Raw genomic sequence first — 115,343 nt, forward strand, 5'->3', positions numbered from 1 at the left:
CGACGATCGCAAGTGAGGACACCACCATGACGAGCCTGCCCGTGCAGCACCTCGGGCGCCTGCTGGCGCTCGCGATGTTCCTTGCCGCCCTCCTTGCGGGCGGCCGCGACGCGAGGGCCGACATGGCGGCCGCGCAGGCCCTGTTCGACGCGGCCAAGCAGCTGATGGCCCAGGGCAAATACGCCGACGCGTGCCCCAAGCTCGAGGAGAGCCAGCGGCTCGATCCGGGGATCGGCACGCAGTTCAACCTCGCGGCCTGCTACGAGCAGCTCGGCCGGACGGCGAGCGCCTGGTCGATGTTCCTCGAGGTGGCCGGCGCGTCGAGGGCCGCCGGCCAGCCGGAGCGCGAGAAGGTCGCGCGGCAGCGCGCCGCCGCGCTCGAGCCGCGGCTCATCCGGCTGACGATCACGGCGCCGGCCGACTCCCCGGCCGACCTCCAGGTGAAGCGCGACGGCGCCCTCGTGGGGCGCGCGCAGTGGGGCACGCCGGTGCCCGTGGATCCCGGGAAACACACGGTCGAGGCCTCCGCCGCCGGCCGAGCGCCTTTCGCGAGATCCATGGAGCTCACCCGGGCGGGCGCCTCGGAGACGCTGGCCATCCCGCCGCTGCCCGCGGGCGCGCCGGCGCGCGACGCCGCGCTCCCGCCGAGCGGCCCCGCCGCGCCTGCGGGCGCCGCCGCGCCCCCTCCGGGCGGCCCCGGCGCGCCGCGAGCGAGCGGCGCCCCGTTCGCGCCGGTCGCCGCGGTTGCGCCGGGGCGCCCGGCCGCGCCGCTGACCAAGCGCCGCAGCAAGGGGATGATGGTCACGGGCATCGTCCTGACGAGCCTCGGCGCCGTCGCCGTCCTGGGCGGGGGCCTGGTGATCGCCTCCACCCCCTCGTGCTCCGGCGACGGCTGCGAGTACGACACCTCCAGCGACCCGTTCGCCGAGGACACGGTCTACGAGGAGGATGGCTCGGAAGGCGCCGGGGTCGGGCTCGTCGTCGGCGGGCTCGTCCTCGCCGGCGTCGGCATCCCGCTCGCCATCATCGGCGGCCGCAAGGTGCCGGTGCAGCCCGAGAAGCAGGCCGCCTCCACGCCGGCGCCGCCGCCCGAGCTCGTCATCGGCCCGCGCTACGCCGGGCTCCGCTGGTCCATGTGAGCGCCGGCGCGGCGCCGGCCCGGCGCGCGCGGCGGTGCGCCGGCGCGGCGCGCGGCGAGGGGGCCGTGAGCGCTCATTCCGGATCGATCCGGTACACGGTGCCGCCGAGATCGACGACGTAGACCTCGCCGGCGCCGTCCTGCCCGAAGCTGGCGATGCTGAAGCCGAACGATCCGAGGTCGTCCGTTCGGTCGACGGGCGCGGAGGCCACCCCGGCCTCATAGGTGAGCGTCCAGACCCTGCCGCTGCAGTAATCGCCGTAGAAGTAGCTCCCCCGGAGCCACGGGATCTCGCTGCCCCGGTAGACGTAACCGCCGGTGACCGAGCAATCCTCGATGACCCGCCCGGCGTGGCCGTACTCGACGGCAGGGAGCGTGATGGTCCCCTCGAGATCGCAGCTCTCCGCGGGGATGAAGCAGTGCGCGCCCTCCATCCGGCGCCAGCCGTAGTTCTTCCGTCCCTGCCCGGCCGGCTCGATGTTGATCTCTTCCCAGAGGCGCTGACCGACGTCCGCGATGTAGAGATCGCCCGTGCACGCGTCGAAGCTGAAGCGGTACGGGTTCCGCAAGCCATAGTCCCAGATCTCGGGGAGGACGCCTTCGCCCGTCATGTTCCCTTCCGGGATGCTGTACGGGTGTGTCGAGACGTCGAGGCGAAGGATCTTCCCGAGCAGCGTCGTGAGCGCCTGGCCATTGCCGATGTCCGCATGGTTGGGGCCGGCGTCGTTGTTGTCCCCGCCATCGCCGAGCCCGAGATAGAGGAAGCCGTCGATCGGGCTGAACTCGAGCGAACCGCCGTTGTGGTTTCGATGCAGATCCACGACCTCGAGGTGCGTGGCCACCGGGTCTGGACTGGCCACGTCCGGTCGCTCTCCCCGCGCGAACTCGACCACACGCGCGTTGCCGCCCGTCGCCTTGTCCGTGTAGTGGACGAAGAAGCGACCGGTGTCCTCGTAATCGGGGTGGAAGGCGAGCCCGAGGAGGCCGCGCTCGCCGTTGTCATTGAACAGGACGCGATCCCGGATATCGAGAAACACCTTGGGCTCCGCCGCTCCATCGTCGAGGACGAGGATCTGGCCAGGCTGCGTCAGGAGGAAGAGCCGCGTGGGGTCGCCCGGCGCGGATTTCACGAGGAGCGGGTGATCGAGGCCGGAGACGAGCGTGGTGAGCTTCAGCGCGCCCTCGTCCTCGCTCGGCGGCGCGCAGCTGAATCCCGCCGCGGGCTCACCACCGCCGCTCCCGCCAGCTCCGCCGCCGCCAGTGGCGCTGCCGCCCACCCCGCTGCCGCCAGCCCCGCTCGCGCCAGCCCCGCTGCCGCCGCCCCCACTCGCGCCTGCTCCGCCGGCTGCGGTCGACGAGACACCGCCGGTCGTGCCGGGCGGCAGCGGAGAGATCGACGCCTCGCGCGAGCAGGCGATGAACGCGAGCTCGGCCGCCAGAGAGAGCGCGATGATCGGAAGGGGCGACAGGGCTGAGCTCGACGGCCTCACGGCTTGACGATATCGTAGATCGAAGCCCAGGGCGGCGAAGATCCGGTGTTGGAGGCGCCCGCGCGCCCCGCCCGCCGCGCGCGCACGCCGGACGGCGCCGCTGCGGCCCTCCCTGACGCGCCTGCGCCGGCGTTCGGGGCGTGGCGAGATCGCGAAACGAGCCCCGCGATCCACGCATCGATATCGATGGAGCTGGCCCCATCGCCGCACTTCGAGCGAGGCCGAGCACACGAGAGCATGGCATCCGTTTTTCCGCGCTGGAGCAACACCGCTTTCCGACTCGCCATCGCCGCCGTCTTCCTCGGCGGCGCGGCGGCCGTGTCAGCGCCGATGATCTACGTGCGCTCGGACTGGAACACCGGACAGAACCTGCCCGTGCAGCAGCCGGTGCAGTTCGATCACAGGCACCACGTGCAGGACGACGCCATCGATTGCCGGTTCTGCCATCACACGGTCGAGCGGACGGCCACGGCGGGCATGCCATCGACCGTCCTCTGCATGGGCTGTCACAGCCAGGTCTGGAATCAGAGCCCCAAGCTCGAGCTCGTCCGGAACAGCTATTTCTCGGACACGCCGATCGTCTGGAACCGCGTCAACGACGTGCCCGACTTCGTCTATTTCAACCACGCGATCCACGTGAACAAGGGCGTCGGCTGCGTGACGTGCCACGGCCGCGTGGACCAGATGCCCGACGTCCGCCAGGCGACGCCGATGACGATGGGCTGGTGCCTCGACTGCCACAGGGCGCCGGAGCGTCACCTCCGCCCGCTCTCCGCGATCGTGGACATGGACTGGGACCCCGGCCCCGACGCGGAGCAAATCGGCCGGCAGATCGCGCAGGAGGTCGGGGCGCGGAGCCTCGTCCACTGCTCGACCTGCCACAGGTGAGCGCGCGCAGGCGCAGCGCGGGAGGCAAACGAGGGATCCACGCGAGACACAAAGGGAGCCTGCGAGAGCACGCGAGACAGAAGGCCAACAGGCGGCGAGCAGCGGAGCGCCGCCACGGCGGCGGCGCCGATCCACCGATGACCTGAAGAGGGACGATGGCTGATCAGAGACAGACCCCGTGGAGCGCCGCGCTCGACGGCAAGACCGGTAAAGCGTACTGGCGCAGCCTGGCGGAGCTCCTCGAGTCACCGGAGCTCCGCGAGGCCGCGGCGCGGGAGCTCCCGGGGGGCAGCGGCGAGCCCGTCGCGGTGAGCCGGCGGAGCTGGCTCAAGCTCCTCGGCGCGAGCATGGCGCTCGCCGGCGTGTCCGGGTGCAGATCGAGGGCAGCGGACAAGATCGTCCCTTACGTGACGACGCCGCCCGAGGTGACGCCGGGCGTCCTCCGGTATTACGCCACCAGCCTCGATCTCGACGGGTTCGCCACGGGCATCCTCGTCGAGAGCCACGAAGGGAGGCCGACGAAGATCGAGGGCAACCCGGAGCACCCGGCGAGCCTCGGCTCCACCGGCGCCTACGAGCAGGCGTCGGTGCTCGGCCTGTACGATCAGCACCGCGCGCGCGCGGCGCGGCGCGGCCACGACCCGGCGACGTGGCAGGCGTTCGTCCAGCAGTTCGGGGGCGCGCGGAGCGACGGCGGCGCCGGGCTCCGGTTCGTCCTTCGGCCCACCGGCTCTCCGCTCGTCCTCGACCTCATCGGCCGCGTCCAGGCGCGCTATCCGGCCGCCCGGTTCACGTTCCACGCGCCCGCGAGGTCGACGCACCCGGCGCGCGGGGCCGAGCTCGCCTTCGGCGCCCCGCTCCAGGCGCAGTACGACTTCCGGACGGCGGACGTCCTCCTCGCGCTCGACGCCGACTTCCTCGCGTCGATGCCTTTCCACGCGCGGTATGCGCGCCAGTTCTCCGAGCGAAGGCGCCTCGGCTCGCCGACGGGCACCATGAACCGTCTCTATGTGATCGAGCCCGGGCTGACGCCGACGGGGAGCATCGCCGATCACCGCCTGCGCAAGCGGCCGAGCGACGTGCCGGCGATCGCCGCGGCGATCGCGGCCGAGCTGCTCCTCACCGAGGGTGCGCGCCCGGGGTTCATCCCTCCCCAGGCGCTCGGCGCGCTCGAGCCGCTCCGGGCGCGGATCAGCGAGGCGGAGAGGCGCTTCGTCCGGGCGCTCGCGCGCGACCTCGCGCGCGGCGGCCTGGCGAGCGTCGTCGTCGCGGGGGAGCGGCAGCCTCCCGGGGTGCACGCGCTCGCGCACCTCATGAACGCGGCGCTCCGCAACGACCGCGCGGCGTGGACCACCGCGGGGACCTTGATCACGGCCGGCGCCGCCGAGCAGGACCTCACGGCGCTCGCCGAGGAGATCCGCCGCGGCGCCGTCGATACGCTCGTGCTCCTCGAGAACAACGTGGCGTACACGGCGCCCGCGGATCTCGAGCTCGCGGCGCTGCTCCGCTCCGTCCCGAGCCGCGTCTACCTCGGCCTCTACGAGGACGAGACCGCCGCCGGCTGCGACTGGTTCGTGCCCGCCGCGCACGATCTCGAGGCCTGGGGGGACGCGCGCGCGTACGACGGCACGACCTCGCTGGTCCAGCCGCTCATCGAGCCGCTCTTCCAGGGCAAGACCGCCTCCGAGGTGCTGGCGGTGTTCGCGGGCGAGCCGCCGAGGAGCGCGCGAGAGCTCCTGCGCGACGCCTGGGCCGCGCGCCGCGGCGGCGCCGATTTCGAAGCGTTCTGGGAGGACGCGCTCCGGCGCGGGCTCGTCGAGGGCACCGCGGCCCCGCGCGAGGACGCCTCGCTGCGGCTCGACGGCGTGATCGCGGCGCTCGCGCAGCTCGCGGCGGCGGCCCCGCCGCCGGCGGAGGCCATCGAGGTCGCCTTCTCGGTCGACGCGAGCGTCTATGACGGCCGGTTCGCCAACAACCCGTGGCTTCTCGAGCTGCCGGATCCCATCACCAAGCTCACCTGGGACAACGCCGCGCTGCTCAGCCCGGAGACGGCGAAGGCGCTCGGCGTCGAGAGCGAGGATGTCGTCGATCTCGAGCTCGGGGGGCGGAAGATATCGATACCGGTCCTCGTCGCCCCGGGGCACGCCGACAGGACGGTATCGCTCAAGCTCGGTTACGGGCGGAGCGGCTCCGAGTCGATCGCCGCCGGGGTGGGGTCCGACGCGTACCGGCTCCGCGCCGCGGCCACGCCGTTCTTCGCGGCGGGCGTCTCGGTGACGAAGCGGCCCGACCCGAAGCACAAGCTCGCCCTGACGCAGACGCACTTTCGCCTGGAGGGGCGCCCGATCGCGCTCTCGGTCCCCCTTACCGCCTACCGCGAGCACCCCGGCTTCACGGAAGCGCTGAAGGGGCCGCAGCCGTCCCTCATGCCCGCGGTGGCCCCTGGGCCGCTGAAGGAGCAATGGGCCATGACGATCGATCTCACGATCTGCACCGGCTGCAGCGCGTGCGTCGTCGCGTGCCAGGCCGAGAACAACGTCCCCGTGGTGGGCAAGGAGGAGGTCCTGAACAGCCGTGAGATGCACTGGCTCCGCATCGACTCGTACGTATCGAGCGACCCGCGCGACACGGCCGTCGTCCATCAGCCCATGATGTGCCAGCACTGCGAGAAGGCGCCGTGCGAGTACGTGTGCCCCGTGAACGCGACGACGCACAGCCCCGACGGGCTCAACGAGATGACCTACAACCGCTGCGTCGGGACGCGGTTCTGCTCGAACAACTGCCCGTACAAGGTCCGCCGCTTCAACTGGTTCGATTACGGCGAGCTCCGCGCCTTCAACACCGGGCTCGCGAGGCTCCAGCGCAACCCCGACGTGACCGTGCGGGAGCGGGGCGTCATGGAGAAGTGCACGTACTGCGTCCAGCGGATCCGCCGCGCGGAGATCGCCGCGCGGGTCGAAGACCGCCCGATCCGCCCGGGAGAGGTCGTCACCGCCTGCCAGCAGGCCTGTCCGACGCAGGCGATCCAGTTCGGCTCCCTCACACACGAAGAGACGGCGATGGTGGCGTGGCGGGGCGAGCCGCGGAGCTACGCGGTGCTCCACGACCAGGGCACCCGGCCGAGGACCATGTACCTCGCGCGCGTCAACAACAAGAACCCGGAGATCGAAGAGCCGTGACGGAGCCTCTCCTCCTCGGGCGACCCACCGACGAGGCGCTCTCCGAAGAGCTCCTGTCGGTCGTCTGGAAGCCGCGATCCAGGCTGTGGTTGGCGGCGTTCGCCATCACCGGCGCCGGCACGGCGGTGCTCGCGCTCGCCATCCTCTACACCGTCACCACCGGCATCGGGGTCTGGGGCAACAACATCCCGGTGGGCTGGGCCTTCGGGATCATCAACTTCGTGTTCTGGGTCGGCATCGGCCACGCGGGGACGTTCATCTCCGCGATCCTCCTCCTCCTGGAGCAGCGCTGGCGCACGAGCATCAACCGGTTCGCCGAGGCGATGACCCTCTTCGCCGTCATCCAGGCGGGCCTCTATCCGCTCCTGCACCTCGGCCGGCCGTGGTTCGCCTACTGGCTCGTCCCCTACCCCTCGACGCTGAAGGTCTGGCCCCAGTTCAAGAGCGCGCTGCCGTGGGACGCGGCGGCCATCTTCACGTACTTCACGGTCTCTCTCGTCTTCTGGTACATCGGGCTCCTCCCCGACTTCGCGTCGCTCCGCGACCGGGCCCCCGACCGCCGCCGCCGGATCGTCTACGGCGTCCTGTCGCTCGGCTGGCGCGGCTCTGCGGCCACCTACCGCCACTACCGGCTCCTCTACGGGCTGCTCGCCGGGCTCGCCACGCCGCTCGTGCTCTCGGTGCACTCGATCGTGAGCACCGATTTCGCGATGGCGCTCGTCCCGGGCTGGCACGCGACCATCTTCCCGCCGTTCTTCGTCGCCGGGGCCATCTTCTCCGGCTTCGCGATGGTGCTGACGCTGCTCATCCCGGCGCGCCGCATCTTCCACCTCGGGAACGTCGTCACCCAGCGGCACATCGACAACCTGAGCAAGCTGGCGCTCGTCACCGCCTGGATCGTCATCTACTCGTACATCATCGAGCTCTTCGCCGCCTGGTACAGCGCGTCGGAGGCCGAGATCTATCAGTTCTTCGTCGCGCGCCCCACGGGGCCGAACGCCGCGGTCTTCTGGGCGCAGATGATCTGCAACGTGCTCGTCCCCCAGCTGCTCTGGTTCCCGAAGGTCCGGAGGAACATGATCCTCCTCTGGATCATCTCGATCCTCGTGAACGTCGGGATGTGGTCCGAGCGGTTCGTGATCATCGTCCTGTCGCTGCAACGCGAGTTCCTCCCGTCGGCGTGGCACGCCTACCGCCCGACGTACGTCGATATCGCGATGTTCATCGGGACGATCAGCTTCTTCCTGCTGCTCGTCCTGATCTTCCTCCGCCTCTTCCCGTTCATCCCCGTGGCCGAGGTCAAGGAGCTGAACCACGAGCTCCGCCACAAGGAGGAGCACTGAAATGAGGAGAGGTCTGCTCGCCGAGTTCGAGACGCCCGAGGCGATGCTCCAGGCGATCGCGGAGCTCAGGAGCCGCGGATACAGGCGCCTCGACGCGTTCACGCCGTATCCGATCCACGGCCTCGAGCAGGCGCTCGGGCTCCGCCGCTCGCCGCTCACCTGGATCGTCCTGCCCTTCGCGCTCGCGGGCACCGCGGGAGGCTACCTCGTCCAGTGGTATTGCAACGCGTTCGACTACCCGCTCAACGTGGGTGGGCGGCCGGGGCACGCGGCCCCTGCGTTCATCCCGATCACCTTCGAGATGCTGGTGCTCTCGGCCGCCCTCTCGGGGTTCGTCATCCTGCTCGTCCTCTCGCGGCTGCCCGAGCTCTGGCACCCGGTGTTCGACGTGCCCGGGTTCGAGCGCGCCTCCATCGATCGGTTCTGGATCGGCATCGACGCCCGCGACCCGGCGCTCATCAGCCCCATCACCGAGCGCGATCTCACCGATCTCGGCGCCCTCACCGTGGCCTGGGCCGGGAAGGAGCGATCATGACGCGCGGACTGCCCCTCTCGCTCTCCTGTCTGGCCGCGGCGCTGTGCCTCTCCTGCACGCCGGTGACCTCGGCCGACGCCGAGCCCGGCGAGGCGGACCTGCTGGATCTCGAGCGCATGCTCCGCCAGCGGCGCTACACGGCCTACCAGGAGACAGAGCTCTTCGACGACGGCTCGGCCATGCGCCGCCCGCCCGAGGGCACCGTACCGACCGATCGCGTGCTCGGCGATCCCGGGCTCACCCGCGGGATCGCGGACGGAGCGTACGTGGCGCGCGTCCCGGTCACGGTGACGATCGAGCTGCTCCGGCGCGGAAAGGAGCGCTACGAGATCTTCTGCGCTGCCTGCCACGGGGTCGCCGGAGATGGCGAGTCGGAGGTCGCGCGCAACATGACGCTGCGGCGCCCGCCGTCGCTCGTCGACCCGCGCGTCCAGGCGTTCCCGCCCGGGCGCATCTACCAGGTCATCGTCGAGGGCTACGGGCTCATGCGCTCGTACGAGCCGCACGTCCCGCTCAGGGAGCGCTGGGCGATCGTGGCCTATGTGAAGGCACTCGGGAAGAGCCGCGGCACCGCGCTCGACGCGCTCCCCCCACCCCTCCGCGAGCGCGCCCGGAAGGAGCTCCCGTGAACCGGCGATTCCCTGTCTTCCGAGGCGGCCGCGCGATCGTGACGCGGTCCCTCGGCCTCGCGCTCCTCGGCGCCCTGCTCCTCGTCGTCGGGGCCTTCGTGGACCGGGAGCGGCTCTTCTACGCGTACCTCGCGGCGTACGCCTTCGCCGTGACCACGGCGGTCGGGGCGCTCCTCTTTCTCATGATCTGCCACGCCATGGCCGCGACATGGCCTGTGGCCGTCCGCCGCCTCGCGGAGGCGATCGTCGGGGCGCTGCCGCTCCTCTGCGCGCTGTTCGTCCCGCTCCTGTTCGGCCTCGGCGCGCTCTACGGGGAGTGGCTCCACCCCGAGTCGATCGGCGACGAGCACGTTCGATCCATCGTGCTCCACAAGACGCCTTACCTGAACCTCCCCTTCTTCCTCGTGAGGACGGGGATCTACTTCACGGTGTGGCTCGTCTTCGGCGCCCTGCTCCGGCGCGGCTCGATCCAGGGCGACGCGACCCCGGCGCTCGCGGACAGCCGGCGCCTCCGCGTGATCAGCGTCGCCGGCCTCCCGCTCGTCGGGCTCACGCTCTCGTTCGCGGCCTTCGACTGGCTCATGTCCCTCGCGCCGACGTGGGTGTCGACGATGTTCCCCGTCTATGTGTTCGCCGGCGGCTTCGTCGCCGCGATAGCGCTGCTCACGGTGCTGGCGTTCGCCGCCGAGCGCGCCGGGCTCCTGCCCGGGCTGAGCGCGTCGCACTACTACGCGCTCGGCCGGCTGCTCCTCGCGTTCACGATCTTCTGGGCCTACGCCGCGTTCTTCCAGTTCATGCTGATATGGATCGCGGACAAGCCCGAAGAGGCGGAGTTCTACGTGCTCCGCGCCCACGGCCCGTGGGCGATCGCGTCCCTCGTGCTCGTGCTCGCGCGGTTCGTGATCCCCTTCGCGATCCTGCTCAACTACGGGATCAAGCGGCGCCCAGCCTGGCTGTCGGCCGTCGCCGCCTGGATCTTCGTCGCGCATTACCTCGACATGCACTGGCTCGTCGCGCCCGAGGTCCCGGGCGCTCGCGCGCCGTTCCACTGGCTCGACGTGGCGGCGCTCCTCGCCGTGATCGGCCCGTGCGTCGCGTTCGCCGCGCTGCGGGTGCGCGGCAGGCCGCTCGTCCCCGTCAACGACCCGGCGCTGCCGGCCGCCCTCCGCTACGAGAGCATATGACGTCCCACTACCGCCGTCCCGACGTGCGCCAGGAAGAGGATGTCGTCCCCTGGAAGACGATCCTCGCCGTCGCGCTCGCCGTCGTCGTGATCTTCGTCGTCCTGGGCCTCTGGTCCTGGATGCTCCTGCACGGGCGCGAGGCGGAGCTCCGCCCCTCCGGAAGGAGCGCCGAGCGCTCCCAGGAGCTCTCCCTGCCGCGCGGCGAGGTGGCCGGGGTGGATCAGCGGATCTTCCGGCGCGAGGCCACGGGCGAGGAGGGCCTTGGCACGGCGCTGAACCACCGGAAGCGCGAGGAGCTCGGGCGCTTCGGCTGGGCAGACCGCGACCGCGGGCTCGTGCAGATCCCGATCGAGGACGCGATGAATCTCGTCGTGGAGGAGAGCCGCTGATGAGGATGCAACACCTGTCCACCACGGCGCTCCTCGCGCTCGTGTTCACGGGCGCGCCGCTCACGGCCGCCGCGGATCGGCCATTGCTCCCGCCCGCGGCGCGCGAGGCCGACATCGACGAGCGCCTCGGGAACGCCATCGACACGACGCTCCCCTTCACCGACATGGACGGGCGGCGCGCGCCGCTCGCCGAGCACTTCGACGGGCGCCGGCCGGTCGTCCTCGTCCTCGCCTATTACCGCTGCCCGACGCTCTGCGGCCTCGTGCTGCGCGGCCTGGTCACCGGCATGGCGAAGCTCGATTACCGGCTGGGAGAGCACTACCGCGCGCTCACGGTGAGCTTCGATCCGCGGGACACCCCGGCGTCCGCGGCGCGGAAGAGGACATCCGCGCTGTCGGCCCTGGGCATGGCCGGCGCGCCGACGCGGGAGACCTGGCCCTTCCTGACCGGCGCGCTGCCCGAGATCCGCGCGCTCGCGGGCGATCTCGGCTTCCGGTTCGGGTACGACCCGCAGACGGAGCAATACGCGCACCCCGCCGCCATCTTCGTCCTCACGCCGGACGGCCGCATCTCACGGGTCCTCTATGGCATCGAGTTCTCCTCCCTCGATCTCCGCCTCGCGCTCCTCGAGGCGAGCCGCGGGCAGATCGGCACCCCCCTCGAGCGCGTCCTCATGACGTGTTATCGCTACGACCCCGCGAGCCGCCGCTACGGCCCGTATGTGGCTGGCTTCGTGCGGCTCGGCGGGGCCGCCATCCTGGCGTGGGCCGCCGCGGTGATCGCCTTCTTCGGCTGGCAAGGGCGGCGGCGCAGGGGAGAGGGGCGCGCGCGATGAACGAGCTCCTGCGCCAGCTGCTCTTCCTGCCCGAGCAGCGCTCCTCGCTCGCCCGCGAGATCGACGGGCTGCACTACTTCGTCATCTCCGTGACGATGGGCGGCGCCGCCCTCATCACGCTCATCGGCGGGTATTTTTTGATCCGCTATCGCCGCCGGGTGGAGGACACGCCTCGGCCGCACCCCGGGGTCTTCGCGCGGCCCGCGCTCTTCCTGGAGACGGTGTCGCTCTTCGGCCTGGGCTTCGTGTTCCTCACGTTCTGGACCATCGGCACGCGCCAGTTCGTCGACCTGCGCACGCCGCCGGAGGACGCGCTCGACGTCTATGTCACGGCCAAGCAGTGGATGTGGAAGTTCGCCTATCCGGGGGGAGACAGCGAGATCTCGGTGCTCTATGTCCCCGCGCGGAGGCCGGTCCGGCTCATCATGACGTCGCGCGACGTCATCCACAGCTTCTACGTGCCCGCGTTCCGCATCAAGCAGGACGTCCTCCCGGGCCGGTACACAACGGCCTGGTTCGAGGCGACCGAGCCCGGCGCGTACCCCATCCTCTGCACGGAGTTCTGCGGCACGAGCCACTCGGAGATGCGCGGCCAGGTGATCGCGCTCGACCCGGCCGACTACGAGCGCTGGCTCGCGGGCGGGGCGGCGAGCGCCCCGGCGTTCGCGCAGGAGGCCGCCGCCGAGGCGGAGAACGAGCTCGCCGAGGCGGAGCCGACGATGCCGAGCCGCGGCGAGCACGCCGCCGCGACGCACGGCTGCCTCCGCTGCCACACCCTCGACGGAACACAGCACGTCGGCCCGACCTGGGCCGGGCTCTACCGCTCGGTCGTGCCGCTCGATGGCGGCGGCGAGCGCGTCGCCGACGAGGCCTACATCACGGAGTCCATCATGGATCCGCTCGCCGCGGTGCACCGCGGGTTCACGCCGGTCATGCCGTCTTTCCGGGGACAGATCACGCCGCCCGACGTCGCGGCGATCATCGAGCTCATGAAATCGATCCGCGACGTGCCGCGCGGCGCCGTCGTGCCGTGGGACGGCGGGGTCAGCGACACGGGCGCCGCGGCGCCGGAGGGGGTGACGCCATGACAGCCCACGAGATCGAGGGGACCGCGCCCATCCACGGCGCGCACGACGCCGACTATCTCCGCGCCCGCTCGGGGGTGCGCTCGTGGCTGCTCACGACCGATCACAAGCGCATCGGGATCATGTTCTACGCGCTGATCGTGCCGATGCTGATGCTCGGCGGCGCCTTCGCGCTGGTCCTCCGGACCGAGCTCCTGACCCCGGGGCCCACCGTGATCAGCGCGGCGACCTACAACCGCATGTTCACGCTCCACGGCGTCGTCATGGTGTGGCTCTTCATGATCCCGTCCATCCCGAACATCTTCGGGAACTTCGCCCTCCCGCTCATGATCGGCGCCAAGGATCTCGCCTTCCCGCGCCTCAACCTGGCGAGCCTCTACGTCTACGCGATCGGCGCCGTCATCACGCTGGGGGCGACGATCGCCGGGGGCGCCGACACGGGCTGGACGTTCTACCCGCCGTACAGCACGACCACGCCCGCGGGCGTCCTGCCGGTCGTGATCGGCATCTTCATCCTCGGCGCCTCGTCGATCATGACGGCGGTGAACTTCATCGCCACGACGCACACGATGCGCGCCCGCGGGATCGGCTGGGGACGCGTGCCGCTCTTCGTGTGGGCCATCTACAGCACGAGCATCATCATGCTGCTCGCGACGCCCGTCCTCGGCCTGACGATCCTGCTCGTCGGGATAGACCACATCTACCATTTCGGCATCTTCGACCCGACGCTGGGCGGAGACCCCGTGCTGTTCCAGCACCTGTTCTGGTTCTACTCGCACCCGGCGGTTTACATCATGGTGCTCCCGGCGCTCGGGGTCATCAGCGAGGTGGTCTGCACCTTCGCGCAGCGGCAGCCGGCGTCCTACTGGGCGATCGCCCTGTCGTCGCTCGGCATCGCGTTCATCGGGTTCACGGGGTGGGGGCACCACATGTTCGTGGCCGGGATGAGCGAGCTCGACGCCGGGATCTTCGGCGCGCTCTCGATGTTCGTCGCGATCTTCTCCGCCATCAAGGTGTTCACCTGGGTGGCGACGCTGCACAAGGGGGCCATCCAGTTCAACACCCCGATGCTCTATTTCCTCTGGTTCCTGTTCCTCTTCGTCTTCGGCGGCATGACGGGCGTCGCCGTGGCCACGCAGTCGCTCGACGTCCACTGGCACGACACGTACTTCGTCGTCGCCCACTTCCATTTCATCATGGTGGGCGGCACGCTCACCGCGTTCCTCGCGGCGGCGCACTACTGGTTCCCCAAGATGTTCGGCCGCACCTACTCCGAGTCGATGGGGCTGCTCACGTCGTTCGGGGTCTTCATGGGGTTCATCCTGACGTTCCTCCCCCAGTTCCTGGCGGGCAACGCCGGGATGCCGCGCCGCTATTACAGCTACCCGGAGCAGTACCAGTGGCTGAACGTGCTCTCGACCGGCGGGGCCTTCCTGCTCTCGGGCGCGCTCCTGCTCGCGCTGGTGAACCTCCTTGTCGCCCTGCGCTGGGGGCCGCGCGCCACCGCCAATCCATGGAGGTCCCGGAGCTACGAGTGGATGACGCCGCCCATCCCGCCGGAGCACAACTTCCCCGTGACGCCGGTCGTCGATCGCGGCCCGTACGATTACCACCTGACCGACGAGGAGGCCCATGCCCGAGTCTCACCCGCCCGCTGAGCCGCTCGCCCCGGCGCGGCTGGCCATGCAGTTCGAGGACCTCGAGAAGCAGACCCACGCCGCGCACTTCGGCATGTGGATCTTCCTCGCCAGCGAGGTCCTGCTCTTCGGCGGGCTCTTCGGCCTGTACGCCGCCTACCGCGCGGTCTTCGGCCCCGAGTTCACCGCCGGCGTGGCGCACAACAACGCCGTCATCGGGACGGCCAACACGGGGATCCTCCTGACGAGCAGCCTGCTCGTCGCGCTGAGCGTCTACGCCGTGCGCCTCGACCGGCCGGCGAGGGCCGGCCGCCTCCTGCTCGGCGCGATCGCGCTCGGCCTCGCCTTCCTCGTGCTGAAGGGCGTCGAGTACACGGCGCACTTCCACGAGGGGATCTTCCCCGGCGCCGGCTACCGCTTCGAGGAGCTGCCGTATGCCGGCGCGAAGATGTTCTTCACGCTCTATTACCTGACGACCGGGCTCCACGCGATCCACGTGACCGCGGGGCTCGTGGTCCTCGGCTGGCTCGCGTGGGGGTGCTTCCGGCGCCGGTACGGCGCGGGCAACGAGACGCACGTCGAGCTCGGCGGGCTCTACTGGCACCTCGTCGACGTGATCTGGATATTCCTCTGGCCGATGCTCTACCTGATGCACCGCTAACGGGACGTTGCGCCCATGACCGTCAAGCACCTCTCCTCGCGGACCTACGTGATCGTCTGGCTCCTCCTGATGGGGCTCACGCTGGCCTCGTACCTCCTCTCGCTGGCCCACCTCGGCCAGGCCGATGTCGTCGCGGCGCTGCTCATCGCCACGGTGAAGACGGTGCTCGTGCTGCTCTTCTTCATGCACCTCATCGAGCAGCGCTTCGCGAACGCGCTCCCGATGATCGTGGCGGCGCTCCTGCTCGGCCTCTTGCTCACGCTGATGCTCAGCGACGTGACGAGCCGCGAGACGATCACGCGCAGGCCGATCCCGCCATCGCCGCTGCCCAGGGCCACGGCCGCGCCCCGATGACGGCTGCATCCCGGTGATCCGTCCATCGCGCGAGCGCGCCCGCCGGCGCGGGCCGTAACGGGCCGCCGTCGCGCGGCGACGGGGTCTCGTCGACGTCGCGCGTCGCGATGACCGCGCGGCGTCGTCGCGCGTCGCGATGGACGCGCGGCCCCGCTCGGCGCGCGACGCGGGAGCTGCGCTGTGGTCGGAGGGCGCGACGCCGATCTCACCGCATCCGCCGCCGCTCACGTGGGCTATCCGCCGCCCCGGTTCGGGCCTACAAACACGTGCTCTCGATGCCGCGCGACGGCCCTGCGGAAGGGTGTCTGCGCCTCCGGCATTGAACGTTCGTAGGAGCGACCATGAACAGGTGGATTGGGCAGGCCGCCGTCCTGTGCGGCCTCGCCGCGGCCGCGTGCACTCCCGGCCCGGCGGACGCGCCATGGCTCGCGGAGGGAGACGGCTCTCTGGCGCTGGACTGGGCGGCGGCCTCTCCGACGGCGCTCCGCGGCGCCCCCGGGAACGTCGACCCGAGCGCGCCGTGCTCCGCGCGGGTCCTCTTCACGGAGGCCTTCGCGGACAAGGCGACCCGGTGGAGCCTCGCGGCGGGGTGGGAGATCGGGCCTGCGAGGGCGTCGAGCGACCAGCGCGCGGGGTTCCCCGATCCGGCGAGCGATCACACCGGGGCCGGCGACGACGGCGTGGCGGGCGTGGTCCTCGGCGGCAGCCCGAGCGTCACCGCGCCGCACCCGCAGCGCTACCTGACCAGCCCCGCCGTCGACGCGCTCGTGAGCGGGCGAGTCACGCTGTCGTTCTGGCGATGGCTGAACACGACCTACCGCAACAAGGCCCGCGTCGAGGTCTTCGACGGATCGCGCTGGCGGATCGTCTACGAATCTCCGCACGACGATGTCACCGAGTCCGGATGGAAGCGCGTCACCTACGATCTGACGCCCTACAAGAGCTCGAGCCTGCGCGTGCGGTTCGGCTACAGCGCCGTCATCGCCTTCGGCGGCGCGCCCATGTCGGGCTGGAACATCGACGACGTGCAGATCAGCGCCTGCCGCTGAATCGGCTCATGGCCCGAGCGGGAGAGCGCTCGCCGGCCCCCACGAACGCTGTGGAGAGGCACATCCAGGGCGTCATTTTCCTCTGCTGCTGACAGACGTCGCTCCCGGGTCCGCCACGGATCGCCTTGGCACCTCGCTTGCTCGACCCAGCCTTGGAGCGCGCGAGGACGTGACCTTGCGCCAACCTGTGCCAAAGAAAGGACCCGTCGAACCATGCTCATGCAGAAGAAGCGAAAGGTGCTGAAGGCGCCGTTCATCGTGACCGTCGCCGCGGCGGCCTCGCTCGCGGGCGCGGTGGCCCTGCCGGGGTGCGATCCCACGGTGACGAGCGGCGGCTGCCCCGAGTCGGCGCCGGAGGTCGGATCGAGCTGCGAGGAGGACGGCCTTTCGTGCAACTATGGTAAGGAGTCGTGCGGCCTCCCGATCGACAGCACGTGTATGCGCGGGGAGTGGTATGAGGAACCCACGGTGGCCTGCAACCCGCCGGAGCCACCGGAGTGCCCCGCGGAGGTGCCGGAGGCCGGCAGCGCCTGCGAGCAGCCCGGGAAGACCTGCAACTATGACACCACCGGTTGCCCCTCGGTGGTGACGTGCGGTGACGACGCCACGTGGTCCGAACCGATCTCGCCGGCCTGCAACCCGCCGCCGCCGGAGTGCCCCGTGGAGGTGCCGAAGGCCGGCGGCGCCTGCGCGGAGCCGGGGACGACCTGCCACTATGACGCCACCGGTTGCCCCTCGGTGGTGACGTGCGGTGACGACGCCACGTGGTCCGAACCGATCTCGCCGGCCTGCAACCCGCCGCCGCCGGTGTGTCCCGAGGTGATGCCGACCGACGGGGATCCCTGCGTGGCAGCGAGCGGGCCCTGCCCCTACGAGATGATGACCGGCTGCGGCCCGATGCCGACCGAGGCCGTGTGCGTTCAGCAAAAGGACACCTGGAGCTGGCAGGTAGCCGAGATCTTCTGCAACCCGCCGCCCCCCGACCTCTGTCTCACGGCCGCCACCGAGGACGCGTGCGCCAACCTCGGGCCGACGTGTCGCTGGCTCACGCCAGGCTGCGGCGACGCCTCGAATACCCCCGTGCTGGCCGAGGCGGGCTGCTTCCCGAGCCAGGGTTGCGAGGTCGACGAGGCGTGTCCGAGCGGGACGCGCTGCCAGGAGCTCGTCATCAACCCCTGTTACAAGGAGGCCTGTGACGCCTGCGGCTCGACCGTGAAGGTGTGCGCGCCGCCTGGCGCGCGCCCGAGCGCGTCGCCGTGAGCTCCTCGGGGGGGCGGTGAGCGCCCGCCTCCCGTCTTGCCGCCCTCAACCCCCCCGCCTAGCGTGATCCCATGACGGACGCCCCCGACGCAGACCAGGACAGCGCCGCTGACGCGGAGGCGCCGCGCGGGCAGCGCGCCCCCCTCCCTCCGGCGAGCGACGCGGTGCGGGCCGAGTGGGGGCGGCGCGTCGAGGCCGAGTACCGCTCGGCGGCGATCACGCAGCACCTCACGCTCTGGCTGATCCAGATGGGCGCGTCGCCGGATCTCATCGACGACGGCCTCCGCATCGTCAAGGACGAGCTCGCGCACGCTCGCCTCAGCCATCGCGTCCACGCCCGCGCGGGCGGCGGCGCCTTGCCGGCGCTCCGCCGCGAGACGCTCGGGCTCAGGAGCAGCGGAGACGAGCCGCTCGAGATGGCCGTCGCCCGGGCGGGCGTCGAGGTGTTCTGCCTGGGGGAGACGGTCGCGGTCCCGCTCTTCAAGGTGCTCCGCGAGGGGTGCACCGTGCCGGTCGCGCGCCGGGCGCTCGACCGCATCCTGCGCGACGAGGTGCGGCACCGCGACTTCGGCTGGACGCTGCTCCGTTACCTGCTCGAGCAGCCGTGCGCGCCGGCCGTGCGGCAGCTGGTCGAGCGCGAGCTCCACGGCATGTTCACGCGGCTGCGCAGGAGCTACATGCCCCCTGGCGGCGCGAGGCGCGCGGCGATCTCCGACGACGACCGCGCCTGGGGCCTGATGCCGCCCGCGCGGTACGGCGAGATCCTGGAGCGCGCCGTGGAGCGGGACTACGCTCCTCGCTTCGGCGAGCACGGCCTCGATGCGGCCGCCGCGTGGCGCGCGGCGACCGCGCCGGACAGGTCCGCCGCGCCCCCCTGAGCCGGGCGCCTCCCATCCATCCGCCGCGCGGCGCCGCAAGACGGCCGCGCCCCCTGAGCCGGACCCCGCCAGCCCTCGCGCACAGCGCCGCCAGCCTGGAGCCTGCGCGGACGCGCCGTCACGCCATCACCCGGATCACCCGCCGTTCCGGCAGGCTCGCTCGCCTCTGCGCCCATTCGCCGCGCGCCGCCGACTCGAGGATGCGGCGCAGGAGCAGCGCTGGCGCGTCTGCCTCGACGTGGTGCTCGCGGAGGGGCCCCTGTTCCGCGCAGGTGTGCTCCGCGCTCTCCAGGAGGAGCCGGTCTTGCCGGAGGATCGCCGGCTCTTCCTGGCGAAAGCGCACGCGCGCCCCGAAGGGCAGCGCCCTCGCGCTCATCCACTCCAGGCGGCACCGATCGGGCGCGGTCGGGACGAAGTGCAGGACGATCCGGCGCGAGGGCCCTCCCAGCGAGCGCACCTCGACGCGGTCGGGGAGCTTGAACGAGAGCAGCGTCTGCAGCGACCGCTGCCCGGGCGCGCCGCCGTCCTCGCGGACCGGCCCGCGCAGCGTCATCCCATCGAGCGTCGGCCGCAGCTCGAGGAGCTCCTCGCGCAGGCCGCGGAAGAGCGCCGTGTAGAACTGCCAGTGGGTCCACGGGTGCGCAAACGCTGGATGACACCAGTCGAGGTTGTTCTCCAGGCCTTTGATGGACGAGCACCCGAGCTCCACCGAGCCCTGATCCCAGCGGTGCGCCGCAAAGCCGTCGATGCTCGGCGCGGGCGGCGGCGCTCCGCCGTGGCCCTCGCCGAGCCAGACCCACACATACCCGTCCTGCTCCGCGCACGGGAACGCGGGGACACCGCACCTCTCGGGGATGCGCCTGTCCCCCGCGAGCGACGGGATGTGCACGCACTCGCCGCCGCCGCCGTACCTCCAGCCGTGGTATCCGCACGAAAGCTCTCCCCGGGCCACGCGCCCGAGAGACAGCTTGACGCCGCGGTGGCAGCACCGATCCGCGAGCGCGCGGGGAAGGCGGCCGTCTCCGCGAAATACAACGATGTCCCGGTCGAGGACCCGGACCGCGCGGGGGGCATCCCCGAGCTGCGAGGACGCACAGGCAACATACCAGTACTCCCTGAGGAACATGACCTCACCTCCAGCAAACATTCATGAATGTATGTAAATCGACACAAAAAACGCCCTCAGCGCCGGAGCCCGCGCAGGAACGTCGCGACCATGCGGCGCACGACGGCCCTGGACTCCAGCGCCGTCGGGTCCATGGTATGTTAGCAAGCCCGATCGTCACCTGGTCGGCGCCGGGCGCGCGGGGTGGGGTCGCCGTCGGGACGGGCAGGGCGATCTGACGGAGAGGACGCGAGACCAGGTCGTGAAGACGCCGGGCTCGGGCTCAGGTCGTGAAGACGCCGGGCTCGGGCTCAGGTCGTGAAGACGCCGAACTCGGGGCTGTAGATGACCACGCCTCGGGCGCGCTCCAGCGCCCCCTGCGCGAGCTCGATCGCCATGAACGCCTCGTCCGCCGCGTACTCGTTGCCTAGGCCGTACAGGCTGGCCTTCTTGAACCCGAACCGAGCGTAGTACTCAGGCGATCCGAGGACGACGGCGAACGCGAAGCCGGCGTCCCTGCACGCCGCGATCCCCCGTCGCGCCAGCGCAGAGCCGATGCCGCGGCCCGCAAGCCCAGGCGAGACCGCGAGCGGCGCGAGGCCGAGGCCCTTGCCGGGGACGCCGTCGCCGGCGATCGTCACGGGGCTGAACAGGACATGTCCGACGATGCCCGTGTCCGTCTCCGCGACCAGCGAGACGGCCGCGCGCCCCGCGTCCCGCAGCCCGTCCACGAGATCCGCCTCGAGCGCCGAGGGAAACGCCGCGAGGTGGACGGCGCGGATCTCCGCTTCATCCCCCGCGCGCTCCGGCCTGACGTCCATCATCGACGCACCCCGCCGGGCCGGCGCCCCTCCGCCGATCGGCCTGCGCAAGGGGCAGCGTCCGGCGCGATCCCCCGCCCGCGAGCCGCGTCAAGCGCCAAGGAGGGCGCGGTTATGACAGACCATGTCCCACCGGGTCGACGCCTCGATAACGACCCTTCCTCTCCAGTTCTCCACAGGCGTTCTCCACAGGACATCCCCTGAACAACAGCTGGATTCTGTCGATTACCTTCGCCGCGCGCGCCTCTTCTCGTCATGGCCATTCGCACAGCCTAGCGGAAGGCCGCGCCGCAGGGTGAACCCGCGCCGAAGACAGACGTAAATACACGTAATCACAAATATTTTTACGATCGCAGGCACGGCCGTCCGCCCCTGACGGGTTGGGACAATGTCCGTCCGATCGATCCCTTTCCCGACGGGTCGAAGATGACTATCCATGGTAGACATCAAGAACGCGGCGCGACGGCGTGTCTCTCGCACGAGCGTGTCAATGGCGCGCCGGAATGCTTCGTTTTGGAGGAGACTTCATGGAAAAGATCTCGCTCACGTACTTTGTCGACTTCGTTCTCAAGGCCGGGACGCCCAAGCTGACGGGCGTCAGGGAGTTCAAGGAGCGGAAGGACGAGCTCCACACGGACTTTTACAGGCAGGTGCGAGAGGCGATCGTCGACATGCACAGGAGCGGAAAGCCCACCAGCGTGCTCGACGGCTTCCTCGCCGCGCAGCACGACGAGCGGCGCCGCCGCATCTACCCGTCGGTGGTGAACGGATATCGCAAGTTCCTCGCCTCGACGAGGATGACATGGTTCGAGCCGCCGACGTCGACGTACCGCCTCGGCGATCTCGAGATCAACGTCAACCCGGAGCTCGGGCTCGTCATCGATGGGACGCCGCATGTCATCAAGATGTATTTCCGCGGGGAGCCCCTGTCATCCAAGCGCGTCTCGGTCGTGCTGAACCTGCTCATGAACGGGCTCGCGGAGAGCACGCCGGGCGGCGCCTTCGCGGTGCTCGACGTGCGGAACGCCAAGATTCACACCTTCAAGGTGCCGAACCCGCGGCTCAGCCTGCTTCTCCGCGGCGAGGCGGCCTCCTTCGCCACCATCTATACCGGGCTGTGATCGAGGCGCCGCGGGGCGAGGCGGCGCCGCGCAGACATCACACCACGTCGTCTCCCCGCGTCCACCGAGCCCGAGACGCCCACCGCGCTACCGGCGTTGCCACGCCGCGCGCCCTCCGCCGCTCATCCGGCCGGGGGCACGCGGCGCGCGCGCCGCGCCCGGAGCAGGACGCGCACCGGGCGGACGCGGGAGCCGAAAGGTCGATGTCACGACGACGACGCCGTGACGCCATGACGCGATGACGCGATGACGCGACGTCGCGACGTCGCGACGACGTGATGACGCGACGCCGCAATGAATGGCGCACACGCAATCGAGCTGTAGGAGATCGACGCCACTGGCCTCATCGCAGAACGTACGCGGAACGTACGCGGAACGTACGCGGAACGTACAAGCAGAGTAAAAATGACCGATTCAGAGAAAGAGAACTACGATCGCTCGGGCAGTTTCGTTTATCCTCGGGCTGCCATGGACCGCCGCGCGCAGATCACCGCAACCCCGCTTCATGTGCCCAGCATTCTTGTGGTCCTTGATCCCGCGTGGCCGGCGCTCTTCAGCCTGTGCCTCGCGGTGGCGCCGGGCTGCGGGGTGCTCCTGCACCGCTGCGACGCGGCCACCGCCGCGACGATCGCCGCCGAGCGGCGGCCGCTCGCGATCCTCCTGTCCAACAGCGTCTACGCGAGGGATCCCGCCGATTTCGAGGCGCTCGCCCGGGACGTCCACTCGACGCTGCTGCGGCTCGATGAGGAGGTCAGCGAGCGAGAGCTCGAGGCGATGCTGAACGGCGCGCTGCGCGAGACGCGCGAGATGAACTCGCAGCGCGACGCGGGTCGGCGCGACGAGGGAGGCGGGCGCTACACGATGATCGGGGCGCAGCGCAGCGAGATTTTCGGCCACAAGGCGGCCTCGGGCGCGGACTCCCGCGCACCGCAGCGGGCGGGCGCGAGCGCGGATTCTCGCCTCGCGGCGCAGGTCCGCGAGAGGTCGACGAGCCAGAGCACACTGCCGCCGCCATCGGCGCGCTCTGCCGCCCCGCCGTCGGCCCGGGCGCCCCTCGCGAGCCACGCGCTCACGCCGGTGCCCCCGTCGAGCGCGCCGCCTTCGTTCCGCTCCCCACCGTCGGTGCCCTCCGCGCCGCCGCTGGCGCGCACGCAGCCGAGCGCGTACGCGCCGGGTGGGTCACCATCGGCACCGCCGCCCTCCGCCCGCTCGCTCTCGGGCCCCGCATATGCGTATGCGGAGGCCGCCGGGAGCGGCCGCCTGTCGAGCCTGCCTCCGTCGTCGCGTCCCGAGCCCCTGTCGAGTCCGCCTCCGTCGATGCGCTCACAGCTCCTGTCGGGTCCACCTCCGTCGACGCGCGCGCAGCCGAGCGTGCCGCCGGTCCCCTCGTCGCGCCCTCTGCCAGGGGGCCCTGCGGCGCGTCGACCCACGCCGATGCCGTCGAGCGCGCAAGCGGGGCCGCCCTCCTCCAGGCGCAGCCTGCCGAGCCCGCCGTCCTTGCGCACGATGGCGAGCTCGCCCCCCTCGGTGCGCTCCGTCCCGCCCGGCGCGCTCTCGAGCGCCGAGCCCCCGCCGTCGATCAAGACGATGGGGCCCCTGTCGGCGCGGATGGCCCCGGCGTCCTCGGTGCGCCCCGAGCTGTCGCCGCGCTCCGGCGTGCGAGAGCGGGGCAGCGAGGAGCTAGATGCCGTGTTCGAGGATCAGAAGCTGCCGCTCGACGCGCTCGCGCGGGGCAACCGCGGCACCACGACCACGCGCTGAAGCGCGGGCCAGAGCGGTTTCGCCCACCTCACCATCCAGAGCAGAGCGGCAGCAGAGCGGCGGTCACCCGCACAGGAGACGGGCCCAGATCGGCGTTTTCGGCGCGCAAGCGCACTCCTGTGCGCCGAGCACCGAAAACGTCGAGATGGGCCCGTATCCGAAGCGGGCGACCGTCGCTCTAGCGGGGGCGCGTGAGCCACGATGCGGTGGAGCCCGCGGCGCGCCCGAGCAGATCGCCCGCGATGTCGACCAGCGCGGGCGGGGCGGGCGCGCCGAGATCGCGGCCGAGATCGACGAGGATGCGGTCGACGCACTCCATCGCGCTCGAGGCGGCGAGATCCATCCCCGCGCCGCGCCCGCCGGCCGCGCGCCCTGCGAGGTACAGCCCCCTCACGGGCGTGTACACCGCCGGCCGCGCGCGGCCGACCTGGCCAGGCGTCTGCGCCGTCCCCGACGCGAGCTCGCCGCCCGGAGCGCACGCCTCTCCGCCTCCGTCCGGGGATGATCCGTCGACGAAGATCGCCTGGGAGAGCACGCCGGGCACCGCCGCCGACAGCGCCCGCAAGAGCTCGTCGACCGTCGCGCCGGGTCCGCCGCGCGAGGCGCCGCCGCTCCCACCTGGTACGGCGCACGCGCAGAGGAGCTCATGTCCAGGCGGCGCGAGCGACGGGTCGAAGCGCGTCGGCGCGAGGCAATAGAACGGAAACGCCGGCGCGCCGGCGCCGCCGGCGAGACCGGCGAGCGCGCCCGCCGAGACGAGCCGCCTGCGCAGCCCGATCTTGACCTCGACCAGCCTCGGTCGAGGCGCGATCGCACGGACGCGCGCCACGTAGGCGTCGGGGAAGTGCGGCTCGCCAACGAGGCCCGACACCGTGCGCAGGAGCCCGGCCGCGCTCACCACGATGCGCGCGGGGAGCGCCGTTCCGTCCTCGAGCTCGACGCCCTGCACGCGACGATCGTGCACCAGCACGCGGCGTACGGTCGCGCCCGTCCACACGGCAGCGCCGAGCTCCCGGGCCAGGCGGCAGAAGACCTCGGGGATCCGCGACGCGCCTCCCTCGGGATAACGCTGCCGGCCGGCGCGGGCGAGCCGGCGCAAGGAGAACAGCGCCTCGCCCGCAGACGCCTCGGCTCCTGGCAGCAGCAGCGGCAGGCCAAGCAGACCGCCGAGCCGAGCGGCGGCCGCGGCGCGTGGGATGAAGCGGGCCACGTACGCCTCGGCCGTCACGTCGTCACACGCGGCCAGATCGACGTCGCGCATCGCCGCCGCGTGCGCGAAGAGACGCGCGGCGCCCGCGGCCTCCAGCGGCGTGAGGTCGAGGCCGCGCGCGAGATCCAGGGCGGTCCCGGCGAGCCGGAGGAGATCTGCCCGCAGGACGACGCGGCGAGCGCGCGCGGTCCCGGCGCGGGCGCCCGTGAAGCAGAGCGCCGCCGGCTCGTCGCTCTGCTGGAAGGTGATCGCGTCGCCCTGGCCCACGCGGCGGAGCACCTCGCCGACCGGGCCTTGCTCGCCACAGCCGAGCATGTGCGTGGCTGTGTCGACACGGAAGCCGTCCCTCTCGTAAGCGGCAGAGGAGCCGCCCAGACGGCGCTCCTTCTCGACGAGCAGGGTCGGGATGCCGGCGTGTGCAAGGAGGAGCGCCGCGGCAGCGCCGCCGACCCCGGAGCCGATCACCACCGCGCGCAAGGGAACCTCGTCCATGACGTCACGAGAACATATCGCGGAGAGCCCGCGCGGCGCGCGCCGCGTCGCCGGCAATCACGCGAAAACCGCGCTGGAATCACGCCAGCAGACGCCAGCAGACGCCAGCAGACGCCAGCAGACGCCAGCAGACGCTGGCAGATGCGAGACCACGCGAGACCACGCGAGGGGAGGCCGCGGGATGCGAGGAGGCGCGTGTGCCACGCGGGAGAACGCGGGGCCGCGCGAGGAGACACCGGGCTACGCGGAATCACACAGGGCAAGGCAGCGCAGCACACCACGACTCGACAAAGCGCCGAGGCGCGCGCCGAGCGTTGACCCTCGAGAGCGGCCCCCCGTAGAGTGTAGCCTTGCAGCCGACGTGCCCGCTATGAAGACCTGCCCGCAGTGCCATCAGCGTTACCCGGCCGACAGCGCCTTCTGCTTCATCGACGGCTCGTCGCTCGTCTCCGAGAAGGATCCCCGCATCGGGACGTCGATCGCGGGTCGGTACGTCATCGAGCAGGGCCTCGGGATCGGCGGGATGGCCACGGTCTACAGGGCATACAACAAGCTGATCGGCACCCCCTGCGCCATCAAGATCCTGAACCGCGAGTTCGCGCAGGACACGACGACGCGGGAGCGCTTCCGGCGCGAGGCACGGCACGCGCAGCGGCTCGCGCACCCCAACATCATCGAGATCTTCGATCAGGGCGACACCGACGACGGGCTGCCCTTCCTGGTGATGGAGCTGCTCCAGGGGACGAGCCTCGCCGACGTCGTGGAGCGCAGCCGGGTGCCGCTCGCGCGGGCCCTTCCCATCTGGGTGCAGATGGCGCGCGCCCTCGGCCGAGCGCACGACTTCGACGTCGTGCACCGCGATCTCAAGCCGGAGAACGTGTTCCTGATGAAGGGCGACTGGGTGAAGCTCCTCGACTTCGGCATCGCCCGCTGCGCGCAGGACGCGCGCCTCACGAACCTCGGCGAGATCTTCGGCACACCGCAGTACATGGCCCCAGAGCGCAGCACGACGATCGACGCTGGCCCCCCGGCGGACCTCTATTCGCTCGGGGTCATCATGTTCGAGATGATCACGCAGCGACTGCCGTTCGACGCCCCGGATCCGGCGAGCTGGATCCTGAAGCACATGAACGAGCAGCCGCCGCACCTCAAGGAGCTGGCCCCGGAGATGCCGGACGCACTCGACCGCCTCGTCGGCGCCCTGCTGGCGAAGGAGCCCTCCGAGCGCCCCGTCGACGCGTACCGCGTGCTCGCGGAGCTCGAGGAGATCGCGGCCGCGAGCCGGATCGCGCTCCCCCCGCCGCCGGAGGCGATGCCGCGCGACTCGGCGGTGCGCTCGAGGGGCGCCGGGCGCGATCCCTGGGTCAGCCGGCTCGAGCTGTTCGAGCGGATGACGGCCCGCGCGTTCGGCGCGTCGGCGCCGGTGGACATCCAGCGGCAGCTCGAGGCGCTGCGCGGCGTCGTGCGGGAGCACGCCGACCTCCGCTCGAGGGCCCTCGACGAGCAACGGCGCCTCGAGGGCGTCGCCGAGGAGTGGCGCGACGGCCGGATGCAGATCGGGCGGGCGATGGACGCGCTCACGGTCGACGCCTCGCTCACGCGCGAGGAGGCCCGGTCGTTCCGCGCCAGGGTGGCGCCGCTCAGCGCGGCGACGCAGGCGTTCGTCCCCGAGGTGCTGATCGCGCACAAGGAGGCCGTGCGCTGGGAGGGCCGGTGCGGGTTCGCCGAGCCCTACCTCGAGCTCGCCGCCAGCTACCGCAAGCTGGCCGAGCTCGTCGAGGGCTGGTATGCGTCGCGCAAGGCGGACTACGAGGCGGAGAGCGAGGCGATCGCCCGCGAGCACGAGGTGGCCGAGGTGGACGCGCAGATCAAGAAGCTGCGCGAGCGCCTCGAAGAGCTCGACCGGCAGCTCGAGGCGCGGCGCCGGGAGTCCCAGGAGCGCATCGCCGAGATCGGGCGGAGGGTCGATCAGCTCGACGCCGAGCTGCTCCACCTGGCCAGCCGCTTCTGCGCGCCGCTCCGATCGAAGCCGGAGCTCGGCACGCTCTTCGTGGAGCTCGAGCGGCTCGCCGGCTGACCGCTCCGCTCCGGCGCGCCTCGGGCGCACATCGTGGCGGCGTGTCGCAGGTCGTGGAGCTCCGGCGAGGACTTCCCTGCGGCGCGCGTGGATCCGGCGCGGGCGCGCCCCCGAGGAGCTCGACCCGGCGGCGCGGCGTTCCTCCGCCGCCTGCCGTCGCGCCGCGCGCCAGCACGGTCGCCGCGCCCCGTGCGTACTAAGCTACCCGCCGTGACGCCCGACCCCGCACCCGAGGCGCGGCGCTCCTCGGCACCGCGCGCGCCGGGACGCGCGCGCCGCGCTGCGTCCGCCGTCGCGGCGGCGCTCGGGCTCACGCTGACGTTCGCGGGCGCCGCGGCCGTCGGCGTCGCGCTCCACCTCGACACGCCCGCCGCGCGCCGCGTGGCCCGCGACGCCACGAACCGGCTCCTCGGCTCGCTGTTCCAGGGGCGGATCGTCGCTGACGAGATCGACGCGCTCGGCCTGGGCGGCGTGCGGATCCGATCCGCGGTCGCGCTCGATCCACGCGGGAACAAGGTGATCCGCGCGAGCGGCCTCGAGGCGCGCGCCGACGTGCTCGCGATGCTCCGCGGCGCGCTCTTCGGCGCGGGCGCGCTCCGCATCGAGGTCCCGTACATCCGGGTCGAGCAGGCCGACGTGCTGGTCCAGGACAACGGCGCGGGGGGCGTCACCCTCGGCGACACGTTCACGCCGCTGCCGCCGCGAAGCCCGCCCTCGTCCAAGCCCGAGGGGCCTCCGAGCGACGTCGTCGTCGCCCTCTCGCACGTCGAGATCGGGCGCGGGTGGGTCCACGGGCAGGTCGCTCCGCCGCGCGCGCTGGACGCCGATGTCAGCCGGCTCTTCGGGTCGGTGCACGTCGGCCCGGAGGGCGTCGCGGTCGACGTCGATCAGACGGGCCTCGTGGATCGCGCGTTCCTGCCGGCCAGGACGGCGGGCACGGCGAACTACCACCTCCGCGCCGGGAACGAGATCCGGATGTGGAGCAGCTTCGCCGGTCGGCTCGCCGACGTCGAGGTCACCGCGCGGGCCGTGCTCGACGAGGAGCACCTAGAGGCGCAGGTGAGCGTCCCGCGCGCCACGCCGGAGCAGCTGCGGAGCCTCCTCCCGGATCACCCCCTCACCGAGCCCATCTCCGCGCGCGTGGCCGTGAACGGCCACCTCCCTCAGCTCGACGTGGTGGCCTCGGCCTCGGCGGATCCAGCCGGCCCCGCGGGCGGCGGCCTCGCCCTCAGCGGGCGGCTCGACGTGGCGGGGCCCGTGCGGCTCGACGCGGAGGTCCAGGCGCGCGACGTCGATCTGCGGCTCTTCGGCGTGCGCCTCTCGCCCGATACGGCGAGCGGCGCGGCGCCAGCCCCGGCCGGCGCGGCGCCCGTACCGGCCGCGCCCGCCCGGCCCCGCGCCGTACCCACCCTGACCCACGCCGCGCCCGCCCTGCCCCGCGTTGCGCCCGCCCGGCTCCGCGCCGAAGCGACGAAGCCCGCGCTGGAGCGCGGCTCCGAGCCGGCGCCCTTGATCACCGCGGACGGCCGGGTGCGCGTCGAGCTCGGCGACCTGCTCCGGCTCTCCGTCGAGGCGCGGACCGAGCCCACCGCGCTGCTCGGGCAGCGCGTGCCGGCGGCGGACGTCCACCTCGTGCTCGACCGCGGCGAGCTCCACGCGCGCGCGCACCTCCACGAGCCGGGCGCGCCGATCGACGCCGCCGTCTCCTTCCTGCCGGGCGGGCAGGGCCTCCGCTTCGCGGCGACGGCCGACATCCCGGCGATCGCCGCGGCGCCGCGCCTCGCCGGGCCCGTCGACGGCGCCGGCCGCGTGCGCGTCGAGGGGAGCCTGCGCGAGGGAGCGCTCGACGCGCGCGTCGAAGGCGCGTTCGCCGGGCTCCGGGTCGGCCAGGACGTCGCGCTCGCCAGCGCGCGCGTCGCGGGGCGGGTCTCCGGGCCGATCGACGCGCTCTCGATCGACGCCTCGCTCTCCGGGAAGGAGGCGCTCGCCGGCGGCCACGCGCTCGACGAGGTCACCGCGCAGATCTCCGGCCCGCTCGCCTCGCCGAAGCTCCGCGCGACGCTCACCGACGGCGACGACTCCCTGAGCGCCTCCGCGCGGCTGAGCGCCACTCCCCTCGCCCTCCGCGACGTCGAGCTCCAGCTGAAGCGCGACGGCGCCGCGGTCGCGGGGAAGATCACGGCGATCACCTCCTCGGCCGGCGGGCTCGCCGTCGAGGGGCTCGATCTCTCCTCGGCCGAGCTCGGCTCGCTGAAGGGCCGGCTCGCGGTGCGGGGCGATGACGTGACCGGACGCCTCCGGGGCGACGGCATCGACGTCGGCCGCGTCGCCCGGATCCTCGGGATCCCGATCCGCGTGCGCGGGCGCGCGGAGGTCGACGTCGCGCTCGATCGGGACCGCGAGACCGGGCGCTCGGGCCACGTGCGGCTCGGCCTTACGGGGGGCGAGGTCGCGTTCCTGTCCGGCATCTCGGCGCAGCTCACGGCGACCTTCGAGCGCGACCAGGTCAAGGCCGACGGGTCCGTGCGCATCGACGCGAAATCGCCGCACCCGAACGGGACCGGCGGGCAGCGGCCGAACGGCGCGTGGAACGACGCCCTCCCGCGGTGCGCCGGCACCCTCGCGAGCGTGCGTGTGTCCGGCGCCGAGGGCACGCTGGAAGGGCCCCTCCTGCGCGCGAAGACCTGGACCACCCTGGTCGGGAAGGCCGAGGTCGCCGCGAACGACTGGGACCTCGGCTGCCTCGCGCAGCTCATGCCGATCGGGCACATCGTGAGCGAGGTGCGCGGCAAGCTCACGACGAGCTTCGGGGTGTCGCGCGCGGCCGGCGATCCGTTGCCTTCGCTGCACGACGTGCTCGTGCGGACGCACGGCCTCGCGCTCGCCGGTCCTCATCGGCTGGGCGCCGAGCACCCGGCCTGGGAGTCGCGCTTCGTCGACGCGCAGCTCAAGGGCTCGTTCAGCGGCGCGACCGGCAAGGCGGACGCCGCGCTGACCCTGTACGACGGCGGGCTGCTCGCCGACGTCTCCGGCGCGATCGAGCTCGATCTCGAGGCGCTCACGGGGCCGCCCGCGGACCGGTGGTCGTCGCTCCTGCGCTCGCCCATCGCCGCGCACGCCTCCATCCCTCGGCGTGGGATGGACCAGCTCGCCACGCTGCCCTCGTTCGTGCGCGAGGCGCTCCCGCCGCTCGCCGGCGAGGTGCGGATCGACGCGTACGCAAGCGGCACGATCGAGCGTCCGTTCCTGACGGCGCGCACCCTCTGGTGGGGCTTGACCTATGCGCCGCCGGGCGCCTCGAGCGCGACGGATCTCCTTTTCCCCACCGATCTCGACGCTTGGCTCACGTACGACAGCGAGAAGGCCACGCTGGACGCGCACGTCACGCGCGGCGCGGCCGAGATCGCGACCGTGAGCGCCGAGGTGCTCGCCCCGCTCGAGCGCCTGCTCGCGGACGTCCCGGCGCGCGCGCTCAAAGGCGCGCCTCCGCCCCCGGCGTGGACCGGCTCCTTCCGCGCGACGCTGCGCGAGGTCCCGCTCGGCGAGATCCCCCTGCTCGCCGACAGCGGCATCGCCGGGCGCGTGAGCGGCGAGATCGAGATGCGCGGCCTCAACATCGCGCCGTCGCTCAAGGCGCGCCTCACGGTGCCGGGCGTCACGCTCGGGAGCGACCTCGCCTTCGAGCGCGGCGCGCTCGCGCTGCGGATCGACCCGATGCGCGAGGCCGGGCGCGGGCACCTCCGCGTCACCGAGCTCGCCCTCGAGGGCCGGCGCGGCGGTAAGATCCGCGCGAACGCCTTCGCCAGCGTGCGCTTCCGCGGCGGGTTCATCCCGGTCCTCGACGGCGAGCGCACGGACCTCGCCATCTCCGCGGAGCGCTTCCGGCTCGCGGCGCTCCAGCCGCTGGTCGGCGGCCTGCTGAGCAAGGTCGATGGGACGCTGGACGGCAACCTCCGCATCGAGCTCGGTGGCCCGTCCGACGCGGACGGCAACCTCCGCGCCCAGCTGGAGGTCACGGACGGCGTCGTGCACATCCCGGAGCTCGGGCAGGAGCTGCGCGACGTGGCCGCCCGCATCACGGCCGAGGGCGGCGTCCTCCGGATCGAGGGCTTCCGCGCGGCGGGCACGACCGGGATGGCGCAGGGCTGGGCCCTGTTCCGGCTCGCCGGGCTGGCGCTGCGCGACGGCGCCGGGGCGCTGACGATCGCCGAGGACCAGGCCCTCCCGCTCACGCTCGAGGGGGTGCCGCTCGGGACCGCCTCCGGGGCGCTGTCGTTCATCGCGGAGAAGAAGCCGGGCGAGCTCGCCCTGTACGCGACGGTCCCCACGCTCCGCGTCTCGCTGCCGGCGACGAGCAGCCGCGACGTCCAGCCGCTCGGCGACAACCCCGACATCTCCGTCTCGCAGCCGCTCGGGCCGGAGAAGCAGCGGCGCGCGGCGGACGCGCTCCGCTACTCCGTGGCGTTCGACGTGCGCGACGCGTTCGTCAGCGGCGCGGGGCTAAGGCTGCGCCTGCAGAGCGCCGAGGACGCGCCGCCGCGCGTCGTGATCGGAGAGGATACGCGGGTGTCGGGCGGCATCGTGGTCACGCGGGGCGAGCTCGAGATCTACGGCAAGGCGTTCGAGATCGAGGGCGGGCGCGTGCGCCTGCGCGAGGAAGAGGCGTCGAACCCGCACCTGAACGTCACGGCGCACTGGGACGCCCCCGACGGCACGCGCATCCACGTCGCCTTCAACGGCAACCTCCGGCCCATCACCGACAGGTCGCTGCGCTTCACCTCGAGCCCGCCGAGCTCGCAGCAGGACATCCTCGCGCGGCTCCTGTTCGGCGCCGATTTCTCGGAGGGCGCGCAGGCCGCGGGCTCCCAGACGCCCGCGGGCCTGGCGGCCGGCGGCGTCGCGGCGTCGCTCGGCAGCGAGATCGCGTCGGCGCAGTTCAACGCGCTGCTGAGCGGCATCGCGCCGCTGCGCGGGCTGACGACGCGGTTCGGGACGACGTCCGAGGGCGCGCTGCGGACGAGCGTGGTCTACCGGCTGAGCGACAACCTGACGGCGCTGGCCACCTTCCAGGAAGGCGCGCAGCAGAGCGCCGCGACGGGATCGAGCGGGCCGACCCCTGGCGGGACGGCGAGCGAGCGCGGCACGCGGACCGAGGTCACCATCGACTGGCGCTTCAGCGAGCACTGGACGCTCCGCGGCACGGTGGGCGTCGACGCGCGCCAGGCGACCTCGGGCATGCTCGACCTGCTCTGGCAGTACCGGTACTGAGCCGAGCGCGGCCGCATCGGCCCCGCGCGACGGCGATCCTCCTCTGGATCTCCGGCGCGCGGGCTAGCGCGCGGCCCGCGGGGGCAGCGTGACCTCGCGCCCGCCCACGCAGAGCGTGGGCGGCTCGGCCTCGACGAGCAGCGGGGCGAGCTGCGTCTGCGCGTGGCGCGAGAAGCGCGCCTCGAGCGCGCCGCTCCGGGCGCGCGCGTAGACGACGCCGTCCTCGCCGAGGGAGAGCGTCTCCGGATCGAGCGGCTCCTCCGTGCCGTCGAACAGGAGCAGCGAGACCGCGCCGCCCTCGCCGATCCGGAGCGCGTCGACGAAGAGCGGCGCGTCATCGGCCTGGAAGTAACACCAGTCGTAGCCATTCGTGAGGATCGGCCGGCCGTCGTCCGGGTGCCGCGCGATCCAGGACCGGAGCCCGCGCTCGATCGCCGGATGGTCGACCCGGGCGTCGTCGTGCCAGAAACGGCCCTCGCGATCGAGCCGGATCGAGCTCTCGCGGGAGGTCCCTGGGGGCGGCGCGAAGCGGAAGAAATCGGGATGGTCGCCGGGTTTCATGGGTCACCTCGCAGGAGAGATGCGGCCCGGCGCGGTGAATCGCAAGGAGCGCAAGGAGCGCGGGCAGCGCGCGGCGCGGAGTACTATAGCGGGCCCATGGGAGCCCAGACGGTAGAGGTCGGCACGGACGAGCACCTGCGCGCGACGCGGGCGTACTACGACGAGTTCTCGGCGCGCTACGAGGCCCGGCGCGGAGGGCGCGATCCCGGGGGCTACCACGACCTCGTCGACGCGCTCGAGGTCGACTTCGTGCGCCGCTTCGGCGAGGGCCGCGACGTGCTCGAGGTGGGGTGTGGGACCGGGCTCCTGCTCGCGCGGATCGGCGCGTTCGCGCGCGCCGCGCGCGGGGTCGATCTCTCGCCCGGCATGCTCGAGCGCGCCCGGGAGCGCGGGCTCGACGTCGTGGAGGGGAGCGCGACCGACCTGCCGTTCGCCGACGAGAGCTTCGACGTCGCGTGCTCGTTCAAGGTGCTCGCCCACGTGGAGGACGTCCGTCGCGCGCTGTCGGAGATGGCGCGCGTGGTGCGGCCCGGCGGGCACGTGATCGCCGAGTTCTACAACCCCTACAGCCTGCGCGGGCTCGTGAAGCGGCTCGGCCCGGCGGGCGCCATCAGCGACAGGACCCGGGAGAGCGCCGTCTTCACGCGCTTCGACGCGCCGAGCGCCGCCGCCGCCCTGATGCCGGACGGCGTGCGCGTCGTCGCCTCGCGCGGGGTGCGCATCGTGACGCCGTTCGCGGCCGCGATGCGCGTGCCGGGCCTCGGGCGCCTCCTTCACCGGGCGGAGTGGGCGCTGTGCGACACGCCGCTCGCGCAGCTCGGCGGGTTCTGGATCGCCGCCGCGCGGAAGGCGTGAGCCGGGCGGCGCCCCCGGTCAGAACCGTCCGGTGAGCCCCGCGACCATGCCGCCGGGGACCACGGAGATCGTCGGCGCGGCGGTGAAGCTCGGCGGCGGCGGCGGCACGGGGCGCGTCCGGAAGGAGACCCGCTCGGGGACGAACGTGATCTGCGCGTGGGCGATCCCGGCCGCGACGAGCGTCGCGAACGCCCCGAAGGCCACGCGGTTGACGGCCGCGGCGGTCCCGATACGGCTGTTCAGCGCGTCGATGTCGACGCTCTGCATCGGGCCGCCGCCCTGCCCCGAGGACCTCGGCGAGATGTCGACGTTCTCGTAGCTGGCCAGCGCGATCGCCGAGACGATCGAGGTCCCGCCGGCGACGGCCTGGCTCACCAGGAAGAACCACCCGAGCCCATCGTCGCCGTTCTGGAACTGCCCCACCCCGAAGGGCAGCATCGCGGTCCAGCGGGAGTTCTGCGCCACGACCCGCTCGCGCCCGGCGAGGCGATGGATCTCGGCGACCCAGCGGCGCTCGTCCGCGCGGCTCCGCTCGACCCGCAGCCGCGCCGCGTGCTGCGCCTCGGCCTTCTGCCGCGTCACCTCCTCGATGCGCGCCCGGATGCGCGCCCGGACCGCGGTGAACCGATCGAGGACCTCGGGCTGGAACACCGCCGGGTTCGGCGAGTACACCGGGTTGTCGAGGAGGATCTTCTCGATGTACGCGTCGGCCTCGCTCGTGCGCCGCAGCGCCACGAGCGCCGCGGCGGCGAGGCCGCGCGCCCGCTCGACCAGGCCGGGCTCGGAGATCCTGCACGGCTTGCCCTCCGCCTCGATCGGGCCGCGCTCGCAGGGCGCGTTCGCGGGATCGAGCATCGCCGCGAAGCGGCTCACGGCCTCCTCGTAATGCCCGGCGTCGAAGCGCGTCTTGGCGAGCTCGAACTGCTGCACGTCGTCGGCGCGCGCCGGCGCCGCGAAGCAGAGCGCGAGGGCGGCGGCGGCCGCCGCCGCGAGGCGCCGCGGCGCGCGCAGGGCGCGGCAGCCCCCGACCGATGGGAAGCGAGCGCCGGGAGATCTCCTGCCTGGAGTTCGCGCAGCCATGCGGAAGGGGTGCGCCGTGATGTAGCGGAGTTTGGACGAAGATGCTGAGAATTCCGGAGCGGACGCCACAATGACGGCAATGCCGTCAGCCGGACGGCCAGGAAACCGTGTTCGGCTCGCCGGCCACCAGCGTCACGTTGCCGACGCGCGGCGCGGCCTCCGGCGACGCGGGCGTGAAGAGGCAGCTCCCGCTCCAGGACACGTCGTTCAAGGTCACGGCCTGCGGGGTGCCCGCGTAGCCGATCAGGCCGATCTGCGGGCACGCGACCTGCGCGCTCGGCGGCGCGCCGCTCAGGACGATCGTGCTGGGCAGGATCTCCAGCTTGTGGATGATCCGCTGCGGCGCGGAGACGCCGGGCTTCGGCGCCACGACCGAGATGACGCCCGCGTACGGCTTGCAGCACCGCGAGCTGGGCACGCTGATGTGAACGGTGTGTGTGCCGATCTTGAGGGGCGTGACCTTGTTCGCGCCGAACCAGCTGATCTCGACGCCATCGAGCACCAGCCTGGCGCCGCTCGGGACGATCTGGAAGACGACGTCGCGCACCGCCGGAACGTCCTCCGTCGGCGCGGCCGAGGGCGGGATGTGCGGCAACGGTGGCCGCGCGCGGGGCCGCAGCGCGCTCGCGACCTCCCTGGCGCTCGGCGCGACCGCGCGCACGTTCGGCGACGGGATGAAAGCGTCGATGGGCGTCGGCGGCGTCGGCGGCGGCTCGGCCGCCGCGAGCGCGTCCCCGTCCACCGGCGGCGGGTCGCGGAGCGCGCGGGCGATCGTGAACGCGGCGAGGCCGAGCGCCACAGACCCGAGCGCGACGAGCAGCGCGCGCAGCGCGAGCTTCTGCCGGTTGCGGCTCGCGTTCAGCTTCGCGAGCCGCTTGAGGATGGTGAGGTCGTTCGGCGCGAGGGCCAGCGCCCGGTTGTAGTCGGCGGCCGCGCCGGGCACGTCGCCGCGCTTGCGGCCGGCCTCCGCGCGCGCCACGAGGCACGGGACGAGCCGCGCGACGTGCCGCTCGGCGTAGCCTGCCGGGTCGGCGAAGTAGGCGGCGAGCTCGGCGCGCGGCTCCGCGATCCCGAGCGCCGTGAGCTCGGCCCTGATCTGATCCGCGAGCGCGCGAGGGTTCGCCGGGCGGGCGGCGATGTCGTGCGCGAGGGCGCCCGCGATGATCCGGCTCCAGCGCGCGCCCACGGTGGCTCGCTCACGCTCGGCCTCCGGGTAGATCCCCTCGAGCACCTTGCGGAGCACCTGCGCCGGGTTCTTGCCCTCGAACGGCAGGTGCCCGACGAGACACTCGTAGAAGAGCACCCCGAGCGCGAACACGTCGGTGCGCGCGTCGACCTCGCCGCCCTCGATCTGCTCCGGCGCCATGTGCGCCGGAGAGCCGAGCACCTGCCCCGTCGAGGTGACGCCCTGAGCGTCGAGGATCTTGGCGATACCGAAATCGGTGAGCTTGATCACCACGCTCGCGCCGTCCCGGCGGCTTTCACCGTCGCGGTCGGAGGGCAGCTCGACGAGCACGTTCTCCGGCTTCACGTCGCGGTGGATGATCCCCGACGCGTGCGCGTGCTCCAGCGCGTCGCAGAGCTCGAGCACCACCGCGGCGCCGATCTCGGCCGGCATCTCGCGGTGGGCGCCCAGGATCTTGCGCAGCGTGGCGCCGCGGAGCAGCTCGACGACGAGGTAGCGCTCGCGGTCCTGCTCGCTGGAGACGTCGTACACCTCGACGATGCCGGGGTGGCGCAGCTTCGCCGCCGCGCGCGCCTCGGCGACGAAGCGGGTGCCGACCTCCGCGTTCTCCCGGAGGTGCTTGTGGATGATCTTGACGGCGACCTCGCGGCGGAGCCGCGGGTCGCGGGCGCGGTAGACCGTGGCCATTCCGCCGTGGCCTAGCTCCTCGATCAGCTCGTATTTCTCGAGCTTCGGGAGGACGTCTGCGCCCGCGTTTCTGGAGAGGGAATCCTGCTCGCCCGACGAGCCCCTATCGCGGGCGGGCAGGCTCATTCAACGACCTTCACCCGAATCGTGTTGGTCGACCCCGAGACGCCGACAGGAGCGCCGAAGATGGTGACGAGCTTGTCGCCCGGCGAGACGAGGCCGTTCGCAAGCAGGTACCCGGTGGCGCGCTCGATCATCTCGTCCGAGTTCCGGAGCGCGTCGATCGGGAACGGCACGACGCCCCAGAGCAGCGCGAGGCGCCGGCGCGTCGTCTCGTTCGGCGAGAAGGCGACGATCGGCACGACGGGGCGCGCCTTCGACGCGTACCGCGCGGTGAGGCCGCTCTCGGTGAACGCGACGATCAGCTTCGCGCCGATGTCCCGCGCGATGTCGCACGCGTTGCGCGCGGTCGCCTCGGGGACGTTGGCGCGCTGGCCAGGCTGCTCGCTCGAGAGATAACGGTAGAACGAGCTCTGCTCGGCCTCCGTCACGATGCGGGCCATCATCCGCACGACGAGCGGGGGGTGCGCCCCGGTCGCGGTCTCCTGCGAGAGCATGACCGCGTCGGTGCCGTCGAAGACGGCCGTCGCCACGTCGCTCGCCTCGGCGCGCGTCGGGCGCGTCGCGGTCACCATCGACTGGAGCATCTCGGTCGCGACGATGACCGGCTTCTGGTGCACGCGGGCGAGGCCGAGGATCTCGCGCTGGATGATCGGCACCCGCTCCGGGTTGAACTCCACGCCGAGATCGCCGCGCGCGACCATCACCCCGTCCGAGGCGAGGATGATCGCCTCGAGGTTGTCGATGGCGCCTGGCGTCTCGATCTTGGAGACGATCGGCGTCGGGCGACCCCAGGCCTCGCAGATGTCGCGGACGTGCCGGACCTCGTCCGCGTTGCGGACGAACGAGAGGGCGACGTAGTCGACCCCCTGCGCAAGGCCAAAGCTGAGGTCGGCCTTGTCCTTCTCGGTGAGCGCGGAGATGCGCACACGCCTGGCGGGCAGGTGGACGCCGACGCGATCGCGCAGGCGTCCGCCCTGCGTCACGCCGGCCTGGACGCGGTCCCCTTCGACCTTGGTCACGGTGACGACGACGCGGCCGTCGTCGAGCAGGATGACGTCGCCGGCCTGCAGATCGGACGCGAGCCCCTCGTAGAGGATCGGGATCTCGCCGGGCGTCGCGACAGGGCTGTCCCTGTTCGCCTCGGTCAGCCAAACGGTAGCCCCGTCAGCCACCTCGAAGGTGTTGCCGGGGAAGCGACCGGCTCGGATCTTCGGGCCGCAGAGGTCCTGCAGGATCGCCACAGGCTTCCCGCATGCCTCCGCAGCCGCACGGACCGTGGCGATTGCTTTGCCATGATCCTCATGCGAGCCGTGAGAGAAGTTGAGTCGAGCGACATCCATACCGGCGCGGATAAGCTGCTCCAGCGTCGTTTGAGAGTCACACGAAGGGCCAATGGTACAGACGATTTTCGCTCTGCGTACGAGCACGGGCGGAGCATGCCACGAGCAGGGGTCGCGACACTACCCTGATTGTGAACGGGCCATGCGGACTTCACCGGATTCCAACAAAGCAGCTGGGGATGAGCCGCTGCGCGGCGCGGCGCGGCGCACGTGCGCGTCAACGCCGCAGCGGAGCGCGGCGTCCGGCCGTGCGCAGCAGCGATCCGCGCGCACGGCCGCGGATCGCTGCGAATCGGAGATCTCTCTGAAGGGGAGTGAGCGGCGGGACGGCTCGAGCGCGCGCCGCAGCGCGGCATGAGGTCCCGCCTTGAGGTCTTGTGACTAGGAGCGGCGCTCTCGGCGCTCGCGCGGCGGCCCGCCACGATCGCGCTCCATGCCGGGCCGCGATCCGCGATCGCCGCCGCGATCGCCGCCTCGCCCGCCCGGCCCATCGCGCCGCGGCGGCGGGCCGGCGTCGCGCGCCTGCGCCATGCGCTCGCGCGCCCGATCGCCCTCCTCGCCTTCCGGGAGCGGGAGCAGCTCGCGCCGGCTCAGCCGGATCTTCCCCTCGCGATCGACGCTCAGCACCTTCACGTCGAGCGAATCTCCCTCCTTGACGACGTCCTCGACGCGCTCGACGCGCGTGTGGGCCATCTCCGAGATGTGCAGCAGGCCGTCGGTGTTCGGGAGGATCTCGACGAAGGCGCCGAAGTCGGTGATGCGCTTGACCGTCCCCTTGTAGGTCGCGCCGACCTCGGGCTCGGCCGTCAGGCCCTTGATGATGTCAAGCGCCCTCTTCACGGCGTCGGAGTCGGCCGACGCGACGTTCACCGTGCCGTCGTCCTCGACGTCGATCGCGACCCCGGTCTGGTCGACGATGCCCTTGATGGTCTTGCCGCCGGGGCCGATGATCAGCCGGATCTGGTCGGGCTTCACGCGCACCGTGGTGATCCGCGGCGCGTACTGGCTGAGCTCGGGCCGCGTGGTCGGCAGCGTCTCGAGCATCTTGCCCAGGATGTGGAGCCGCCCCTCGCGCGCCTGATCCAGCGCCTGCGCCAGGATCTGCCGGCTCAGGCCCGCGATCTTGATGTCCATCTGGATCGCGGTCACGCCGCGCGCCGTGCCGCAGACCTTGAAGTCCATGTCGCCGAGGTGATCCTCGTCGCCGAGGATGTCCGAGAGCACCGCGTAGCGCTGGCCCTCCATGATGAGCCCCATCGCGATGCCCGCGACGGGCGACTTGATCGGCACGCCCGCGTCCATGAGCGAGAGGCACCCGCCGCAGACGGCCGCCATCGACGACGAGCCGTTCGACTCGAGCGTCTCCGACACGATGCGGATCGTGTACGGGAACTGATCCGGCGCCGGGATCATCCGGGAGAGCGCGCGCTCGGCGAGCGCGCCGTGGCCGATCTCGCGCCTGCCGGGGCCGCGGAGCGGCTTCGTCTCGCCGGTCGAGAAGGGGGGAAAGTTGTAGTGGAGGTAGAAGCGCTTCCACGTCTCCCCCATGAGCCCGTCGATCTTCTGCTCATCGGTCGAGGTGCCGAGCGTCGTCGTGACGATCGCCTGCGTCTCACCGCGCTGGAACAGGGCGCTGCCGTGCACGCGCGGCAGAAGGCCGACCTCGCACATGATCGGCCGGATGCTCTTGCCGTCGCGGCCGTCGATGCGCTTGCCCTCCTCGATCACATAGGTGCGGACGACGTGCGCCTTGCGCTCCTCGAACTCCGCCTTCACGAGCCCCTGGACGGGCAGGAGCTTCTCGGCGCCGAGCTCGGCGCTGAGCGTCTCGGTCAGCTTCTTCTTGAGCGAGCTGTAGCCGTCGTAGCGCGCCTTCTTGTCGGTCACCTTCGTCGCGGCCTTCAGGTCCTCGTCGACGATCTGCGCGACGCGCCGCTTGATCTCGTCCGGCAGCGCCGGCGCGACGAACTCGCGCTTCGGCTTGCCCACCGCGGCGCGCATCTTCTCGATCAGATCGATCACCGGCTGCGCGGTCTCGTGCGCGAACATCAGCGCGTCGATGATCTCCGCCTCGGTCGCCTCCGCGGCGCCGCCCTCGACCATCACGATCGCGTCGCGCGAGCAGGCGACGACGAGGTCGATGTCGCAGCGCTCGATGTCGGCGACGGTGGGGTACGCCACGAACTCGCCGTCGAGCCGGCCCACGCGCACGCCCACGACCGGCCCGTGCCAGGGGATGTCCGAGATGTGCAGCGCGGCGCTCGCCCCCGTCAGCGCGAGGACGTCCGCCTTGTTCTGCTTGTCGCTGGAGAGGACGGTCGCGATGATCTGCGTGTCCCGCTTGAAGCCCTCCGGGAAGAGGGGGCGGAGCGGGCGATCCATGAGGCGGCTCGAGAGGATCTCCTCCTCGCGCTGGCGCGCCTCGCGTTTGAAGAAGCCGCCGGGGATCTTGCCGGCGGCGTACGTCTTCTCGACGAACTCGCAGGTGAGGGGGAAGAAGTCGAGGCCCGGCCGCTCGTCCTGCGAGACGGCGGTCACGAGCACCATCGTATCGCCGTAGGTGACGAGCACGGCCCCGTGGGCCTGCTTGGCCAGGCGGCCGGTCTCGAGGGTGAGGGCACGGCCACCCACCATGACGGATTCACGAACGAACATTGGGATTTCAGCTCTCTCTCGCACGATCGCGAGGGCCGCTGCGTGCGGCGCTACGCCGAGCGCGAGGGGCTGCTCTTCTTCCTCGGTTCCTGCGCAGGAGCCGACCTGCTGCGCACGAAGCGAAGACGAAGACGCGCGGAGCCCGCGCTCGGGAACGGCGAGGCCCGATCGCCCCGCCGGTCCGTGGTCAATGAGTGACCTCCTTAGAGCGTCCGCTCCGCTCTCGCCAGCGCAAAACGCAGGCGTTCAGGGGTGCGTCCCGCAAAACCTCCCGAACGGAAGGGACCGGAACGACCGCGCGCGCAGGGGTGCTTGTGCAGAAAGGCGGGCGCGGAGCCGCGGATGAGGCGGACCGCACGCGTGCGGGCCGCGAGCAGGAGCGATCACACGTGGACGGGCCGCTGGGGCAAACCGCCGGCGGTGGGGGTGAAGCAGCAGGTGGGACAGACAGGCCCGGCAGGCCGACGGCAGGCGAGGTCGCCTGCTCTCGCGCAGCGCGGGCGTGCGGCGCACGCCTCGCGCCGGGACCTCAGGCCTGATCGGCCCGAGGATCGCGCTACTTGCGGAGGTTGAGGCGGCTGATGAGGCCGCGGTAGCGCTCGATGTCGACGCGCTTCAGGTAGTCGAGCTGCCGACGGCGCTGGCTCACCAGCTTCAGCAGGCCGCGGCGGGAGTGGTGGTCCTTCTGGTGCGTGCGGAAGTGCTCCTGCAGCTGGTTGATCCGCTCGCTGAGGAGGGCGATCTGGACCTCCGGCGACCCGGTGTCGCCGTCGTGGATCGCGTACTTCTGGATGATGTCCGTCTTCTGAACCGAGTGCAGCATGGCTGGCTCTCCATGGCCCTGCCGGTGCGCTACCGAGCGTCCGGGCCGGCTCGTCCTCTCCGAAAACCGAAGAACGGGACCGGCGGCTGGCCAAGTGACGCCTGAATGTGAGCCCCACGCCCGTAGTGGCGGGAGCCCGCGAAGTTCAGGCCAGTGAGCTGAGGAGCGCGCGAGTATACGCAGGTGCCTCGGTCCGTCAACGCGGTCGACACGGCCGCGCGATTTGTCACCCCCAGAACGGCCGATTGGTTACCCTCGGTCGGCGATGCCCGGCACCATCCGGCCCCCCGACGAAGCCTCCCGACCGCAGTCGGACGCGCGCGGCTCGCAGTCGGACCTTCATATCGCGAACGCGATGACGAGCCTCTCCTCCTCCGCCACGGCGCTCCCGACCTCCGGGAGCGACAACTCGACCCCCAAGGTCTGCCCCACCTGCGGGGTCCGGTACCCGGCCGAGTTCAGGGTTTGCCCGCGCGACGCCGCGACGCTCGATGAGTCGGAGGACGACGCGCTCCGCGACGATCTCGTCGGCAAGACGCTCAACGAGACGTACACGGTCGTGCGCGTCGTCGGCGAGGGCGGCATGGGGCGCGTCTACGAGGCGCGCCACACGCGGATCTCCAGCAAGCGGTTCGCCATCAAGATGCTGCACCCGGAGTTCGCGCGGCAGCCGCAGGTGATCTCGCGCTTCCAGCGCGAGGCCGAGGCCGCGGCCGCGGTGCAGAGCCCGTACGTCGTCACCGTCTTCGACGTCCACCGCACCGCGGAGGGCCGTCCGTTCCTCGTGAACGAGTTCCTCGAAGGCAAGGAGCTCGCCGACTACCTCAACGAGGCCGGCAAGATGAAGACCGGCCCCGCCGTGCGCATCGTCCGGCAGATCTGCAAGGCGCTCGCCGCGGCCCACGCGAAGGGCGTGGTGCACCGCGACATGAAGCCGGAGAACGTGTTCCTCACCGGCGACCTCGCGATGCCGACGGCCAAGGTGATCGACTTCGGCATCTCCAAGGTCGACGACGCGCCCGGCGCCGCGCTCACGCAGACCGGCATGATCATGGGCACGCCCTCGTACATGGCGCCGGAGCAGGCCCGCGGCGAGCGCGTCGATCACCGGGCGGACATCTACGCCGTCGGCGCGATCCTCTACTGCGCCCTCACCGGCAGCCGCCCGTTCGACCGCAACGATCCGACCGCGACGCTCACCGCGGTCCTCACCGAGGACCCGCCCCGCCCGCGCTCGCTCGAGCCGAGCATCCCCGAGCCGCTCGAGATGATCATCCAGCGGGCCATGGCGAAGGAGCCCGGCCATCGGTACCAGACGATGGAGGAGCTCGACGCGGAGCTCGCGCTCTACGACACCAGCGAGTCCGAGCCGAAGGAGCTCGACGCCCCCGGGTTGCCCGGGCCGCGCGTGTCGATGCCGTCGGCGCCGCGCGTGGCGCCGACGATGCAGCTCCGCCAGGCGCAGCAGGTGAGCATGGCGAGGCCGCTCATCCTGCTGCTCTTCGCGCTCGGCCTCTTCTGGGTCGCCGGCAGCCTGATCACGCTCGTCACCGCGATCATCCGCCTGTCGCGCGGCGGCCAGGTGACCGACAACCTGACGGGCCTCGAGGCCGTCCTGCTCGCGTCCGGGATCGGCTTCGCGCTGATCACCCCCGCGCTGATCAGCGCGAGCCACGTGCGCAAGACCGTCTGGAACAACAGCATGAAGGCGGTCGATCTGGCCGACAACCTGCGCCGGCCGATCGTGGTCGGCCTGTGCGCGTACGGCTTCGCGTCGCTGCTCGTGCGGGTGGTGGAGGCCGTCGTCCTCCGGCGCGCGGCCGGCGTCGCGTGGCCCATGTGGGACGTCGTGCTGTTCGCGGTCGGCGCGGTCGGCGCCGCCGGCGCGTACCTCTTGCTCCGCAGCGAGAACCGGTAGCCCCGCCCCTAGCGCCGGTCCAGCCACGCCTGGAGCAGCAGCGCCGCCGCCGCCCCGTCGACGCGCTCCTTGCTCTTCCGCCCCGAGACGCCCCCGTCGCGCAGCCGCCGTGCCGCCTCGACCGTCGTCAGCCGCTCGTCGATGAGCTCCACCTCGACGCCGGCCGCGTCCGCCAGCGCCTGCGCGAAGGCCGCCGCCCGCCGCGCGGCGGGCCCCTCGTCCCCGTTCATCTCGAGCGGCAGCCCCACCAGGAACCGGGTGATGCCTTCGTCCCGAACGAGCGCTGCAAGGGCTTCCAGGAGCGCCTTCCGGTTTCGCCCGTCGAGCAGCGGCCGCGGGTGCGCGTAGAGCCCGAGCTCGTCGGTCACGGCCACGCCCACGCGGGCCTTCCCAAGATCGATCGCCGCAGCGCGTGCCTTCGCCTTCGCCATGCCTCTGGAAAGACCCCATAGCCCTCGGGCGACGCGCCGGCGAGACCCGAGCGTAACCCGGAAGCATCCGACCGGCTTGACCCGCTCGCCAGCACCGACCATAAGCGCCGCGCGATGGAACTGCGCGCGGTACGGGGGATGAACGACATCCTCCCCGAAGAGGTGGAGCGCTGGCACAAGCTCGAGGGGGCCTTCCGCCTCCACGCGGAGCTCCACGGCTATGCCGAGGTGCGCACGCCGCTGCTCGAGCCAACGGAGCTCTTCCGGCACCAGATGGGGGAGACGACGGACGTGGTCGAGAAGGAGATGTATTCCTTCGAACGCCACGGCGATCAGCTCACCGTCCGCCCCGAGGGCACCGCGGGCGCCGCGCGCGCCTACGTCGAGCACGCGGTCCACGCGAAGGAGCCGGTCACCCGCTGGTACTACCTCGGCCCGATGTTCCGCGGCGAGCGGCCGGCGAAGGGGCGCTACCGCCAGTTCTACCAGGCCGGCTGCGAGCTCTTCGGCGATCCCGGGCCGCTCTGCGACGCCGAGACGATCGACCTCGTCGCCGGCTTCCTGCAGCGCATCGGGGTCGGCGAGTTCGTGGTTCACGTGAACTCGCTCGGCAGCGCGGGCACGCGCGAGCGCTACCGCGAGGCGCTGCGCGCCCACTACACGCCGCGCAAGGCCGAGCTCAGCGAGGACTCGCAGCGCCGCCTCGAGAAGAACCCCCTGCGCATCCTCGACTCGAAGGACCAGCGCGATCACGAGGTGTCGCGCGACGCGCCGTCGATCCTCGATCTGCTCGACGACGCGGACCGGGCGCACTGGGAGGGCGTGCGCCGCTGCCTCGACGTGCTCGGCGTGAACTACGTCGTCGATCGGTCGCTCGTGCGGGGGCTCGACTACTACACGCGCACGCTCTTCGAGGTGAAGGCGACCGCGGGCGATCTCGGCGCCCAGAGCACGCTCGCGGGCGGCGGCCGCTACGACGCCATGGTCGCGGGGCTCGGCGGGCCGAGCGTGCCCGCGATCGGCTTCGCGATGGGGATGGAGCGGCTGCTCACGATGATGCCCGGCGCCTCGCCCCGCCGGAGGCCTGGCTGCTTCCTCGCCCCGCTCGGCCAGAGCGGCGCGGACCAGGCGCTCGTGCTGGCGAAGCAGCTGCGCGCGCTCGGCGTCCCGGTCGAGCTCGACGGGCGCGGCGGGCGGCTCAAGGCGATGCTCCGGCGCGCGGACTCCCTCGGCGCGCGGCTCTGCGTGATCCTGGGCGACGCGGAGATCGAGCGCGGCGTGCTCCAGATCAAGGATCTCGTGGCGCACGTGCAGGAGGAGATCCCGCTGGAGGGTGCGGCGCGCGTGCTCGCGGATCGGGCCCTCGAGGCGTCGCCCGGCGGCCAGCGGGGAGCGCGTTGACCTCCGAGGCGATGGGAGCGCAGGGCTGCTCGCGAGGGGCGCTCGGCGCGCCGGCGGGCGAGGTGCGGGGCCGCGCTCGGCGCGCGGGATCGGCGCTGTCGGTCGCCGCGGCGCTGGTCGCGCTCGCCGCGCCGTCCGTCGCGGCGGCGCAGCTCGGCTTCGGCCAGCCCGGCATGACGCAGCCGCCGCCGGCGAGCGCGCCGCCGAAGCCGCCGCCCGGCACGCCGGAGACGCACGCGGCGCCGACGTCCGAGGAGAGCCCGATCCAGACCCAGGAGCCGACCCTGCCGGAGGACCCGCTGGCGGTGCCGCCCGCGGTCAAGAAGCAGATCGGCACGAACGACGTGGGCGAGTGGGAGGTCGGGCGCGCCGCGGAGATCCAGCGCGACTGGTACGGCCCCTATTACAGCGAGCGGAGCGGAAGCTACCAGTTCAGGACGGTCTTCCCCCTGTGGGCGGAGCGCCGGATGCCCGGCGACCGCGCCACGATGGTGACGCCGCTCTACTACAACCGCCGGAGCAAGGACGTCGACGCCGACGTGCTCTTCCCCTTCTTCTGGAAGCTCCGCGACGAGAACACGTACACGACGATCGTCGGCCCGTTCATGCACCGCGAGTCCGAGGGTCGCCCCGCGAGCCCCGGGCGGGCGGCAGAGCCGGGCCGGCACGACAACTGGCTCGCGCCGCTCTTCTTCGAGGGCAAGCGCGACGACGGGAGCGGCTACTTCCACATCCCTCCCCTGCTGACCTTCACGCATCACACGGCGCGGAGCGGCTTCAACCTGATCGGCCCCCTCTACTGCAGCTGGAAGGGCGGCCCCGCGTGCGACACCCGCTCCGCCGACAAGATCGATCTCGGCCTGGCCCCCCTCTACTTCTACGGCCACGACGAGAGCAGCGAGTACGAGGTCATCCCGCCGCTCCTGCACTACTACCACTACAGCGACGTCGGAGACCGCTCCACGAACGTGTGGGGCCCGCTGATGTGGCAGCACTCCCGCAAGGGCGACGTGTTCAACATCATGCCGTTCTACTGGCACAGCTGGGGCAAGAACCACGACCGCACGACGCTGTTCCCGTTCTTTCACTACGGGTACGAGGGCAACAAGAGCCTGCTCGTCACGCCGCTCTTCCTGAAGGCGCGCGGCGAGGAGGGGGAGAGCACCTTCGCGACCTGGGGCTACGCTCGCTACCGAGGGCGGACGGAGCTCGACATGATCACGCCGCTCTTCTGGCAGTACCGGGATCCGTCCATCGATCTCGAGCGGACGTTCCTGCTCCCGTTCTATTACCGGAACACCTCGCCGCGCAGCGATGATCTCGTCCTCTTCCCGTTCTACGGCCGCTTCAAGCGCCACGGGTTGAGCGACACCACGTGGCTCACGCCGCTCGTGCGGCACACGCGGGATCTCACCGGCTGGGAGACGGACATCTATCCGTTCTTCTACTCGGGGAGGAACCGCGACGCGACGCACCTCGTCGTCGCGCCGTTCCTCTGGGACTTCGCGTCGCCGACGTCGCGCACCACGGTGGCCCTGCCGTTCTTCTTCCGGTTCGCGGACCCGACGTCGGTGACGCAGGTCGCGCTCAACACCGTGTACCGGGAGCATCGGGTGCGGAACGGCAAGGAGTGGGAGTTCCACCTCGTCCCCTTGTTCTCGTACGGCGAGACCCCGGAAGGTCACTGGTGGAACGTCCTGTTCGGCCTCGCCGGGTACACGCGCGCGGGCACGGCGGCGACGATGCGGGCGCTCTACGTCCCGATCCAGCTGAGCCAATGAGCCCGCGCGGTGCCGAGCTCCGCTGCCTCGGCGGAGCGCCGCCGCCCCCGGAGCTCACCGTCGACCTGCGCCGGCTTTTGGAGCTGCCCGAGGGCGCGCGGCAGCGCCTCTGGGAGGCGCTCGGGCCCAGCCTTGCCGAGCCGGTGCCCGCCGCCGTGGAGCGGCTCCTCGACGCGTTCTGCCGCCGGCACGAGGTCGCGTCCGACGCGCTCGCGCGGGTGCTCAAGGCGTGCCGCTTCCTGATCCGCGAGGCGAGCAAGCTCGACCTCGATCGCGCCGCGCTCGCGGCCGACATCGCCGCGCTCGCGCCCGGCCAGGACGCCGAGGAGATCCAGGCCGTCCTGCTCGCCGGCTACGACCAGGCCAGGGCGCTCGTGCGGCGGGAGATCGTCCGCGGCGCGCTGCTCGATCACGGCAAGCTGCTCACCGGCATCGACTGGCGCATCGACACGATCGCGACCGCGAACCGCGGCGCGAAGATCGCCGCCCCCGTCGTCGTGCTCACGCTGAGCTACCAGGAGGGCGACCTCCGCTCCCGCATCACGCTCCAGGCGACCCCAGAGACGCTGAGCGAGCTCCAGCGGCTCTGCGCGCAGATCCTCGGCTGATCGCGCGCGCCGCTCAGATGGACGACGGCGTCCCGCGGGCCACAGCGCGCGCCTCTACCTGCTGCTGTCGCGCGCCTCCGCGCGGGGCGCGGAGTTCGCGGAGACGACCTCGGCGATCGCGGAGAGCGCGTCCTCGGCGGAGAACGGCTTCTCCAGGAGCGGGCGGCCCGACGACGCGAGGAACCGCTCGACGTCCGCGCCGAAGCCCACGCCGGTCATGAAGATGAACCCCTGGGCCAGCACAGGATCGCTCTCGCGGATCCGCGTGTAGAAGACGTCGCCCGACATGCCGGGCATGCGCAGATCGCAGAGCACCACGTCGAAGCGCTGCCCGCCCGCGAGCATCCCCATCGCGGCGTCGGCGCTCGGCGCGAGCGCCACCTCGTGCACGCGGCCCAGCTGATCGGACAGCGCGCGGGCGAGCGACGCCTCGTCCTCCACCACGAGCACCCGCACCCGCTTCGAGACGAGCCGCGGCACAGGCGAGACGCTCGGCGTCGCCTCGTCCGTCCGCCCCGCCGCGGGCAGGGAGATGATGAAGCGCGCGCCGCCGGGCGGGACGCGCCCCGGGACCGGGCTCTCCGCCGTGATCTGCCCGCCCGCGCGCTCGATGATCTCGCGGCTGATCGACAGCCCGAGCCCCGTGCCGACCTCCGGACCTTTCGTCGTGAAGAAGGGCGCCCAGATGCGCGGCAGGTTCTCCTCCGCGATGCCGGCGCCGGTGTCGCTCACCACGATCTCGACCGTCTCCCCGTCGCTCCGCGTCTCGACCGTCACCGTCTGGTCGCGGGCCTCGTGCTTCGAGCTCGGCTTCTGGATCGCCTGGGCCGCGTTGACGAGGAGGTTCACGATGACCTGGCCGAGCCGGCCGTCATCCATGAGGATCGGCGGCACCTCGGAGAGGTTCTTCACGATCTGCGCCCGCTCGATGATCTGGCCGCGCGTGAGGCTCAGCGCGGACTCGACCGTGCGGTTCGCGTCCGTCAGCGTGCGCCGCGAGCCCTCGGGCTGCGGCGGGCTCGCGAACAGCTTGAGATCGCGGACGATGTCGACGATGCGCTTGATCGAGTCGCGCAGCTCCTTCACGAGCTCCGACGCGCTGGAGGCGGCGCTGCCCTCCATGCGCACGTTCGGGCCGCGCAGGAGGCGGTCGAGCATGTCCAGGCCGAGCAGGATGAACGCCGCGGGGTTGTTGATCTCGTGCGCCACGCCGGCCGCGAGCGTGCCGAGCGTCGAGAGGCGATCGACCTGGATGAGCCGCGTGCGCGCCGCGTGCTCGGTGCTCACGTCCGCGAGGACGCCCTCGATCGCCACGACGCGGCCGCGATCCGAGACGAGCGGGTACACCGTGCCGCGCGCGGTGATCGCGTCGCCGCCCCGCCGCCGCAGGCGCGCCTCGTAGGAGGCCGACGGGGCCCCGAGCTTGGCCCGCGCGACCGCGTCCTCGAAGCACATCACGCCCTCCGGGTCGGCGTGCGCCTCCCCGAGGAAGCCCGGCGTCCTGAGCGCCTCGGCCACCGGCACGCCCAGGAGCCGCTCGGCGTGCCGGTTCAGGAACGAGAGCTCGCCGGACTCGGGATCGAGCCGGAAGATGATGAGCGGCGCGTTGTCGAGGAGGTTCCGGTGCTGCTCCTCGAGCTCGCGGATCCTGAGCAGCCGCTCGGCGGCCTCGCGCTCCCCGGCGACGACGCGCAGCGAGCGATCCAGGCCTGCGCCGAGCGCGTCGGCGATCTCCTCGAGGAGCGGGATCGGCGCCGAGGCCGCCGCGCCGGCGTCTCCGTAGCCGACGACGAGCGCCGCGATGATCGGGCAGCCGAAGCCGCCGGCCCCGGCCGGCCCGGAGCGCGCGGCGGGGTGGCCGGGCTGGGCGCCCGGAGGCGCGGCCCGCACCGGGAGCGCGACGTACGAGAGGCACCCCGCGCTGGCCCCCATCTCGGCGAGCGCGTCCCCCGCGCGGGTGTCGTCGCAGGAGAACGGCTCGCCCTCGGCGAACACCCGCCGGAAGAGCGCCGCGGGCGCCGGCTGGCGCGCGCCGAACGGCGCGGCGGCGAGCGCGTCGCCGCGGAAGACCGCGTACGCGCGGAGCCCGCCCTCCGGCTCGGGGAACACCACCGCGAGGAGCTGGAACGCGGCGAACCGGCCGACGGCCCCGGCGAGCTCCTCGAACGGCCTCGGCAGGAGCAGGTTCGAGTGGCGGGCCACGACGGTGAGGACGGCGTTCAGCGCGACGAGGCGGCCAACCCTCTCGCTCGCAGGCTCAGCGTGCATTTCCACGACATCTCACCACGTCAGCGCGCAGGGACGAGAGGCATTCTTCACTTTTGTCCGGCCGGCGGGTCGCCCGCGGTCGCCGGGGACGTAGGCCGGGCCGCCGCGCCGGCGCAGCGCTCGAGCAGGCGGAGGGCGGCGTCCCGGCGCTCCTCGCTCACGGCGGGCCCCGTGCCGGCGGCCCCGTCGTGCGCTGCGTACTGGGCGAACATCCTGCGGGCGGTCTCGACGTCCTCGACGCCGCACGCGACCACGAGCCGCAGCCGCTCGGCCTCGATCCAGACCCGCTGGACGGGCAGGTGGGCCGCGAGCGCCCGATCCAGGCGATCGGCGGCCTCATCGAAGCGGCCGTCGCTCAGGTAATGGCGGCCGAGCAGGTAGTTCGGCAGGCCGTCGCCGGGGGACTGCGCGGCCCACGCGCCGAGGAGTTCCGCCGCCCGGAGCCTGTCGGGCGCGCCGCCGCGCGTGCCGATCAGCAGCTCGACGATGGCCGCGCGGGCGCGCTCGTCGTTCGCGGCGGCGATCTTCACGTCGAGCGTCCGGAGCCGATCCTCGTCGACGAGCCGGCCGGCGACCTCGCTGTACCGCGCCGCCGCGCGCTCCCGGTCGCCCGCGGCGAGCGCGACGTCGCCGAGGCGCTCGGCCGCGCGATCGCGCAGGTGGCGCGGGATCGACCCGTCCCCGGCGATGCCCTCGAGCTCGCGGATCCCCTCGCTGCGCTCGCCGGGCGCGTCGCTGGCGAGCCGCGTCTCGGCGATGGCGATGCGCGGCGCGGGGCTCCGGTCGAGCGACAGCACGCGCCGGTACGCGGCGATCGCGCCCTCGTGGTCGCCGCGCGCGCGCAGCTCCTCCGCCTCGTGGGTGCACGCGTCGACCACGTGCGGGCAGCGCCGCTCGAAGAGCGCCGGCCGATCGAAGCGGGCCTTCGCCTGCGCCTTCGCCGCGTCGGGGAGCGTGAGCGCGTCGAGATCGGCGTGCCACGCGCGCTCCATCACCTCCCACGAGGCGCCGGTGATCTCCGGCAGCGCCTTGCCGCCGTACCAGGCGCGCACCGCGTCCGCGCCGTACGTCGCGCGCACGTGGCCGACGAACGCGCCGCTCACGGTGTAGGCGGTCGACGAGTTCTCGGCGAGGAAGCCAAGCGCGAACAGGCGCGCGAGCGGCGGCAGGATCCCGAGATCTTTCATCGCCTTGGCCCACGCGCGCGGGCTCAGGTCCTCGCCCTCCCTGGGCGAGCCGGCGACGGCGATCCCCTCGATGAGCCCCGGGTCGGGGAGCCACCCGCCGAGCCGCCCGGCGACCTTGAACGGGCCGCGGGCGAAGGCGCCGGCGAGCACGTGCATGATCTCGTGCCCGAGCGTCGGGTGCGGGTAGCCGGCGGCCTGCAGGTACACCTCGCGGCGCCACGGCTTCGCGACGTACGTGCGCGACGCGCCCATGAGCGCGCCCTTCTGCGCCGCGCTCTCGAACAGGTAGGCGCGGACCCGGAGCGGCTGGCCGTCGACCACCGCGGGCGCCCCGAGCCAGCGCTCGCCGGCCTCGATGTGGGCGTCGCACTCGCGCACGAAGCGCTGGACGTCGGCCTCGCGCACGCCGCGCGGGTGGACGACCTCGCAGCGCTGGCCCTTCGAGAGCGCGCCGAGCTCGGCCGCGATGCTCTCGGAGGTCTGGAAGTGGCCGAGGCGCGCGCCCTCCAGGACGGTCGCGGCGCTCAGCGCGGCGCTCACGCCGCCGAGCAGGAGCAGCCCGGGCCGGCCCTGCGGCTGGAACGACACCCGCCCGCCCGCGTCGTGCACGAGGTGCTGCGCGAGCGCCGACGCGGCGAACAGGGTGGCCAGCGTCCCCGCGCGGTACGTCAGCAGCCCGGACGCGTCGACGACCGTGTCGTAGAGCGTGCCGCTGAAGAAGCCGGCGAAGGGGTCGTAGGCGAAGACGATCGGGCTCGTGTAGAAGCGGACGGCGCTCACGCCGATCGCGCCGAGGGGGGCGGCGAGCGCCGCGAGGACGGCGATGAGCCGGCGCCGCCACGCCGGGCGGGGAGGCGCGGCGTCGTCGCGCCGGATGCCGGCGGCGAGCTCGCCCGCGACGGCGCCCCAGGCGCCGCCGAGCGCCGCGCCGAGCCCGGGCCCGAGGGCGAAGTGCGCCGAGCCGCCGAGCACATCGCAGAAGCCGGCGCGCAGGCCGTGCGCCAGCGTGGTGGCGTACGCGACGAGCGCGAGCAGGGCGCCGCTCGCGACGCCGCGGCGGAACGCCTCGACAGGCGGCGGCCGATGCGCGGCGACGTCGAGGGCGGTCACGATCGCCGCGGCGCCCGGGACGATCAGGCCGGCGGCGAGCGCGCTCTCGTAGCCGGGGCCGTCGAAGAGGGGCAGGAAGCCGACGAGCGCCATCGCGATCGCGACGAGCGCGGCGCCGAGCCTCGTGGCCGGTGAACGCAGCAGCGTGGGCATGGTCGCGTGGGACTCCAGGCCTGCCTTCGTAGCCGCGCCTGCCCGGAGAGGCGAGCGGGATGCGGGCGCCCCGGCGCAATCGAGCGAGTTGCGTTCTCGATGGACGGGTCAGCGAGGGAGTCGGCGTCCTCCGAGACCTCGATTGAGCCCGGGAGCAGCGATCGCGTGGCCACCGAGCGTGCGTCCCGGCCGGCAGACCACGCTCGTCTCCGTCGTGGTTTCCTGCTTTGCTCGCCTTCCACGATGTCCTCGTCGCCCCCCGCCGGCCTCTCGCGCCACCCCGATTTTCTGCGCCTCTGGTCAGCGCAGGCAGTGAGCGCTGTGGGCAGCCGCGTCAGCCGGACGGCGCTGCCCGTGATCGCCATCGCGAGCCTCGGGGCCGACGCCGCGGGCGTGGCGGTGCTCTCGGCCGTGTCCACCGCGCCGGGCGTCCTCGTGGGGCTCTTCGCGGGCGGGCTCGTCGATCGCTCGCGCAAGCGGCCGCTCCTCATCGGCGCGGATCTCGTGCGCGCGGCGCTGATCCTCTCGGTCCCGATCGCGGCCTGGACGGGGACGCTCACCCTGCTCCACCTCTCCGTGGTGGCCGCGCTGGTGGGCATGGCCACGTCCCTGTTCCAGATCGCCGACAACGCCTACTTGCCGGCGCTGGTGGGGCAGGACCACCTGGTCCAGGCAAACGCCAGGCTGGAAGGGACCGAGGCCGCCGCCGAGATCGCCGGCCCCGGCGCCGCGGGCATCTTGATCCAGGCGCTGACGGCGCCGGTGACGATGGTGGTGGACGCGCTGTCGTATCTCGTGTCGGCGGCGCTGCTCGGGCGCATCCGGGCAGCGGAGACGCCGGCCGCCCCCGCGGGAGGCGTCGCCGGCGGGGGCTCCTCGCTGATCGAGGACCTCCGGGTGGGGCTGCGCCACGGCCTGGGCCACCCCGTGGTCGGGGCGACGTTCCTGGCGATGGGCGCCCACGCCCTCCTGCTCGGCGGGGTCTTCTCCGCGCTGTACATGCTCTATCTGCTGGAGCACCTGCGGCTGGATCCGGCAACGGTCGGGCTGATCATCAGCGTGGGCGGCATCGGCGCGCTGGGCGGCAGCGTCCTCGCGGGCTGGCTGGGCCGACGCCTCGGCGCCGGGCCGGCGATGATCCTCAGCCTGGTCGTGAGTCAGGCCAGCTGCGCGCTCATCCCGCTGGCCGCGCAGCTCGGGCGGCTGGCGGTCCCTGCCCTCGTGCTGCACCAGCTCCTCGGGGACGCGTTCCTCATGGCGTTCATGATCCACGCGGTGACCGCGCGGCAATCTATGCTGCCATTGCACGTGCTCGGCCGGGTCGACGCAACGCTCCATGTGCTCACCGGGGCGCTCTTGCCGGCGGGCACGCTGGCGGCCGGCTGGCTCGCGGGGCGGATCGGCGTGGAGGCGACGGTCTGGGCGTTTGTCCTCGGGGGCTTCGCAGCGCCGCTGCTGTTGCTACGGCCCGCGGTGTGGCGGTTGCGGGCGTGAGAGGTGAAACCGATGCAGGGATGCTCTTCATCGGTCGGCGGTTCCGCTCGGTCGAACCGCCGAGTCCGGCTGAGATCCCGGCGCAGCCGCGCGAGCATCCTCGGCGCGGCGCAAGCAGACCTGCTGATGGGCTCGAGCTGTGGCATCGGGCACGCGAAGGAGCTCAATCCTGCGCTCGATGGGCATGCAGTAGGTGGTTGCAGTCCAAAGCTTGGGGTCATCAACGCCGCGGAGCGGCTCGACATCGGTCCACAGCTGCACGGTCTTGTCGTCGGACGCGCTGACGACGCGCTTGCCATCCGGGCTGAACGCCGCCGCATTGACCGAGGAATGGGAGTCACGCAGGACCAGGGGCTCCCCGGTGCCATCGGCATTCCATACCCGCACCGTCTTGTCCTGGGACGCGGTGACGATACGCTTGCCGTCAGGGCTGAACGCCGCAGAATGGACCCAGTGCTCATGCCCCCGGAGGACCAGGGGCTCGCCAGTACCGTCGGCGTTCCACACACGAGCGGTCTTGTCCCATGACGCGGAGACGATGCGCTTGCCATCGGGGCTGAACTCCGCAGAGAAGACCTGAGCCTCGTGCCGCCGGAGGATCAGGAGCTCGCCCGTGCCGTCGGCATTCCATACCCGCACCGTCTTGTCGCGGGACGCCGTGACGATGCGCTTGCCATCGGGGCTGAACTCCGCAGAGTTGACCCTATTCTTATGACCCCGGAGGATCAGGGGCTCGCCCGTGCCATCGGCATTCCATACCCGCACCGTCTTGTCGCGGGACGCGGTGACGATACGCTTGCCATCGGGGCTGAACTCCGCCGAGAAGACCGCATCCTCATGCCCCCGAAGGACCAGGGGCTCGCCCGTGCCATCGATATTCCACACCCGCACGGTCTTGTCATGCGACGCGGTGACGATACGCTTGCCATCGGGGCTGAACTCCGCCGAGAAGACCGCATCCTCATGACCCCGAAGGACCAGGGGCTCGCCCGTGCCATCGATATTCCACACCCGCACGGTCTTGTCATGCGACGCGGCGACGATGCGCTTGCCGTCGGGGCTGAACTCCGCCGCGTAGACTGCATCCTCATGACCCCGAAGGACCAGGGGCTCGCCCGTGCCATCGGCGTCCCACACCCGCGCTGTCCTGTCGAAGGATGCGGTGACGATGCACTTGCCGTCGGGGCTGAACGCCGCAGAATTAACCCCATCCTCATGACCCCGAAGGACCAGGGGCTCGCCCGTGCCATCGGCGTTCCACACCCGCGCTGTCTTGTCGAAGGATGCGGTGACGATGCGCTTGCCATCGGGGCTGAACGCCGCCGAGTGGACTCCGTGCTCGTGCTCCCGAAGGACCAGGGGCTCGCCCGTGCCATCGGCGTCCCACACCCGCGCTGTCCTGTCGAAGGATGCGGTGACGATGCACTTGCCGTCGGGGCTGAACTCCGCAGATTTAACCCCATCCGCATGACCCCGAAGGACCAGGGGCTCGCCCGTGCCATCGGCGTTCCACACCCGCGCTGTCTTGTCGAAGGATGCGGTGACGATGCGCTTGCCATCGGGGCTGAACTCCGCCGAGCTGACTCCATCCTCATGACCCCGAAGGACCAGGGGCTCGCCCGTGCCGTCGGCGTTCCACACACGCGCGGTCTTGTCCAGGGACGCCGTGACGATGCGTTTACCATCGGGGCTGAACGCCGCCGCAAAGACTAAATCCTCATGTCCCCGAAGGACCAGAGGCTCGCCCGTGCCGTCGGCATTCCATACCCGCACCGTCTTGTCGTAGGCGGCGGTGACGATGCGCTTGCCGTCGGGGCTGAACGCCGCCGAGCTGACTCCATCCTCATGTCCCCGAAGGACCAGAGGCTCGCCCGTGCCACTGGCGTTCCACACTCGCACCGTCTTGTCCAGAGATGCGGTGACGATGCGCTTGCCGTCGGGGCTGAACTCCGCCGAAGAGACCCCATCCGCATGGGTGAGCACCGCGCGAGCGACCCAGCTGTGTAGCGCCCAGCGCGCGAGCTCGGCCCACCCTCGCGGCACATCGGGCGGCTCGACTTCCCGCAAGATCGCGAGCACGGTCGTGGGATCGGCTTGCAGCTCACGCGCCGTGGCCATGCGGGTGGCGTTGCGCGCTTCTCGGGCTTCGGCCTGGGCGCGAGCCGTTTCCTGGTCGGCGCGGGTGGCTTGCTGGTTGGCGCGAATCGCCAGGTACGACACAACGACCGCAAACGCGCACAACGTGGCGCTCACCCCCGTTGTGAGCCGCCGGCGCAGCCGCCGCGCTCGCAGCGAGAGGTCGATAACGGCCGACAGATAACGCTCCTCGCGTCTGCCGAGCCCGGCGCCAACGTCGGCCCCCTCGAGAGCGCGACGGCGCTTCTGCCACGCCCGGGCGTCCTCCGCGGCACGGCCCCGCCAGAGCAGCCCCTCGGCCCAGCCGCTCGCCTCCCACTGCTGCGCAGCAGCGCGCAACCGGGCCAGAAACTGCGCGTCTTGCTCGCTCTCGGCGAGCCACTGCCCGAGCCTTGCCCACCTCTCGATCAGCGACTCGTGCACCAGCTCCACGGTCGTGCCCTCGCGCTCGCCCCCGGTCTCGATCAGCAGCAGCCGCGCACCGGCCAGGTGCTGGACCACCTGCTCGATCGCCTCGCCCGCAGGACCCCCGCCGTTCTGCGCCACCCCATGGAGCTCCTCCAGGCTGACCACCGCGCGCGTGCGCTCGGGCGTGACCAGGCGCACGAGCACCGCCCGGGCCAGCCGCTGCTCACGCGCCGGCAGCGCCGAGAGCACCGCGTCCGCGTGCGCGGACAGGGCGCCGGCCACGCCGCCCAGCCTGTCGTAGCTGTCTCGCGTCAGCAGCCGGTGCTCGCGATCCCGCGCCTCCCACAGCTTCGCGGCCGTGAACTGCAAGAGCGGCAGCGGGCTCCTCGTGCTCTCCAGCGTGCCCAGCATCTCCTCGACCATCTCGGCCGTCTCGAAGCGGTGACCGGCCGCCTCCAGCGGCCTCGTCAGCGCGTCGCGCAGGCCGTCGCGCCCCATGGGCGGCAGCAGCAACAGACCGCGCGTCACGTCGATCACGAAATCGTGATCATCGGCCATGCGATCGAGGAAATCCGAGCGGATGGCGAGCAGCACGCGCAGGGGTGATGACGCGTCGTCGGCCACGCCTTCCAGGCAGGCCACGAACGCGGCCCGCTCCTCGCGGCTGGCGCCGAGCGTGTACAGCTCCTCGAACTGATCGACGAAGAGCAGTGCATGGTGCCTCGTCCCCTCGCGGCGGCAGCGCGCGCGCAACCGAGCGCCCAAATGCCCCGGCTGCGCGCGCAAACAGGCGACGAGCCCATCGTGGTCGGCGAGCTCGCCCGGGCCCGCAGGCACGCCCGCGCGCTCGCGCTCGGCCACCTGCATAAGCACATCGACGAGCGCCGACAGCGGCCGGCGCCCCGGCCGCACGATGAACGTCTCCCACCGCTCGCTGGAGCGCTTCAATGCCGGGATCACCCCTGCGCGCACAAACGACGACTTGCCCGCTCCCGACGGGCCGACGACCGTGAGGAGGGGCTGGTTGCGCAGGCGCGCCATCATGGCAGCGACGTCACGATCGCGGCCGAAAAAGCGCGCGGCGTCCGCCTCCTGGAATGCGGACAGCCCGGCGAACGGGCTCTCTCCTTCTCCCAGGTCGGGCGCCTTACGACCGGGCAGCAGCGCCTCGAGCTCGGCAAGCAGCTCCTTGGCCGAGCCGATGCGCTCGTCCTTTCGCTTCCTCAGGCATCGATCGACGAGGGAGCCCAGCGCCCCCACGTCCGGGCGCCGCGCGCTGACGCGCGGCATGGGGACATCCAGTGTCACGATGTCCGCGAGCCGCGCGACCGAGAACGGGTCGAGCGGGTGCGCCCCCGCAAGCAGCGTGTACAGGAGGATACCCACGGCCCAGAGGTCGCTGCGAGAATCGACGTCCCAACCCAGCAATTGCTCGGGGGACATGTAGGCCGGCGTGCCGACGAGCGCGCTCCGCTCGCGCTGGCTCTCGCCCCCCGCGAGCGCCGCACGCGCGCCGGTGATCGTCGATAGCATCTGGACATCGAGCTGCTTGGCAATCCCGAAGTCCAGCACCTTGATGCATCCTTTGTCATCGATGAGGATGTTCTCCGGCTTGAGATCGCGGTGCACGATCCCGAGCTCGTGCGCGCAGGCCAGCGCGCGAACCACCGGGATCATCAGCTCGACCACCGGGCCAGCCGCCATCGATCCGGGCGGCCCGATGTCGGCGAGCGGCCCTGGCGCGCTCGGGTGCTCGCGTTGAGCCAGCCATTGGCTCAACGTCCGGCCCTTGACGTACTCGAGCACCAGGTAGGGGTGTCCACGGATCTCGTCCACCTCATGGATGACGACGATGTTCTCGTGTCTGCAGCGCGCCGTGGCTCGCGCCTCGGCCAGGAAGCGCTGGATCCCTTGCCCGCTGTACTCGAGCAGCAGCTTGATCGCCACGAGGCGCCCGAGCTTCGTGTCCCGCGCCAGGTACACGATCCCCATGCCCCCCTGCCCCAGCTTGCGGATGATCTCGTAGTGCTTGATCGTACCGCCGACGTCCGCGAGCGTGGAGCCCGACGCGCGCTCCGCCAGCGTCGCTCCCGCCCGCGTACTCGCATTCTGCCCCGGCAGGAGCGCGTGCTCCGGCGCTCGCGCCTCGGGCGTCGGGCAGGTCGGGGCCTCCGCGGGCGCGACGCCGGCGAGCGCGAGCGTGCGCGCAACTCGTTCGCCAGAAGCGCTGTTCGAGATCGAGCAGTCCGGCCGTCTCCGCGCCTGGGCCCCGGCGTCGCTGCTCGCCTGCTCCGTCGGCTCCCCGCTCTCCTGCCCGCTCGCCTCCACGCCGATCGGTGCGTCCGGATCGACGAAGACGGCGTAGATTTGCCCCTCGCCAGAGCGCCCCCAGTCGATGGGCCGGACGATGCGGGGGGGATGGAGCTGCATGCAACAACGCATCTCCCGCAGGAATCGTGCCCCGCAACGCCGCACGAGGCGCGCGCCGTCTCCGTCGCGAGCCAGGCGGCTGATCTGAAGGACGACCGGCTGACCGCTTTCGTTCTGCCGCCCTTTGTAGACGGCCGCTCGGCTGCTCACCCGGCAGCACGACAAGATCTCGTAGCGGCCCTGGAACACCGTCCCCGGCGCGAGGATCCCCCGGTTCATCATGACCCCTCAATCGCTGCCGCCTCGCGCGCCAGCTTCGGGCGAAACGTCCCGACCCCGCATCAATACGCAGCGAAACCGACGAGCGAGCCTGTCACGCCTCCATGGCGAGAGAGCTCAACGACGTACCCGCCCCGATGCTCGGGCAGCCTCGCTGCCTGTTCATGTTCTATAGCATCGTCTCCACGCGGCGTCGGCCATTGGCGGTCTCGAGACTCAGCGGCTCTCCTTCCCACATTTTCAGGCCACTCAACGTTCCAGCATTGTCCAAGCAGCACTCTTGTCCATAGTGGCATGTTGTTACCACGGTTGTGCTCATCGCAACCGAGCGCCGCTCGGTCGGGCAGCCGGGTCCAGCGGAGGGCCAGGAGCGGCCACGCGGGCCGCCTCGACGCGGCGCAGGCAGTCTTCCTGATGAGCCCTGGCCATGGCCTCGGGGACGCGGAGGAGCTCAATCCGCCGCTCGATCGGCATGCAGTAGGTGGTCGCGGTCCACAGCTTCGGGTCATCGACGCCGTGCAGCGGTTCGAGATCGGTCCACAGCCGCACGGCCTTGTCGTCCGACCCGCTCACGATGCGCTTGCCGTCGGGGCTGAACGCTACGCTGTTGACCGGAGACTCCGAATCGCGGAGGACCAGAGCCTCGCCCGTACCATCGGCATTCCATACCCGTATCGTTCCGTCTTCGGACGAGGTGACGACGCGCTTGCCATCGGGGCTGAACGCCGCAGCGCTGACCCAGTGCTCATGGCCCCGGAGGACCAGGGGCTTGCCGCCGCCGTCGGCGTTCCACACCCGCGCTGTCTTGTCCCATGACGCCGAGACGATCCGCTTGCCGTCGGGGCTGAACGACGCCTTGCTGACCTGAGCCTCGTGACCACGAAGGACCAGCGGCTCGCCCGTGCCATCGGCATTCCATACCCGCACCGTCTCGTCGCGGGAGGCCGTGACGATGCGCCTGCCGTCGGGGCTGAACGCCGCAGATTGGACCCAATCCTCGTGACCACGGAGCACCGCCGGTTCTCCGGAGCCGTCGGCGTTCCACACCCGCGCTGTCTTGTCATACGACCCGGTGACGATGCGCTTTCCATCAGGGCTGAACGCCACAGCGCAGACCCGGTCCTCATGACCACGAAACACGATGGGCTCACCGGAGCCGTCGGCGTTCCACACCCGCGCTGTCTTGTCATACGACCCGGTGACGATGCGCTTTCCATCAGGGCTGAACGCCGCCGAATAGATCGGAGCCTCACCACGGAGAATCAAAGGCTCACCGGAGCCGTCGGCGTTCCACACCCGCGCTGTCTTGTCATACGACGTGGTGACGAGGCGCTTGCCATCAGGGCTGAACGCCGCCGAATAAACCGCATTCTCATGTCCCCGAAAGACGAACGGCTCCGCCGTACCCGCGACATTCCACACTCGCACCGTCCTGTCATTGGACGCGGTGACGATGCGCGTGCCGTCGGGGTTGAAAGCCGCCGAATACACCCCATCGTCGTGACCGCGAAGGATCATGGGTTCGCCCGTGCCATCGGCGTTCCACACGCGCACTCTCTTGTCCCAGCGGGACACGGTGACGATGCGCTTGCCGTCGGGGCTGAACACCACATGGGATACCTCCTGTTCGTGCCCCCGGAGGACCAAGGGCTTGCCCGTGCCGTCGGCGTTCCACATCCGCACCGTCTTGTCCGAGGACGCGGTGGCGATGCGCCTGCCGTCAGGGCTGAACTCCGCAGCGTTGAGCACGTCCTCGTGACCACGAAGGACCAGCGGCTCGCCCGTGCCATCGGCGTTCCACACACGCGCCGTCTTGTCCCACGATGCCGTGACGATGCGCTTGCCATCGGGGCTGAATGCCACGGAACGAACCAGATTCTCGTGGCCCCGAAGGATCAGGGGACTTCCGGTGCCGTCGGCGTTCCATATCCGCACCGTCTTGTCCTGCGACACCGTGACGATGCGCCTGCCATCGGGGCTGAACGCCGCGCCCGCGACACGCTCCTCGTGGCCACGAAGGACCAGCGGCTCGCCCGTGCCGTCGGCGTTCCACACACGCGCCGTCTTGTCCCACGACGCCGTGACGATGCGCTTGCCGTCGGGGCTGAACGCCGCGGACCAGATCGCCTTGCTGTGCCCCCGCAGGACCACGGGCTCGCCCGCGCCATCGGAGTTCCACACACGCGCCGTCTTGTCCCACGACGCCGTGACGATGCGCTTGCCGTCGGGGCTGAACGCCGCAGAATTGAGCCCATCCGGATGGGTGAGCACCGCACGAGCGAGCCAGCTGTGCAGCGACCAGCGCGCGAGAAAGTCCCACCCTCGCGGCGCATCGGACGGCTCGACCTCTCGCAATATCGCGAGCACTGTCGTGGGGTCGGCCTGCAGCTCGCGCGCCGCGGCCATGCGGGTGGCGTTGCGCGCTTGCAGGGCTTCGGCTTGCGCACGGGCCGTTTCCTGGTCGGCGCGCGCGGCCTGCTGCTCGGCGCGCGTGGCTTGCCGGTCGGCGCTGATCGCGAGGTAGGACACCATGAGCGCGATCGCGGTGAGCATCGCGATCACGCCCATGGCGATCTGCCGCCGCAGTCGCCGCGCGCGCTCGGACAGGGCCACGACGGCAAGGAGATAGCGCTCCTCGCGCTGGCCGAGCCCGGAGCGCCACTCGGCGCCCTGCTCGGCGCGGCGGCGCTCACGCCACGCTCGAGCCTCGTGCGCCGCACGATCGCGCCAGAGCAGCCCCTCGGCGTGACCGCTCGCCTCCCACTGCTGGGCCGCAGCGCGCAGCCGGGCAAGGAACTGCGCGTCTTGCTCGCTCTCGGCGAGCCACTGCCGGAGCTTTGCCCACCTCTCGATCAACGACTCGTGAACCAGCTCCACCGTCGTGCCCTCGCGTTCGCCGCCGGCCTCGGTGAGCAGCAGCCGCGCCCCGGCCAGGTGCTGGACCACCTGCGCGATCGCCTCACCGGCGTGGTCTTCGCTGTCCTGTGCGAGCTCACACAGCTCGTCCAGGCTGACCACCGCGCGCGTGCGCTCGGGCGTGACAAGGCGCACCAGCACCGCCCGAGCCAGCCGCTGCTCGCGCACCGGCAGCGCCGAGAGCACCGCGTCCGCATGCGCGGACAGCGCCCCGGCCACGCCGCCGAGCTGCTCATAGCTGTCCCGCGTCAGCAGCCGGCGCGCGCGGTCCCGCGCCTCCCACAGCTTCGCGGCCGTGAATTGCAGCAGCGGCAAGGGGCTGCGCGTGCTCTCCAGCGTGTCCAGCATGTGCTCGACCATCTCGGCGGTCTCGAAGCGAAGACCGGCCGCGTCCAGCGGCCTCATCAAAGCTTCACGCAAGCCTTCGCGCCCCATGGGCGGCAGCAACGAGAGACCACGAGTCACGTGGGTCATGAACTCGTAGTCATCGGCGACGCGGTCGAGGAAGTCCGAGCGAATGGCGAGCAGGACCCGCAGGGGCGACGAGGCGTCGTCGGCCGCGCCCTCCAGACAGGCCACGAACGCCGCCCGTTCCTCGCGGCTCGCGCCGAGCGTGTACAGCTCCTCGAACTGATCGACGAAGAGCAGGACGTGGTGCCTTGTCCCCTGACGGCGGCAGCGCGCTCGCAGCCGGGCGCCCAGGTAGCCCGGCTGCGCGCTCAAGGTGGCGACGATCCCACCGTGCCCGGTGAGCTCGACCGGGCCCGCCTGCGCGCCCGCGCGCTCGGACTCGGCCACCTGCGCGAGCACATCGACGAGCGCCGCCATCGGGTGGCGCCCTGGGCGCAGGGTGAACGTCTCCCAGCGGTCGCTGGAGCGCTTCAACGCCGGGATCACCCCCGCGCGCACGAACGACGACTTGCCCGCCCCGGAGGGCCCGGCGACCGTGACGAGCGGCTGGTAGCGCAGCCGCGCCGTCATGGCGGTCACGTCCCGATCGCGGCCGAAGAAGCGCGCGGCGTCCGATTCCTGGAACGCGGAAAGCCCCGCGAACGGGCAGTCGTCCTCGCCGAGCCCGGGCGCCTTGCGACCGGGCAGCAGCGCCTCGAGCTCGGCGAGCAGCTCCCTGGCCGAGCCGATGCGCTCGTCTTTCCGCTTCTTCAGGCACCGGTCGACGAGGGCGCCCAGCGCGCCCGCATCAGGGCGCCGCGCGCTGACGCGCGGCATGGGAACATCGAAGTTCACGATGTCCGCGAGCCGCTCGATCGGTGATGGGTCAAGCGGGTGCGCCCCCGTGAGCAGCGTGTGCAGGAGGATGCCCACGGCCCAGAGGTCGCTGCGCGCGTCCACGTCCTCACCCAGCAATTGCTCGGGCGACATGTAGGACGGCGTGCCCACGAGCGCGCTCCGAAAGCTCGTTTCATCATCTCCCGCGAGCGCCCCCGGCGCCTCCGTGAGCGTCGATAGCAGCTTGGCATCGAGTTGCTTGGCGATCCCGAAGTCGACGACCTTGATGCACCCTGTGTCGTCGATGAGGATGTTCTCCGGCTTCAGATCGCGGTGCACGATCCCGAGCTCGTGCGCGCAGACCAGCGCGCGGACCACCGGGATCATTATCTCCACCACCAGCCCGACCGCCATCGGGCCCGGCGCGCCGGAGCGCTCGCGCTCGGCTCGCCACTGGCTCAGCGTCCGACCCTTGATGTACTCGAGCACGAGGTACGGGTGTCCACGGAGCTCGTCCACCTCGTGGATCACCACGATGTTCTCGTGCCGGCAGCTCGCCGTGGCACGCGCCTCGGCCAGGAAACGCTCGATCCCCTGCCCGCTGTACTCGAGCAGCAGCTTGATCGCGACGAGGCGCCCGAGCTTCGTGTCCCGGGCCAGGTACACGATGCTCATGCCGCCTTGCCCCAGCTCGCGGATGATCTCGTAGTGCTTGATCGTCCCGCCGACATCCACGAGCGTCGAGCCCTGAGCGCGGTACGCCATCGTCGCGCCCGCCAGCGTCGTCGACGCCGGTGACGACCGGACCGCGGTCTCTTGCGCTCGCTCCTCGGGCACTCGGCCAACCACGTCGTCCTCCGCGCGCGCGAGCTCGGGGAGCACGAGCGTGCGCACCGCCTCTTCACCAGGAGCGCCGCTCGAGACGAGAGAGCTCGACGGCGCATCCGGCTCGACGCTCAGGCAGCCTCGTTGCCTATCCTTGCTCGACGGCATCGTCCCCCCGCCCCGTCCGGCATCGCCGCTCTGGATGCCCGGGCGGCTCCCTTCCCCACAATCTCAGTTCACTCGACGTTCCAGCGATTTCCGCGCAATGGTCTTGTCGATCGTGGCACCCTGTTATTGCAGTCGCACCTGGGGTGAGCAACCTGGCCGCCGGGCAGACCTCGACCCCGCGCTGCGCGCCGACCCGGCGTGGCAGCATGTACACGGGGGCATTGACGCCCATCATCGGTCGGCCGTGTCGCGCGGTCCGACAGCCGAGTCCGGCCGAGTTCAAGGAGCAGCCGCGCGGGCCGCGTCGACCCGGCGCAGACAGGCCTGGTGGTGGGCTCGCGCGGTGGCCTCGGGCACGCGGAGCAGCTCGACCCGCCGCTCGACGGGCATGCAGTAGGTCGTCGCGGTCCACAGCTTCGGATCATCGACGCCGTGGAGCGGCTCGAGGTCGGTCCACACCCGCACGGCCCTGTCGCCGGACGCGCTGACGATGCGCTGACCATCGGGGCTGAAGGCCGCGGCATGGACCGGGGAATCGCTGCCACGAAGGACCACGGGCTCGCCCGTGCCATCCGCGTTCCATATCCGCACCGTCTGGTCCTTGGAAGCCGTGACGATGCGCTTGCCATCAAGGCTGAACGCCGCCGAGATTACCCAGTGCTCGTGACCACGCAGGACCAGGGGCTCACCCGTGCCGTCGGCGTTCCACACGCGAGCGGTCTTGTCCTGGGACGCGGTGACGATGCGCTTGCCATCAAGGCTGAACGCCGCCGATGAGACTGGCTTCTCATGACCTCGAAGCACCATAGGATCGCCCGTGCCATCGGCGTTCCATATCCGCACCGTCTGGTCCTTGGAAGCCGTGACGACGCGCTTGCCGTCGGGGCTGAACGCCGCCGAATGGATCGGCCCCTCGTGACCGCGGAGGACCAGGGCCTCGCCCGTACCGTCCGCGTTCCACAGGCGAGCGGTCCTGTCCCAGGACGCGGTGACGATTCGCTTGCCGTCGGGGCTGAACGCCGCCGATGGGACTGGCTTCTCATGACCGCGGAGCACCAAAGGCTCGATCACGTCGTCCACGCTCCACACCCGCGCGGTCTTGTCCCAAGACGCGGTGAGGATACGCTCGCCGTCGGGGCTGAACGTCGCAGAGTTGACGAAATCCTTGTGGCCGCGAAGGACCAGGACCTCGCCCGAACCGTCGGCGTTCCACACCCGCGCCGTCTTGTCCCAGGACGCCGTGACGATGCGCTCACCGTCGGGGCTGAACGCCACCGAATGGGGTGACTCCTCGTGACCGCGGAGGACCAGGGGCACACCGGTGCGCTCCGCGTTCCAGACGCGAGCGGCCCTGTCCGATGACGCGGTGACGATGCTCTTGCCGTCGGGGCTGAACGCCGCAGAGTGGACGCCATCTTCGTGGCCGCGAAGGACCAGCGCCTCGCCCGTGCCGTCGGCGTTCCACACCCGCGCCGTCTTGTCCCAGGACGCGGTGACGATGCGATTGCCGTCGGGGCTGAACACCGCCGAAGTGAGCCCACCGTCGTGACCGCGAAGGACCATGACATCGCCTGTGCCATCTGCGTTCCACACACGGACGGTCGTGTCCGATAACGCGATGGCGATGCGCTTGCCGTCGGGGCTGAACACCGCCGAAGTGAGCCCATTCTCGTGACGGCGGAGGACCTGGAGCTCGCCGGTGGCATCCGCGTTCCATATCCGCACCGTCTTGTCGGACGATGCCGTCGCGATGCGCTTGCCATCGGGGCTGAACACAGCGGAACGGACGGCGCTCTCGTGACCGCGAAGGACAAGGGGCTCGCCCGTACCACCCGCGTTCCAGACCCGCACGGTCTTATCCCAGCATGCAGTGACGATTCGCTTGCCGTCGGGACTGTAGCTCGCCCACGACACGCCGTCCGGATGGATGAGCATCGCACGAGCGACCCAGCTGTGCAGCGCCCAGCGCGCGAGAGCGCTCCATCCTCGCGGCACATCGGGCGGCTCGAACTCGCGCAAGATCGAGAGCACCGTCGTAGGATCGGCTTGCATCTCGCGCGCAGCGGCCATGCGGGTGGCGTTGCGCGCCTCTCGGGCTTCGGCTTGCGCACGGGCCGTTTCCTGGTCAGCACGCGTGGCTTGCCGGTCGGCGCGAACTGCAATGAACGACACGACGAGCGCGAACGCGACGAGCGTGGCGAGCACGCCCATGGCGAGCCGCCGCCGCAAGCGCTGCGCGCGCTCGGCGAGGGTCACGACGGCTCGAAGATAGCGCTCGTCGCGCCCGCCGAGCCCGACGCGCCAATCGGCGCCCTGCGCAGCGCGGCGGCGCTCGTACCACGCTCGGGCCTCCTCCGCTGCGCGATCACGCCAGAGCAGCCCCTCGGCGTGACCGCTCGCCTCCCACTGCTGGGCCGCAGCGCGCAGCCGGGCAAGGAACTGCGCGTCTTGCTCGCTCTCGGCGAGCCACTGCCGGAGCTTTGCCCACCTCTCGATCAACGACTCGTGAACCAGCTCCACCGTCGTGCCCTCGCGTTCGCCGCCGGCCTCGGTGAGCAGCAGCCGCGCCCCGGCCAGGTGCTGGACCACCTGCGCGATCGCCTCACCGGCGTGGTCTTCGCTGTCCTGTGCGAGCTCACACAGCTCGTCCAGGCCGACCACCGCGCGCGTGAGCTCGGGCGTGACCAGGCGCACCAGCACCGCCCGGGCCAGCCGCTGCTCGCGCGCCGGCAGCGCCGAGAGCACCGCGTCCGCGTGGGCAGACAGGGCGCCAGCCACGCCGCCCAGCTTCTTGTAGCTCTCGCGCGTCAGCAGCCGGCGCTCACGATCCCGCGCCTCCCACAGCTTCGCGGCGGCGAATTGCAGCAGCGGCAAGGGGTTACGGGCGCTCTCCAGCGTGTCCAGCATGTCCTCGACCATCTCGTCGGTCTCGAAGCGGTGACCCGTCGCCTCGATCGGCCTTGCCAAGGCGTCGCGCAGGCCCTCGCGCCCCATAGGTGGCAGGACCGAGAGCCCGCGGGCCACGTCGGTCAATTGGGGGTGTTCCCCGGCCATGCGATCGAGGAAGTCCGAGCGGATGGCGAGCAGCACACGCAGGGGCGACGATGCGTCGTCCGCAGCGCCTTCCAGACAGGCCACGAACGCAGCCCTCTCCTCGGGCCCAACGCCGAGCGTGTAGACCTCTTCGAACTGATCGACGAAGAGCAGGACATGGTGCCTCCTCCCCTCCCGGCGGCAACGCGCGCGCAGCCGAGCGCCCAGGTGCCCCGGCTGCGCGCGCAAGGTGGCGACAATCCTGTCGTGTTCGGCGAGCTCGGCCGAACACGACGCCGTGCCGGCGACCTCGGACTCGGCCACATGCACGATCACATCGACCAGGGCCGACAGCGGCCGGCGCCCCGGCCGCACGATGAACGTCTCCCACCGCTCGCTCGAGCGCTTCAACGCAGGGATCACCCCCGCGCGCACGAACGACGACTTGCCCGCCCCCGACGGCCCGACGACCGTGACGAGCGGTTGATAGCGCAGCCGCGCCGTCATGGCCGCGACGTCGCGATCCCGGCCGAAGAAGCGCGCGGCGTCGGCCTCCTGGAACGCGGACAGCCCCGCGAACGGGCTCTCTCCTTCGCCCAGCTCAAGTCCCTTTCGACCGGGCAGCAGCCCCTCCAGCTCCCCGAGCAGCTCCTTGGCCGAGCCGATGCGCTCGTGTTTTCGCTTCTTCAGGCAGCGGTCGACGAGGGCGCCGAGCGCACCCGCGTCCGGACGCCTCGCGCTGACGCGAGGCATCGGGACGTCCAAGTTCACGATGTCCGCGAGCCGCGCGACCGAGAACGGGTCGAGCGGGTGCGCCCCCACGAGCAGCGTGTACAGCAGGATGCCCACGGCCCAGAGGTCGCTGCGAGGATCCACGTCCCCGCCCAGCAATTGCTCGGGCGACATGTACGCCGGCGTGCCGATGATCGCGCTTCGATAGCCCTGACCACCGCCTCCCTCGAGCGCCGCACGCACCCCCGTAATCGTCGATATCATCTGGACATCGAGCTGCTTGGCAATCCCGAAGTCGAGCACCTTGATACATCCTGCGTCATCGATGAGGATGTTCTCCGGCTTCAGATCGCGGTGCACGATCCCGAGCTCGTGCGCGCAGACCAGCGCGCGAACCACAGGGATCATCAGCTCCACCACCTGGCCGGACGATGTCGGGCCGGACGGCCCTATCGCGGCGAGCGGCCCTGGCGCGCTCGGGTGCTCGCGCTGGGCCAGCCATTCGCTCAGCGTGCGGCCCTTGACGTACTCGAGCACCAGGTACGGGTGCCCACGGATCTCGTCCACCTCGTGAATGACGACGATGTTCTCGTGCCGGCAGCGCGCCGTGGCCCGCGCCTCGGCCAGAAAGCGCTCGCTCCCCTGCCCGCTGTACTCGCTCAGCAGCTTGATCGCGACGAGGCGCCCCAGCTTCGTGTCCCGGGCGAGGTACACGCTCCCCATGCCACCCCGGCCCAGCTTGCGGATGAGCTCGTAGTGCTTGATCGTGCTCCCGACGTCCGCAAGCGCAGAGCCCGGCGCGAGCTCCGTCAGCATCGCTCCCGCCAGCACCTGCACATCCTGCGCCGGCAGGAGCGCGGCCTCCCGCGCTTGCTCCTCGGGTAGTGGGTCAACCGACACCTCCGTGCGCGCCAGGCCGGTGAGCACGTGCGTGCGCACGGCCTCTTCACCAGGAGCTCCGCTCGAGCTCGGGAGGTCCGGTTGTCGCTTCATCATGGCCCCTTCGATCGCCGCCTCCTCGCCCGCCAGCTTCAGGCGAGACGTCCTCACCCGCGTCGGCAAGCAGCGATCTCGACGGCCGAGTTTACCGCGCTTCTCCGACGAGAGAGCTCGACGGCGTACCCGGCCCGATGCTCAGGCAGCCTCGCTGCCTATCCACGATGATTTATAGCATCGCCCCCACGCATCGCCCGACATCGACGCTCCGGACGTCTCTACGGCTCTCTTTCCGATAATCTCCGGCCGCCTGACGCTCTCGCACTTCCCTCACAAGACGCAGCATGGACCTGCGAGCAGCGCCAGATCCCGCTGCTCCATGGCCGCGCTCACGCGCTCGGCGCAGCGACCCTCGTCATCGGCCGGCCGTGCCGCGCAGCCGGCCCCCCGAATCCGCCTGCCCCCTCGGCGCGGCCGCGCGGACAGCGGCGACCTGCCGCAGACAGGCCTCCTGGCTCACCCGGGCAGCCGACTCGGGCACACGAAGGAGCTCGATCCTCCGCTCGACGGGCATGCAGTAGGTCGTCGCCGTCCACAGCTTCGGGTCATCGACGCCGCGGAGCGGCTCGAGGTCGGTCCACACCCGCGCGACCTTGTCGTCGGACCCGGTGACGATGCGCTTGCCATCGGGGCTGTACGCCACCGCGTTGACGGACGCATCGGACCCGCGCAGCACCAGGGGCTCGCCCGTGCCGTCGGCATTCCATATCCGCGTCGTCTTGTCGTCGGACGCGGTCACGACATACTTGCCATCAGGGCTGAACACCGCAGCATTGACCAGGTGCTCATGACCACGCAGGACCACGGGCTTGCCTGTGCCGTCGGCGTTCCACACCCGCGCCGTCTTGTCCCACGACGCCGTCACGATGCGCTTGCCGTCGGGGCTGAACGCCGCCGATACGACCCAGCGATCGTGCCCTCGCAAGACCACGGGCTCGCCCGTGCCATCGGCGTTCCACACACGCGCCGTGTTGTCATACGAGGCGGTGACGATGCGCTCGCCGTCGGGGCTGAACGCCGCAGAACGCACCCTGTCCGCGTGACCACGGAGCGTCACGGGCTCTCCAGACCCGTCGGCGCTCCACACACGCGCCGTCTTGTCGAAGGACGCCGTGACGATGCGCTCGCCGTCAGGGCTGAACGCCGCCGAACGCACCCTGTCCGCATGACCACGGATCACCAGCGGTTCCCCCGAGCCGTCGGCGTTCCACACACGCGCCGTCTTGTCGTCGGACGCGGTGACGATGCGCTTGCCGTCAGGGCTGAACGCCGCCGAGAACACCTCCCCCTCGTGGCCACGGAGGATCACGGGCGCCCCCGCGACCTCGGCGTTCCACACCCGCGCCGTCCTGTCCCACGACGCCGTGACGATGCGCTTGCCATCCGGGCTGAACGCCGCCGAGGAGACCGAATCCTCGTGACCACGGAGGCTGAGGGGCTCACCCGTGCTCTCGGCGTTCCACACCCGCGCCGTCTTGTCATAAGACGCCGTGACGATGCGCCTGCCGTCGGCGCTGAACACCGCAGAGTAGACCCGATCCTGGTGGCCGCGCAGGATCCGAGACTCCCCCGACCCGTCGGCGTTCCACACCCGCGCCGTCTTGTCCCACGACGCCGTGACGATCCGCTCGCCATCCGGGCTGAACGCCGCGGAGTAGACGACATCCTCGTGGCCGCGCAGGATCCGGGGCTCGCCCGACCCATCGGCGTTCCACACCCGCGCCGTCTTGTCCCACGACGCCGTGACGACGCGCTTGCCATCCGGGCTGAACGCCGCCGAGTAGACGGCATCCTCGTGACCGGGCAGGACAACCGGCTCGCCCGTGCCATCCGCCTTCCACACCCGCGCGGTCCGGTCGAACGACGATGTCACGATGCGCCCGCCGTCGAGGCTGAACGCCGCGAAATAGACCGGCTCCGCATGGCCCCGAAGGACGAGGAGCTCGCCCGTGCCATCCGCCTTCCACACCCGCGCGGTCCTGTCGAACGACGCCGTCACGATGCGCCCGCCATCGGGGCTGAACGCCGCCGAATAGACCCCGTCCTCGTGACCGCGGAGGACGAGCGGCTCGCCCGCGCCCTCCGTGCGCCACACCCGCGCGGTCCTGTCGTCCGACGCCGTCACGATGCGCCCGCCGTCGGGGCTGAACGCCACCGAGTTGATCGGCGCGTCGTGGCCACGAAGGACCAGCGGCTCGCCCGTGCCATCCGCGTTCCACACCCGCACGGCCCTGTCCGCGCAGATCGTCGCGATGTGCTTGCCGTCGGGGCTGAACGCCGCGCGAATGACGAAATCCGGATGGGTGAGCACCACGCGCGCGACCCAGCTGTGCAGCGCCCAGCGCGCGAGGGTGGCCCACCCGCGCGGCACCTCGGGCGGCTCGACCTCCCGCAAGAGCGCCAGCACCGTCGTGGGATCGGATTGCAGCTCGCGCGCCGCGGCCATGCGGGTCGCATTGCGCGCCAGGAGCGCGTCCGCCTGCGCGCGGATCGCCAGGTACGACACCATGACCGCGAACGCGCTGAGCGTCGCGATCACGCCCACGGCAAGCTGCCGTCGCAAGCGCCGCGCGCGCTCGGCGAGCTCCACGACGGCCAGGAGATAGCGCTCCTCGCGCTTGCTCAGCCCCGCTCGCCCGTCGGCGCCCTGCGCGGCGCGCCGGCGCTCGTACCATGCCCTCGCGTCCTGGGCCGCGCGGTCGCGCCAGAGCAGCCCCTCGGCCCAGCCGCTCGCCTCCCACTGCTGCGCCGAGGCGCGCAGCCGGGCCAGGAACTGCGCGTCTTGCTCGCCCTCGGCGAGCCACTGCCGGAGCTTGGGCCACCGCTCGATCAGCGACTCGTGCACCAGCTCCACGGTCGTGCCCTCGCGCTCGCCCCCGGTCTCGATCAGCAGCAGCCGCGCGCCGGCCAGGTGCTGGACCACCTGCTCGATCGCCTCGCCCGCAGGACCCCCGCCGTTCTGCGCCACCCCATGGAGCTCCTCCAGGCTGACCACCGCGCGCGTGCGCTCGGGCGTGACCAGGCGCACGAGCACCGCGCGGGCCAGCCGCTGCTCGCGCGCCGGCAGCGCCGAGAGCACCGCGTCCGCGTGCGCGGACAGGGCGCCGGCCACGCCGCCCAGCCGCTCGTAGCTGTCTCGCGTCAGCAGCCGGTGCTCGCGATCCCGCGCCTCCCACAGCTTCGCGGCCGTGAACTGCAAGAGCGGCAGCGGGCTCCGCGTGCTCTCGAGCGTGTCCAGCATGTCCTCGATCATCTCGGCCGTCTCGAAGCGGTGACCGGCCGCCTCCAGCGGCCTCGTCAGCGCGTCGCGCAGGCCGTCGCGCCCCATCGGCGGCAGCAGCGACAGGCCGCGCGTCACGTCGATCACGAAATCGTGATCATCGGCCATGTGATCGAGGAAATCCGAGCGGACGGCGAGCAGCACACGCAGGGGTGATGACGCGTCGTCGGCCACGCCTTCCAGGCAGGCCACGAACGCTTCCCGCTCCTCGCGGCTGGCGCCGAGCGTGTACAGCTCCTCGAACTGATCGACGAAGAGCAGGACATGGTGCCTCGTCCCCTCGCGGCGGCAGCGCGCGCGCAGCCGAGCGCCCAGGTGCCCCGGCTGCGCGCGCAGCGTGGCGACGATCCCATCGTGGTCCGCGAGCTCGGGCGACCCGGACCCCGTGCTGGCCACCTCGGACTCGGCCACCTGCACGAGCACATCGACGAGCGCCGACAGCGGCCGGCGCCCCGGCCGCACGATGAACGTCTCCCACCGCTCGCTGGAGCGCTTCAACGCAGGGATCACCCCCGCGCGCACGAACGACGACTTGCCCGCCCCCGACGGCCCGACGACCGTGAGGAGCGGCTGGTAGCGCAGCCGCGTCGTCGTGGCGGCGATCTGGCGATCGCGGCCGAAGAAGCGCGGCGCGTCCGACTCCTGGAACGCGGACAGCCCCGCGAACGGGCTCTCGTCGTCGCCCAGCTCGAGCGCCTTTCGACCGGGCAGCAGCGCCTCCAGCTCCGCGAGCAGCTCCTTGGCCGAGCCGATGCGCTCGTGCTTGCGCTTCTTCAAGCACCGATCGACAAGGTCGCCGAGCGCGCCCACGTCCGGGCGCCGCGCGCTCACGCGCGGCATGGGGAGATCGAGCTTCACGATGTCCGCGAGCCGCGCGACCGAGAACGGGTCGAGCGGGTGCGTCCCCACGAGCAGCGTGTACAGCAGGATGCCCACGGCCCAGAGGTCGCTGCGAGGATCCACGTCCCCGCCCAGCAATTGCTCGGGCGACATGTACGCCGGCGTGCCGATGAGCCCGCTCCGGTGGCCATCGCCGTTGCCTCGCGCGAGCGTCGCCTGCGTGCCCGTGAGCGTCGACATCACCCTGGCGTCGAGCTGCTTCGCGATCCCGAAGTCGAGCACCTTGATGCTCCCTGCGTCGTCGATCAGGATGTTCTCCGGCTTCAGATCGCGGTGCACGATCCCGAGCTCGTGCGCGCAGACCAGCGCGCGAACCACAGGGATCATCAGCTCCACCACCTGGCCGGGCGACATCGGGCCGGACGGCCCTATCGCGGCGAGCGGCCCTGGCGCGCTCGGGTGCTCGCGCTGGGTCAGCCATTCGCTCAGCGTGCGGCCCTTGATGTACTCGAGCACCAGGTACGGGTGTCCGCGGATCTCGTCCACCTCGTGGATCACCACGATGTTCTCGTGACGGCAGCGCGCCGTGGCCCGCGCCTCGTCCAGGAAGCGCTCGTTTCCTTGTCCGCTGAACTCGAGCAGCAGCTTGATCGCGACGAGGCGCCCGAGCTTCGTGTCGCGGGCCAGGTACACGATCCCCATGCCGCCCCGGCCCAGCTTGCGGATGATCTCGTAATGCTTGATCGTGCCGCCGACGTCCGGCAGCGCGGAGCCCGGACCGCGCCCCGTCGGCGCCGCTCCCCCCACCGTGGTTGAGCCGTGCGCGTCGTGCGCGTCGTGTACCGACGGCGCGGCGGCCTCGCGCGCTCGCTCCTCGGGCGTCACGCCGGCCGACGCCTCCGTGGGTGCCAGGCCGGCGAGCGCGAGCGTGGTCTCGGCCGGTTCGCCACGCTCGCCGCGCATTCCGCTCGATCCCGGCCGGCCCGGCTGTCTCTGCTCCCGGGCCTCGGCATCGCGGCGCGGGGTCTCCTCGAGCTCGAGCGTCGCCTGCGGCAGGGTCGCGCCGAGCGCATGCTGCTGCAGGTCGTCCTGCGAGGGCATCACCTCCCGCAGGGTGTGTCCCGGCATGAGCTCGAAGACGGTATAGAGCCGCCCCTCGCCGGCATGCCCCCAGTCGACGGGCCGGACGATCGGAGCGTGGTGGAGCCGCGTGCCAGAGCGCATCTCCCGCAGGAACCGCGAGATGGAGCGCCGCGCATGGTGCCCGCCGTCTCCATCGCGAGGCAGATGGAGGATCTGGAGGACGATCGGCCGACCGCCCCCGATGCGCCGGCCCCTGTAAACGACCGTTCGGCCGCTCGCTCGGCAGCAGGACAGGATCTCATAGCGACCCTGGAACACCGTCCCTGGCGCGAGGGTCTCGCGGCTCATCCTGGCCCCTCCGATCGCTGCCACGCCCGCGCGGCGGCTCCGGGTGAAACGTCCCCACCCCCTGTCGACACGCAACGCTCCCGAATGTCGAGCTCGTCGCGCCGCTCTGGCGAGAGAACCCGATGGCGTACCCGGACCGATGCTCAAGCAGCCAACCGTCGCTGCCTGTTGGAAGGTTCTATAGCATACCCCCCCACATCGTCCGGTGTCGGCGCCTCGGATGCGTCAGCCCCTCTCCTTCACACAAGGGCTCCCGTCGTTCTCCTCCTTTTCTTCCGCCATTTCAGGCCGCTCGGCATTGCGGCAATTCCCAGGCACCGAGCCGTGGCACACGCGAGGAGCCGGGCTGTGGCTCAGGCGACGAGCCCAGTCAGCGCTCGGGTGACGAGCCCAGTCATGGCTCAGACTCAGGCGAGGAGACCGGCTGTGGCTCAGGCGAGGAGACGGGCTGTGGCTCAGGCGAGGAGACGGGCTGTGGCTCGGGCGACGGGCCCAGGGAGGGCTCAGGCGACGAGCCCGAATCGTGGTTCATGCGAAGAACCGAGTCGTGGCGCGGGCGACGAGCCCAGTGGACGGGGCGAGTCTCCCTCGCAGCGCGGCCGCCTGCACGCAGCCGTGCTCGTGCCGTGCGGGACGTTCCGCCGGGGACCTCCGAGCGCGACCTTTTGCTGGATGCCGCAAACCATTGCGGAAGAGAGCAAGCGGTTGCGTAGCCGCGTCCGCGGCCTGGCGCCGCGCGGGCTCCCGTCACCCGCCACCGGTGTGGCCTGTGCGCCTGCGCGCGGGACCTGCGCTGGCAGCGTGAGCGCCGAGGGCGCCCGTCCGGCACCGCGGCGGCCGAGGAGCGTCAGCCGAGCGGCGGCTCCGCGCCGGTGACCTCGCCCTCGGCGCCCTCGTCCCCGTCGAGTGACACGTCCTCCTCGATCCCCTCTCCGGCGGCCGCCGTGCGCCTCACGGCCGTGAGGCCGAGCTGGATCTGCGCCTTCACCGGGAAGACCTGCCGCAGCGTCGTCGCCCAGTCGTTGAACCAGCCCCGCAGGCCCTCGAGCCCCTCCCGTTGCTCCCGCCAGGCCCTCGCCAGCTCGGCCGCCGGCACCCGGGGCGGCTGCGCCTGCGCCCCGGCGCCGGCCTCGAGCTTCGCCAGCAGATCGCGCACCTGCTGCACCTTCGCCTCGGTCAGCCCGCGCGCCGCGAGCATCCTGTGGACCTTCTTCGCGTCGCCATCGCTGTTCCTGGCGAGCCCCTCCAGGCGGCGGAGGTACGTCCCGACCGACATGGTCACCGTCGACCCGAGCGGCTGCGGCTCCAGGTGCTTGAAGAACGCGGCCTCGAAGCCGTCGCGCCGCTCGCGCGCCACCACGCGGCGGATGATCGCGCGCGTGCGCGGGAACCACGTGTTCTCGAAGACGTCGACCTCCCGGAGCAGCTGCATCCGCTCGGCGCCCTCGACGCCTCCGCCGCTCGCGGCCTCCACCGCGGCGTCCGCGAAGAGGTGCTCGAGCGGGCGCTGCTCGCCCGAGGCGAGCTTGAATAGCCGCCACCCCTCGCGGTGCTCGTTCGCCGCGTAGCCCTCGCGACGCGCCCGCGCGATGAAGGGCGCGGCCTGGACGTTGACGAGGAACCGGAGAGCGCGACCCAGGAGATCCTGCTCGGCCGCGGTGAGCGTCAGCGGCAGCGACGCCTCGGAGGGCCCGGACGGCGCGGGCCGCGCTCCCGGATTCCGGGAAGCGCTCGCGAACTTCGCTTTCGGCATGTCGTTTCTCCTCGCTGGCGCTCGTGGACAGGGCTGGAGCGCTCAGCGGCGTCGGCCGATTGCAAGCTGCGCGCCAGCGGCCTCGTGGTGGACTGTCGCCGCGCGTTCACTACGTTACGCCCCGCTCGAACAGCCCACCACGAGGCCGCTCTCCACCCGCTCCCAGGCGAGGAACCTGATGCAATCGAAGTTTGGAAGCGATCTGACGACGGGCAGCATCCCGAGGCATATCGTGACGTTCTCGCTTCCGATGCTGATCGGGGGCTTCCTTCAGACGACCTACAGCTTCATCAACCCCATCTGGGTCGGTCAGTACCTGGGCACGGCGGCCCTGGCGGCCGTCACCGTGAGCTTCCCGATCATCTTCACCATCTTCGGCGTCGGGATGGGGATGACCCTGGCAACGAACATCCTGGTCTCGTGCCGGCGGCCGTCCAGCAGTCGGTGGTGGCGCTGGGCATGGTCGTCGTGACGGGGATCGTGAACGGGTTCGGGGAGGTCGCGACCGCCGCGTTCGGCGCGGCCTCGCGCATCGACCAGATCGCCTTCCTGCCGGCGATCAACATGGGGATGGCGATATCGACGCTCGCCGGGCAGAACCTGGGGGCGGGGCACCACGGCCGCGTGCGCGAGATCTTCGCGTGGGGGTGCGTGTTCAGCGGCGGCATGACGCTCCTCATCTCGGCGGTGGCGGTCGCGTTCCCCGAGGCGCTCCTCAGGGTGTTCATCACCGATCCGGCCGTCATCGAGCTCGGCGTGTCGTACCTGCACACGGTCGGCGCGTGCTACGTGTTCTTCGGCCTCACCTTCGTCAGCAACGGCATCATCAACGGCGCCGGCGCGACCATGATCACGACCGCGACGACGCTGCTCAGCCTCTGGGTCGTCCGCGCCCCGCTCGCGTACTGGCTCTCGCGCGAGCTGCGCAACGTGAAGGGCGTCTGGTACGCCATCGCGGCGAGCTTCGTCGTGTCGATGATCGCCGGCACGGCCTACTACGCCTCGGGGCGATGGAAGCGGGCCCTCGTCCAGAAGGCGCCTCCGGGCGACGCGGCGAGGCAGGCCGACCCAGCGCAGGCGTTCGCGAGCGAGGTCGGAGAGGCGTGAGGGCGGCGAAGCGCGTGCGCGGACCGGCCGCCCTGCGCGGAGGCCTGGGGCTCGCAACTTGCTTCGCCGCCCCCCCCAGGGCACGCTGGACCCATGGGCCATCCCGCCGAGAAGCGCCGACGCGCGACGTACGCCGACATCGAGGCGGCGCCGCCGAACAAGGTGGCAGAGCTCCTCGGCGGCGAGCTTCACCTCTTCCCCCGGCCAGCGCCGCGGCACGCGCGCGCCGCGTCGAGCCTGGGCATCGAGATCGGCGGTCCCTTCGATCACGGCAAGAACGGCCCGGGCGGCTGGTGGATCCTGGACGAGCCCGAGATCCACTTCCCCGATCCGGCCTCGCCAGGCGACGTGGATGTCGTCGTGCCGGATCTCGCCGGGTGGCGCCGGGAGCGCATGCCCGAGCTCCCCGACACGCCCTACTTCTCGCTCGCTCCGGACTGGATCTGCGAGGTCCTGAGCCCCTCGACCGAGCAGCACGATCGCAAGGAGAAGATGCCCGTCTACGCGCGCGAGGGCGTGCGGCACGTCTGGCTGATCGCGCCCCTCCAGCGGACCCTGGAGATCTTCACGCTCGCCGCGGATCGCAGCTGGGAACCGATCGCCACCCACCGCGACACCGCGAGCGTCCGCGCCACGCCCTTCCAGGCCATCGAGCTCGATCTCGCCGTTCTCTGGGCGACGTAGCGCCCACCTTCGGTCCACGGAGAGCGGAAGTCGGACGGCACGAGACAGAGATCCCGAGTCAGAGATCCCGAGTCAAAGAGCGCGACTCGGAGGGCTTGAGTCCGAGAGCTCGCCGTCCCCGCCCTCGCCGCCGTCCGGCCCCCGGAGCCGCGCCGAGAGCAGGCCGACGAGCTCCTGCGTCGAGAGCTTGCCGGCGGTGTCCTTGCCGCCGAGCACCTGCGCCACGAGCGAGCGCTTCTCCGCGTGCAGCGACAGCATCTTCTCCTCGATCGTCCCGAGCGCCACCAGGCGATAGATGGTGACCGGCCGCCGCTGGCCCAGGCGGTGCGCCCGGTCCGAGGCCTGATCCTCGACCGCGGGGTTCCACCAGGGGTCGAGGTGGATCACGTTGGTGGCCGCCGTGAGGTTGATGCCGAACCCCCCCGCCTTCAGCGAGATCAGAAAGAGCGGCGCCGACCCCTCCTGGAACTCGCGCACCCGCTCGGCCCGGGCCTTCCGGGGCGTCTCGCCGTCGAGGTAGACGTACGCGACGCCGCGCGCCTCGAGCGCCTCGCGCACCAGCGCGAGGTGCGACGTGAACTGGCTGAACACGAGCGCGCGCTGCCCCTCCGCGCACAGCTCCTCGACGAGCCCGAGGAAGCGCGCGAGCTTGGACGAGTCGAGCGTCGAGCGCGCGTCGTAGAGGCGCGGGTGCGACGCGAGCAGCCTGAGGCGCGTGAGCGCCGCCAGCACCTCGACGCGCCGCTCCTGCTCGCGCCGGACCGCCCGGGGCGTCTCGAGGTCGGACAGCGCCGCGAGGCGCGCGTCCTCGTACAGCTGCCACTCGGCGCCCGAGAGCACGACCGGCACGCGCACCTCGGTGCGCGCCGGCAGCTCGGCCTCCACCTGCGCCTTGGTCCGCCGGAGGAGGAACGGGGCGAGCACGCGCGCGAGCGCGGGCCCAGCGGCAGGGTCGATCTGGCGCTCGATCGGCATGGCGTAGCGGTCGCGGAACGCGTCCCAGCCGCCCAGGAGGCCGGGGAAGACGAGCGCGAAGAGGCTCCAGAGCTCGCCGAGGTGGTTCTCGATCGGCGTGCCCGAGAGCGCGAACGTGAAGTCCGCCTGGAGCGCCCTCGCAGCGCGGAAGCGCTGGGTGGTCGCGTTCTTCAGGCTCTGCGCCTCGTCGAAGACGACGGTGGCGAAGCGCCGCGCCGCGAGGCGCGCGGCGTCGCGCACGAGCAGGCCGTAGCTGAGCACCAGCACGTCGCCGGGGCCGAGCCGCGCGAGCGCGTCGTCGCGATCGGCCTCGTCCGCGTAGAGCGTGAGGCGGAGGGAGGGCGCGAAGCGCCGCGCCTCGTCCTGCCAGTTGAAGGCCACCGAGGTGGGCGCGACGACGAGCGCCGGCCCGCGCTCGCCGCGCTCGATCAGGACGGCGAGCGCCTGCACCGTCTTGCCGAGGCCCATGTCGTCGGCGAGCACGCCCCCCGCGCCCCAGGCCGCGAGCCGCACGAGCCAGCGGTACCCGTCGAGCTGGTAAGGGCGGAGCTCACCCGCGAGCGCCGCCGGCGCGGCGGGGCAGAGCTCGCCAGCGGCCACGACCCGCTCGACGAGCCCCCGGAACGCGCCGTCCGCCTCGATCGCGGCGCCGGCCCGCTCGAGCTCCCACAGCACCGCGGCGGCCGACGGGCCCACCGAGAGGCCGCGCGGCGAGTCGTGGACGTGATCGGCCAGGCGCTCGAGGTGGGCGCGCAGGGCCTCGCCCAGCTCCACGTAGGTGGTGGCCTCGACCTGCACGTAGCGCTCGTGGCGGCGCGCCGAATCGAGCAGCCGGGCCAGCTCCACGCGCTCTCCCGCGACGCTCAGGCCGCCGAGGGCGCCGAACCACTCGCGCCGCTTCTCGAGGACGACCTTGAGCGCGCGGGGGCCCCCGTCGCCCACGACGCGCAGGGGCTCGCCGACCCACTCGAGCTCCGGGGGCGGCTCGCGCCGCGCGCAGGCCGCGAGCAGATCGAGCGCGCCCTGCGCGCTGGCGAAGCGGTAGTGGAACGGGCGATCCTCGAACGGCTCGGCCCCGGCGAGCGGGAGCTCGGCGGCGAGCGCGGCGGCGAAGTCCTGTTCCCGGCGCAGGTCGCGCACCGCGTGCAGGGCCCGGTCGCCGCGCCGCACGTGGACGTCGCGCGCGCCCGCGCCCGGCACGAGGGGCGGGGCGTCCGCGAGCGGCCGCACCCGCAGCTCGACCTCCACGGCGCCGCGGGGCTGGGCCGTGAGCCGCAGCACCGGGCGCAGCTCCGGCGGGACCGACTCGCCCATCACGCTGCGCGGCATGGCCACGGGCACGCGCAGCGCCCACCGCGAGAGCGCGGCGAGCAGCGCGCCGTGGCTCTCGGGCGGGAAGACGTCGCCCTCGCGCGCGAGCACGTCGAGCAGCGCCCGGATCTCGGCCTTGACGTCGAGCAGCGTGAGCCGCCGCGCGCCCTTGTCCCAGTCCCAGAGGAACAGCACCTCCTCGGGCCGGGCCCGGCGCGCGCGATCGAGCAGCGCAGGGGGCAGCGCCGTGCCCTCGACGCCGGCGCTCACCCGCACGGCGCCGTGGCGCTCCTCGGCCACGACGCCCACCGGCGCGCGCTCGATGCGCACGGCGACGTCGGGCGCCTCGTCGAGGAAGAGGCGCGGGTGGCCGATGAGCGCGTCGAGCAGCGCCCGCGAGGCGAAGGCGTTGCCTTCGGGCAGGAGGGACGCGACGCGGGCGTCCTCGGGGGAGAGCTTTCCGCCGTGCTCCAGCAGGAGGCGCTTCTTGCCGAGCCGCGCCCCGGCGCCGCGCTGCGCCTTCTTGCCCAGCCGGTGGATCCAGGGCGCGACCACGACGCCGGCCGCCTCGACGACGTCCAGCCGGAAGGAGAGCTCGACGCCGCCGCGCGCCCCCGGGCCCTCGTCGAGGGCCCTGTCGAGCGCCAGCAAGGCGCGCTCCCAGGCGGGGCGGCCGAGCTCGTCGAGCGCCTGGAAGAAGGCCTCGCTCGGGGGCTGGCGGAGCCAGAGCAGCGCGGCGTCGATGGCCGCGAGCACGTGCACGCAGCCGGCCGCGCCGCAGTCGCACTCGGCGCGGAGGGCCCCGGGCGCGAGGGTCAGCCGCGCCTCCGGCCTGACGAAGCCGGCGCCCGCGCGGTGCGCCTCGAAGGGCCGCGGGTCGTCGAGGCGAAAGCCGGGGAGCGCGGCGTCGAACCGCAGCGCGGCGGCCCGGAGCGCCCGCTCGGGTCGCGGGGCCGCCGCGTCCGGCACGCGCGCGCGCAGCTCGCAGAGCCGCTCGTGCGCCGACAGGGCCCGCGGCTCTTCGGGCGCCCGCAGCAGCGACGGCGCCGCGGCGCGCGCGAGCGCGGCGTCGTCGCGCTCGTCCTCCAGGAAGCGAGCCACGAGCGGCGGCAGGACGTCGCGGAGGCGCGAGGGCGCGAGCCACGCGAGCGCGCTCGCGAGCGACTCGGCGCTCGCGAGGTCGATGAGGCGCCGCCGCGCGCCGAGGAGCTGCAGCTCGGGCCAGAGCGCGGGGTCGACGCGCGGCGCCACCGCCTCGAGGCTCAGCCGAGCCAGGTGCGCGACGCCGTGCTGCGCGAGCCAGGCGAGGAGGGCCGCGCGGGTCTCGAAGGGCGCCGCAGGGGCTACGGGGGGGACGGCCTGGGTGTCGCCGGGCATGACGGGCAGCGTAACGTCGTCGGTGCGAGGGCCCGGTTCAAGGGGTTCCGGCGCGCTGGCCCCCGGGAGCGAGCGCGCTGTAGGGCACGGCGGGCGCGGCCGCGAGCAGCAGCGCCCCGCCCGCGGCCGTGTAGACCGAGTACGAGAGTACCGCCTCGACGCCGCGTCCGGAGAAGGTCATCGCCAGCGCGAACGCGAGCAGCAGCATCCCGCTCGCGAACGCGAGCGCCCGCGTCCACACGCCCGCGAGCAGGCCGACGCCGAGCGCCGTCTCCAGCGCGGTCGCCGACCAGGCCAGCGCCGGGACGATCCAGGCCGGCGCCCACGGGTTGATCGCGCCGGTGTACGCCACGAAGCGGCCCCACTCGCCCCAGGCCACGTTGCCGGTGCCGGGTGGGCCCCACAGGCCGAAGCGGTCGGCGACCGCCGACAGGAACGCGGCGGCGAGGCCCAGCCGGAGCAGCAGCGCGCTCGCCCAGGCGAAGCGGGGCGAGGCCCACGGCGGGGCGAGGCGCAGCTGGCGGGCGGCGAAGGCGGCGGCTGGATCAGCGGGGCGCGGCGCGGAATGCGAGATGGTCATGGCTCCTCTTTCGCCCCGGAAGCTGGATCCGGGGTGGTCCAGCGAGGAGGTCCATTTCTGGCATGATGGCTGGACCATGCGCCCGTGGACCTTCCCCGTCTCGCTCGACCCGGGCTCGGCGGAGCCGCTGTTCCGGCAGATCGCCCGGGGGATCGCCGCGGACATCGGCCGCGGGAGGCTCCGGCCCGGCGCGGTGCTGCCCGGGTCGCGCACGCTGGCGCAGACGCTCGGGGTGCACCGCAACACCGTGCTGGCCGCGTACGACGAGCTCGAGGCCGAGGGCTGGCTCAGCTCCGCCGAGCGCAGCACGCGCGTCTCCGCGGCGCTGCCGCCGCGCCCGCGCGGGGTGGCAGCGCCACGGGGCGAGCTCGGCTACGACATCCCCGCCCGCGCGGCGTGGCGCACCTTCGCGCCGGATCCGGCGCGCCGGGGCGTGCTCCACTTCGGGGCGGGGCTGCCCGACCTTCGCCTGGCGCCCGCCGACGAGCTGGCCCGGGCCTACCGGGCGGCGGCGCGCGCAGGCGGCCGGGCGGCGCTCGGGTACAGCGATCCGCGGGGCGACGTGCACCTCCGGCGCGCGCTCGCGGCGCTGCTGCGGGAGACGCGCGGGCTCGCGTGCGACGAGGACCACCTCCTCGTCACGGCGGGCAGCCAGGGCGCGATCGATCTGGTCGCGCGCCGGCTCCTCGGGCCGGGCGACGCGGTCGCGGTCGAGGACCCCGGCTATCCGCCGGCCTGGGACGCGCTGGCGTCGACCGGCGCCGAGCTCCTGCCCGTCGCCGTCGACGGCGATGGATTGCGCGTCGACGCGCTGGAGGCGCTCGCCGCGCGGCGGGCGGTGCGGCTCCTGTACCTGACGCCGCACCACCAGTTCCCCACCACGGTCACGCTGTCCACGGCGCGGCGGCTCCAGCTGCTCGACGTTGCGCGCGCGCGGCGGATCGCCGTCCTCGAGGACGATTACGACTTCGAGTTCCATTACGACGGCCGCCCGATCCTGCCGCTCGCGGCCACGGACATGGGCGCGGTGATCTACGTCGGCACGCTGTCGAAGATCCTCGCGCCCGGGCTGCGCCTCGGGTGGGTGGCCGGGCCGCGGCCCCTCGTCGAGGCGCTCGCGGCGCAGCGCATGCGCGCCGACCGACACGGCAGCCTGGCGCTCGAGCGGGCCGTGGCCGCGCTGATCGAGGACGGGCTCCTCTCGCGCCACGCGCGCAAGATGCGGCGCGTGTACGAGGCGCGGCGGAATGCGCTCGCCGAGGCGCTCCGGGCCGAGCTGGGCGGCGCCGCGCAGCTCACCGTCCCGGCCGGCGGGATGAGCCTCTGGGTCTCGTTCCCCGAGGGCGCGGACACCGAGGTCGCGGCGCGCGCCGCCCCCCGGCACGGCGTGGGGTTCTACCCCGGCGCGCGCTTCAGCTTCCACGGGGGCGAAGCGCGCGCCGCGCGGCTCGGGTTCGCGTCGCTCGACGAAGGCGAGCTGCGCGAGGCGACACGCCGGCTCTGCGCCGCGCTGCGCGCCCGGCCCGACATCCAGCGCGGCCGTACGACCTTGTAAGCGCGTATCCGCGATTAGCGATCTGCCGGAAGTGCGCTGTCCGGGATTCCCAGGATCGCATGTTCGCGATACGCTCTGGGCATGCCCCGGTCCCTGACCCCAGCGCGTCGCCCGAAAGGGACACCGACGTGGCTGGGACACAGAGGCGGCACGGAGGTGCTCGATCGTGTTCCATCCTTCCTCGTTCGATTCACAACCTGACTCCCAGAGGAGAGACAGCGCGCGCGGCGTAGTAGCGCTCGCTGATCGACCGGCAGACTCCCGCCCAGCCTCTTCGCGGCGCTCCGTACGGCTGCGAGGCCGCCTCATCGACGGGCGTTACCAGGTCGATCAGCTGCTCGGGCGCGGCGCGATGGGCGAGGTCTGGCGCGCGCACGACGGCGTCCGGCGCGCCGATGTCGCGCTGAAGTTCCTCACGGTGGCGCGGGGCGGGCGGAACGTCGACGCGATCGAGCGGTTCCGCCTGGAGGCGCGGGTCGCCGCGCAGCTCGGACAGAAGACCCGCGGCGTCGTCGCCGTGCTCGACGCCGGCGAGGACCTGGCGGCGGGCCCATACATCGTGATGGAGCACGTGCGCGGCAGGTCGCTGCGTCAGCTGCTGGAGGAGCGAGGGACGATCCCTGCCGTCGAGCTGGCGTCGCTGCTCCGCCAGTTGGGAGAGGCGCTGTCGGTGGCGCACGGCCTCGGCGTCGTGCACCGGGACATCAAGCCCTCGAACATCCTTCTCGTCGAGGGGAGCGACGGCCATCTATGCGCCAAGATCACCGACTTCGGGATCGCCAAGTGGGTCGGCCAGGATCGGCCGGCCGATTTCCGCCGCCGCACCGCGGACGGCGTGGTGCTGGGCACGCCGGCCTACCTGAGCCCGGAGCACACGTGTGATGGCCTGGGCGGCCCGCAGCTCGACATGTGGTCGCTCGCCGTCGTCGCGCACGAGGCGCTGACCGGGCGGCAGCCGTTCCCGGGCCGCAACCTGGCCGCGGTGCTCGCGGCCATCCTGGTCAGCGGGCGCCCCCCGCTGGCCACGTTGTCCCCGGGAGCGCCGCCCGCCCTGGAGGCGTGGTTCGCGCGCGCCTTCGCCATCAGCCCGTCGGAGCGGTTCCCCAGCGTCCAGGCGATGATCTCTGCCTTCGAGGCCGCGGCGGGGGTGCCGGTGGCGCCGCCGGCAGCGCCGCGGAGGCGGCGCTGGCGCGTCGCGGCGGCCGGGGCGGCGCTGGCGCTCGGGATCGCGCTGCCCGCGGCGCTGCTCTGGGGGCGGGCGGTGAGCGACGGCGCGCGCCGCGTGGACGAGGTGGCCCGCGACGCGGCGCGCGCTGCCGCCCGCGTCGCCGACGCCGCGCAGGTGATGACGGCGCGCCTGCTGGAACGCCAGGGCACAGCGCCCTGATCGCGGATCTCGCGCCACGTTCGCCTCGTCAGGACGCGGGCGGGGCCGTCCAGGAACTCTGGCGCCCCGTCCAGGAACCGGGCGGGGCCGTCCAGGAACCCAGGCGCGCGGTCTGCTGCATCCGGCCAGCGGGCACGTCTTCAAGGCGCCATCTGCGCTCGTCGTGCCACAGCGCTGCGTTGTCGCTCCATCGTGTCGCTCGAAGCTGCGGCGAGCGACACGCGCGTCAGGGCGAGGCGCCCTCCTGACAGCGGCCCTCGGCACACTCGAGCGGGCCCGGCACGGCGCACTCGTACTGGCAGTACGTCCCCCAGCGTTCTTTGTCCTCGATGAGCGCGCGCGCCTCCTCTTCCACATACGCTTTCTTGGCGCTGTTCACGGGCACGAAACACCCGAGCGGGCAGCCGGGCGACGCATAGACGCACTCCGAGGGATCATTGCACGCGTTCGACTCGGCGACGATCACCTCGAACTCCTCCTGGATCTCCTCATCGCTCTTGGCACAGCTCGCGCAACCGAGGCCGATGATGAAAAGCACCATTCCATTTGCGCGCATCGACATGCTTCACCTCCGGCAGAAGGCCGCGAGTCCCGCGCCTTCAGGGAGCGTTCGCCGCGGCGCCTCGTTCGCGTATACATCACCCCTCCCAGCACGGGCCTCGCCAGCACGAAAGCGGCACGGGATGGCCCGCGCCCCGAACGGCCCCTGTCGCCAGCGCCGCGACAATTACCCCCGCCCGGCCCATCGTCCTGCTCCTCGACGAGGACTCCAGTCACACCGCACACGCCTCGTGAGCACCACCAGCGGACCCGCGCCGTCGTCCGGCGCCTCCCTGGTCGCGGCGAAGGCCTTGTTCAGCCCCTCGATCAGCACGGCCGTCGTGGAACGCAGGGCGGTGCGGATATCCTTCCGGCGCTCCGCGCTGGGCAGGCGGACCTCGCCGAGGATGCGGGTGAGCGCCTCCGAGATGTCACCGGGAAGGTTGGTGATCGTCTTGCTCAGCGCCTCCTTGATCTGGTCCTTCCACAGCGGCATGAGCACCTTCGCGGCCGCCGCCTTCCGCTGCTCATAAACCAGCTTCCACAGCGCGAGGAGGATGTCCTCGAGGTCGATGTCGGTCCGGTTCAGCATCACGTCAGCGTCGAGGAACAGGACCGTCGCGAGCGGCGCGCCGTGAGCGGCCGTCTCCAGTTGGACCTTCATCCGAAGGAGCTCGGTGGTCTTCCCGCTCCCGAGGTGACCGCTGACGAAGTGGAGGGTGGGGATCCCACCGGACCGACGGATGTTGCGGACGATCCGGCCGAGGCGATCGCTGCCGCGGATGGCCGTCAGGTTGGCGAACAGGCTGGAGTCTTCCCGCGGGTCCAGCGGCGAGTAGGGGTCGCAGAGGCGGACGGCATCGTCCAGGTTCTGCGCGGGCGGCGGGGTCAGCACGCGGCTGGAGACCGCGTGGCCGCGGAGGGTGGCGATCGGGGCGTCGCTCATGGGCGGAGGAGCTCCGAGGCGGACGCTACCACAAGCCTGGCCGCGCGGCAGCGTCACCACCGCCCGCGTCCCCCCGCCGGGCCGGCGCGACGGCCACAGCTTCCCCTTATTCGCCGCGGCGAGCACCCGAGCCGCACGAATCGCCCTCCACGCATCGCTGCGTCGACACAAGCATCCACCGCGCTCCTCTCGCTTACCTCGGTAGTCCGCTCCTCGACGGGGGCGATCGATCCTCGAGAAGTCTTCGCCTTCTCAAGCAGCGAACCCTTGCGCAACGGCGCAATCCGTTGCGGTTCACGGCAGGGCGTTGCGCCCCTCCCTTCCGCTTCCTCTCCGTCCTGCGCGGCAGCGCCGAGCCACGGGCTCACCTCGCGCCGGCACACGTGTTGCCATGCCGCCATGCCGCAACGAAACCACGGCGTGCCGCCGCAGCGGCAGGCCGGATCCAATAAGACATCACAGGAGGTTTTCCCCGTGAGTGAATCACCGATGTTTTCGACCATCGTTCTCCCCCCGGATCTCGTCGCCGACGACGTCATCGCTGTCCGAGATCAGGTGAGCGCGCGGATCGCGGCGGTGCTCCGGCCCAAGAGCGGCAAGCGCAAGGAGGGCGACACGCCGCTGCCCAGGGGGGTCGAGCTCCTCGCGGCGCTGCCGCCGCACATCGACAGGCCGTGGAAGCGCTTCGACGCAGCCACGACAGAGCTTCAGGGTTTCCGCAGCATGCGGGCGAGCGCGCAGGCCGACCAGCGCCACTCGGCGGCGAGCGAGGCCGAGCGGAGCGCGGCGAACAGCGACAGCGACGACCGGTGGCGCGCGTTCGAGCAGTGGAACGCGGGAGCCGCCGGGCTCTCCGACGACGGGGAGGCGCCGGCGCCGTCCGAGGCGCGCTGGCTCTATGCGCAGCTCTTCCCGGCGCCCGATGGGCTTCGCTTCATCACGCGCCGGCCGCGGCTGCAGTGGACCGCCATGGTGCAGCGGATGAAGACGCTCGAGGAGGAGCGCGCGCAGGCGGTGATCGAGGGGTTCGGCGGGACCCGGCACCACCGGCAGCTCGTCGCCGCCCACGCGCGCTTCGGCGACGCGTACGGGTTCACGGCCGTGGCCTCCGCCAAGGAGGGCGGGCCGACCGATGGCCGGCCGCAGTGGAGCGCCGCCCGGGATGCGCTGCGGAGCCTGATCCAGAAGATCGAGAGCCACGCCGACCCGGAGATCCCGGGGAGCGAGGCGCTCGCCGCGTTCCTGCTGGCGCCCTACGTCGAGATGGTCGACGACCTCGCGAGATCCCGCCGGAAAGCCCCAGCCAAGAAGCCCGAAGCCGTCTCGGCGCCCCCGTTCGAGGCGGGCGGTACGCCGTGAACCCATACGGGTGAGCTGGCTCGTCCACGCGGGAGATGAATGGCACCCGTCTCCTGGTGGACACGCCTCCAACAAAAGTCGGGTCGCCCTCATCTGCGGGGTAGACACGCCTCCAGCAATAGATGGCTGGCACCCGTCTCTCGGTGGACACGCCTCCAATAAACGACGGGTCGCACCTATCTCCGGGGTGGACTCGCCTCCTGCGGAAGATGGTGGCGACCAGTCTCCCTGTGGACGGGCCCCCCAAAAAAGACGGGTCGCACCCATCTCCGGGGTGGACGCGCCTCCTGCAAAAGGTGGGCGTCATCCGTCTCCCAAGGCCGGCCACGAGATGGGCAACTGCGGGTCTGTATGCGCCACGGTCGCGGGGCGCCCATGAGCGCGGCGGCGCGGCACTCCGCTGCCAGCGGACGCAGCGGCGCCTGACCTACTTAAGGAGCGGCCGGAACACGTCGGGCAACACGCCCCGCTCCGCGGCGCGCCGGAGCGCGTCGCAGCACGCGGCGCACGCCGGCGCGCCGCGGAGCGGTAGCTCGGCGTGAGGCAGTCCGTGCGGAAGATGCCGGCAGCCGCGGCTTCGGTGTCCGGGTGGACGTGGAGCTGGACCGGCACGCAGAGCGTTGACCGGGCGGCAGCCGTTCCCGGGCCGTAACCTGGCCGCGGTGCTCGTGGCCATCCTGGTCAGCGGGCGCCCCCCGCTGGCCACGTCGTGCCCGGGAGCGCCGCCCGCCCTGGAGCCATGGTTCGCGCGCGCCTTCGCCATCAGCCCATCGGAACGGTTCCCGATTTTGCGCCGCTTCCGCCTCGTCAGGACGCGGGCGGGGCCGTCCAGGAACTCTGGCACGCCGTCCAGGAACTCTGACGCGCCATCCAGGAACCGGGCGGGGCCGTCCAGGAACTCTGGCGCGCCGTCCAGGAACTCTGGTGAAGGGCCAGCTCCACGTCGCGATCCGCGAAGGCATCGCAGCACCCGCGCGGATCTCGCTAAGCGCCAACGTCACCGGTGCAGCGGTCACAGCACCCTCGCCAGCGCGGACGACGGTCGCCGGCTACTTCGCCCAGAGGACCGAGAGATCGAGCTCGATCGCCTCGAAGGGCTCGACGCGGACGCGAGCTGCGTCGCGGTGGACGACGGCGGGCCCCCAACCCCGACCCGAGGCGAGCGAGAAGACCTCCAACGTCCGCGCGATCGGGTCGACCAGCCACGCGTGCTGCACGCCCTCGCGCGCGTAGATCGGCATCTTCTCGTCGCGATCCACGTCCTCGGTCGAAGGGCTCAGCACCTCGCAGACCCAATCCGGGGCGAGCGGGAAGAAAGCCGTCGTGGGCAGCTCGGGCATGCGTTCTCGACGCCAGCCAGCGATGTCCGGTACGACCGCGTCCACCTCGCCCGGCAGCGCTGGGTCCGGGAAGTGCAGTTCGGGCTCGTCCAGGATCCACCAGCCGCCAGGCCCCCCCTTCCCTGCATCGAACGGACCGCCTAGCTCAATGCCGAGGCGAGACGATGCGCGTGCATGAGGCGGCGCCGGCCTGGGGAACACATGCAAGGTGCCCGCGATGAGCTCCGCCACCTTGTTCGGCGGGACCGCTTCGAGGTCGGCGTACGTCGCGCGGCGCTGCTTGGCGGCGGGCTGGCCCATGGCGGAAGCTTGCCCGGGGATGCGCGGCGCGGCAAGGCGGCGAGGAGCAGGGGTCCGGCGGCGCGCCGGCCGGGGCGCTCATCGACGCGGGGACACGACGGCGACCGCCAGTGCCAACAGTCCACGAGCGTCCCTATCGCTGGTAAGAGCGAAGTTGGAGCAGGGTGAGCGAGAGGGCCTGCTCGAGTTTGAAGAAGCGTGTCTTGAATAGGCATCGTGGGTCAGGCGCCGCTCGGCGAAGGGGTGCGCGCCGTCGGCGACCTGGCGGAACACCTTGGCGACCTTCCACGAGGCGATGGCGCAGAGATCGTCCACGTGGCTGTCCGCCCGCACCCAGGGCGAGCGCAGGTGCCCCGAGGCGTCGGCGATGGCGCGCAGGCGCAGCAGCGTGCGCTCGGCCTCGGCCGGCTCGTTCGAGGCGAGCAGGGCCTCGTAGCGCAGCGGCAAGAGGCCTGGGATCGCCACGCCGTACGCCAGCAGGATGTCGAGCATCGGCAGCGCCTCCGGGTAGGCAGCGCGCGAGATCAGGCGCGTGACCCAGCGCTCGATCACGCCCATGGCGCCCTCGCGCCAGAGCCCCACGCCCTGGCGACACACGGGCAGCACGTGCTGCACGAGCAGGCGATGAATGCCCAGCACCTTCGTCGGGTTCTCGCGCAGCCAGTAGAGCGCCTCCAGGCGCTCGATGGGGCTGGCGCTGCTCAGGAATTCGAGCGGTATCTTCACGAGCTCCACGGTCGAGAGCGCGCTCTTCCTCGCGAAGGCCTCGTCCTGCGCGGCCGGGATCGCGCCGCGGGCGAACGGGTGCTCGCCGTGGATCGACTCGGCGAAGCAGGCGGAGCATCGACACGCGAGGGCCTCGAGCGCATCCGGCAGGGACGCCTCGAGCGTGCGCAGCGCCGACGCCACGGCGTCCGCCTCGACATGGCTCCCTCCCCGAAGCACCTCGGCGAGATCGGACAGGTCCTCGCGCCGAAGCGCCCCTGAGGCCTCCGGGAAAGCGGAAACATCGGTGATCGGGCCCCAACTGGACTTCTTGTCCTGCGTGGGGTAAGGCTGTGTAAAGGACGCTGGGAGTGTGGCCCGATGCTTGAGATGAAGAGGAACCCCCACACGCGACCGAACTTCTGCTGCTTTCTCGTCGTCGCCGCCACCCTCGCTGCGGGGGCGGGATGCACCGCTCCCGAGCGGCGTTTCTCAAACAGCGGCGCGGGTGGCGGAACGGGCGGCGGTCCGCTCGATGCGCAGGGCGGCGGGGGCGCCGGCGCGTCCGGCGGCGGGGGCCAGGGCGGCGGGGGCGCGTCCGGCGGTGGGGGCACGTCCGGCGGTGGGGGCGGTGGCGGCGGGGGTGATCCTGGATGCCAGATCCCGCCAGACAGCCCCACGCTCGCCGACGCCATCATGGTGGCTGCGGGCGGCAGCCATACGTGCGCGATCCGGCATGACGGCTCTCTCTACTGCTGGGGGGACAACTCGTTCGGCCAGCTGGGTGTTCCGCAGGCGATGGCGGTCTCCTCGAGCACGCCGGTGAGAGTGCATTTTCCCGCGTCGCTCGGCGCGGCGACGATCACGCAAGTCGCGCTGACCGAGCAGGCGACCTTCGCGATCGACAGCCAGCTCCGACTCTGGGCCTGGGGAAACAACGAGACCGGCATCCTCGCGAACGGCTCCAAGGACTCGATGGCCCACGACGCCCCGGCGATCGTCAATGACGGTACGGCCCCGTTGCTCGTGCGCAAGATCGCGCCGGAGTGGTACTCGGCGTGCGCGCTCACCTCGACCAGCAGCATTTACTGCTGGGGGTCCAACCTGTTCTCGAGCCTCGGGCCGGAGGCGACCGGCGAGGAGAGCCTCGTCCCGGTGAAAGCGTTCAACTTCACCGCGACGGCCGGTCCGAGGGCCATCCTCGCGCGGGGCATCGGCTCGATAGGCAGCTGCTTCTCGACCGGGGCGGCGGAAGACGGGCTGCGTTGCTGGGGCGCGATGGGCGGCGGGTATATCCTCACGAACACGCCCGCCGGCTCCGAGGGCGGCGCGAACTACAGCGCGCACACGCCGCTCATCGCGGCGGGAGCGACGCTGCCCTTCTCCGAGATCTCCTACGGCACGAACTTCGGCTGTGCGCGCGACGACGTGGGAGGCCTCTTCTGCTGGGGGACGAACAACAGCTCAGGTCAGCACGGCGCCGAGGCTCCCCCGGCCGGGACGGCGGCCGCGATCCCGGGTGTCTGGGGTCCGATGTCCACCGGCTACGTCTTCGTCTGCGCGATCGACGACCAGAGGCAGCTCCGCTGCCGTGGCAGCAACGAGCAAGGGCAGCTCGGTCGCAGCACGCCGGCGAGGGCCGATAACACGCGAATGGAACCCGTCGTGCTCGGCGACGGCACCGCGCTCGCCAAGGTCGTCGCGGTGAGCGCCGGCTTCTTCCACACGTGCGCGATCGTCGAGGGGGCGTGCGGCCCCACGGGCCCTGGCCAGGTCCTGTGCTGGGGCAGAGGCACCCTGGGTCAGCTCGGCGACGGCGCCGGGGCGAGCTCCGCGATCCCCGTCGAGGTGAAGGCGCCCTGACGGACGAGCCAAGCTCCCGGTCCATCCAGGTGCTACCCAGGCAGCCGATCTGAACCGTTACCAGGCCACCGGTCCGTACCCTACCCAAGGAGCGGCCGGAACACGTCGGGCAAGACACCTCGATCCGCGGCGCGCCGGAGCGCATCCCGGCACGCGGCGCACCCCGCCGCGTGCTCGCGGTAGCTCGGCGTGAGGCCGTCCGTGCGGAAGATGCCGGCAGCCGCAGCCTCCGTGTCCGGGTGCACGTGGAGCTGGACCGGCACGCCGAGCGCATACAGCGGCGCGCCGTCGCTCCGCAGCACGTAAAGCGAGTAAGGCGTGTCATCGCCCGTGCGCCACCGGTCGATGGAGAAGAGATACGGCGCCTCGCCCGCGGCGTCGGCGTGCCGGCGAAGAAAGCACACGTCGCCCGCATACGAGACGAGCTCGTCGAGGTCCGTCGCCACCGAGACGGGGATCGGGTGCTCGAGCCATCGCTCGAGCACGAGCCACACGGCCCCGAGGACCGCCGGGTCGGCCGCAGCGTGCTCGTCCACCACGAACGCGCGGTCCACGGCGCTCGCCTCCGAGGGACCGCGCACGCCGTAGAGCGAGGCCAGCGCCGAGAGCGCGATCTCGGCGTCGAGCGGCGCGCCGCCTCGCTCCTGGTCGCACGCCGCCGCGAAGGCCGCGGCGTCGATCTGGGACGCGAGGCCCGCGCGGCGCAGGCTCTCGAGCGCTTCCTCGGGGCGGAGGGGGGTCGTCATGTGCTCATGTCATCCAGCCATGTCCTCCGTCCAATGCTGCCGCGGGATCGCGGCGCATCTCCGAGGCACCCTCGTTTGATGATGCACGATCCCGCCATGGAAAGATACTCCCGCGCCGGCCCGGGTCCGCTCAGGGCTGCAGCGCTCTCCGGTGGATCTCCAGGACGCGTCCCTCGGGAGCGCCTGAAGCTCGGCGAACGGCGCCGCCGTCCAGCCGAACGGTCTGAGGCTGAGTGTATCGATCGTCCACTTCGCCGCCCCAGGTTCTTCTGCGAGTCGATGCCTCGAGGACCCGCTCAAGGGCAAGTCGAACCTGGCCTTTTTGTTCTGTAGAGGTGGCCGTCCTTCAGGCGTCCGGCGACCCTTGCTGGACTGATGTCCCGAACCTCTCGAAGGCTATCGATGTCCTCGACGAATGGGCGATCTCGAAGCTCGCAGGTGGCGCCGCAGCCAGGTTCGGACGGATGGCGCGCCGCGAATCGACGAATCGTCCACGTCACCATGCCCCTTGGCTGGGCCCGTGGTCAGCCCGCGAGGAGCGATTCAATGGATATCTAGCTCGGTGATGAGGTGATGCTATCCTTCTTGATGCGCTCGATCCGCCCGCTTCTCCTGCGCGTTTTGCTCCTGCTCGGCGGGATTCTCCTCGCCTTGCTTCTGCTCGGCGGCTATCCACGGAGCGCGACCACCGGTGCCAGCGAGGATGTCGCGCCCACGCGCGGGCTCGACGAGATCCGCTATCTGGCGCTTGGCGACTCCTTCACGGCAGGGACCGGGAACCCGCCGTCCGACGCGTTCCCCTCGCGCCTCGCTGACCTCTGGCGCGCGCAGGGCCGCCAGGTGACCCTCAAGAACGTGGCGGTCAACGGCTACACCACCGAAGACGTGCAGGAGCGGGAGATCCCGGAGGTGGCGCCATTTCGCCCCACGTTGGTGACGCTCGCGGTGGGCGCCAACGACTACGTGCGTCGCTGGAGCGCGGACGTCTACCGTTCGCGCGTGCGGGTGCTCCTCCGAGCGATCATCGACGCCGGCGTCGCGCCGGATCGGATCGTGGCGCTCCCGCAGCCCGATTGGTCGCTCTCTCCGGCCGCCGCTTCGTTCGGAGATCCGCGGCAGATCGGCGCGGACATCGTCGCCTTCAACACCATTCTGCGCGACGAGGCAGGAGCCGCCGGCGCGCGCTACGTGGACCTGTACCCGCTCATGCACAAGCAGGCGGAGGCGAAGATGCTCGCCAGCGACGGCCTGCACCCCTCGGCGCGCGCGCACGCCGAGTGGGCGGCGGCGCTCCACGAGCAAGTAGAACCCTGAGGTTCGGGGCCGCTACTTCTCCTCTTTTTTCTCGTGGTTCACCATGTCGAGGAGCTGCCCCGCGACGGTCTCGTCCACCCGGAGCGGCATGACCCCGAAGCTCGCTGCCACCGCGTCCTGCTCGAACAAGAAGCGCCGCAGCACCTCGCTCGGATACTCCTCGAGCGGCAGCGCGTACGCCCCGTACGGCGTGCCGTCGAGCGCCAGCGCGTGGTGCGCCCGTGCGTTGACGCCACGGAAGCTGTGGCACTTGACGCACCCTTGTTCGCCGATCAGCGCCTCGCGCAGCCCGCCGGAGAGCGAGCGGAACGGCGCGAGCGGATCGCTCTCTACCCAGTGAAAGCTCGCCCCACCGAGCCCAAATGCGGCGTAGGTCTTGTTCCCCAGGCCCGCGGGCAGCGGCGTCCGGAAGTGCAGGAACGCGCCGAGCGGCCGGATCATCATCGGCATTGGCTCCTCGCCCTCGATCCACGAGTAGGCGCGCTTCAGCCGGTAGAAATCGACGAAGCGGTAGAGATTGTCCTCGTCGTCGAGTCCGACCACGATGACCGCCTGCGCCTTCTTCAGCACCTCGCGCGGGAAGTACTGTTGCTCGCCCCGAAGGTTCGAGACCACCAGCCAGTCCCCCTCGCCCACCTCGGACTTCGGCCGCTCGGCCAGGTAGGCGAGCAGGTCGATGGCCTGATAGGTCTTGCCGGGCAAGGGGTAGCGCTCGAGCCCCCCCTTGCCGAAAAGGGCGCTTATCGTCTCCTGTAGCGCGACGTCGACCGGGTAGGTGGTGATGGCCCGGGGATCCTTGCGGAGCTCCGACAGGTCGAGCGGCGGCTGTGCACCCCAGCGGCGGAGCACGCCGAAGGGGTTGTCGATGGGGAGGTCCTTGAGGCCCGAGGCGACGAAGGGGAACACCAGATCGCCGACCATGTCTCCCCTTCCGCCCCAGTGCAGGATGCTGTGCGCATCGCGCCTGGGGACGACAAAGTGGTCGACGTCGGGCGCGCCCGCATTCTGGAGCGCGCGCGCGAAGGGGCGAGCGAGACGCGCCCAGCCGACGTCGTCCTCCGCGCCGAACAGCATCAAGAACGGTGGCGCATCGGACCGCGCGTACGTGATGGGCGACGACTCCCTGCGATCTTCGACCGAGTCCGCGAAGAACGCCGCGTCGGGGTGCCCCTCGAGCGCCGCCTCGCCGAGGTCGTAGGTGCCGCGCAACAGGATGACGCCATCGACGCGCTTGGGATCCATGCCGGCCCCCTCGAGGAGCCGCCGATCGAGCGCAAGGAGGGACGCCATCCACGCGCCGACGCCGCGACCGACGAGGACCACGCGCGTCGGGTTGCGCGCGCTGGTGACCTCTTGCATGACCCGGGCGACGTCCGCCGCGCACGCGCGCAGCGTGTAGCCGGTGTGGATGTTGAACGAGACGGCGGCGGCGGCGACCCCGTTTCGCTGCAGGGAGTCGCCGACACTCGCAGCGAAGGCGAGTCGCTCGTCGGGCTGCGAGGGCTCGTTCCCTTGCAAGAGGACGACCAGCGGGCCGCGCTTGCTCGCGCGCGGCGGCGCGTAGAGATCGACGTTGACGTTCAGCCCATCAGGCCCCTTCCGCTGCATCCAGGCATACGTCACCGTGGCGACGGAGCGGGCTCCAGCTCCTGCGCGCCGCTTGAGGAGATGTGTGCCGAGGACGATGAGCACGGCGAGGAGGCCGACGCCTACCCATTGCCACGTTCGACCCAGCCATTGTCGCGCTCGACCCAGCCATTGTCGCGTTCGAATACCCAACATGGATCCGCTCTTGTGCCCGACGTCGAGCGCGTCAAGCCAGAGCGCCGTCGGTCGCCTCCCAGCGACACAGAGATGACCAGCGCAAAAGAACGCGATTTCGAGAGGGGACAGCTGTACAAGCTGGGCATCGACCGCGTGATCCCAGAGCCCTTCGACATCTCGAGACGGGCAACAGGACGGTCTACGTCAAGGGCGTCTGGCTCCGCCTGCGGATCGACCTGTTCGTCGCGGGCGAGCTCCACATCTTCGGGCTTGAAGCCCTCGCGGCCCGCCGGCCATCGGCGCGCGCGTAGTTACCGCTCTGGTCAAGACCCAGACGCACCTCGAGCACCTCGATGGCGCGCGGCTCGGCAATCCTCGTGAATACGGTCGACCGCAAGCGCGGTATCGTGGATTACTCTGACACGTCAATCAAGGTGTCGATCGTGCATGTCGCCGGCTGCGCCGCCTTCGACGGAACCCCGGGGCCCTCGTGGAATACCTTGATGGTGAAGGCTGCGATGGTCGCCCCACGCCGTCGTCAGCGTGTGCTCCCTCCGTCTCGTGGAGCGCCGCGGGCGGAAAGGCGCGCAGCTGCCATGTGCAGCAAGCTCTCTTTTCCCTTTTTCAGAACGAAGGCGCGCTGCCCGTCCGCTCGGCAAGCTTTGGCGCCGGGGCGGCTCGCCGCGGCAGCGCTGGCCCCCTCAGGGCTGCAGCGCTCTGCAGTGGATCTCCAGGACCCGGATCTTCCCCTCGACCGTGTCGTAACGGAGATCCAGCCCCGTCAGCACCTGCTGGGCCGGGCAGCTCAGGGTCACGTTGTTCCCGGAGTACCCGATCGCATAGCTCGTGCGGGAAGACGAGGCGAGGTCGAGGGCCGTATTGGCCGCGTTCCTGGGAGCGTAGTTGATGCGCACGTCCTTCACATAGGTGTTGGCGAGGTCCACCTTGAGCTGCAGACCCGTGGGGTAGTTGGCGACCGGGATGGCGGTGCTGAGCGCGCCGGCGCGGAAGCCGCCCGGCCACGAGAAGATGGTCTCCGCGTCGATCGCGCCGGTCCGCGGGAGATTGGGCAGCAGGAGGTCGAACTCCCGGCACACGCCGGACATCCTGGCGATGAACTCGTCAGGCTCGACGAGGGGCTCCTGGAACGCGCTGAGGTCGGTCAACATGAACCCAGCGCCATCATCGATGTGGCAGTGAATGTACTGCCAGGCCGAGAGGTTGGCGTTCAGGCCCGAGTCCCAGCGCTCGCTGACCGCGGCGTTGCTGACGGTCCAGGTCTCCGAGAGGGACGGGGCGTCCTCCATGAGCTCAGGGTCGGCCGCCTCGACGGCGCAGCCGGCGGCGAACAGGGCGACGAGAGGGAACGCAGAGCGAACGATGCGCATGACGAGTTCTCCTGAGCTCTCTTGAGCTCTCTTGTGGTCGAGGCGGAGGCGGCCAGCCGCGCAGCGGCCTGGAGCGGCGCGGCCGCGGCGGCGCCTCGCACCGGAGCCCCATCGCAAGCGCCTTGCCAGCGCGCGGCGCCGGCGGCCTCGCGATGCCCGCCCAGGGCCATGCTCACCGATCACCTGGGAGCGGCGCGCAGCCGACGCGCCCCTCGCGGCCGTCGCCACGCTCACGGCAGGACAGCTCCGCGCCGCGCAGGCGCCCCGCCTGCCACATGCCGGCTGTCCCCTGTCACACCGCCCCTGTGACACCCTGTGGCAGCGGCCGTGTCAGCGCGCCGCCCGCGTCAGGCCGCGGCGCTCACGACACCACCCGGCGCAGCGCGCCGCCCTCGCCCCGGAGCGGCGCGCGGTCCCCCTCCCTGGCGTCCCCCTCCCTGGCGTTCCCCTCCCTGGCGTTCCCCTCCCTGGCGTTCCCCTCCCCGGCCTCCCCGGGGAGCCCCTCGGCGAACGCGTCGGTCACGAACACGCCCGCCCCTGTCGCGGCGGGCGCCCAGCCGCGCAGCGCCTCGGGCTCGGCCGCGTGCAGCGCGAGGCGCGGGAGGACCTCGGGGCTCGCGCCGGCCCGCGCGCCGAGCTCCGCCCAGAGCTCGAGGGCCCAGCCGAGCGCCCGCTCCGGCGCGCGATCGTACGGCGCGGGCAGCGCCGCCAGCAGCGCGTCGGCGCTCTCGACAACGAGCGTCGCCCCGAGCCCGACGAGCGCCGCGCGCGCCGCCTGGACCAGGCGCTCCACGTCGGCGAGCGCCTCGTCGCCGGCCTCGTCCGGCGCCGAGAGCCGGGCCTCGACGAGCAGCGCGGCGCACGGCCCCCGCGGCGCGCAGCGCCCCCGCGCGCAGGCTCCCGCGAGGCGAGCGTCGACCGGCGAGCGCGCCGCGGGCGCCACGGTCTGGCGGCCCGGCGCGCCGACCGCCCGGCGCAGGGCGGCGAGCAGCTCGGGCACGCCCGCGTACCGGTCCGCCGGCTCCTTGGCGAGGCAGCGGCGCACCACCGCGCCGAACGCGGCCGACACGGGCGCGCGGTCGCTCGGGCAGGGCGGCGGCGCGCGCAGGTGCATCTCCTCGGTCTCGACCGCATCGGCGCCCTGGAACGGCAGCTCGCCCGTCACGAGCTGGTAGGCGAGCAGGCCCACCGCGTAGATGTCCGTGCGCGCGTCCACCGCGCCGCCGAGGATCTGCTCCGGGGCCATCGTGAGCGGCGTGCCGAGGATCAGGCTGCTGCTCTTCGCGCCGCGCGCGCGATCGACGTCGCGCGGGCGGAGGAGCTTGGCGATGCCGAAGTCGACCAGCTTCACGCCCGGCGCGCCGAGCCCGCCCGCGCCGGGGCAGACCATGACGTTCTGGGCCTTCACGTCGCGGTGCACGACGCCGATCGCGTGCGCGGCGGCGAGCGCGCCGCCGACCCCCTCGAGCAGGGCGACCGCCTCGGGCGGCGAGAAGGCGCCCCGCGCGCTCAGCTCCGCCGCGAGGCTCCGGCCCTCGACCCACTCCATCGCGATGTACGGCCGGCCGTCGTCCAGGGCGCCCACGCCGCGGACCTCGACGATCGCCGGGTGCTTGAGCCGCGCGAGCACCTCCGCCTCCCGCTGGAAGCGCCGGAGGATCGCCGGCAGGAGCGACAGGCCGCGGCGGAGGACCTTCAGGGCGACCGGCGCGCCGCCCCCGACCGGGACGGCGCGGTGCACGACGCCGAAGCCGCCTCCGAGCCGCACGCCGTCGAGCACGTAACCCCCGACCACCGCGCCGGCGGGGAGCGCGTCGCCGGCGGCGCTCGCCTCGAGCTCCAGCGGTCGGCCCGAGATGACGGCTGTCTCGTCCTGGTTGGGCTCGGCAGGCGTCCGCATGGCACCTACCCCAGTATACTCGCGCCCCATGCGCTGCTCCGAGTGCCATCGCCGCCTCCCAGCGCGGGCCGGCGCCGCGTGCCCGGCGCACCCTCTGGCCTCATCGCCGGTGACGAGCGCCGACGAGCGCGAGCACGAGGCGCTCGAGCAGGATCCGCCGCCGCTGGTGCCCGGGCTCCTCGTCGAAGGGTTCCGTGTCGAGCGGCTGCTCGGGCAAGGTGGGTTCGCGCGCGTCTACGCGGCGACGCGCGAGGGCGACGGCCGCGCCGTGGCGCTCAAGGTGGCGCGCCGGCAAGACGACGGCCGGATCGAGCGGGAGGCCGCGGCGCTCGCCCGCCTCGCGCCGCCGCTGGTCCCCGCGCTGCTCGGCCGCGGGCGCTCGGGGGAGCTCGGCCCGTTCCTCGTGCTGGAGCGGCTCGAGGGCAGCTCGCTCGCGCGCTGCCTCGCGGACCTGCCGGGCACCGGCGCGATGCCGATCGAGCAGGCGTCGGCGATCGCGCGCGCGCTCTCGGTCGCGCTGGACGCGGCGCACGACGCCGGGCTGGTGCACCGCGATCTCAAGCCCGAGAACGTGTGGCTGCGGCCGGGCGGGGAGGTCGCGCTGATCGACTTCGGCCTGGCCGCGCAGGCGCGCGCCGGCGGCGATGCGCGCGCGGCGCTCGGCCCCGACCTGACGCAGACCGGGGCGATCCTTGGGACGGCGGCGTACATGGCGCCGGAGCAGTGCCTCGGCGCGCGCGCCGTCGACGCGCGCGCCGACATCTACGCGCTCGGCGCGATGATCTTCGAGCTGCTCACCGGCCGGCCGCCGTTCGTCGGCGAGGCGGCCGAGGTGCGGCAGGCCCACGTGGCGCGCCGCCCCGACCCGCCGTCGTCGCTCGCGCAGCTGCCGGAGGGCGCCGACGAGGCGGTCCTCCGCTGCCTCGCGAAGGAACCCGAGGCCCGCCCGGCCCGCGCCAGCGACGTGGCGCGCGCGCTCGCGGCGTCGCTGGAAGCGCGCGTCGCCCCGTCCCGAGGGCGCGCGGCTTCCTCCGGCGCGCCCGCTCCCACCACCGACCCGCGCCGGGCGGTGGCGCTGCTCGCCCTGCGCACGCGGGAGCGCGCGGACGCGCTCGTCGACATCGCCCGCGCCGAAGGTGGCATCCTGGCGCGCTTTCGCGGGGAGCGCATGGTGCTCGCCTTCCCCGCCGCCGACGCACCAGGCGACGGCGTGCGCGCGGCGGAGCGGGTGGCCCAGCGCCTCGCCGCGGCCGGCGCAGCGGAGCCACCCCTCGTGGTCCACCTGGCTCCGCTCCGGGTGCGCGAGGGCACGCACGGCGTCACGCTCGCGGGCGCTGCGCTCGAGGACGCGGAGACCTGGGGGGCCGGCCCGGGCGACGCGGACGCCATGCCGCAGGCGATCCTCACGGCCGAAGCGCGGCGCGCGCTCGCGGACGGCCTGCGCGATACCCCGCCCTCACCGCGCCACGCGCCCCCCGACGAGCCCGGCGAGACCGCCCTGCGCGGCCGCGACGCGGCGCTCTGCGCGGCCCTCGCCGCGGCGCAGGAGGCGCTCGCCGGCGGCGGGCCGGCGCTCGTCACCGCGCTCGGCGCGGAAGGGCACGGAAAGAGCCGGTTCCTCGGGGCGCTCGCCGCGGCGCTCCACGCCGGCGGCGCGGCCGTGCACGCCGCGGCGGCGCTCCGGCCAGAGGCGGCCGAGCACGGCGCGACGCTCGTCGCGCTCCTGCGCGCGGCCCTGGATCTGCCGGCCAGCGGCGAGCGCGACGCGGGCGCCCGGGAGGCGCTCGTCCAGCGGCTCGGCACGGCGGAGGCCGCGCGCGCCTGGCCGGCCGTCGGGCTCGCCCTTGGGCGGCTCGCCCCGGGAGACCCGGCCGCCGCGCCGCTGCTCGGGGCGCCGGGCGCGCGCCGCCACGCCGAGGCCCGCGCGCTCGCGGCCGCCCTCGCGGCCGCCGCGCCGCTCGCGCTGCTGCTCGACGACGCCGACCTCGCCGACGCGTCCGCGCTCGACGCGATCGAGCTCGCCACGGCCGAGGGCAGCGCGGCGCGCCTCGCGATCGTGCTCGCCGCGCGGCCGTCGATCGCGTCGCTCCGTCCGGCGCTCGGGGAGCGCGCCGCCCGCCGCGTGGCGCTCGACCTCGGCCCGCTCGACGCCGAGGCCGCGGGCGCGCTGCTCCAGGACCGCCTCCGCCCCGTCGAGTTCGTCCCCCGCGCCGTGCTCGATCGCCTCCACGCGCTGGCGCGCGGCGTCCCGCGCGACCTCGTCGAGGTGGCGTGCGCCCTGCGCGTCGGCGGCGCGATCCAGCGCGCCCGGGGCGGCGAGGGCTGGACGCTCGCGCCGCACGAGCTGCTCTCCCTGTCGGCCGCGCCGCTCGGCGAGCGCCTCGCCGAGCGCGCGCTCGCGGCCCTGCCGCCGCCGCTCGTGGACCTGCTCGAGCGCGCGGCGATCCTCGGCGACGACCTCTCCCCGGCCGAGCTCGAGGCCGCCCTGCGGGCGCTGGATCGCGCCACCGACGCGCCGCCGCCGGCCGGCGCGCTGGACCCGGGCGTCGGCCTCGCGCGCCTCGCCAGGGCCGGCGTGCTCGTCGCGCGCTCGGCGTCGCCGCCGCACTACGCCTTCCGGCACCCGCTCCTGCGCGAGGCCGTCGAGGCGCGCATCCCGCCCGCCCGCCGCCGCGCGCTGCACGCCGCCGTCCTCCAGGGCCTCCTCGGCGCGCCGCGCGCCGCGGGGGCGCGCGCCCGGATCGCCCGCCACGCGGCCGCCGCGGGAGACCTGGCCGCGGCGGCGGCGGCGCACGCCGAGCTCGCGGACGAGGCGCTCGCCCGGCACGACGTCGTCGAGGCCGAGCAGCGCTTCACGGCGGCCCTGCGCCTCGCCGGCCTCCTCGAGCGCGACGACCCCGAGGCCCGCGCCCGCGCGCTCGCGGGCCGAGGCCGCGCGCGCTACCGCCTGCAGCGCTTCGAGGAGTCGCTCGCCGATCTGCGCGCCGCCCGCGCGCTGGCCGAGGCCGCGGGCGACCGGGCCCGCGCGGCCGAGCTCCTCCTCGAGGAGGCGACCGCGCTCGACTGGCTCGAGGACTTCCCCGCCTCCGCGGCGATCGCGGCGCGCGCCGCCGAGCTCTGCGCCGGCCTCGGCGACGCCCGCCTCGACGCGCGCTGCCTGCTCGCGGGCGGCCGCTCGGACTGCCGCGACCAGCGCGTCGACGAGGGGATCCCCAAGCTGGAGCGGGCCGCCCGCGGCGCGCTCGCCGTCGGCGACCACGAGGCGCACGTCATCGCCCGGCTGGTGCTCGTCGCGTCGCTCTCGATGGCCCGCCGGCTCGACGAGGCCGAGCGCCACGCCGAGGCCGTCGTCGAGGCCTGCCTGCGCGCCGGCGACGTCTTCCACCTGTGCACCGCGTACATCAACCGCGTCTTCATGTGGGTGAAGCGGCGGGAGGAAGGGCGCGCGGTCGCGGACCAGCGGGAGGCCGTCCGCCTCGCCCGCGAGCTCGGCCACGCCCAGCTCGAGCGCTGGGCCACGCTGAACCTGGCGGAGCTGCGGTACTGGCTGGGCGCGCCGGACGAGGCCCTCCCGCTCGCGCGCCGCAGCCTCGACCTCCAGCGGCGTTATTTCAACCAGCGCCCTTCGCCGGACGACGTCCTCCTCCTCGCCCGCATCCACGTCGCCCGGGGCGAGCACGACGAGGCGGCCCGCCACCTGGCCGAGGCCCGCGCGAGCCTCCCCGAACCCGACCTCACCCCTTGCGCCCGGACGCTGGCACGCCTGGTGCAACAGGCTCTGGACGACCGGGCGGCCGGTCGGTTCGACGCTGCGGCATGGCGCGCGCTCGTGGACGAGGCGCGGCAGACCGCGATCCTTCACGAGCACGCCGAGGCGCTTCACAGCGCGGCCCTCTCGGCCCTCCGGGCGGGCGCCGCCGGCGAGGCGCTGGCGCTCGTGCGGGACGCAAGGGCGATCTCGGCGGGCTTCTGGGAGCAGCGGTTCGACGAGATCGAGCGCGCGCTCCTCTCGCCGGGATAGAGCGGCGAAGCGTGAACCGACGATCCGGCTCGCCAGCACGAGAAAGGAACCTGACCGCGTGATGATCTACCGGATCCCTGGGCTGCTTGTGTTCTGTCTCGGGCTCGCCAGCGCCGGCGCGGGCTGCGCCGGCGTCGGCGACGACGCCTCGCCGCTCGACGGGCCGCCGCGCGCGGCGCCCGCGGGGAGCGGCTCATCGAGCGGGTCGGCCATCGGGCCGGCCAGCGGCGGACCGGCCAGCGGCGGGTCGGCCAACGAGCTGGTGGCGGCCATCGCGGACGCGGTGCAGGGCGTCTGGGGCAACGGCCTCTCCGCCGAGGCGCTCACCCGCAACGCGCTGATCGCGAACCCGCGTGCCAATCCCGTCATGGTGTCCGTCCCGCTCGCGACCGAGAGCTACGCCGACACAGGCCCCTACCCCGCCCTCCGCCGCCAGCTCCGCCACGAGCCCACGCGCGAGGTGATGGACTATCTCGTCTCCTGCGCCCTCGAGAGGGGCCAGAGCGTGTCGTATACCGACACGTCGACAGGCAAGGAATTCACATTCGACGGCGAGATCGGGATCTGCCCTGCCTGGGCCGTGGGCCCGGTGGGAGCGAAGTGCCAGCAGCTCGTCTCGGCGTGCATGCTCTCGCTCGTGAACGCCCTGGGCCGCTCGATCACCGTCTCGCTGCGAGGCCAGGCGTTCCCGGAGCATCGGCCGGGGCTCCTCACGCCGGCGCCCTCCGTCCGCGTGGTGACGAAGACGGAGGACGGTTACACCATTCCGAGCTTCAGGCGGTGCGCGATCGATTCCGAGGGCGCGTCGCGCAACTGTGGATGGACGGCCCAGAACGTCGGCTCCTGCACCCCGGGCTCGACCGTGTTCATCGCGACCGGCGAAGCGCCCCTGACCGACTGCGCCGACGACCCGGCGAGCGCCGCCGGGCTGCCCGTCAGCGATACGGTGCTTCGCGTCTGCAACGGTATCCGCGGCTGCGACGCCGGCTCACCCGATCTCATCGATCCGCGCGAGGTGCGCTGCGGCGGGCGCACCGAGCGTGCGCTCCGCTTCGTCTGCCCTCAAAGCGCCTACTTCAGCCTCATGAGCGGCCCGCGGACGAGCGGCCGCGCCGGCCTCTCCGCGCCGGCCGGAGTCGCCGCGATGCTCGAGAAGCACCGCCGCTTCAGCGTCGCGAGCCGCCCGCGGCCGAGCCCCCCGGCGCCGCCCGGCGCCGTCTCCATCGCCGAGGCGACGTTCCGCGACGCGGTGTATCCAGCGGCGGAGGCCGACGTCTTCGCCTGGCGCGAGGGCGCGTTCTACGGAAACCTGTGGGGCAATCAGCCCCTCCACCCCCGGCTCCAGGCGGGAATGAACGAAGTGACAGAGAGCGGTGAATTCGAGCGTGCTCCGGCCCCCACAGAGGAGGAGTCCGGGCAGGCCATCTATCGGAACGCCTTCGCCTGCACGGGTGAATACTGGAGCGATCACGCCGCGTACGTGGGGGAACGCCTCTGCGCCGGCGCCGAGGGCGAGGTGGACTGCGTCGCGACCCCGGTCGGCGCCTGCGGTGAATCGCACCTCGTGGCGGACTGTCCTCAGCTCGACCAGTGCTCCGTCGACGACGGGGGGCTCGTGGAGGGCGACAGGGACTTCCAGCAGTGCGCGGGCGGCGGGGGCACCTGGCGCCATCCGATCACGGTGTTTCTCAACCACCCGTCGGATGTCGTCCGGGACTTCCCGTTCTCCCCGTTCGCGCCGGTGTTGCCCGGCGGCGCGCTGTCCATCAACCCGCCGCTCTGTCCCTGAGCGGCGGCCGCCGCGTCAGCGCGCGGCCGCGCGGCCGACCCACCGCGCGCTCACCCGTCCCTGTAGTCGCCAGGCTCGATGCCATAACGCGCGATCCACCGGTGGATCTGCGTTCTCCCCTTCCCCATCGCCCGCGCCACGGCGCTGACGTTCCCGCGGTGCTCGCGGAAGAGGCGGATGAGCGCCTCGCGCCGCTGCTGGTCCTCCTCGGCGGGCCGCTGGCGCTCGGCGGGCTGGGCGTCGGGCTTCGAGGCCTCGGGCGGGTGGCTGCTCCGCGGCACGACGGCGGGCGGCGGCAGGTGGCCCTGCTCCACCCGGCCGCCGCCGGCGAGCACGATCGCGGTCGCCAGGCACTTCTCCAGCTCGCGGACGTTGAGCCGCCACTCGCGCAGGAGGAGCGCGCGCGCCGCCTCGCAGCCGAGCGAGATCGACGCGGCCCGGTCCGGGGCGGCGCGGCGGAGCAGCGCGGCGATGAGCAGCCCGAGATCCTCCCGGCGCCTGCGCAGGGGCGGCAGCTCGAGCACGAAGCCCGAGAGGCGCGCGAAGAGATCGCCCCGGAAGTCGCCGCGCTCGACCATCGCAGGGAGGTCGCGGTGCGTGGCCACGACGACGCGGAGGTCGACCTTCACGGGGCGCGTCGCGCCCACCGCGACGACCTCCGACTCCTGCAGCACGCGCAGGAACGCGGTCTGCGACGCCGCGGGCAGATCGCCTATCTCGTCGAGGAAGAGCGTGCCGCGGTCGGACGCGCGGATGAGGCCGGGCCGGTCCTCGGCGGCGCCGGAGAAGGCGCCCTTCTTGTGGCCGAACAGCTCGGACTCGATGAGGCTCTCGGGCAGCGCGCCGCAGTTGATGGCGACGAACGGGCCGGGCCGCCCCGAGAGCGCGTGGACGGCGCGCGCGGCGACCTCCTTGCCGGTGCCGCTCTCGCCCTGGAGGACGACGGGGATGGGCGCGGGCGCGACGGCCCGGAGGGAGGCGAAGCGCTCGGCCAGCTCGGGCGAGAAGGTGGCGAGGCCGAACGGCTGATCCGCCGCCTGGGCCGCGTCGCTCGCCGCCTCGTCGGGCACCGCGACCTCGCGGAACAGAAAGAACGTGTGCCCGAGCTCGATCAGGTCCCCTTCGGCGAGCGTCGCGCTCCGCCGTGGCACGCCGTTCACGAAGGTGCCGTTCGTCGAGCCGAGGTCCTCCAGGCAGAGCTGGCCGCCGCCGTCGCGCGTGATCCGCGCGTGGCGGGACGACACCCAGCCGTCCTCGAGGCGCACGTCGAGCAGCGCCCGGTCTGCCTCGGTCCGCCGGTCGATCGAGCGCACCGGGCCTCGCCCGAACCGCACCTCGTCGACCCCGTCGAGCGCCAGCCGCGCCGGCGGATCCATCGGCCGCTGGCACTGCAAGACGAGGAAGAGGAACGGCCGCGGCTCGGCGGCGCAGCCGGCGCGCCGCCGGGTGCGGACCAGCGTCGACGGCTCGTCCCGACCCGCGCTCATCCTGCCCCTCTCCGCCCCTGGCAGGCCGCGCACGGAGGAGGCGCCAGGGAATCGACCCGAGGCTGCATGCCGCAGGCCCACGATCTATCACGCCCCGCCAGCCAGTGGAGCAAGCTCAGGCGCGCGAAGCGCACGCGCTGGTCGTCCTGTCGCAGCGCCCCGAGCTGGCAGGGCGGCTCGCCGGGCCGTCAGCGGTAGGGCCCCTGCGGCGCGGGCGCCGCGAGCGCAGCGACGACGGCGATCGCGCGCTCGATCCGGTCGCGCCCCGTCTCGATGCAGCCGAACACCAGCTTGACCGCGGCCTCATCGCCCACGACGGCCGCCGGGCGGAGCGCGGCGATCTCGCGCCTCACCTCGTCGGTCAGGCGCCACGCCACCCGGTCCGGCGCGTCGGCCTGCACCTCGTACGCCCGCGACAGGCCGCCGTCGTCGGGCTGCCCGGAGTTCACCTGGCCCGGCCCGCGCCTGGCCCGGCGTTTCACGATGAACCGCTCCGACGGGGACGCGGCGCGGGCGACGCGCACCTGCGTGCCGAACGCCCCCCGCCTTCCATCCCGGCCGAACGCCACGGTGAGGCGCCGGCCGCGGTGCTCGAGCTCGATGGTCATGCCTCCTCCGGACGAGGTGGTCCCGGCGCCGGACAGGAGGCGCCCGCCGAGCTGTTGCGAGAGCGCCCGCAGCTCCTTCGCGAGCGCCCGGCCGCGTCCGGCGACGAGCGCCGCGGCGCGGATGGCGCTCGCGAGCTTCTCGGCGTCGTCCTCCAGCCCGGCGCGGAGCGCGGTCAGCCGGTGCGACTCGAGCGTGAGCTGGTATTCGGTCGCCGCGCGGAGCGCCTCGCGCAGCTCTCGCGTGAGCCACCAGCGCGCGAGCGCCGGGCTGCTCGCCTGCACGACGAAGGCGCCGTCCTCCGCCGGGTCGCCGGCGTCCACCCGCCGCGCCCGGAAACGCCCGCCGCTCGGCCGGTCGAGCTGCTGCTCGTTGACCCGGAGCCTGAGGCCCGACGGGTTGCTCACCGTGCCCGTGATGCGGGTGCTGTAGCGCACGACGGCCGCGCCGCTGCGATCGACGTCGTGGTCGACGAGGAGCGCGACGCTGTCGAGCACCACGGAGATCTGCATCCGCGGGTCTCCCGATGGGCCTGGACCCGACCTGAACTCCCCCCCGACGAGGGCCGCCGCGCGCTGCCACATGGGCCGTGCGAGCCGCCAGCGGGCCTCGGCCGCCCGCCGCGCGTCGTTGCGCGCGTACGCGGAGAAGCGCGCGAGCCCCGCGATCCCCGAGATGATCATCAGGACGAAGATGGGCTCCATCCTCGCCCAGGGTATCGTCCCCGCGAGGGTGCGCCCAGGCGAGACCGGCCCGGGGGCGGCCGATCTCGTCTGGACGGCTCGCCGCGCGGAAGGGCGCGGCGGGCCGCCGCCTACTGATCGCCGTGGACGGAGAGATGATAGGTGTTGCCGGGGTCCACCTGCGAGACGACGACCGTGTACGTATCGTTGTTCTCTGTCTCGTACGAGAACACGCCCCCTGTCGACGTGACGGTCCGGAGGAAGACCAGGACATCGTTGCCCCACATGTTCCTGTAGTACACCGCCATCTGGACCGTGCCCGAGGTGGAGTCCACGTGGGCGTGATACCACTTGGTGCCGTTGACCGTGACCGTGCGGCCGACGCTGCTGTCGGTCCAGCAATAATCGAAATCGACGCTGCTCGCGCTGCAATAACTCGCCACGAAATCGCTCGCCGTCAGGGCTTGCGCGGCGGTCCCGAGCTCCTCTCCGGCGCTCGGTCGCCGCGCCGGCGCCGCCTCCTCGACCACGTCCACGTCGGGCGCGATCGCGGCGCGGCGCGCGCCGCCCGCGAGCCGGGCCGCGTCCATGCGGCCCTGCGCCGCGATCAGCGCCGGCGGCGCGGCCTCTCGCGAGAGCGCCTCGTAGAGCGCGACGGGGGGCAGCCGCTCCATGGACTCGTCGAGCTCGCCGGTGGTGAAGGCCAGGACGCGGCCCTCCTCCGGCTCGTAGAAATGAACCTCGGCGCCGTTCGAGAGCTGCAGGCTCGTGATCGGGGCGAGCCCCTCCTCGACCGCCTCGTCCGCCGGCTCCTGCCCCGCGGCGCAGCCGCCGAGGGCGCAGAGCCCCAGCGCGAGGGCCGCGGCGCGGCGGGCGGTGCGAACCATCGAGACATCACGGAGCATCGAATTCAAGGTCATGGTCATTCTCCTCGGTCCTACGTCGGTTGAGCGCGGGCTCGCGCCCGCGCGGCGGCCGGCGCGCGACACACCCTCGATCACGACGAATGCAGCGCGCCCGCGGGCCACCCCGCGGGCGTGTCGGCTCGTCAGCGCGTCGCGGCGGCCTTCACTGCAGGACATGGCAAGAGCGGGGCCAGCAGCCATGACGAGCCGCGATATCGCGCGACACGCGGCCGTGTCAGGTGAATCTCGCGCTCTTTCCCCTACCGCCCAGAGGACACCCCCTCCTCCGGGAGCGCCGGCGCGCACACGCGCGGCGGCCGGGTGCCTGCCACACTGACCGGTGTGGCACGTGTCAGGTGTGACAGGGGTGATACGGCGCAGCCCGCGCCGCCCCCCAGCGGCGACAGCCCACCACGTGACAAGGACGACCTGGCACCACGGCGTCAGGCCCGTGAAACGAAGCGCGGCTCACCGCGCCGCTCGCCTTCGTGAACGAGCGGCTGGCCAGGCACCACGGGACGAGCGGCGTCTGCGCGCCGTGCAGCTCGCGCTCGTTGGGGGAGAAGGAACTCCAATGTAGGAAGCGTGAGAGACCCGATGTGGGAGAAGGAGGTCCAATGTGGAGAGGCGGAGAGGGAAGTCCAAACCCTCCGGAGACGTCAAGTCCCAACTGCGGAAGCTGCCCTGGATCGACAGAACATTTTTCCGCGCAATCCGGCCTCCCTGAAAAAGTGACACCATATCAACAACTTACCCATGAATCGAAGGAGTCGTCTTCACGCAACCGCCATCGGCGATTGACATCGGAGATGTGAGCGTTCACATTGGCACTCGTCGGTATTCTTTTGCTTCGCATCGGAAGGGTGGTCATGCGCACTGAGATCTCTACGCGAACGGGCCACGCGGGCCAGTGGGCTGATCCATGAGACTTCGATCTCCACCGAGCTCTTCGGCGCGCTGAGCCCCAGCGCCGGCGACGACGCCGCCCCGAGGGGGGGTCGGCACGTCCGACGACGACCCGCGCGCGGGGCTCGACTCGGCCGACACCGGCTCGACCAGGCACACCTCGACCGGCGTGTCGGGGGGGAGAAGGAGGTCCAAACGCTTCGGAGACGTCAAGCCCCAACTGCGGGAGCTGCCCTGGGTTGACAGAACATCTTTCCATGTGATCCGGCTCCACGGGAGAGCGACGCCAACTCAACAACTTATCTACGCGTCGAAGGGGCCGCTTTCACGCCACTACGACATTCCCGCTTAAGTACAGGAGAACCTTATGAGAATGCGATTTGAACGCTGGACCCTGCTGACGACGATCGCGCTCAGCGCGTGCATCTCCGCCGAGCAGCTCGATGAAGACGGCTACGAGTTCGAAGAGCTGGCCGAGAGCGTCACCATCGACACCGCGGCGACCTACACGATCACCGGCGTCCAGAGTGGAAAATGCGTCGAGGTGGCTGGAGGCAGCACCGCGGATGCGGCCGCCTTGCAGATCGCCAGCTGCAACGGCTCGACGCGGCAACAGTTCCGCATGGAATCGGCGGGCGGCGGCTACTATCGCATCCGCAACGTCAACAGCAACCGTTGCATGGACGTCGCGGGCGCCTCCACGAGCGACGGCGCCCGCATCCAGCAATACTCCTGCTGGACCGGGGAAAACCAGCAGTGGTCGTTCACGGACGTCGCCAGCGGCGTCGTGCGCCTCACCGCACGCAACAGCGGCAAGTCCCTGGACGTCTACGCCCGCGGCACCGCGGACGGCACCGCCTTGGTTCAATGGGCATCGAACGGCGGCACCAACCAGCAATTCCGGATCACCCCCGTGAGCTCGGGCGCCGGCACCGGCGGCACCGGCGGCACCGGCGGCAGCGGTGGCACGGGAGGCACCGGCGGCACCGGCGGCACCGGCGGCGCCGGAGGCGGCGGGACAGGCGGCAAGTTCGTCGGCAACATCACAACCGGCGGGCAGGTGCGAGCGGATCTGTCCCGGTACTGGAACCAGATCAGCCCGGAGAACGAGGGCAAATGGGGCTCCGTCGAACCCACGCGGGACGTCATGAACTGGGCCGGCATGGACCGAGTCCGGGATTACGCTCGCCAGAAGGGCATTCCCTACAAGGGCCACACCCTGATCTGGGGTGCCCAGCAGCCGGGCTGGATCGCCAATCTGTCGCAGAGCGAGCAACGCGCAGAGGTCGAGGAGTGGATCCAGGCGTTCTGCCAGCGCTACCCGGACGTCGCCGTCATCGACGTCGTGAACGAGCCGCCCCCGCACACCACCCCGTCGTACATGAACGCCCTCGGCGGCGCGGGCTCGAGCGGCTACGACTGGATCGTGCAAGCGTTCAAGTGGGCGCGGCAGTACTGCCCGAACGCCAAGCTGCTGCTCAACGACTACAACAACATCGAGTACAGCGGTGACAATCAGAACACGCTGAATATCGTCAATCGGATCCGGGCGGCGGGGGCTCCCATCGACGGCATCGGAGCTCAGGCTCACGACGCGTACAAGCTCAACACGAGCACCGTCAAGGGCTTCCTCGACCGACTCGCCGGCACCGGCCTACCGGTCTATATCACCGAGTACGATATCAACCTGGCGAACGACACGCAGCAGCTCAACGTGATGCAGAGCCAGTTCCCCATGTTCTACGACCATCCGAGCGTGAAAGGCATCACGCTGTGGGGGTACATCAGCGGCCAGACGTGGGTGGCCAACTCAGGACTCATGAGCAGCAGCGGCCAGATGCGGCCCGCCATGTCCTGGCTGATGGGCTACCTGGGGCGCTGACGCCGGACGCGCTGACGCGCGGTTCACGGAGATCCACGCGCCCGGAGATCGCCGCGCAGGCTCGTCGGCTCGGTCGCAGGTCGACGGAGTCGACCCGCAAGGCCAGCGCTTGCGCGGCCGATCCCGGGCGCCTTCCCATGGTTCTTGCTTCCCGCTTCGTATGCCTTTGAACAGAGGGGATGATGATGAGAATCCGATTCAGACGATGGTCGCTGCTCACGACGCTCGCCGCCACGGCCGCGTGCGTCTCCGCTGAGCAGCTCGATGAAGACGGCCCCGAGTTCGACGAGCTCGCCGAGAGCGTCACCATCGACACCGCGGCGACCTACACGATCACCGGCGTCCAGAGCGGAAAATGCGTCGAGGTGGCTGGAGGCAGCACCGCGGACGCGGCCGCCTTGCAGATCGCCAGCTGCAACGGCTCGACGCGGCAACAGTTCCGCATGGAATCGGCGGGCGGCGGCTACTATCGCATCCGCAACGTCAACAGCAACCGTTGCATGGACGTCGCGGGCGCCTCCACGAGCGACGGCGCCCGCATCCAGCAATACTCCTGCTGGACCGGGGAAAACCAGCAGTGGTCGTTCACGGACGTCGCCAGCGGCGTCGTGCGCCTCACCGCACGCAACAGCGGCAAGTCCCTGGACGTCTACGCCCGCGGCACCGCGGACGGCACCGCCTTGGTTCAATGGGCATCGAACGGCGGCACCAACCAGCAATTCCGGATCACCCCCGTGAGCTCGGGCACTGGCACCGGCGGCGCCGGCGGCGCCGGCGGCGCCGGCGGCACGGGAGGCACCGGCGGCACGGGGGGCACCGGCGGCAGCGGCGGCAGCGGCGGCAGCGGCGGCGGCGAAGGGTGCGGCTTGCCCACCACCTTCCGCTGGCAGTCGAGCGGCGCGCTGGTGAGCCCGAAGTCCGACGCGACTCACAACATCGTGTCCATCAAGGATCCGACGGTCTCCTTCTTCAACGATCGATGGCACATCTACGCCACCACGGCGAACACCGCCGGCAACTGGCAGATGACTTACCTGAATTTCGCCGACTGGTCCCAGGCCGCGTCCGCATCGCATTACTACATGGATCGCACGCCTGGCTTCAGCGGCTATCGGTGCGCGCCGCAGATGTTCTTCCACAGGCCTCAGAACAAGTGGTACCTCATCTATCAATCGCAGCCGCCGCAGTTCTCCACGACCAGCGACCCGAGCCGCCCGGACACCTGGACCAGGCCCCAGAACTTCTTCGCGTCCACGCCCGCCGGCATGCCGAGCCTGCCCATCGATTACTGGGTGATCTGCGACAGCGCCAACTGTTATCTCTTCTTCACCGGCGACGACGGCCGGATGTACCGCAGCCAGACCACAGCGCAGAACTTCCCGAACGGATTCGGCCCGGTCTCGATCGCCCTTCAGGACTCGAATCGTAACAATCTGTTCGAGGGGAGCTCCACGTACAAGATCAAAGGCATGAACAAGTACCTGACCCTGATCGAGGCCATCGGCCCGACGGGCGCCAGGTTCTATCGCTCATTTACCGCGGATCGCCTCGACGGCGCGTGGACCCCGCTCGCGCATACCTGGAACGCGCCGTTCGCAGGTCAAAACAACGTCACCTACGCGCCAGGCGTGGCTGACTGGAGCGACGACGTCAGCCATGGCGAGCTGGTGCGCGATGGCAACGACGAGACCGCGACGATCGACACCTGCAATCTGCAGTTCCTGTATCAGGGACGCAACCCCAGCTCGGGCGGCGAATACTCGCAGCTCCCGTACCGCCTCGGCCTGTTGAAGGCGGTTCGCTAGAACACTGTTCACGTCGGAGTCCCGAGAAAATCAATAGAAGGGAAGACGAACCGGTAGTGCAGCGGGGAGCCGGCGGAAACGCCGGCCGCCCGCTGCTCTACCGATACCCCTCTTTCCCGCGTTCCTTCCCTTGGAGCTTGCTTCCCGGCAGGTCGGTCGGGCCTCGCAACGCATTGAACACAGGGGACTTTCAACCTGTTCGGTGCTCTACAGCAAACGGCTTCCGAGAAGTGAAGCCCTCGCTGCTGCTCGCGTCTCGTACAGCCACGCTGTAGCCGAGAGAACATTTCCTTATGCGCTCCACCACCTCCGGAAAAAGCAACGCCAAATCAACTACGTCTTCACTCATTGAAATCGCCGCCTTCACCCCACAGCCACAGCCTGCGGGGCGCCCCTCGCTGGGATCCTTCGCGCGTGTTAAGATGGCCCGCATGGTGTGGGTGGTCCTCTTGGGTGCGCTCCTCTTCGCGAGCGCCTGTGACAGCACCGTCGTCGTTCGCGAGGACGGCCATCGCGCGAGCGACGGCGACGGCGGCGGCGACGGCGACGGCGGCACGTCAGCGCCAGGCGGCGGAAGCAGCGACACCAGCAGCTCGTCCTCATCACCCGGTTGGACGGTGCCGCCCGATCGGGTCTACAGCTATATCGATTGCGGCGACGAGACCGCCGACTCGACGCTCTTCGTGGAGATCTCGCCGAGGGGCTCCGGCTGTCTGCCCGCGGCGGACGTCTTGGACGATGTGCTCGTGTTCGGGATCGTGAGGTGGGACGGGCAACCGGGAACGTTCACGCTCGGTGTCGAGACGCCGCACGGCATGGCGCTGGCCGCCAGGGGCTTGCAGCCCGATCCCCTCATTGGCACGCTGACGATCGAGCCATACGTCGGGACGCCTTCGGCGATCGCGTGGGATCTGTCCGTAGGCGCTGGCCGCACCGACCTATCCGTTTGCGGCCGCTTCGACGACTTCCCGTGCCGGTGAGCCTCACTCGCCTTTGACGAACGGCACATCGAGCGAGCCCTCCGTCACGTTGACGTGGACCGCGCACGTGGGCGAAAGGGTGGACCCGTTCGTCCTCGCATCGGGGGCAAACGCGGCGCCACGAACGTGGTGTGAATGCGGCTCAGACCTTCGGACAGCCTCGCTTCGTCGGTCTAGACGAGGCGCAGCGGGCCGCTCGATCGCGAGGTGGGTTGTCCTCGATCCGTGGACGATGGGCGGCGCGGGCAGGTCGGCGAGCGCCTGCCGAGCGCCTCTTCCAGACGCGGCGACGCCGCGCTCAGACCTGGATGCCCGCGAGCGGCGACGTGACCCGCCCCGCGTCGACGCCGATCTCCGTCACGTTCAAGCCCATGATCTGGGCGACCGTCAGGAGCGCCTTGCTCAGGTTGTCGCCGGGGAAGTTGCGGTGCTCGTCGCCGCGCAGCCGCCCTCCGGCTTTCCCGGCGAAGAGCACCGGCCATTCCGTCCTCGTGTGCACCTTGCCCCACGCGGTGTCGGACGTGACGTATACGAGCGAGCTGTCGAGCAGGTTCGAGCTGCCGTGCGGCGTGCTCTTGAGCTTCGTCAAGAACTCGTTCAGGCAGCGCATCGTGTACATCACGCCCTTGTCGACGCGAGGCTGGCTCGATTGATCCCCGGCATCTCCGTGGCAGATGGTGTCGTGAAAGTCGT

General features: G+C 72.0%; 72 protein-coding genes (2 of these 72 cut by a window edge). 40 read left to right on the plus strand and 32 right to left on the minus strand.

Features of this window, described 5'->3' with window-relative positions; all coding sequences use genetic code 11:
- Positions 1-16 carry the end of a serine/threonine-protein kinase gene (locus tag WME82_RS24805; RefSeq protein WP_438044802.1) on the plus strand. Its footprint begins 1,472 nt before the window's first position, so 16 of the gene's 1,488 nt are visible here — the last part of the coding sequence; its start codon lies off the left edge, out of view; its stop codon occupies positions 14-16.
- A 10-nt stretch (positions 17-26) separates the two neighbouring features.
- Positions 27-1,139 (plus strand): hypothetical protein, encoded by a 1,113-nt coding sequence (locus WME82_RS24810; protein ID WP_438044803.1) that lies wholly within the window; start codon positions 27-29, stop codon positions 1,137-1,139.
- Positions 1,140-1,212: 73 nt separating this feature from the next.
- Here WME82_RS24810 and WME82_RS24815 read toward each other — a convergent pair whose 3' ends face one another.
- Entirely contained in the window at positions 1,213-2,628 is a 1,416-nt protein-coding gene (locus WME82_RS24815; protein ID WP_438044804.1) for a PQQ-dependent sugar dehydrogenase, read from the minus strand.
- Positions 2,629-2,865: 237 nt separating this feature from the next.
- Here WME82_RS24815 and WME82_RS24820 point away from each other — a divergent pair, with 237 nt between their 5' ends.
- The 15 genes from WME82_RS24820 to WME82_RS24890 all read left to right on the plus strand — a co-directional run bounded on the left by WME82_RS24820 (position 2,866) and on the right by WME82_RS24890 (position 18,535).
- The gene (locus WME82_RS24820; protein ID WP_438044805.1) at positions 2,866-3,516 is read left to right on the plus strand and encodes a cytochrome c3 family protein; all 651 of its coding nucleotides are present in this window, start codon (positions 2,866-2,868) and stop codon (positions 3,514-3,516) included.
- A gap of 155 nt (positions 3,517-3,671) precedes the next feature.
- On the plus strand, positions 3,672-6,695 hold the full coding sequence (locus WME82_RS24825; protein WP_438044806.1) for a TAT-variant-translocated molybdopterin oxidoreductase: 3,024 nt from the start codon (positions 3,672-3,674) through the stop codon (positions 6,693-6,695).
- A complete protein-coding gene (gene nrfD / locus WME82_RS24830; RefSeq protein WP_437917336.1) occupies positions 6,692-8,038 on the plus strand; it encodes an NrfD/PsrC family molybdoenzyme membrane anchor subunit in 1,347 nt (448 codons plus the stop codon). The genes WME82_RS24825 and nrfD overlap by 4 nt, the downstream gene beginning before the upstream one ends.
- 1 nt (position 8,039) lies before the next feature.
- A complete protein-coding gene (locus tag WME82_RS24835) occupies positions 8,040-8,573 on the plus strand; it encodes a DUF3341 domain-containing protein (protein WP_437747920.1) in 534 nt (177 codons plus the stop codon).
- Complete coding sequence (locus tag WME82_RS24840; RefSeq protein ID WP_437747921.1) at positions 8,570-9,202, plus strand: c-type cytochrome; 633 nt, start codon at positions 8,570-8,572, stop codon at positions 9,200-9,202. The genes WME82_RS24835 and WME82_RS24840 overlap by 4 nt, the downstream gene beginning before the upstream one ends.
- Complete coding sequence (locus WME82_RS24845; protein WP_437917338.1) at positions 9,199-10,386, plus strand: hypothetical protein; 1,188 nt, start codon at positions 9,199-9,201, stop codon at positions 10,384-10,386. The genes WME82_RS24840 and WME82_RS24845 overlap by 4 nt, the downstream gene beginning before the upstream one ends.
- Positions 10,383-10,775 carry a hypothetical protein gene (locus WME82_RS24850; protein ID WP_438044807.1) on the plus strand — a complete coding sequence of 131 codons (393 nt, stop codon included), beginning with the start codon at positions 10,383-10,385 and terminating at the stop codon, positions 10,773-10,775. Before WME82_RS24845 ends, WME82_RS24850 begins: the two co-directional genes overlap by 4 nt.
- Complete coding sequence (locus WME82_RS24855; RefSeq protein WP_437747924.1) at positions 10,775-11,611, plus strand: SCO family protein; 837 nt, start codon at positions 10,775-10,777, stop codon at positions 11,609-11,611. Before WME82_RS24850 ends, WME82_RS24855 begins: the two co-directional genes overlap by 1 nt.
- Positions 11,608-12,699: a cytochrome c oxidase subunit II gene (gene coxB / locus WME82_RS24860; RefSeq protein ID WP_438044808.1), complete on the plus strand. Its 1,092-nt coding sequence runs from the start codon at positions 11,608-11,610 to the stop codon at positions 12,697-12,699. The genes WME82_RS24855 and coxB overlap by 4 nt, the downstream gene beginning before the upstream one ends.
- Positions 12,696-14,354, plus strand: coding sequence for a cytochrome c oxidase subunit I (locus tag WME82_RS24865; protein WP_438044809.1), 1,659 nt, complete (start codon positions 12,696-12,698; stop codon positions 14,352-14,354). Before coxB ends, WME82_RS24865 begins: the two co-directional genes overlap by 4 nt.
- On the plus strand, positions 14,329-14,994 hold the full coding sequence (locus WME82_RS24870) for a cytochrome c oxidase subunit 3 (protein ID WP_437873790.1): 666 nt from the start codon (positions 14,329-14,331) through the stop codon (positions 14,992-14,994). Before WME82_RS24865 ends, WME82_RS24870 begins: the two co-directional genes overlap by 26 nt.
- 15 nt (positions 14,995-15,009) lie before the next feature.
- Positions 15,010-15,348 carry a cytochrome C oxidase subunit IV family protein gene (locus WME82_RS24875; protein ID WP_437747928.1) on the plus strand — a complete coding sequence of 113 codons (339 nt, stop codon included), beginning with the start codon at positions 15,010-15,012 and terminating at the stop codon, positions 15,346-15,348.
- 341 nt (positions 15,349-15,689) lie between these two features.
- A complete protein-coding gene (locus WME82_RS24880; protein ID WP_438044810.1) occupies positions 15,690-16,397 on the plus strand; it encodes a hypothetical protein in 708 nt (235 codons plus the stop codon).
- A 219-nt stretch (positions 16,398-16,616) separates the two neighbouring features.
- Entirely contained in the window at positions 16,617-17,657 is a 1,041-nt protein-coding gene (locus tag WME82_RS24885) for a hypothetical protein (RefSeq protein WP_438044811.1), read from the plus strand.
- Positions 17,658-17,728: 71 nt separating this feature from the next.
- Entirely contained in the window at positions 17,729-18,535 is an 807-nt protein-coding gene (locus WME82_RS24890; protein ID WP_438044812.1) for a ferritin-like domain-containing protein, read from the plus strand.
- Positions 18,536-18,653: 118 nt separating this feature from the next.
- On the opposite strand, the gene WME82_RS24895 is transcribed toward WME82_RS24890, so the two are convergent.
- The gene (locus WME82_RS24895) at positions 18,654-19,661 is read right to left on the minus strand and encodes a Rieske 2Fe-2S domain-containing protein (RefSeq protein ID WP_438044813.1); all 1,008 of its coding nucleotides are present in this window, start codon (positions 19,659-19,661) and stop codon (positions 18,654-18,656) included.
- 290 nt (positions 19,662-19,951) lie between these two features.
- Positions 19,952-20,464, minus strand: a complete 513-nt coding sequence (locus WME82_RS24900) for a GNAT family N-acetyltransferase (RefSeq protein WP_438044814.1) — start codon at positions 20,462-20,464, stop codon at positions 19,952-19,954.
- Between the two features lie 524 nt (positions 20,465-20,988).
- On the opposite strand from WME82_RS24900, the gene WME82_RS24905 reads away from it, so the two are divergent.
- On the plus strand, positions 20,989-21,582 hold the full coding sequence (locus WME82_RS24905) for a hypothetical protein (RefSeq protein ID WP_437747935.1): 594 nt from the start codon (positions 20,989-20,991) through the stop codon (positions 21,580-21,582).
- A 405-nt stretch (positions 21,583-21,987) separates the two neighbouring features.
- Complete coding sequence (locus WME82_RS24910; RefSeq protein ID WP_438044815.1) at positions 21,988-23,343, plus strand: hypothetical protein; 1,356 nt, start codon at positions 21,988-21,990, stop codon at positions 23,341-23,343.
- 178 nt (positions 23,344-23,521) lie between these two features.
- Here the strand turns inward: WME82_RS24910 and WME82_RS24915 are convergent, their stop codons facing one another.
- Positions 23,522-25,045 carry a phytoene desaturase family protein gene (locus WME82_RS24915; protein WP_438044816.1) on the minus strand — a complete coding sequence of 508 codons (1,524 nt, stop codon included), beginning with the start codon at positions 25,043-25,045 and terminating at the stop codon, positions 23,522-23,524.
- A 370-nt stretch (positions 25,046-25,415) separates the two neighbouring features.
- On the opposite strand from WME82_RS24915, the gene WME82_RS24920 reads away from it, so the two are divergent.
- On the plus strand, positions 25,416-27,122 hold the full coding sequence (locus tag WME82_RS24920) for a protein kinase domain-containing protein (protein ID WP_437738972.1): 1,707 nt from the start codon (positions 25,416-25,418) through the stop codon (positions 27,120-27,122).
- 210 nt (positions 27,123-27,332) lie between these two features.
- Positions 27,333-32,390, plus strand: coding sequence for a translocation/assembly module TamB domain-containing protein (locus WME82_RS24925; RefSeq protein WP_438044817.1), 5,058 nt, complete (start codon positions 27,333-27,335; stop codon positions 32,388-32,390).
- A 63-nt stretch (positions 32,391-32,453) separates the two neighbouring features.
- Here WME82_RS24925 and WME82_RS24930 read toward each other — a convergent pair whose 3' ends face one another.
- A complete protein-coding gene (locus tag WME82_RS24930) occupies positions 32,454-32,951 on the minus strand; it encodes a hypothetical protein (RefSeq protein WP_438044818.1) in 498 nt (165 codons plus the stop codon).
- Between the two features lie 96 nt (positions 32,952-33,047).
- Here WME82_RS24930 and WME82_RS24935 point away from each other — a divergent pair, with 96 nt between their 5' ends.
- Positions 33,048-33,806, plus strand: a complete 759-nt coding sequence (locus WME82_RS24935; RefSeq protein WP_437910924.1) for a class I SAM-dependent methyltransferase — start codon at positions 33,048-33,050, stop codon at positions 33,804-33,806.
- Positions 33,807-33,824: 18 nt separating this feature from the next.
- Here WME82_RS24935 and WME82_RS24940 read toward each other — a convergent pair whose 3' ends face one another.
- The 5 genes from WME82_RS24940 to rpsO form a co-directional block, all read right to left on the minus strand.
- Entirely contained in the window at positions 33,825-34,886 is a 1,062-nt protein-coding gene (locus tag WME82_RS24940; RefSeq protein WP_437738976.1) for a hypothetical protein, read from the minus strand.
- 85 nt (positions 34,887-34,971) lie between these two features.
- Complete coding sequence (locus WME82_RS24945) at positions 34,972-36,885, minus strand: protein kinase domain-containing protein (RefSeq protein ID WP_438044819.1); 1,914 nt, start codon at positions 36,883-36,885, stop codon at positions 34,972-34,974.
- Complete coding sequence (pyk, locus tag WME82_RS24950) at positions 36,882-38,309, minus strand: pyruvate kinase (protein WP_437873806.1); 1,428 nt, start codon at positions 38,307-38,309, stop codon at positions 36,882-36,884. Before pyk ends, WME82_RS24945 begins: the two co-directional genes overlap by 4 nt.
- 294 nt (positions 38,310-38,603) lie before the next feature.
- On the minus strand, positions 38,604-40,877 hold the full coding sequence (gene pnp, locus WME82_RS24955) for a polyribonucleotide nucleotidyltransferase (protein WP_438044820.1): 2,274 nt from the start codon (positions 40,875-40,877) through the stop codon (positions 38,604-38,606).
- 556 nt (positions 40,878-41,433) lie between these two features.
- On the minus strand, positions 41,434-41,700 hold the full coding sequence (rpsO, locus tag WME82_RS24960) for a 30S ribosomal protein S15 (RefSeq protein WP_272093461.1): 267 nt from the start codon (positions 41,698-41,700) through the stop codon (positions 41,434-41,436).
- Positions 41,701-42,055: 355 nt separating this feature from the next.
- Between rpsO and WME82_RS24965 the strand changes: the two genes are divergently transcribed.
- Positions 42,056-43,618, plus strand: coding sequence for a serine/threonine-protein kinase (locus WME82_RS24965; protein ID WP_438044821.1), 1,563 nt, complete (start codon positions 42,056-42,058; stop codon positions 43,616-43,618).
- 8 nt (positions 43,619-43,626) lie between these two features.
- On the opposite strand, the gene ruvX is transcribed toward WME82_RS24965, so the two are convergent.
- Positions 43,627-44,049 (minus strand): Holliday junction resolvase RuvX, encoded by a 423-nt coding sequence (gene ruvX / locus WME82_RS24970; protein ID WP_438044822.1) that lies wholly within the window; start codon positions 44,047-44,049, stop codon positions 43,627-43,629.
- Between the two features lie 138 nt (positions 44,050-44,187).
- Between ruvX and hisS the strand changes: the two genes are divergently transcribed.
- The 3 genes from hisS to WME82_RS24985 are packed head-to-tail and all read left to right on the plus strand — an operon-like array spanning position 44,188 to position 47,839.
- The gene (hisS, locus tag WME82_RS24975; protein ID WP_438044823.1) at positions 44,188-45,450 is read left to right on the plus strand and encodes a histidine--tRNA ligase; all 1,263 of its coding nucleotides are present in this window, start codon (positions 44,188-44,190) and stop codon (positions 45,448-45,450) included.
- Positions 45,447-47,231, plus strand: a complete 1,785-nt coding sequence (locus tag WME82_RS24980) for a hypothetical protein (RefSeq protein WP_438044824.1) — start codon at positions 45,447-45,449, stop codon at positions 47,229-47,231. The genes hisS and WME82_RS24980 overlap by 4 nt, the downstream gene beginning before the upstream one ends.
- Complete coding sequence (locus WME82_RS24985) at positions 47,228-47,839, plus strand: COMM domain-containing protein (RefSeq protein ID WP_438044825.1); 612 nt, start codon at positions 47,228-47,230, stop codon at positions 47,837-47,839. The genes WME82_RS24980 and WME82_RS24985 overlap by 4 nt, the downstream gene beginning before the upstream one ends.
- Positions 47,840-47,893: 54 nt before the next feature.
- Here WME82_RS24985 and WME82_RS24990 read toward each other — a convergent pair whose 3' ends face one another.
- Together WME82_RS24990 and WME82_RS24995 are read right to left on the minus strand one after the other, a co-directional pair.
- Positions 47,894-50,107 (minus strand): hybrid sensor histidine kinase/response regulator, encoded by a 2,214-nt coding sequence (locus WME82_RS24990; protein ID WP_438044929.1) that lies wholly within the window; start codon positions 50,105-50,107, stop codon positions 47,894-47,896.
- A gap of 47 nt (positions 50,108-50,154) precedes the next feature.
- Positions 50,155-52,557 carry a hypothetical protein gene (locus WME82_RS24995; protein WP_438044826.1) on the minus strand — a complete coding sequence of 801 codons (2,403 nt, stop codon included), beginning with the start codon at positions 52,555-52,557 and terminating at the stop codon, positions 50,155-50,157.
- Positions 52,558-52,800: 243 nt separating this feature from the next.
- Here WME82_RS24995 and WME82_RS25000 point away from each other — a divergent pair, with 243 nt between their 5' ends.
- Complete coding sequence (locus WME82_RS25000) at positions 52,801-54,051, plus strand: MFS transporter (RefSeq protein ID WP_438044827.1); 1,251 nt, start codon at positions 52,801-52,803, stop codon at positions 54,049-54,051.
- A gap of 27 nt (positions 54,052-54,078) precedes the next feature.
- On the opposite strand, the gene WME82_RS25005 is transcribed toward WME82_RS25000, so the two are convergent.
- The 5 genes from WME82_RS25005 to WME82_RS25025 form a co-directional block, all read right to left on the minus strand.
- Positions 54,079-59,247, minus strand: a complete 5,169-nt coding sequence (locus WME82_RS25005) for an nSTAND1 domain-containing NTPase (RefSeq protein ID WP_438044828.1) — start codon at positions 59,245-59,247, stop codon at positions 54,079-54,081.
- 312 nt (positions 59,248-59,559) lie between these two features.
- Positions 59,560-64,152, minus strand: a complete 4,593-nt coding sequence (locus WME82_RS25010) for an nSTAND1 domain-containing NTPase (RefSeq protein ID WP_438044930.1) — start codon at positions 64,150-64,152, stop codon at positions 59,560-59,562.
- Positions 64,153-64,659: 507 nt separating this feature from the next.
- Positions 64,660-69,195, minus strand: coding sequence for an nSTAND1 domain-containing NTPase (locus WME82_RS25015; protein WP_438044829.1), 4,536 nt, complete (start codon positions 69,193-69,195; stop codon positions 64,660-64,662).
- A gap of 301 nt (positions 69,196-69,496) precedes the next feature.
- Positions 69,497-74,692, minus strand: coding sequence for an nSTAND1 domain-containing NTPase (locus tag WME82_RS25020; RefSeq protein ID WP_438044830.1), 5,196 nt, complete (start codon positions 74,690-74,692; stop codon positions 69,497-69,499).
- Positions 74,693-75,539: 847 nt separating this feature from the next.
- Positions 75,540-76,445, minus strand: coding sequence for a hypothetical protein (locus WME82_RS25025; protein WP_438044831.1), 906 nt, complete (start codon positions 76,443-76,445; stop codon positions 75,540-75,542).
- A gap of 178 nt (positions 76,446-76,623) precedes the next feature.
- Between WME82_RS25025 and WME82_RS25030 the strand changes: the two genes are divergently transcribed.
- From WME82_RS25030 to WME82_RS25040, 3 genes are all read left to right on the plus strand, one after another.
- A complete protein-coding gene (locus tag WME82_RS25030; protein ID WP_438044832.1) occupies positions 76,624-76,917 on the plus strand; it encodes an MATE family efflux transporter in 294 nt (97 codons plus the stop codon).
- Positions 76,866-77,552 (plus strand): MATE family efflux transporter, encoded by a 687-nt coding sequence (locus WME82_RS25035; protein WP_437911206.1) that lies wholly within the window; start codon positions 76,866-76,868, stop codon positions 77,550-77,552. The genes WME82_RS25030 and WME82_RS25035 overlap by 52 nt, the downstream gene beginning before the upstream one ends.
- Positions 77,553-77,645: 93 nt before the next feature.
- Positions 77,646-78,236: a Uma2 family endonuclease gene (locus WME82_RS25040; protein ID WP_438044833.1), complete on the plus strand. Its 591-nt coding sequence runs from the start codon at positions 77,646-77,648 to the stop codon at positions 78,234-78,236.
- Positions 78,237-78,308: 72 nt separating this feature from the next.
- Here WME82_RS25040 and WME82_RS25045 read toward each other — a convergent pair whose 3' ends face one another.
- Together WME82_RS25045 and WME82_RS25050 are read right to left on the minus strand one after the other, a co-directional pair.
- Positions 78,309-81,899, minus strand: coding sequence for an SNF2-related protein (locus WME82_RS25045; RefSeq protein WP_438044834.1), 3,591 nt, complete (start codon positions 81,897-81,899; stop codon positions 78,309-78,311).
- A 37-nt stretch (positions 81,900-81,936) separates the two neighbouring features.
- Positions 81,937-82,479, minus strand: a complete 543-nt coding sequence (locus WME82_RS25050; RefSeq protein ID WP_438044835.1) for a DoxX family protein — start codon at positions 82,477-82,479, stop codon at positions 81,937-81,939.
- On the opposite strand from WME82_RS25050, the gene WME82_RS25055 reads away from it, so the two are divergent.
- Both WME82_RS25055 and WME82_RS25060 read left to right on the plus strand, forming a co-directional pair.
- The gene (locus WME82_RS25055; RefSeq protein WP_438044836.1) at positions 82,478-84,034 is read left to right on the plus strand and encodes a PLP-dependent aminotransferase family protein; all 1,557 of its coding nucleotides are present in this window, start codon (positions 82,478-82,480) and stop codon (positions 84,032-84,034) included. The two genes, WME82_RS25050 and WME82_RS25055, sit on opposite strands and share 2 nt — an antisense overlap.
- 352 nt (positions 84,035-84,386) lie before the next feature.
- A complete protein-coding gene (locus WME82_RS25060) occupies positions 84,387-85,421 on the plus strand; it encodes a serine/threonine-protein kinase (RefSeq protein WP_438044837.1) in 1,035 nt (344 codons plus the stop codon).
- A gap of 226 nt (positions 85,422-85,647) precedes the next feature.
- On the opposite strand, the gene WME82_RS25065 is transcribed toward WME82_RS25060, so the two are convergent.
- Both WME82_RS25065 and WME82_RS25070 read right to left on the minus strand, forming a co-directional pair.
- Positions 85,648-85,962: a hypothetical protein gene (locus WME82_RS25065; protein ID WP_438044838.1), complete on the minus strand. Its 315-nt coding sequence runs from the start codon at positions 85,960-85,962 to the stop codon at positions 85,648-85,650.
- Positions 85,963-86,148: 186 nt separating this feature from the next.
- Positions 86,149-86,907: a hypothetical protein gene (locus WME82_RS25070; protein WP_438044839.1), complete on the minus strand. Its 759-nt coding sequence runs from the start codon at positions 86,905-86,907 to the stop codon at positions 86,149-86,151.
- Between the two features lie 489 nt (positions 86,908-87,396).
- On the opposite strand from WME82_RS25070, the gene WME82_RS25075 reads away from it, so the two are divergent.
- Positions 87,397-88,266 (plus strand): hypothetical protein, encoded by an 870-nt coding sequence (locus tag WME82_RS25075; protein ID WP_438044840.1) that lies wholly within the window; start codon positions 87,397-87,399, stop codon positions 88,264-88,266.
- Positions 88,267-89,315: 1,049 nt separating this feature from the next.
- On the opposite strand, the gene WME82_RS25080 is transcribed toward WME82_RS25075, so the two are convergent.
- Both WME82_RS25080 and WME82_RS25085 read right to left on the minus strand, forming a co-directional pair.
- Entirely contained in the window at positions 89,316-89,906 is a 591-nt protein-coding gene (locus WME82_RS25080; RefSeq protein ID WP_438044841.1) for a Uma2 family endonuclease, read from the minus strand.
- Positions 89,907-89,984: 78 nt separating this feature from the next.
- Entirely contained in the window at positions 89,985-90,815 is an 831-nt protein-coding gene (locus WME82_RS25085) for a hypothetical protein (RefSeq protein ID WP_438044842.1), read from the minus strand.
- 186 nt (positions 90,816-91,001) lie between these two features.
- Here WME82_RS25085 and WME82_RS25090 point away from each other — a divergent pair, with 186 nt between their 5' ends.
- Entirely contained in the window at positions 91,002-92,474 is a 1,473-nt protein-coding gene (locus tag WME82_RS25090; RefSeq protein WP_438044843.1) for an RCC1 domain-containing protein, read from the plus strand.
- 80 nt (positions 92,475-92,554) lie between these two features.
- Here the strand turns inward: WME82_RS25090 and WME82_RS25095 are convergent, their stop codons facing one another.
- Complete coding sequence (locus WME82_RS25095; RefSeq protein ID WP_438044844.1) at positions 92,555-93,220, minus strand: hypothetical protein; 666 nt, start codon at positions 93,218-93,220, stop codon at positions 92,555-92,557.
- Positions 93,221-93,793: 573 nt separating this feature from the next.
- On the opposite strand from WME82_RS25095, the gene WME82_RS25100 reads away from it, so the two are divergent.
- The gene (locus WME82_RS25100) at positions 93,794-94,534 is read left to right on the plus strand and encodes an SGNH/GDSL hydrolase family protein (protein ID WP_438044845.1); all 741 of its coding nucleotides are present in this window, start codon (positions 93,794-93,796) and stop codon (positions 94,532-94,534) included.
- A 12-nt stretch (positions 94,535-94,546) separates the two neighbouring features.
- Here WME82_RS25100 and WME82_RS25105 read toward each other — a convergent pair whose 3' ends face one another.
- The 3 genes from WME82_RS25105 to WME82_RS25115 all read right to left on the minus strand — a co-directional run bounded on the left by WME82_RS25105 (position 94,547) and on the right by WME82_RS25115 (position 99,586).
- Positions 94,547-96,226, minus strand: a complete 1,680-nt coding sequence (locus WME82_RS25105; protein WP_438044846.1) for an alpha/beta hydrolase family protein — start codon at positions 96,224-96,226, stop codon at positions 94,547-94,549.
- Positions 96,227-96,999: 773 nt separating this feature from the next.
- Positions 97,000-97,686, minus strand: coding sequence for a hypothetical protein (locus WME82_RS25110; RefSeq protein ID WP_438044847.1), 687 nt, complete (start codon positions 97,684-97,686; stop codon positions 97,000-97,002).
- A 361-nt stretch (positions 97,687-98,047) separates the two neighbouring features.
- Positions 98,048-99,586: a serine/threonine-protein kinase gene (locus WME82_RS25115; RefSeq protein WP_438044848.1), complete on the minus strand. Its 1,539-nt coding sequence runs from the start codon at positions 99,584-99,586 to the stop codon at positions 98,048-98,050.
- A gap of 109 nt (positions 99,587-99,695) precedes the next feature.
- On the opposite strand from WME82_RS25115, the gene WME82_RS25120 reads away from it, so the two are divergent.
- Complete coding sequence (locus tag WME82_RS25120; protein WP_438044849.1) at positions 99,696-103,607, plus strand: protein kinase domain-containing protein; 3,912 nt, start codon at positions 99,696-99,698, stop codon at positions 103,605-103,607.
- Between the two features lie 61 nt (positions 103,608-103,668).
- Entirely contained in the window at positions 103,669-105,396 is a 1,728-nt protein-coding gene (locus WME82_RS25125; RefSeq protein ID WP_438037363.1) for a hypothetical protein, read from the plus strand.
- 50 nt (positions 105,397-105,446) lie between these two features.
- On the opposite strand, the gene WME82_RS25130 is transcribed toward WME82_RS25125, so the two are convergent.
- The 3 genes from WME82_RS25130 to WME82_RS25140 form a co-directional block, all read right to left on the minus strand.
- Entirely contained in the window at positions 105,447-106,883 is a 1,437-nt protein-coding gene (locus WME82_RS25130; RefSeq protein WP_438037364.1) for a sigma 54-interacting transcriptional regulator, read from the minus strand.
- Between the two features lie 188 nt (positions 106,884-107,071).
- Positions 107,072-108,193: a hypothetical protein gene (locus WME82_RS25135; protein ID WP_438037365.1), complete on the minus strand. Its 1,122-nt coding sequence runs from the start codon at positions 108,191-108,193 to the stop codon at positions 107,072-107,074.
- Positions 108,194-108,303: 110 nt separating this feature from the next.
- Positions 108,304-109,092 (minus strand): hypothetical protein, encoded by a 789-nt coding sequence (locus WME82_RS25140; RefSeq protein WP_438037366.1) that lies wholly within the window; start codon positions 109,090-109,092, stop codon positions 108,304-108,306.
- Between the two features lie 1,264 nt (positions 109,093-110,356).
- On the opposite strand from WME82_RS25140, the gene WME82_RS25145 reads away from it, so the two are divergent.
- The 3 genes from WME82_RS25145 to WME82_RS25155 all read left to right on the plus strand — a co-directional run bounded on the left by WME82_RS25145 (position 110,357) and on the right by WME82_RS25155 (position 114,650).
- On the plus strand, positions 110,357-111,865 hold the full coding sequence (locus WME82_RS25145) for an endo-1,4-beta-xylanase (RefSeq protein WP_438037367.1): 1,509 nt from the start codon (positions 110,357-110,359) through the stop codon (positions 111,863-111,865).
- A gap of 185 nt (positions 111,866-112,050) precedes the next feature.
- Positions 112,051-113,670 (plus strand): non-reducing end alpha-L-arabinofuranosidase family hydrolase, encoded by a 1,620-nt coding sequence (locus WME82_RS25150; protein WP_438037368.1) that lies wholly within the window; start codon positions 112,051-112,053, stop codon positions 113,668-113,670.
- A gap of 293 nt (positions 113,671-113,963) precedes the next feature.
- On the plus strand, positions 113,964-114,650 hold the full coding sequence (locus WME82_RS25155) for a hypothetical protein (protein ID WP_438037369.1): 687 nt from the start codon (positions 113,964-113,966) through the stop codon (positions 114,648-114,650).
- Between the two features lie 298 nt (positions 114,651-114,948).
- Here the strand turns inward: WME82_RS25155 and WME82_RS25160 are convergent, their stop codons facing one another.
- A protein-coding gene (locus WME82_RS25160; RefSeq protein WP_438037370.1) for a DUF1552 domain-containing protein crosses the window boundary here: on the minus strand, positions 114,949-115,343 show its 3' end. The gene runs 967 nt beyond the window's last position; the window shows 395 of its 1,362 coding nt (coding positions 968-1,362); the start codon falls outside the window, past its right edge; it ends in the stop codon at positions 114,949-114,951.

Source organism: Sorangium sp. So ce128 (genome assembly GCF_051525245.1).
Lineage (GTDB): Bacteria > Myxococcota_A > Polyangia > Polyangiales > Polyangiaceae > Sorangium > Sorangium cellulosum_B.

Excerpts from the sequence above, each read along its gene's own strand:
- WME82_RS24810 (WP_438044803.1), top strand. The coding sequence starts at position 27 with ATGACGAGCCTGCCCGTGCAGCACCTCGGGCGCCTGCTGGCGCTCGCG.
- WME82_RS24820 (WP_438044805.1), top strand. The coding sequence starts at position 2,866 with ATGGCATCCGTTTTTCCGCGCTGGAGCAACACCGCTTTCCGACTCGCC.
- WME82_RS24825 (WP_438044806.1), top strand. The coding sequence starts at position 3,672 with ATGGCTGATCAGAGACAGACCCCGTGGAGCGCCGCGCTCGACGGCAAG.
- WME82_RS24835 (WP_437747920.1), top strand. The coding sequence starts at position 8,040 with ATGAGGAGAGGTCTGCTCGCCGAGTTCGAGACGCCCGAGGCGATGCTC.
- WME82_RS24840 (WP_437747921.1), top strand. The coding sequence starts at position 8,570 with ATGACGCGCGGACTGCCCCTCTCGCTCTCCTGTCTGGCCGCGGCGCTG.
- WME82_RS24850 (WP_438044807.1), top strand. The coding sequence starts at position 10,383 with ATGACGTCCCACTACCGCCGTCCCGACGTGCGCCAGGAAGAGGATGTC.
- WME82_RS24855 (WP_437747924.1), top strand. The coding sequence starts at position 10,775 with ATGAGGATGCAACACCTGTCCACCACGGCGCTCCTCGCGCTCGTGTTC.
- coxB (WP_438044808.1), top strand. The coding sequence starts at position 11,608 with ATGAACGAGCTCCTGCGCCAGCTGCTCTTCCTGCCCGAGCAGCGCTCC.
- WME82_RS24865 (WP_438044809.1), top strand. The coding sequence starts at position 12,696 with ATGACAGCCCACGAGATCGAGGGGACCGCGCCCATCCACGGCGCGCAC.
- WME82_RS24870 (WP_437873790.1), top strand. The coding sequence starts at position 14,329 with ATGCCCGAGTCTCACCCGCCCGCTGAGCCGCTCGCCCCGGCGCGGCTG.
- WME82_RS24875 (WP_437747928.1), top strand. The coding sequence starts at position 15,010 with ATGACCGTCAAGCACCTCTCCTCGCGGACCTACGTGATCGTCTGGCTC.
- WME82_RS24880 (WP_438044810.1), top strand. The coding sequence starts at position 15,690 with ATGAACAGGTGGATTGGGCAGGCCGCCGTCCTGTGCGGCCTCGCCGCG.
- WME82_RS24885 (WP_438044811.1), top strand. The coding sequence starts at position 16,617 with ATGCAGAAGAAGCGAAAGGTGCTGAAGGCGCCGTTCATCGTGACCGTC.
- WME82_RS24890 (WP_438044812.1), top strand. The coding sequence starts at position 17,729 with ATGACGGACGCCCCCGACGCAGACCAGGACAGCGCCGCTGACGCGGAG.
- WME82_RS24895 (WP_438044813.1), bottom strand. The coding sequence starts at position 19,661 with ATGTTCCTCAGGGAGTACTGGTATGTTGCCTGTGCGTCCTCGCAGCTC.
- WME82_RS24900 (WP_438044814.1), bottom strand. The coding sequence starts at position 20,464 with ATGATGGACGTCAGGCCGGAGCGCGCGGGGGATGAAGCGGAGATCCGC.
- WME82_RS24905 (WP_437747935.1), top strand. The coding sequence starts at position 20,989 with ATGGAAAAGATCTCGCTCACGTACTTTGTCGACTTCGTTCTCAAGGCC.
- WME82_RS24910 (WP_438044815.1), top strand. The coding sequence starts at position 21,988 with ATGACCGATTCAGAGAAAGAGAACTACGATCGCTCGGGCAGTTTCGTT.
- WME82_RS24915 (WP_438044816.1), bottom strand. The coding sequence starts at position 25,045 with ATGGACGAGGTTCCCTTGCGCGCGGTGGTGATCGGCTCCGGGGTCGGC.
- WME82_RS24920 (WP_437738972.1), top strand. The coding sequence starts at position 25,416 with ATGAAGACCTGCCCGCAGTGCCATCAGCGTTACCCGGCCGACAGCGCC.
- WME82_RS24930 (WP_438044818.1), bottom strand. The coding sequence starts at position 32,951 with ATGAAACCCGGCGACCATCCCGATTTCTTCCGCTTCGCGCCGCCCCCA.
- WME82_RS24935 (WP_437910924.1), top strand. The coding sequence starts at position 33,048 with ATGGGAGCCCAGACGGTAGAGGTCGGCACGGACGAGCACCTGCGCGCG.
- WME82_RS24940 (WP_437738976.1), bottom strand. The coding sequence starts at position 34,886 with ATGGCTGCGCGAACTCCAGGCAGGAGATCTCCCGGCGCTCGCTTCCCA.
- WME82_RS24945 (WP_438044819.1), bottom strand. The coding sequence starts at position 36,885 with ATGAGCCTGCCCGCCCGCGATAGGGGCTCGTCGGGCGAGCAGGATTCC.
- pnp (WP_438044820.1), bottom strand. The coding sequence starts at position 40,877 with ATGTTCGTTCGTGAATCCGTCATGGTGGGTGGCCGTGCCCTCACCCTC.
- rpsO (WP_272093461.1), bottom strand. The coding sequence starts at position 41,700 with ATGCTGCACTCGGTTCAGAAGACGGACATCATCCAGAAGTACGCGATC.
- WME82_RS24965 (WP_438044821.1), top strand. The coding sequence starts at position 42,056 with ATGACGAGCCTCTCCTCCTCCGCCACGGCGCTCCCGACCTCCGGGAGC.
- ruvX (WP_438044822.1), bottom strand. The coding sequence starts at position 44,049 with ATGGCGAAGGCGAAGGCACGCGCTGCGGCGATCGATCTTGGGAAGGCC.
- hisS (WP_438044823.1), top strand. The coding sequence starts at position 44,188 with ATGAACGACATCCTCCCCGAAGAGGTGGAGCGCTGGCACAAGCTCGAG.
- WME82_RS24985 (WP_438044825.1), top strand. The coding sequence starts at position 47,228 with ATGAGCCCGCGCGGTGCCGAGCTCCGCTGCCTCGGCGGAGCGCCGCCG.
- WME82_RS24990 (WP_438044929.1), bottom strand. The coding sequence starts at position 50,107 with ATGCACGCTGAGCCTGCGAGCGAGAGGGTTGGCCGCCTCGTCGCGCTG.
- WME82_RS24995 (WP_438044826.1), bottom strand. The coding sequence starts at position 52,557 with ATGCCCACGCTGCTGCGTTCACCGGCCACGAGGCTCGGCGCCGCGCTC.
- WME82_RS25000 (WP_438044827.1), top strand. The coding sequence starts at position 52,801 with ATGTCCTCGTCGCCCCCCGCCGGCCTCTCGCGCCACCCCGATTTTCTG.
- WME82_RS25005 (WP_438044828.1), bottom strand. The coding sequence starts at position 59,247 with ATGATGAACCGGGGGATCCTCGCGCCGGGGACGGTGTTCCAGGGCCGC.
- WME82_RS25010 (WP_438044930.1), bottom strand. The coding sequence starts at position 64,152 with ATGGCGTACCGCGCTCAGGGCTCGACGCTCGTGGATGTCGGCGGGACG.
- WME82_RS25020 (WP_438044830.1), bottom strand. The coding sequence starts at position 74,692 with ATGAGCCGCGAGACCCTCGCGCCAGGGACGGTGTTCCAGGGTCGCTAT.
- WME82_RS25025 (WP_438044831.1), bottom strand. The coding sequence starts at position 76,445 with ATGCCGAAAGCGAAGTTCGCGAGCGCTTCCCGGAATCCGGGAGCGCGG.
- WME82_RS25030 (WP_438044832.1), top strand. The coding sequence starts at position 76,624 with ATGCAATCGAAGTTTGGAAGCGATCTGACGACGGGCAGCATCCCGAGG.
- WME82_RS25040 (WP_438044833.1), top strand. The coding sequence starts at position 77,646 with ATGGGCCATCCCGCCGAGAAGCGCCGACGCGCGACGTACGCCGACATC.
- WME82_RS25045 (WP_438044834.1), bottom strand. The coding sequence starts at position 81,899 with ATGCCCGGCGACACCCAGGCCGTCCCCCCCGTAGCCCCTGCGGCGCCC.
- WME82_RS25055 (WP_438044836.1), top strand. The coding sequence starts at position 82,478 with ATGGCTCCTCTTTCGCCCCGGAAGCTGGATCCGGGGTGGTCCAGCGAG.
- WME82_RS25050 (WP_438044835.1), bottom strand. The coding sequence starts at position 82,479 with ATGACCATCTCGCATTCCGCGCCGCGCCCCGCTGATCCAGCCGCCGCC.
- WME82_RS25060 (WP_438044837.1), top strand. The coding sequence starts at position 84,387 with ATGGGCGAGGTCTGGCGCGCGCACGACGGCGTCCGGCGCGCCGATGTC.
- WME82_RS25065 (WP_438044838.1), bottom strand. The coding sequence starts at position 85,962 with ATGGTGCTTTTCATCATCGGCCTCGGTTGCGCGAGCTGTGCCAAGAGC.
- WME82_RS25070 (WP_438044839.1), bottom strand. The coding sequence starts at position 86,907 with ATGAGCGACGCCCCGATCGCCACCCTCCGCGGCCACGCGGTCTCCAGC.
- WME82_RS25075 (WP_438044840.1), top strand. The coding sequence starts at position 87,397 with ATGTTTTCGACCATCGTTCTCCCCCCGGATCTCGTCGCCGACGACGTC.
- WME82_RS25080 (WP_438044841.1), bottom strand. The coding sequence starts at position 89,906 with ATGGGCCAGCCCGCCGCCAAGCAGCGCCGCGCGACGTACGCCGACCTC.
- WME82_RS25090 (WP_438044843.1), top strand. The coding sequence starts at position 91,002 with ATGAAGAGGAACCCCCACACGCGACCGAACTTCTGCTGCTTTCTCGTC.
- WME82_RS25095 (WP_438044844.1), bottom strand. The coding sequence starts at position 93,220 with ATGACGACCCCCCTCCGCCCCGAGGAAGCGCTCGAGAGCCTGCGCCGC.
- WME82_RS25100 (WP_438044845.1), top strand. The coding sequence starts at position 93,794 with ATGCTATCCTTCTTGATGCGCTCGATCCGCCCGCTTCTCCTGCGCGTT.
- WME82_RS25110 (WP_438044847.1), bottom strand. The coding sequence starts at position 97,686 with ATGCGCATCGTTCGCTCTGCGTTCCCTCTCGTCGCCCTGTTCGCCGCC.
- WME82_RS25115 (WP_438044848.1), bottom strand. The coding sequence starts at position 99,586 with ATGCGGACGCCTGCCGAGCCCAACCAGGACGAGACAGCCGTCATCTCG.
- WME82_RS25125 (WP_438037363.1), top strand. The coding sequence starts at position 103,669 with ATGATCTACCGGATCCCTGGGCTGCTTGTGTTCTGTCTCGGGCTCGCC.
- WME82_RS25130 (WP_438037364.1), bottom strand. The coding sequence starts at position 106,883 with ATGAGCGCGGGTCGGGACGAGCCGTCGACGCTGGTCCGCACCCGGCGG.
- WME82_RS25135 (WP_438037365.1), bottom strand. The coding sequence starts at position 108,193 with ATGGAGCCCATCTTCGTCCTGATGATCATCTCGGGGATCGCGGGGCTC.
- WME82_RS25140 (WP_438037366.1), bottom strand. The coding sequence starts at position 109,092 with ATGACCTTGAATTCGATGCTCCGTGATGTCTCGATGGTTCGCACCGCC.
- WME82_RS25145 (WP_438037367.1), top strand. The coding sequence starts at position 110,357 with ATGCGATTTGAACGCTGGACCCTGCTGACGACGATCGCGCTCAGCGCG.
- WME82_RS25150 (WP_438037368.1), top strand. The coding sequence starts at position 112,051 with ATGAGAATCCGATTCAGACGATGGTCGCTGCTCACGACGCTCGCCGCC.
- WME82_RS25155 (WP_438037369.1), top strand. The coding sequence starts at position 113,964 with ATGCGCTCCACCACCTCCGGAAAAAGCAACGCCAAATCAACTACGTCT.